Origin of the sequence: Nocardioides astragali (assembly GCF_024436375.1) — a bacterium.
GTDB lineage: Bacteria > Actinomycetota > Actinomycetes > Propionibacteriales > Nocardioidaceae > Nocardioides > Nocardioides astragali.
In genome coordinates this window covers 339,793-455,135 of sequence record NZ_JAFMZM010000002.1, presented here as the reverse complement: position 1 = coordinate 455,135, position 115,343 = coordinate 339,793, and the positions used below count along the sequence as shown (strand labels likewise).

Annotated in this window: 96 protein-coding genes (2 of these 96 only partly in view); 43 read left to right on the top strand and 53 right to left on the bottom strand. The window is 70.8% G+C overall.

Annotation, left to right across the window (positions count from 1 at the left end; translation table 11 throughout):
• The 3 genes from J3P44_RS24940 to J3P44_RS07135 form a co-directional block, all read left to right on the top strand.
• Nucleotides 1-573, top strand: partial view of a right-handed parallel beta-helix repeat-containing protein gene (locus tag J3P44_RS24940; protein WP_305122093.1) — the 3' portion only. 19,242 nt of this gene lie to the left of the window's left edge; only the last 573 of its 19,815 coding nucleotides appear in the window; the start codon falls outside the window, past its left edge; it ends in the stop codon at nucleotides 571-573.
• Nucleotides 574-632: 59 nt separating this feature from the next.
• Entirely contained in the window at nucleotides 633-1,358 is a 726-nt protein-coding gene (locus J3P44_RS07140) for a hypothetical protein (RefSeq protein ID WP_255889584.1), read from the top strand.
• Between the two features lie 86 nt (nucleotides 1,359-1,444).
• The gene (locus tag J3P44_RS07135) at nucleotides 1,445-8,032 is read left to right on the top strand and encodes a CBM96 family carbohydrate-binding protein (RefSeq protein ID WP_255889583.1); all 6,588 of its coding nucleotides are present in this window, start codon (nucleotides 1,445-1,447) and stop codon (nucleotides 8,030-8,032) included.
• Between the two features lie 33 nt (nucleotides 8,033-8,065).
• Here the strand turns inward: J3P44_RS07135 and J3P44_RS07130 are convergent, their stop codons facing one another.
• The 5 genes from J3P44_RS07130 to J3P44_RS07110 all read right to left on the bottom strand — a co-directional run bounded on the left by J3P44_RS07130 (nucleotide 8,066) and on the right by J3P44_RS07110 (nucleotide 16,496).
• Nucleotides 8,066-9,493 (bottom strand): sensor histidine kinase, encoded by a 1,428-nt coding sequence (locus tag J3P44_RS07130; RefSeq protein ID WP_255889581.1) that lies wholly within the window; start codon nucleotides 9,491-9,493, stop codon nucleotides 8,066-8,068.
• Nucleotides 9,493-10,143 carry a response regulator transcription factor gene (locus J3P44_RS07125; RefSeq protein WP_255889580.1) on the bottom strand — a complete coding sequence of 217 codons (651 nt, stop codon included), beginning with the start codon at nucleotides 10,141-10,143 and terminating at the stop codon, nucleotides 9,493-9,495. Before J3P44_RS07125 ends, J3P44_RS07130 begins: the two co-directional genes overlap by 1 nt.
• Before the next feature lie 841 nt (nucleotides 10,144-10,984).
• Nucleotides 10,985-11,248 (bottom strand): tyrosine-type recombinase/integrase, encoded by a 264-nt coding sequence (locus J3P44_RS07120; RefSeq protein WP_255889579.1) that lies wholly within the window; start codon nucleotides 11,246-11,248, stop codon nucleotides 10,985-10,987.
• Between the two features lie 95 nt (nucleotides 11,249-11,343).
• A complete protein-coding gene (locus J3P44_RS07115) occupies nucleotides 11,344-12,258 on the bottom strand; it encodes an ATP-binding protein (RefSeq protein ID WP_255889578.1) in 915 nt (304 codons plus the stop codon).
• A 122-nt stretch (nucleotides 12,259-12,380) separates the two neighbouring features.
• Nucleotides 12,381-16,496 (bottom strand): S8 family serine peptidase, encoded by a 4,116-nt coding sequence (locus J3P44_RS07110; protein ID WP_255889577.1) that lies wholly within the window; start codon nucleotides 16,494-16,496, stop codon nucleotides 12,381-12,383.
• 247 nt (nucleotides 16,497-16,743) lie between these two features.
• Here J3P44_RS07110 and J3P44_RS07105 point away from each other — a divergent pair, with 247 nt between their 5' ends.
• From J3P44_RS07105 to J3P44_RS07090, 4 genes are all read left to right on the top strand, one after another.
• A complete protein-coding gene (locus tag J3P44_RS07105) occupies nucleotides 16,744-17,664 on the top strand; it encodes a GlcNAc-transferase family protein (RefSeq protein WP_255889576.1) in 921 nt (306 codons plus the stop codon).
• Nucleotides 17,661-18,341 (top strand): hypothetical protein, encoded by a 681-nt coding sequence (locus J3P44_RS07100; protein ID WP_255889575.1) that lies wholly within the window; start codon nucleotides 17,661-17,663, stop codon nucleotides 18,339-18,341. The genes J3P44_RS07105 and J3P44_RS07100 overlap by 4 nt, the downstream gene beginning before the upstream one ends.
• Nucleotides 18,338-19,849, top strand: coding sequence for a cupin-like domain-containing protein (locus J3P44_RS07095; protein ID WP_255889574.1), 1,512 nt, complete (start codon nucleotides 18,338-18,340; stop codon nucleotides 19,847-19,849). The genes J3P44_RS07100 and J3P44_RS07095 overlap by 4 nt, the downstream gene beginning before the upstream one ends.
• A 273-nt stretch (nucleotides 19,850-20,122) precedes the next feature.
• A complete protein-coding gene (locus J3P44_RS07090) occupies nucleotides 20,123-22,615 on the top strand; it encodes a hypothetical protein (protein ID WP_255889573.1) in 2,493 nt (830 codons plus the stop codon).
• A 452-nt stretch (nucleotides 22,616-23,067) separates the two neighbouring features.
• Here the strand turns inward: J3P44_RS07090 and J3P44_RS07085 are convergent, their stop codons facing one another.
• From J3P44_RS07085 to J3P44_RS07075, 3 genes are read right to left on the bottom strand one after another with little or no spacing between them, the layout of a single operon-like run.
• Nucleotides 23,068-23,958 (bottom strand): HNH endonuclease family protein, encoded by an 891-nt coding sequence (locus J3P44_RS07085; protein WP_255889572.1) that lies wholly within the window; start codon nucleotides 23,956-23,958, stop codon nucleotides 23,068-23,070.
• On the bottom strand, nucleotides 23,955-26,330 hold the full coding sequence (locus J3P44_RS07080) for an AAA family ATPase (protein ID WP_255889571.1): 2,376 nt from the start codon (nucleotides 26,328-26,330) through the stop codon (nucleotides 23,955-23,957). The genes J3P44_RS07085 and J3P44_RS07080 overlap by 4 nt, the downstream gene beginning before the upstream one ends.
• Nucleotides 26,327-28,291: a patatin-like phospholipase domain-containing protein gene (locus tag J3P44_RS07075; protein WP_255889570.1), complete on the bottom strand. Its 1,965-nt coding sequence runs from the start codon at nucleotides 28,289-28,291 to the stop codon at nucleotides 26,327-26,329. Before J3P44_RS07075 ends, J3P44_RS07080 begins: the two co-directional genes overlap by 4 nt.
• Before the next feature lie 210 nt (nucleotides 28,292-28,501).
• On the opposite strand from J3P44_RS07075, the gene J3P44_RS07070 reads away from it, so the two are divergent.
• Complete coding sequence (locus tag J3P44_RS07070; RefSeq protein ID WP_255889568.1) at nucleotides 28,502-28,654, top strand: hypothetical protein; 153 nt, start codon at nucleotides 28,502-28,504, stop codon at nucleotides 28,652-28,654.
• A gap of 36 nt (nucleotides 28,655-28,690) precedes the next feature.
• Here J3P44_RS07070 and J3P44_RS07065 read toward each other — a convergent pair whose 3' ends face one another.
• The 4 genes from J3P44_RS07065 to J3P44_RS07050 all read right to left on the bottom strand — a co-directional run bounded on the left by J3P44_RS07065 (nucleotide 28,691) and on the right by J3P44_RS07050 (nucleotide 43,226).
• Nucleotides 28,691-34,963 (bottom strand): hypothetical protein, encoded by a 6,273-nt coding sequence (locus J3P44_RS07065; RefSeq protein WP_255889567.1) that lies wholly within the window; start codon nucleotides 34,961-34,963, stop codon nucleotides 28,691-28,693.
• Between the two features lie 7 nt (nucleotides 34,964-34,970).
• Nucleotides 34,971-38,042: a hypothetical protein gene (locus J3P44_RS07060; protein ID WP_255889566.1), complete on the bottom strand. Its 3,072-nt coding sequence runs from the start codon at nucleotides 38,040-38,042 to the stop codon at nucleotides 34,971-34,973.
• A 2-nt stretch (nucleotides 38,043-38,044) separates the two neighbouring features.
• Nucleotides 38,045-41,716: a hypothetical protein gene (locus J3P44_RS07055; RefSeq protein ID WP_255889565.1), complete on the bottom strand. Its 3,672-nt coding sequence runs from the start codon at nucleotides 41,714-41,716 to the stop codon at nucleotides 38,045-38,047.
• Nucleotides 41,717-42,125: 409 nt separating this feature from the next.
• On the bottom strand, nucleotides 42,126-43,226 hold the full coding sequence (locus J3P44_RS07050) for a tyrosine-type recombinase/integrase (RefSeq protein WP_255889564.1): 1,101 nt from the start codon (nucleotides 43,224-43,226) through the stop codon (nucleotides 42,126-42,128).
• A 594-nt stretch (nucleotides 43,227-43,820) separates the two neighbouring features.
• Here J3P44_RS07050 and J3P44_RS07045 point away from each other — a divergent pair.
• Nucleotides 43,821-44,585, top strand: coding sequence for a hypothetical protein (locus tag J3P44_RS07045; RefSeq protein ID WP_255889563.1), 765 nt, complete (start codon nucleotides 43,821-43,823; stop codon nucleotides 44,583-44,585).
• A 574-nt stretch (nucleotides 44,586-45,159) separates the two neighbouring features.
• On the opposite strand, the gene J3P44_RS07040 is transcribed toward J3P44_RS07045, so the two are convergent.
• Both J3P44_RS07040 and J3P44_RS07035 read right to left on the bottom strand, forming a co-directional pair.
• Nucleotides 45,160-45,711 (bottom strand): hypothetical protein, encoded by a 552-nt coding sequence (locus J3P44_RS07040; protein WP_255889562.1) that lies wholly within the window; start codon nucleotides 45,709-45,711, stop codon nucleotides 45,160-45,162.
• A gap of 46 nt (nucleotides 45,712-45,757) precedes the next feature.
• The gene (locus J3P44_RS07035; RefSeq protein ID WP_255889561.1) at nucleotides 45,758-46,105 is read right to left on the bottom strand and encodes a GntR family transcriptional regulator; all 348 of its coding nucleotides are present in this window, start codon (nucleotides 46,103-46,105) and stop codon (nucleotides 45,758-45,760) included.
• Between J3P44_RS07035 and J3P44_RS07030 the strand changes: the two genes are divergently transcribed.
• The gene (locus tag J3P44_RS07030) at nucleotides 46,061-48,418 is read left to right on the top strand and encodes a WD40/YVTN/BNR-like repeat-containing protein (RefSeq protein WP_255889560.1); all 2,358 of its coding nucleotides are present in this window, start codon (nucleotides 46,061-46,063) and stop codon (nucleotides 48,416-48,418) included. The genes J3P44_RS07035 and J3P44_RS07030 overlap by 45 nt on opposite strands.
• A gap of 166 nt (nucleotides 48,419-48,584) precedes the next feature.
• Nucleotides 48,585-49,034 carry a hypothetical protein gene (locus J3P44_RS07025; RefSeq protein ID WP_255889559.1) on the top strand — a complete coding sequence of 150 codons (450 nt, stop codon included), beginning with the start codon at nucleotides 48,585-48,587 and terminating at the stop codon, nucleotides 49,032-49,034.
• Between the two features lie 573 nt (nucleotides 49,035-49,607).
• Here J3P44_RS07025 and J3P44_RS07020 read toward each other — a convergent pair.
• From J3P44_RS07020 to J3P44_RS07010, 3 genes are all read right to left on the bottom strand, one after another.
• Entirely contained in the window at nucleotides 49,608-50,231 is a 624-nt protein-coding gene (locus tag J3P44_RS07020; RefSeq protein WP_255889557.1) for a hypothetical protein, read from the bottom strand.
• Nucleotides 50,232-50,234: 3 nt separating this feature from the next.
• Nucleotides 50,235-51,233 carry a potassium channel family protein gene (locus tag J3P44_RS07015; protein ID WP_305122183.1) on the bottom strand — a complete coding sequence of 333 codons (999 nt, stop codon included), beginning with the start codon at nucleotides 51,231-51,233 and terminating at the stop codon, nucleotides 50,235-50,237.
• A 95-nt stretch (nucleotides 51,234-51,328) separates the two neighbouring features.
• Complete coding sequence (locus J3P44_RS07010) at nucleotides 51,329-52,294, bottom strand: YihY/virulence factor BrkB family protein (protein WP_255889555.1); 966 nt, start codon at nucleotides 52,292-52,294, stop codon at nucleotides 51,329-51,331.
• Nucleotides 52,295-52,379: 85 nt separating this feature from the next.
• Here J3P44_RS07010 and J3P44_RS07005 point away from each other — a divergent pair, with 85 nt between their 5' ends.
• From J3P44_RS07005 to J3P44_RS06990, 4 genes are all read left to right on the top strand, one after another.
• Nucleotides 52,380-53,447, top strand: a complete 1,068-nt coding sequence (locus tag J3P44_RS07005; protein WP_255889553.1) for a zinc metalloprotease — start codon at nucleotides 52,380-52,382, stop codon at nucleotides 53,445-53,447.
• 25 nt (nucleotides 53,448-53,472) lie between these two features.
• On the top strand, nucleotides 53,473-55,137 hold the full coding sequence (locus J3P44_RS07000) for an acyl-CoA dehydrogenase family protein (RefSeq protein WP_255889552.1): 1,665 nt from the start codon (nucleotides 53,473-53,475) through the stop codon (nucleotides 55,135-55,137).
• 75 nt (nucleotides 55,138-55,212) lie between these two features.
• Nucleotides 55,213-55,515 (top strand): hypothetical protein, encoded by a 303-nt coding sequence (locus J3P44_RS06995; protein WP_255889551.1) that lies wholly within the window; start codon nucleotides 55,213-55,215, stop codon nucleotides 55,513-55,515.
• Nucleotides 55,516-55,656: 141 nt separating this feature from the next.
• The gene (locus tag J3P44_RS06990) at nucleotides 55,657-56,010 is read left to right on the top strand and encodes a hypothetical protein (RefSeq protein ID WP_255889550.1); all 354 of its coding nucleotides are present in this window, start codon (nucleotides 55,657-55,659) and stop codon (nucleotides 56,008-56,010) included.
• On the opposite strand, the gene pgm is transcribed toward J3P44_RS06990, so the two are convergent.
• Nucleotides 55,991-57,634 carry a phosphoglucomutase (alpha-D-glucose-1,6-bisphosphate-dependent) gene (gene pgm, locus J3P44_RS06985; RefSeq protein ID WP_255889549.1) on the bottom strand — a complete coding sequence of 548 codons (1,644 nt, stop codon included), beginning with the start codon at nucleotides 57,632-57,634 and terminating at the stop codon, nucleotides 55,991-55,993. The two genes, J3P44_RS06990 and pgm, sit on opposite strands and share 20 nt — an antisense overlap.
• Nucleotides 57,635-57,820: 186 nt before the next feature.
• Between pgm and J3P44_RS06980 the strand changes: the two genes are divergently transcribed.
• The 3 genes from J3P44_RS06980 to J3P44_RS06970 are packed head-to-tail and all read left to right on the top strand — an operon-like array spanning nucleotide 57,821 to nucleotide 59,783.
• Nucleotides 57,821-58,180 carry a YciI family protein gene (locus tag J3P44_RS06980; protein ID WP_255889548.1) on the top strand — a complete coding sequence of 120 codons (360 nt, stop codon included), beginning with the start codon at nucleotides 57,821-57,823 and terminating at the stop codon, nucleotides 58,178-58,180.
• Nucleotides 58,177-58,533 (top strand): YciI family protein, encoded by a 357-nt coding sequence (locus J3P44_RS06975; RefSeq protein WP_255889547.1) that lies wholly within the window; start codon nucleotides 58,177-58,179, stop codon nucleotides 58,531-58,533. Before J3P44_RS06980 ends, J3P44_RS06975 begins: the two co-directional genes overlap by 4 nt.
• An 11-nt stretch (nucleotides 58,534-58,544) precedes the next feature.
• Entirely contained in the window at nucleotides 58,545-59,783 is a 1,239-nt protein-coding gene (locus J3P44_RS06970) for an RNA polymerase sigma factor (RefSeq protein ID WP_255889546.1), read from the top strand.
• A 23-nt stretch (nucleotides 59,784-59,806) separates the two neighbouring features.
• On the opposite strand, the gene glgC is transcribed toward J3P44_RS06970, so the two are convergent.
• The gene (gene glgC / locus J3P44_RS06965; protein WP_372496525.1) at nucleotides 59,807-61,054 is read right to left on the bottom strand and encodes a glucose-1-phosphate adenylyltransferase; all 1,248 of its coding nucleotides are present in this window, start codon (nucleotides 61,052-61,054) and stop codon (nucleotides 59,807-59,809) included.
• A gap of 79 nt (nucleotides 61,055-61,133) precedes the next feature.
• On the opposite strand from glgC, the gene glgA reads away from it, so the two are divergent.
• Together glgA and J3P44_RS25425 are read left to right on the top strand one after the other, a co-directional pair.
• The gene (glgA, locus tag J3P44_RS06960; protein WP_255889544.1) at nucleotides 61,134-62,321 is read left to right on the top strand and encodes a glycogen synthase; all 1,188 of its coding nucleotides are present in this window, start codon (nucleotides 61,134-61,136) and stop codon (nucleotides 62,319-62,321) included.
• A 153-nt stretch (nucleotides 62,322-62,474) separates the two neighbouring features.
• Nucleotides 62,475-63,359 carry a DUF559 domain-containing protein gene (locus J3P44_RS25425; RefSeq protein WP_255889543.1) on the top strand — a complete coding sequence of 295 codons (885 nt, stop codon included), beginning with the start codon at nucleotides 62,475-62,477 and terminating at the stop codon, nucleotides 63,357-63,359.
• A gap of 68 nt (nucleotides 63,360-63,427) precedes the next feature.
• Here J3P44_RS25425 and J3P44_RS06950 read toward each other — a convergent pair whose 3' ends face one another.
• Entirely contained in the window at nucleotides 63,428-64,864 is a 1,437-nt protein-coding gene (locus tag J3P44_RS06950; protein WP_255889542.1) for a glycine hydroxymethyltransferase, read from the bottom strand.
• Nucleotides 64,865-65,102: 238 nt separating this feature from the next.
• Between J3P44_RS06950 and J3P44_RS25770 the strand changes: the two genes are divergently transcribed.
• The 4 genes from J3P44_RS25770 to J3P44_RS06935 all read left to right on the top strand — a co-directional run bounded on the left by J3P44_RS25770 (nucleotide 65,103) and on the right by J3P44_RS06935 (nucleotide 68,865).
• The gene (locus J3P44_RS25770) at nucleotides 65,103-65,192 is read left to right on the top strand and encodes a putative leader peptide (protein WP_372496500.1); all 90 of its coding nucleotides are present in this window, start codon (nucleotides 65,103-65,105) and stop codon (nucleotides 65,190-65,192) included.
• 76 nt (nucleotides 65,193-65,268) lie between these two features.
• Nucleotides 65,269-66,987, top strand: a complete 1,719-nt coding sequence (locus J3P44_RS06945; RefSeq protein ID WP_255889541.1) for a nitrite/sulfite reductase — start codon at nucleotides 65,269-65,271, stop codon at nucleotides 66,985-66,987.
• A 215-nt stretch (nucleotides 66,988-67,202) separates the two neighbouring features.
• Nucleotides 67,203-67,946, top strand: a complete 744-nt coding sequence (locus J3P44_RS06940; protein WP_255889540.1) for a phosphoadenylyl-sulfate reductase — start codon at nucleotides 67,203-67,205, stop codon at nucleotides 67,944-67,946.
• A gap of 175 nt (nucleotides 67,947-68,121) precedes the next feature.
• A complete protein-coding gene (locus tag J3P44_RS06935) occupies nucleotides 68,122-68,865 on the top strand; it encodes a sirohydrochlorin chelatase (RefSeq protein ID WP_255889539.1) in 744 nt (247 codons plus the stop codon).
• Here J3P44_RS06935 and J3P44_RS06930 read toward each other — a convergent pair.
• The 14 genes from J3P44_RS06930 to J3P44_RS06865 form a co-directional block, all read right to left on the bottom strand.
• On the bottom strand, nucleotides 68,829-69,572 hold the full coding sequence (locus tag J3P44_RS06930) for a DNA alkylation repair protein (protein WP_255889538.1): 744 nt from the start codon (nucleotides 69,570-69,572) through the stop codon (nucleotides 68,829-68,831). The genes J3P44_RS06935 and J3P44_RS06930 overlap by 37 nt on opposite strands.
• Nucleotides 69,573-69,580: 8 nt before the next feature.
• Nucleotides 69,581-69,958: a DUF3037 domain-containing protein gene (locus J3P44_RS06925; RefSeq protein WP_255889537.1), complete on the bottom strand. Its 378-nt coding sequence runs from the start codon at nucleotides 69,956-69,958 to the stop codon at nucleotides 69,581-69,583.
• Entirely contained in the window at nucleotides 69,955-70,731 is a 777-nt protein-coding gene (locus J3P44_RS06920) for a HipA family kinase (protein ID WP_255889536.1), read from the bottom strand. Before J3P44_RS06920 ends, J3P44_RS06925 begins: the two co-directional genes overlap by 4 nt.
• Nucleotides 70,728-71,588: a PPK2 family polyphosphate kinase gene (locus tag J3P44_RS06915; RefSeq protein WP_372496523.1), complete on the bottom strand. Its 861-nt coding sequence runs from the start codon at nucleotides 71,586-71,588 to the stop codon at nucleotides 70,728-70,730. Before J3P44_RS06915 ends, J3P44_RS06920 begins: the two co-directional genes overlap by 4 nt.
• 15 nt (nucleotides 71,589-71,603) lie before the next feature.
• On the bottom strand, nucleotides 71,604-72,323 hold the full coding sequence (locus J3P44_RS06910) for a GNAT family N-acetyltransferase (protein WP_255889534.1): 720 nt from the start codon (nucleotides 72,321-72,323) through the stop codon (nucleotides 71,604-71,606).
• Nucleotides 72,324-72,336: 13 nt separating this feature from the next.
• Entirely contained in the window at nucleotides 72,337-72,825 is a 489-nt protein-coding gene (locus tag J3P44_RS06905; protein WP_255889533.1) for a phosphoribosyltransferase, read from the bottom strand.
• A gap of 46 nt (nucleotides 72,826-72,871) precedes the next feature.
• Nucleotides 72,872-73,615, bottom strand: coding sequence for a regulatory protein RecX (locus J3P44_RS06900; protein WP_255889532.1), 744 nt, complete (start codon nucleotides 73,613-73,615; stop codon nucleotides 72,872-72,874).
• On the bottom strand, nucleotides 73,605-74,657 hold the full coding sequence (recA, locus tag J3P44_RS06895) for a recombinase RecA (protein WP_255889531.1): 1,053 nt from the start codon (nucleotides 74,655-74,657) through the stop codon (nucleotides 73,605-73,607). Before recA ends, J3P44_RS06900 begins: the two co-directional genes overlap by 11 nt.
• A 196-nt stretch (nucleotides 74,658-74,853) precedes the next feature.
• A complete protein-coding gene (locus J3P44_RS06890) occupies nucleotides 74,854-76,107 on the bottom strand; it encodes an MFS transporter (protein ID WP_255889530.1) in 1,254 nt (417 codons plus the stop codon).
• A complete protein-coding gene (locus J3P44_RS06885; RefSeq protein ID WP_255889529.1) occupies nucleotides 76,104-76,634 on the bottom strand; it encodes a DM13 domain-containing protein in 531 nt (176 codons plus the stop codon). The genes J3P44_RS06890 and J3P44_RS06885 overlap by 4 nt, the downstream gene beginning before the upstream one ends.
• Nucleotides 76,635-76,670: 36 nt before the next feature.
• Nucleotides 76,671-76,865: a DUF3046 domain-containing protein gene (locus tag J3P44_RS06880; RefSeq protein ID WP_255889528.1), complete on the bottom strand. Its 195-nt coding sequence runs from the start codon at nucleotides 76,863-76,865 to the stop codon at nucleotides 76,671-76,673.
• Complete coding sequence (locus J3P44_RS06875; RefSeq protein ID WP_255889527.1) at nucleotides 76,862-77,491, bottom strand: class I SAM-dependent methyltransferase; 630 nt, start codon at nucleotides 77,489-77,491, stop codon at nucleotides 76,862-76,864. The genes J3P44_RS06880 and J3P44_RS06875 overlap by 4 nt, the downstream gene beginning before the upstream one ends.
• Complete coding sequence (locus tag J3P44_RS06870; protein ID WP_255889525.1) at nucleotides 77,488-78,009, bottom strand: DinB family protein; 522 nt, start codon at nucleotides 78,007-78,009, stop codon at nucleotides 77,488-77,490. Before J3P44_RS06870 ends, J3P44_RS06875 begins: the two co-directional genes overlap by 4 nt.
• Nucleotides 78,010-78,122: 113 nt before the next feature.
• On the bottom strand, nucleotides 78,123-78,650 hold the full coding sequence (locus J3P44_RS06865; protein WP_255889524.1) for a superoxide dismutase family protein: 528 nt from the start codon (nucleotides 78,648-78,650) through the stop codon (nucleotides 78,123-78,125).
• A gap of 134 nt (nucleotides 78,651-78,784) precedes the next feature.
• On the opposite strand from J3P44_RS06865, the gene J3P44_RS06860 reads away from it, so the two are divergent.
• The 6 genes from J3P44_RS06860 to J3P44_RS06835 are packed head-to-tail and all read left to right on the top strand — an operon-like array spanning nucleotide 78,785 to nucleotide 83,456.
• A complete protein-coding gene (locus J3P44_RS06860) occupies nucleotides 78,785-79,351 on the top strand; it encodes an RNA polymerase sigma factor (RefSeq protein WP_255889523.1) in 567 nt (188 codons plus the stop codon).
• Nucleotides 79,348-80,154: a cupin domain-containing protein gene (locus J3P44_RS06855; RefSeq protein ID WP_255889521.1), complete on the top strand. Its 807-nt coding sequence runs from the start codon at nucleotides 79,348-79,350 to the stop codon at nucleotides 80,152-80,154. Before J3P44_RS06860 ends, J3P44_RS06855 begins: the two co-directional genes overlap by 4 nt.
• On the top strand, nucleotides 80,151-81,017 hold the full coding sequence (locus tag J3P44_RS06850; protein WP_255889520.1) for an ABC transporter ATP-binding protein: 867 nt from the start codon (nucleotides 80,151-80,153) through the stop codon (nucleotides 81,015-81,017). The genes J3P44_RS06855 and J3P44_RS06850 overlap by 4 nt, the downstream gene beginning before the upstream one ends.
• Entirely contained in the window at nucleotides 81,014-81,571 is a 558-nt protein-coding gene (locus J3P44_RS06845; RefSeq protein WP_255889519.1) for a hypothetical protein, read from the top strand. Before J3P44_RS06850 ends, J3P44_RS06845 begins: the two co-directional genes overlap by 4 nt.
• Nucleotides 81,568-82,482 (top strand): hypothetical protein, encoded by a 915-nt coding sequence (locus tag J3P44_RS06840; protein ID WP_255889517.1) that lies wholly within the window; start codon nucleotides 81,568-81,570, stop codon nucleotides 82,480-82,482. Before J3P44_RS06845 ends, J3P44_RS06840 begins: the two co-directional genes overlap by 4 nt.
• The gene (locus J3P44_RS06835) at nucleotides 82,479-83,456 is read left to right on the top strand and encodes a nucleoside hydrolase (RefSeq protein ID WP_255889516.1); all 978 of its coding nucleotides are present in this window, start codon (nucleotides 82,479-82,481) and stop codon (nucleotides 83,454-83,456) included. The genes J3P44_RS06840 and J3P44_RS06835 overlap by 4 nt, the downstream gene beginning before the upstream one ends.
• A gap of 32 nt (nucleotides 83,457-83,488) precedes the next feature.
• Here the strand turns inward: J3P44_RS06835 and J3P44_RS06830 are convergent, their stop codons facing one another.
• The 3 genes from J3P44_RS06830 to J3P44_RS06820 are packed head-to-tail and all read right to left on the bottom strand — an operon-like array spanning nucleotide 83,489 to nucleotide 86,030.
• Nucleotides 83,489-84,268: an ABC transporter permease gene (locus tag J3P44_RS06830; protein ID WP_255889515.1), complete on the bottom strand. Its 780-nt coding sequence runs from the start codon at nucleotides 84,266-84,268 to the stop codon at nucleotides 83,489-83,491.
• Nucleotides 84,268-85,095 (bottom strand): ABC transporter permease, encoded by an 828-nt coding sequence (locus J3P44_RS06825; protein WP_255889514.1) that lies wholly within the window; start codon nucleotides 85,093-85,095, stop codon nucleotides 84,268-84,270. Before J3P44_RS06825 ends, J3P44_RS06830 begins: the two co-directional genes overlap by 1 nt.
• Nucleotides 85,095-86,030, bottom strand: coding sequence for an ABC transporter ATP-binding protein (locus J3P44_RS06820; RefSeq protein ID WP_443678170.1), 936 nt, complete (start codon nucleotides 86,028-86,030; stop codon nucleotides 85,095-85,097). The genes J3P44_RS06825 and J3P44_RS06820 overlap by 1 nt, the downstream gene beginning before the upstream one ends.
• A gap of 105 nt (nucleotides 86,031-86,135) precedes the next feature.
• Here J3P44_RS06820 and J3P44_RS06815 point away from each other — a divergent pair, with 105 nt between their 5' ends.
• Nucleotides 86,136-86,891 carry a YqjF family protein gene (locus tag J3P44_RS06815; protein ID WP_255889513.1) on the top strand — a complete coding sequence of 252 codons (756 nt, stop codon included), beginning with the start codon at nucleotides 86,136-86,138 and terminating at the stop codon, nucleotides 86,889-86,891.
• 246 nt (nucleotides 86,892-87,137) lie between these two features.
• On the top strand, nucleotides 87,138-87,341 hold the full coding sequence (locus tag J3P44_RS06810; protein WP_255889512.1) for a cold-shock protein: 204 nt from the start codon (nucleotides 87,138-87,140) through the stop codon (nucleotides 87,339-87,341).
• An 80-nt stretch (nucleotides 87,342-87,421) separates the two neighbouring features.
• Here the strand turns inward: J3P44_RS06810 and J3P44_RS06805 are convergent, their stop codons facing one another.
• Both J3P44_RS06805 and J3P44_RS06800 read right to left on the bottom strand, forming a co-directional pair.
• Nucleotides 87,422-89,278, bottom strand: a complete 1,857-nt coding sequence (locus tag J3P44_RS06805) for an FAD-dependent oxidoreductase (protein WP_305122091.1) — start codon at nucleotides 89,276-89,278, stop codon at nucleotides 87,422-87,424.
• A 40-nt stretch (nucleotides 89,279-89,318) separates the two neighbouring features.
• On the bottom strand, nucleotides 89,319-89,462 hold the full coding sequence (locus J3P44_RS06800) for a hypothetical protein (RefSeq protein ID WP_255889511.1): 144 nt from the start codon (nucleotides 89,460-89,462) through the stop codon (nucleotides 89,319-89,321).
• A gap of 90 nt (nucleotides 89,463-89,552) precedes the next feature.
• Here J3P44_RS06800 and J3P44_RS06795 point away from each other — a divergent pair, with 90 nt between their 5' ends.
• Nucleotides 89,553-90,044: a MarR family transcriptional regulator gene (locus tag J3P44_RS06795; protein ID WP_255889510.1), complete on the top strand. Its 492-nt coding sequence runs from the start codon at nucleotides 89,553-89,555 to the stop codon at nucleotides 90,042-90,044.
• A gap of 31 nt (nucleotides 90,045-90,075) precedes the next feature.
• Here the strand turns inward: J3P44_RS06795 and J3P44_RS06790 are convergent, their stop codons facing one another.
• Genes J3P44_RS06790 through J3P44_RS06780 form a run of 3 tightly spaced genes read right to left on the bottom strand, consistent with a single transcriptional unit; the run spans nucleotide 90,076 to nucleotide 92,320 of the window.
• Complete coding sequence (locus J3P44_RS06790) at nucleotides 90,076-91,284, bottom strand: NAD(P)/FAD-dependent oxidoreductase (protein WP_255889508.1); 1,209 nt, start codon at nucleotides 91,282-91,284, stop codon at nucleotides 90,076-90,078.
• Complete coding sequence (gene folE / locus J3P44_RS06785; protein WP_255889506.1) at nucleotides 91,281-91,907, bottom strand: GTP cyclohydrolase I FolE; 627 nt, start codon at nucleotides 91,905-91,907, stop codon at nucleotides 91,281-91,283. Before folE ends, J3P44_RS06790 begins: the two co-directional genes overlap by 4 nt.
• Complete coding sequence (locus J3P44_RS06780; RefSeq protein ID WP_255889505.1) at nucleotides 91,904-92,320, bottom strand: hypothetical protein; 417 nt, start codon at nucleotides 92,318-92,320, stop codon at nucleotides 91,904-91,906. Before J3P44_RS06780 ends, folE begins: the two co-directional genes overlap by 4 nt.
• A 156-nt stretch (nucleotides 92,321-92,476) precedes the next feature.
• Here J3P44_RS06780 and J3P44_RS06775 point away from each other — a divergent pair, with 156 nt between their 5' ends.
• From J3P44_RS06775 to J3P44_RS06760, 4 genes are read left to right on the top strand one after another with little or no spacing between them, the layout of a single operon-like run.
• The gene (locus J3P44_RS06775; RefSeq protein ID WP_255889504.1) at nucleotides 92,477-92,713 is read left to right on the top strand and encodes a hypothetical protein; all 237 of its coding nucleotides are present in this window, start codon (nucleotides 92,477-92,479) and stop codon (nucleotides 92,711-92,713) included.
• A complete protein-coding gene (locus tag J3P44_RS06770) occupies nucleotides 92,710-93,366 on the top strand; it encodes an RNA polymerase sigma factor (protein WP_255889503.1) in 657 nt (218 codons plus the stop codon). Before J3P44_RS06775 ends, J3P44_RS06770 begins: the two co-directional genes overlap by 4 nt.
• Nucleotides 93,363-93,596, top strand: a complete 234-nt coding sequence (locus J3P44_RS06765; RefSeq protein ID WP_255889501.1) for an anti-sigma factor — start codon at nucleotides 93,363-93,365, stop codon at nucleotides 93,594-93,596. Before J3P44_RS06770 ends, J3P44_RS06765 begins: the two co-directional genes overlap by 4 nt.
• Nucleotides 93,593-93,835 (top strand): hypothetical protein, encoded by a 243-nt coding sequence (locus tag J3P44_RS06760; RefSeq protein ID WP_255889500.1) that lies wholly within the window; start codon nucleotides 93,593-93,595, stop codon nucleotides 93,833-93,835. Before J3P44_RS06765 ends, J3P44_RS06760 begins: the two co-directional genes overlap by 4 nt.
• A 50-nt stretch (nucleotides 93,836-93,885) precedes the next feature.
• Here J3P44_RS06760 and J3P44_RS06755 read toward each other — a convergent pair whose 3' ends face one another.
• Together J3P44_RS06755 and J3P44_RS06750 are read right to left on the bottom strand one after the other, a co-directional pair.
• Complete coding sequence (locus J3P44_RS06755) at nucleotides 93,886-94,293, bottom strand: NUDIX hydrolase (protein WP_255889499.1); 408 nt, start codon at nucleotides 94,291-94,293, stop codon at nucleotides 93,886-93,888.
• A 24-nt stretch (nucleotides 94,294-94,317) separates the two neighbouring features.
• Nucleotides 94,318-94,716 (bottom strand): VOC family protein, encoded by a 399-nt coding sequence (locus J3P44_RS06750; protein WP_255889498.1) that lies wholly within the window; start codon nucleotides 94,714-94,716, stop codon nucleotides 94,318-94,320.
• A 92-nt stretch (nucleotides 94,717-94,808) separates the two neighbouring features.
• Here J3P44_RS06750 and J3P44_RS06745 point away from each other — a divergent pair, with 92 nt between their 5' ends.
• A complete protein-coding gene (locus J3P44_RS06745; protein WP_255889497.1) occupies nucleotides 94,809-95,147 on the top strand; it encodes a hypothetical protein in 339 nt (112 codons plus the stop codon).
• A 38-nt stretch (nucleotides 95,148-95,185) separates the two neighbouring features.
• On the opposite strand, the gene J3P44_RS06740 is transcribed toward J3P44_RS06745, so the two are convergent.
• A complete protein-coding gene (locus J3P44_RS06740; protein ID WP_255889496.1) occupies nucleotides 95,186-95,362 on the bottom strand; it encodes a hypothetical protein in 177 nt (58 codons plus the stop codon).
• A 287-nt stretch (nucleotides 95,363-95,649) separates the two neighbouring features.
• On the opposite strand from J3P44_RS06740, the gene J3P44_RS06735 reads away from it, so the two are divergent.
• The 4 genes from J3P44_RS06735 to J3P44_RS06720 are packed head-to-tail and all read left to right on the top strand — an operon-like array spanning nucleotide 95,650 to nucleotide 102,654.
• The gene (locus J3P44_RS06735; protein ID WP_255889495.1) at nucleotides 95,650-95,997 is read left to right on the top strand and encodes a YciI family protein; all 348 of its coding nucleotides are present in this window, start codon (nucleotides 95,650-95,652) and stop codon (nucleotides 95,995-95,997) included.
• A gap of 23 nt (nucleotides 95,998-96,020) precedes the next feature.
• Entirely contained in the window at nucleotides 96,021-97,301 is a 1,281-nt protein-coding gene (locus J3P44_RS06730; protein WP_255889493.1) for an RNA polymerase sigma factor, read from the top strand.
• A gap of 57 nt (nucleotides 97,302-97,358) precedes the next feature.
• Nucleotides 97,359-101,870, top strand: coding sequence for an ATP-dependent helicase (locus J3P44_RS06725; protein ID WP_255889492.1), 4,512 nt, complete (start codon nucleotides 97,359-97,361; stop codon nucleotides 101,868-101,870).
• A complete protein-coding gene (locus J3P44_RS06720) occupies nucleotides 101,863-102,654 on the top strand; it encodes a DNA-formamidopyrimidine glycosylase family protein (RefSeq protein ID WP_255889491.1) in 792 nt (263 codons plus the stop codon). The genes J3P44_RS06725 and J3P44_RS06720 overlap by 8 nt, the downstream gene beginning before the upstream one ends.
• 7 nt (nucleotides 102,655-102,661) lie before the next feature.
• On the opposite strand, the gene J3P44_RS06715 is transcribed toward J3P44_RS06720, so the two are convergent.
• Together J3P44_RS06715 and J3P44_RS06710 are read right to left on the bottom strand one after the other, a co-directional pair.
• Nucleotides 102,662-102,973, bottom strand: coding sequence for a helix-turn-helix domain-containing protein (locus J3P44_RS06715; RefSeq protein ID WP_255889490.1), 312 nt, complete (start codon nucleotides 102,971-102,973; stop codon nucleotides 102,662-102,664).
• A gap of 46 nt (nucleotides 102,974-103,019) precedes the next feature.
• The gene (locus tag J3P44_RS06710; RefSeq protein WP_255889489.1) at nucleotides 103,020-103,544 is read right to left on the bottom strand and encodes a CinA family protein; all 525 of its coding nucleotides are present in this window, start codon (nucleotides 103,542-103,544) and stop codon (nucleotides 103,020-103,022) included.
• An 18-nt stretch (nucleotides 103,545-103,562) separates the two neighbouring features.
• Here J3P44_RS06710 and J3P44_RS06705 point away from each other — a divergent pair, with 18 nt between their 5' ends.
• The gene (locus J3P44_RS06705; RefSeq protein WP_255889488.1) at nucleotides 103,563-105,338 is read left to right on the top strand and encodes a glycoside hydrolase family 15 protein; all 1,776 of its coding nucleotides are present in this window, start codon (nucleotides 103,563-103,565) and stop codon (nucleotides 105,336-105,338) included.
• Nucleotides 105,339-105,426: 88 nt separating this feature from the next.
• On the opposite strand, the gene J3P44_RS06700 is transcribed toward J3P44_RS06705, so the two are convergent.
• The 6 genes from J3P44_RS06700 to J3P44_RS06675 form a co-directional block, all read right to left on the bottom strand.
• On the bottom strand, nucleotides 105,427-107,763 hold the full coding sequence (locus J3P44_RS06700) for a bifunctional metallophosphatase/5'-nucleotidase (protein WP_255889487.1): 2,337 nt from the start codon (nucleotides 107,761-107,763) through the stop codon (nucleotides 105,427-105,429).
• Between the two features lie 170 nt (nucleotides 107,764-107,933).
• A complete protein-coding gene (locus J3P44_RS06695) occupies nucleotides 107,934-111,116 on the bottom strand; it encodes an ExeM/NucH family extracellular endonuclease (RefSeq protein ID WP_255889486.1) in 3,183 nt (1,060 codons plus the stop codon).
• A gap of 152 nt (nucleotides 111,117-111,268) precedes the next feature.
• Complete coding sequence (pgsA, locus tag J3P44_RS06690) at nucleotides 111,269-111,889, bottom strand: CDP-diacylglycerol--glycerol-3-phosphate 3-phosphatidyltransferase (protein ID WP_255889485.1); 621 nt, start codon at nucleotides 111,887-111,889, stop codon at nucleotides 111,269-111,271.
• Entirely contained in the window at nucleotides 111,886-113,340 is a 1,455-nt protein-coding gene (rimO, locus tag J3P44_RS06685) for a 30S ribosomal protein S12 methylthiotransferase RimO (protein ID WP_255890010.1), read from the bottom strand. The genes pgsA and rimO overlap by 4 nt, the downstream gene beginning before the upstream one ends.
• Nucleotides 113,341-113,446: 106 nt before the next feature.
• Nucleotides 113,447-115,087: a helix-turn-helix domain-containing protein gene (locus J3P44_RS06680; protein ID WP_255889484.1), complete on the bottom strand. Its 1,641-nt coding sequence runs from the start codon at nucleotides 115,085-115,087 to the stop codon at nucleotides 113,447-113,449.
• Nucleotides 115,087-115,343, bottom strand: partial view of an FtsK/SpoIIIE family DNA translocase gene (locus tag J3P44_RS06675; RefSeq protein ID WP_255889483.1) — the 3' end only. The gene runs 2,371 nt beyond the window's last position; 257 of the gene's 2,628 nt are visible here — the last part of the coding sequence; its start codon lies beyond the right edge, outside the window — the gene reads right to left on this strand; it ends in the stop codon at nucleotides 115,087-115,089. Before J3P44_RS06675 ends, J3P44_RS06680 begins: the two co-directional genes overlap by 1 nt.

Below are 115,343 nucleotides of genomic sequence, written 5' to 3'. Positions count from 1 at the left end.
GCCGGCAACGTCGACAAGACGCCGGCGAGCCAGCTCTGGACAGTCCAGCCCGGCGGCGACCCCGTGAACTGCGGGCCCGCGCTGACCCGCACGTCGGTGGCCGACACGTGGATCGACCAGAGCAGCCCGTCGTCCAACAAGGGCTCCGACTCGATCCTCAAGCTGATGTCCAAGAACGGCGCCAACCTGCGTGCCCTGGTCCGGTTCGACCTCCCCGCAATCCCGACGGGTTGTGTGCTCGACACGGCCAAGCTGCGCCTGCACGCCTCGTCCGCGTCGGGGAGCCAGCGCACCCTCCAGGCCTTCGGGCTCGGCGGCGCGTGGACCGAGGGAGCGGCCACCTGGGCGAACCAGCCGGCGACGACGGGCAGCGCAGCGACGACGGTCTCGGGCACCGGCTACCGCGAGTGGGCGGTCGCGACGATCGTCCAGGGGATGTACTCGAGCGGCTCCAACCACGGCTTCCTGATCAAGGACGCCAGCGAGAACCAGGACGCCGAGCAGCAGTTCCACGCGCGCGAGAAGGGCGACAACATCCCGCAGCTCGTCCTCACCTTCAAGCCCGCGTCGTGAAGAGAGTCCTCATGACCGAGAACGGCAACCGACCAAGACCTCACGGAGGGGGAACACGGATGGTCAAGCGGACACCCATCGGCGTCTGGCTCGTGACGGGAGCACTGCTGCTCACCGGGCTCGCGGGTTGCAGCAGTGACGGCGAGGATCCACCCGAGGGCGACAAGCCCGAGAAGGTCGAGAAGGCGGTGGAGGCCGTCGAGCTCGCCGGCAGCTTCGTGGGCGAGGTGTCCGGTACGAAGGCCTTTGTGGCGGTCGTTGCCGCACCCGCACAGGAGGGGCAGGACGCCGGCGCCGTACAGGTCTATGTCTCCGACGGCAACGGTGTGAGCGAGTGGTTCTCCGCGCCGGTCTCGGACGGCGGCTTCGCCGCGCAGTCCGATGACGGGGACGCGGAGGCGGAGGGCAAGCTGAGCGGCGGCTCGGTGATCGGCACCGTCTCGCTTCCCGACGGCAGCACGGGCAGCTACGAGGCCAACCCGCCGTCCGGCGGGGCTGGGCTCTACGAGCTGACCGTCTCCCCGGGCGGCGAGCTCAGCGGTGCGTCCGCTGCCGGTCTGGCATTGAAGGGCGACCTCTCCCTGGGACGGCGCGGCACCGGGACGATCCGGATGGTCGACGGCAAACGCCTCAAGCTGGCCCTCACCCGGAAGCGCGCGGAGGGCTTGGGCCACCTGCGGGCCGGGCAGGTCCGCCTGATCGTCCTTCCCGGAGGCGAGCTGCGCGGCGTCGCCAGGGCGAAGGCCTCGAAGGGCGGCGCCGGCTACTTCATCCGGTCGGCCTAGGAGATCTGACCTCTTCCAGGGCGAGCAACATCCCGGCGGGAGCGCCCGGCGGACAACTGAACCTGTCACCAAAGGGAGATCGACAGATGTCGAGAAGCGGCGAGACCAAGGCCCTCTATCGCCACATGCGCCTCGCCTGCCAGGGCTTCGTCGCCGTCGCTGCGCTGCTCGCCGTCCTGGGTACGACGGCAGCCGGAGGCCTCGCCGCAGCCGCTGCCGCCGCGCCCGCCACCGCCGTCGAACTGTCGGAGCCGGCCTGCCAGGAGCAGACCGTCAGGTCCACCGCCGACGCCGACAGCTGGATCGACGAGAACAGCCCGTTCGCCGGGAAGGGCGGAGACTCCATCCTCAACGTCGACGGCGGGTCTGCCAACGTGGACACGGCTGTGGTCAGCGGTCGCGCCCGCGCGCTGGTCCGGTTCCCGTTGCCTGCCGCGGTGCCGCCCGGGTGCGTGGTCGCCTCCGCCAAGCTCGGGCTCTTCGCCTCCGAGGATTCCGACGGGGCGAGGGCAGAGGCCGTACGGCTCGCCTCCCACTGGTCGGAGACCGGGGTCACCTGGAGCAACCAGCCGGAGACGACCGGCGAGCCGGTCAGGATCTGGTCCCAGGCAGGCTACATGCGCTGGAACGTGGCTTCGCAGGTCGAGGCCATGCTCGGGGGGGCCAACCACGGCTTTCTCATCCGCGACGCCGCCGAGGGCACCGAGACCAGCGCCGGTCACGGCTTCTACGGCAGGGAGAAGGGCGAGTCTCCGCCGGAGCTGGTGATCCGGTTCGCCGCTCCGCCGTCCGACGAGTCCCCGGGCGAGGCGGCCCCGGCCCCGGCCACGCCCGCGGCCGTGGCTTGCGGCCAGGTGCTCATGCACAGCACCCTTGTCACCAACGACCTCACCGAGTGTCCGGGCGACGGGTTGGTGATCGGCACCGACCGGATCATCGTCGACCTCGGCGGCCACCTGATCGACGGCGTGGGCCTGGGCTCGGGGATCCTCAACGACGGCCACGACCACGTGACCGTCAGGAACGGGGCGCTCCAGCAGTTCGACTACGGCGTTCGGCTGCGTCCCGAGACCCACCACAACGCCATCGAGCGGCTGGCCCTGCGCGAGCACCAGGTGGCCGCCGTCGAGCTCTTCGACGTCGCCGACAGCGAGGTCCGCGGCAACACCCTGGACCAGAACGGCGGCGGGATCACGCTGGTGAGCGGCACGAAGGGCATCCTCGTGGCCGACAACTCCGTCAGCGGCAACGGCGGCGCTGGCCTGCTGGTCCGCGACTCCGACGGCAACCGGCTCGTGAACAACACCGTCGGCGGTGGCGGCGACCTCGGCATCGGGCTGGAGCGGGCAACGGGCAACACGCTGCTCGGCAACGCGGTCTCGAACAACAGCGACGGGGGCATCGAGCTCAGAGCGGGTTCGCACGGCAACCTCGTCGAGAGCAACACCGTCGCCGAGAGCGGCGACCACGGCATCCTGGTCTTCGAGTCCGACCGCAACCGGCTCGTGTCGAACACCTCCCACCGGATGTCCGACAGCGGCATCACGCTCGAGTCCGCCAGCGACGGCGTCGTCCAGGGCAACGACGTGCGCTTCAACACCGGCGGGCTGCAGCTCGACGGGTCGAGCCGGAACTTGGTGGAGTCGAACAACGCGAGCAGCACCACGGGGATCGGCATCGAGCTGGGCGGCGGCTCGCTCGCGAACAAAGTCGCCACGAACACCGCCAACCAGAACGGCGCCCAGGGCATCTACGTGTCCGACGATGCCGCGGACCCGCTGGGCAACCCGCTTCCCGAGCTCGGCAACCTCATCCTCGGCAATACCGTCAGCGAGAACCTGGCCGACGGCATCGTGGTGGCGAAGGGCGGACACACCCTCACCGCCAACGTGGTCAGGGACAACCGCGGGCTGGGCATCAACGCAGCCCTCGGGAGCATCGACGGGAGCGGGAACATCGCGACCGGCAACCTCAAGCCCGAGCAGTGCATGGGCGTGCTGTGCAAGGTGGATTGGAACCCGCCCGAGACCACGATCACCGACCACCCGGCCGACCCGACCAACAGCACGTCGGCGACCATCGCCTTCACAGGCACCGATGACCTCAGTCCTGGCCTGGCGCTCCGGTTCGAATGCTCGGTCGACCAGGCCGTCTTCGCGTCCTGCGCCTCCCCGCTCAGGCGCCAGGGGCTTGCCCAGGGTGTGCACCACGTCGAGGTCCGGGCCACCGACCTCGCGGGCAACACCGACGCGAGCCCGGCGTCATTCACCTGGCGCATCGACACCACGGCACCCGAGACCTCCATCACCGACCGGCCGGCCGAGCTCACCGCCAGCAGCTCGGCGGCCTTTGGCCTCGCCGCCGACGAGCCTGACTCGACCTTTGAGTGCTCTCTCGACGGCGGCGCTTTCACGAGCTGTGCCACGCCGGTCGAGTACGCAGGCCTCGGCGAGGGATCCCACACCTTCCGGGTGCGGTCCACCGACCTGGCCGGCAACACCGACGCCGGCCCGGCGACGTACACCTGGACGATCGACACCATCGCTCCGGAGACCACCATCGACACCGGCCCTGCCGACCCCACCACCTCCACCGGTGCGACGTTGGCTTTCTCAAGCGAGCCTGGTGCCGCGCTGCACTGCTCGCTTGACGGCGGCGAATTCGAGCCCTGCGCCTCCCCGGCCGAGTATCGCGGCCTCGGCGACGGATCCCACACGCTCCGCGTGCGGGCGACCGACCCTACGGGCAACACCGATCCGACGCCCGCCGCCCACACGTGGACGGTGGACACCACCGCGCCCCAGACCACCATCACCGACCGGCCCGACGACCCGACCAAAAGGACCTCGGCGACGTTCGGCTTCGCCGCCGATGAGGCGGACTCGACCTTCCAGTGCGCCTTGGACGATCGCGGCTTCGAGGGGTGCAGTTCCTCGGCCGACTTCGCCGGCCTGACCGAGGGTTCCCATACGCTTCGCGTGAAGGCGACCGACCGAGCGGGCAACACCGACGCCAGCCCGGCGACGTACACGTGGACGGTGGACACCACAGCTCCCGAAACCACCATCACCGACCGGCCGGTCGACCCGACCAAGAACGTCTCGGCGACGTTCCGCTTCGGCGCCGACGAGGAGGGCTCGTCCTTCGAGTGCGCGCTGGACGAGGGCGGGTTCGAGCCATGCAGCTCCCCAGCCGACTACCCCGACCAGACTGACGGGGCCCACACCTTCCGGGTGCGGGCCACCGACCATGCCGGCAACACCGACGCCAGCCCGGCGACGTACACGTGGACGGTGGACACCACAGCTCCCGAAACCACCATCACCGACCGGCCGGTCGACCCGACCAAGAACGTCTCGGCGACGTTCCGCTTCGGCGCCGACGAGGAGGGCTCGTCCTTCGAGTGCGCGCTGGACGAGGGCGGGTTCGAGCCATGCAGCTCCCCAGCCGACTACCCCGACCTGACCGAGGGCAGCCACACCTTCCGGGTGCGGGCCACCGACCATGCCGGCAACACCGACGCCAGCCCCGCGACGTACACGTGGACCATCGACACCACCGCCCCGCAGACCACCATCGACTCCGCGCCAGCCGACCCCAGCATCAGCTCGGGTGCGGCGTTCACGTTCTCCAGCGAAGCCGGAGCGGCATTCCAGTGCGCGCTGGACTCAGCAGGCTTCACGCCGTGCACCTCCCCAGCCGACTACCCCGACCTGACCGAGGGCAGCCACACCTTCCGGGTGCGGGCCACCGACCAAGCCGTCAACACCGACGCAACGCCCGCGACGTACACGTGGACCGTCGACACCACCGCGCCCGAAACCACCATCACCGACCGGCCCAACGACCCGACCAGGAACACCTCGGCCTCCTTCGGCTTCGCCGCCGACGAGCAGGGGGCGTCCTTCGAGTGCGCCGTGGACGAGGGCGGGTTCGAGCCATGCACCTCCCCAGCCGACTACCCCGACCAGACTGACGGGGCCCACACCTTCCGGGTGCGGGCCACCGACCATGCCGGCAACACCGACGCCAGCCCCGCGACGTACACGTGGACCATCGACACCACCGCCCCGCAGACCACCATCGACTCCGCGCCAACCGACCCCAGCATCAGCTCGGGTGCGGCGTTCACGTTCTCCAGCGAAGCCGGAGCGGCATTCGAATGCGCGCTGGACTCAGCAGACTTCACGCCGTGCACCTCCCCAGCCGACTACCCCGGCCAGGCCGATGGGGTCCACACTTTCCGGGTGCGGGCCACCGACGGGGCTGGGAACACCGACCCGAGCCCGGCCTCCTACACGTGGACCATCGACACCACCGCCCCGGAGACCACCATCGACTCGGGTCCTGCCGACCCCACGACCGCCACCACCGCGGAGCTCACCTTCTCCGGCGAGCCGGGGGTGACGTTCCTGTGCGCCTTGGACTCTGGGGACTTCGCGGTCTGCACCTCTCCGCGCCAGTACACGGGACTGTCCCTGGGCAGCCACAGCTTCCGGGTGCGGGCCACAGACGCGGCCGGCAACACTGACCAGAGCCCGACCGTGCACACCTGGACGATCGAGGCCGCCGACACCACAGCCCCGGAGACCACCATCGACTCCGAGCCGAACGACCCCACTGGCGCCACAACAGCGACGTTCACGTTCTCGGCCGACGAGCCCGGCTCCTTCGAGTGCCGACTGGACAGCCAGGCTGCGGCCGACTTCGTGGCGTGCACGAGCCCGCGGGCCTACACCGACCTGGCCGAGGGGCCGCACACGTTCGAGGTGCGAGCAACAGACCGGGCCGGCAACACCGACGAGAGCCCGGCCGTGCACAACTGGACGATCGAAGCCGACGACACCTCCGCCCCGGAGACCGCCATCGACTCCGGTCCGGCCGGACCCACGACCGCCACCAGCGCGGAGCTCACCTTCTCCAGCGAGCAGGGGGCGACGTTCGAGTGCGTGCTGGACTCCGGGGATTTCGCGGTCTGCACCTCGCCAGCACGCTACACCGGTCTGTCCGTCGGCTCGCACACTTTCCGGGTCCGCGCCAACGACCTGGCAGGCAACACCGACGCCAGCCCGGCTGTCCGCACCTGGACGATCGAGGCCGCGGACACCACCGCCCCGGAGACCACCATCGACTCCGGTCCGGCCAACCAGACCACCAGCACGTCGGCGGCGTTCACCTTCGCCGCGACCGAGGCTGGCTCTACCTTCGAATGCTCGCTGGACTCCGCCCCGTTCGCGCCCTGCACCACGCCCGCGACCTACACCGCGTTGACCGTCGGCACCCACAGCTTCCGGGTCCGCGCCACCGACCCGGCCGGCAACACCGACCAGAGCCCAGCCACGCACAGCTGGACCGTCCAGGCACCGGACAACACCCCGCCGCAGACCACAATCACCTCCGCGCCACCAGCGCAAACCACCAGCACCAGCGCCAGCTTCGCGTTCACCGCCTCCGAGACAGGATCGACGTTCCAGTGCGCGCTCGACTCCGAGCCGTTCAACGCCTGCACCTCGCCGGCCACCTACACCGGCCTGGCAGTCGGCACCCACACCTTCCGGGTCCGCGCCACCGATCCGGCCGGCAACACCGACTCCACTCCCGCCACCCACACCTGGACCATCCAGGCGCCGGACACCACCGCGCCGCAGACCACAATCACCTCCGCGCCACCAGCGCAAACCACCAGCACCAGCGCCAGCTTCGCGTTCACCGCCTCCGAGACAGTATCGACGTTCCAGTGCGCACTGAACTCCGGCGCGTTCACCGCCTGCACCTCGCCGGCCACCTCCACCGGCCTGGCAGTCGGCACCCACACCTTCCGGGTCCGCGCCACCGATCCGGCCGGCAACACCGACTCCACTCCCGCCACCCACACCTGGACCATCCAGGCGCCGGACACCACCGCGCCGCAGACCACAATCACCTCCGCGCCACCAGCGCAAACCACCAGCACCAGCGCCAGCTTCGCGTTCACCGCCTCCGAGACAGGATCGACGTTCCAGTGCGCACTGAACTCCGGCGCGTTCACCGCCTGCACCTCGCCGGCCACCCACACCGCGCTGGCCGTCGGCACCCACACCTTCCGGGTCCGCGCCACCGACCCGGCCGGGAACGCCGACGCCACTCCCGCCACCCATACCTGGACGGTCTCGGTTCCGTCAATCGGATGCCCGTCGCCGGTCACGGCCCCGGCCGCGGCAGACGCCTGGATCGACCAGAACAGTCCGACCAACAACAAGGGCACCGACTCGATCCTCAAGGTGCAGGCCAAGCAGCCCGCCGACAACTTCCGTGCCCTGGTCCGGTTCAACCTCCCGACGGTCCCGGCCGGCTGCGTTCTCGACACGGCCAGGCTGCGCCTGTACGCCGCCTCGACGTCGAGCAGCCAGCGCACGCTGCAGGCATTCCGGCTCGCCGGCTCCTGGACGGAGAGCGGCGTGACATGGACCAACGCGCCTCAGACCGCAGGCGCGGCGGCCACGACTATCTCGGGCACCGGCTACCGCGAGTGGGATGTCGCGACACTCGTCCCGGAGATGTTCTCGAGCGGCGCGAACCACGGCTTCCTGATCAGAGACGCCATCGAAGGTCAGGACGCCGAGCAGCAGTTCCACGCACGCGAGAAGGGGGAGAACCTCCCGCAGCTCGTCCTCACGTTCAAGCCCGCTTTCTGAGTGGCACCGAGTGCGACGGTCGCGGAGCGCCAGTCACTGAGGAAGCAGCACCACGACGTGCGTGCCCTCTCCGGGCGCCGAGCCGATCTCAAGCTCACCACCCAGTGACTCGGCACGCTCGCGCATCGAGCGGATCCCGAAGCTATGGGGCGATCGCGGCGCCGCCGGGTCGAACCCGGACCCGTCGTCCCGGATGTCCAGGGTCGGAGGACTGCCCCGCAGCACCAGGCGCACGTGCGTCGCACCCCCGTGCCTCACGGCGTTCCCGACGGCTTCGCGGGCGATCCTGATGAGCGCGTCGCGCCACTCCACGGGCGCGTCTGCGTCCGGATCCAGGTCGAGCTCGAGGTGTACGCCGACGCGGTCCGCCACGTCCTTGGCGGCGTTGCCGACGGCCGTGTGGAGCGGCTCGTGGGTCTCCCGGTTGAGCGCGGCGATCGCCCCTCGTGACTCGTCGAGCGCCCGCTCGACAGCGTCTCCGATGCGTTCGACCGCCGACTGGAGCTGGTCGTCCGTCACCCGCCCGCGAAGCCAGCCCGTCTGCGAGGAGATGTAGGCGAGCTCCTGCACGACTCCGTCATGGAGGTCGCGCGCCACCCTGCGCCTTTCGGCTCGCACCGCGGAGCGGACCAGGGCCGCCTCCAGGTTGGCGATCTCGCTCACAGCGCCATACCAGAAGGCGGCCACCGCACTGATCCACAGGAACTCCCCACCGTAGATCAGCTCGGTGAACCGCGACGGGATGAGTGCGTAGTAGACGAACGCGCCCGCCGCGATCGTCGACCCGATGCCCATCCAGCCGATGAAGTTGTCGGAGGTGCGGTCGGCCAGTCGCGCGAAGGCCACGGCCGCGACGGCGTAGCCCGCTGCGGTCAGCAGGTCGATGGCGATCTTGATGGGGTGACCGCTCAGCAGCTCGAGCTCGTTCACCACGTCCGGCTCCTCCGGCAGCACCGGGAACGCGCGCGGCAGCGCGTCCCCGATCACGATGGCGCAGAGCGTCATCCCCACGACGGACGCGCAGGCGAGCGCCACCACGATGGCGGCTCGGCCGGTCGAGTTGTCGATCCTGCGGTCCTCGAGGACACCGGCGGACGCGAGAACCGCCGCGCCGAGCACTCCACTCACGGCGGTGCCCCAGATCAAGGGGTCGGTCCCCTGGATCGCCTGCTCCTCGAACATGGCCAGGGCGGCGAACAGTCCGTTCTTGGCGGCCACGATCACCACGCCGCAGATCAGCAGGAGGTTGCGACGCGACCCGTCGCTGCGGAAGCGCCCGAGCAGCACCGCGGCCAGGAAGATGAGGACCATCGCGTCCGCGGTCTCCATGGCGACGTGGAAGCGCCGGTTGCCGATGCTGGGGTCGAAGTCGAAGACCTCGAGAAGGATCGGGACGATGAGGCACAGGGCAACCGCTGCAAGGGCAGCCCGACGCATGCCCACCCCCCGGACGACGTTCATCAGACGATGCGATCACGAAGGGCGCGGACCGCGATCTCTCCACGGTTCTCGACCTGCATCTTCGTCACGACGTCGGAGGCGAGACGGCGCACGGCACGCTCGGTGGTGCCCATGGAGGTCGCGATCGTCTCCGGCGACTCGCCCTCCGACAAGCGGGACAGTACGTCGATCTCCTGTTCCGTGAACCGTGACCCGCCATGGCGACGGTGTGTGCGCTGGACGTGCTCCAGCAGGCGCCGGGAGACCCGCGCCGACAAGAAGGCGCGACCCGCCGCAGCCTCCCTGATCGCCTTGACGACATCCTCCACGGGCCCGTCCTTGAGGACGAAGCCCCGCGCGCCTGCGAGCAGGCCCGCAAGCACGTCGTCCTCCTCCTGACTGACCGTGAGCATCACCACCGGCGTCGAAGGATGGTGCTCGCTCAACAGCCGCGTCGCCTCGACGCCCCCCATGCCGGGCATGCTCAGGTCCATCACGACCGCATCCGGTTGCGTCTCGGCCACCGCGCCGAGGACGGCTTCCCCGGTGGCCACGTCGGCGACGACGACCAGCCCGCTCTCCTCGAGCAGGCCGACGAGACCGTCGCGGTAGAAAGTGTGATCATCCACCACGACGACCCGCAATGCGCCAGTGCCCGGCGACTCGTCCATGTTGACCACCCACTCGCGACACTCCCGGTGCCCCGTCTGCAAGTCAGGGTACCGGCGTCGGAGGCGTCGCGGAACGTTTCGGGGCGCCTTCGCGCCTGATCACCGAAGTCGACTCTGTGACCAGGCCCCACCACGAAAGTCGATTCCGGAGATCCAGCCGCTTGCCGAGCTCGCTGGTCCTCGCCACTGTTGCCACCGGAGTCTCGAGCGTGACCGGTCCACTCGCCTTGCACGTGCGGGCGTAGCCCTAGCGATGGTCATACCGCCCCGCGGCAGTACGACGAGGCCGAAACACGCACACCAGAGCCGCAGTGGACGGCGGGGCCAGAGCTCTGCCGATACGAAGCTCGCGAAGCCCGAGCGCTGCTGGCGCTGCCATCGGCCGCGGTGAGCGAGACGCAACCGCCGTAGTCACCGACGCCATGCGACGCGCCGGGGCCGGCCGCCCACCTGGCCATCAGTAACGTGCTGCGGAAACGCGTTGGAACCAGACTGAGCCACTTTGACGTGAGGTATCTGCACCACCCCGCGTCGCCGAGCGTGGAGACTTGGCTCAGACGTGCCGCGCAACGCCGATCGCGACCACAGCATGATCGCTCTTCGCGCGTCCCGCGCGGCGATCGTCTAACGGCCCTTTGTGGATGACGCGATGAGGCGCAGTGACCAGCTCGGACCTAAGCCACAAGGCGCGTGTGATTCCGCACCGCTTGCTGGCCTGAGGCGTTAGCGAGGTGTCGGACGAGAGGTGGATGCCGGCACGTATGCGGACCGACTGCCCGAGGTCAGCTTTGGAAGGGGCCCGGCGTCCAAGCGATCGTGGATTGGCTTCCGTGGCGCCTGGTTAGAGTTCTTTCGTCGCCAGGTTCGACAGGGCTTCGGCTATGACCTTGTCGCGGTTCTTGGCCGCGTGTTGGTAGCGCAGTGCTGCGCCGGCGGTGGAGTGTCCGAGGCGGGCCATCAGTTCGGCCAGTGTGGCGCCGGTGCTGGCGGCCAGGACAGCGCCGGTGTGGCGGAGGTCGTGGAACCGGAGGTCGGGCCTTCCGGCTTGCTCGCGTGCCTTGTAGAAGACCTTGTAGAGCGCGGGCCTGTTGGCATGCCGATGCATGCCGTGCCCACTGACTTCAGAGCCGCGGCGGCACGTTGCGTTGGCAACGGGTCGGGATCGGAGTCCGAGGCGTCGCCCTCAACTACCCCCAGGACTCAGCCATCTAGCACGAACCACACCGTCAACCCCGTCGCACTGAGATCCGAGCCCCATCGACTGGCGAGCGCGTCCACCAGCCGTAGCCCTCTGCCATGCACCGCGAGGGGGTCCGCCCCGCCCCCGCCCGCCGACCCTCCCGTCGGCACTACCACCCGGGTGCCTGCGTCCCGTACTGCCACGGTGACGACGCCCGACTCCTCACTCACGCGCACCGAGCAACGACCGGAGCCATGCACCGCCGCGTTAGTCACCAGCTCTGAGAGACACAACACCGCAGTCTCGGTGCAGTCCTCCCCCACGCCCCACCCCTTGAGGGTTCGACGCACAAAGGACCGCGCCTCCCCCACAGCGGCCGGGTCAAGCGGAAGGTCGTGGCGGGCCGTCCTGGCCCCGGGCGCCGTGTCGTCGACCCAATCGTCGAGTTCACGCACACGCTGCCGCTGCGCCACGCGCAGCTCCTGCCCCAGCCTGGCGCCGTGAGCGAGCAGCCCCTCAACGAAGGCCACGGAGCTGTCCGTAGGCTCGTCGTAGAACAGCACGAACCCGCCCAGCACCTGGGCGGCGGCCCTGATCGGCACGGCGACGACGGAGAGCGTCGGGGTGCCGCCTTGGGCGTCCACAAAGTCGGCATAGGTCGACCTGAGCTGGCCCAGGGTGCCCACGACGGCCGCGCCACTTCGGACGGCGCGGTTGAGCGGCACGTCGTCGTAGGCGTCCACCAGACACCACCTCGCAACGGCCCCACGTGCCCGATCGCTCGCGGTGAACCGGAGCCGGCGCCCCCCACCCTCCACGACGGCCAAGCCGACGCGGTGCACCCCCGCCAGCTGGGCGAGCTGCCCCAGCGCGTTCAGCGCCCAAGCGTCGATGACCGGATCGATGTCCAGCTGCGGCTCGACTGCCCCGTCCACGTGCCGACACTAGGCTCAGGCAGGTGCTTGCGCCACCGACGGGCGGGCGATAGCGGCCAGTCGCAGCGCCCCAACGCGGACGATGAGTTCAGTGCGTGGGTTGCCCCGGTGCTGGGATCCGGTCATGGACACCAGCAGACGATGATGGGGCGGGGTCGCGCTGGTCCCTCGCATTTTCCTCCCGGGTACTCGGCCTCGACTCGCCAGTTGCCGGTCCCGGTGTCGACCATGAAGTCTTCGAAGCATCCGTTCTCGTCGGTCACGGCGGTCCGGTAGGTGACGTTGCCGAGGGGATCGACGTACTTCAGGATCACTTCGACGCCGGCCTGGGGAGGGTCTAGGCATCCTTGGGCTGTGATCCGGAGGCACTCCTTGCGCAGCCGGTCCGGGTCGATCTCCTCGCCCCGCTTCTTGGCCTCCTCGAAGAGTTGTTCCAGGTCCTTGCCGTCGCAGCGCTGAACGCTTGCGTCGAAAGTCATCACCGTCGGCCGCCGCAGGTCCACCTGCACGACGGCACCACCTACGCGAGTCAGGGTGTCGCCGCGCGGCGCCCAGCTGGTGACCGCGATGTGCTGGCTGGTGCAGACCTCCGCGTCCTTCGGTGGAGTGATGGTGATCTCGCCGAACATGCGCTCGCCGGGCTGGAGCCGGACCTTGCGCGGCTGGAGGTCGACGTCCCATCCGTCGGGCACGCCCTCGGGTCGGAAGTAGAACAGCTGCTCCTGCTCGTAGGGGTTGGTGAGGTTGTAGCGGTGCGCGACTGGGTGGAACGGGCTCGAGGTCACGCTGGTGACGACATCGAGGTTCTCCTGGGCCCAGTTGTCGTGCTCGTTGGTGTCGGTGCCGACGAGGTTGATCAGGTCGACCGCCACGCACGTGTGCGGGTCGTCGCCCGTGGCCGGCGTCCACTCGACGTACTCCAGCGTCTCTGAGCCCGCGGCCAAGCTCGTCACGTGCTTGATGCCGACGAAGGTGTCGAAGTCGGCCTCCCCTCCGACCGTGTGGTACGGCTCGGAGATCCTGTACCGGATGTCAAAGTCGAACGCGGTGGCGGGGCCGGCGTTGCGGACACGTGCGTAGATGCGGTTGACCTGGCCGGCGACCGGGTTCTCCCGCTGTTCGTGTGGCGGCGGGCCGCCACCGAGGTTGAAGCCGTTCTTGGGCGAGTCCACCCAGATGTCCGGGCTCAGCCAGTCGTAGAAGTTGCCGCCGATCGTGTCGCCGCGGGTGATGCTGACGTTGTAGTCCGTGACCGGCGCGGTGTAGTCCACCTGGATGTTGAACGGCGCCCCGCCGCCTGCCGCCAGCACGGTGAGCGTGATCCCGGTGCCGGGGATCGACACGACGTCGCCGGCGACGCAGAAAGCGTCCCCGAGGTGGGTGGTCAGGAGATTCTTGTCCCGCAGGATCACTGGACCTTCGCCCTGGGGGATCTGCTCGTTGACGTAGTAGACGAGTACTCCGCTGCCGGGCAGGGCGGCGTCGAAGTCGGCCTGGGTGTTGCGGCGGGCCTCGACATAGTAGAAGGCATTCTCTGCCGCCAGCGTTGCGGCTCCCTCGCTGAGCCCGATGGCGATGGCCTTGCGGTTCGCAGCCCCCGACGGGTTGCGGAACAGCGGGATCGGGTTGAGGCCGCCGTACGATGCTCCGGCCGCGGGCCGTGGGATGTACTCGATGGTGTCGCCGTGGGCGGTGAGCCACCCGGCCCGTTCCTTGGACCACACGAGCGGGTGGACGTTGGTGTAGGTCCCGCCCATGTTGTCCCAGTCGTCGACATAGGGCCGCGGGAAGACGACGCCGGGGTGCGCATAGAGGTCGACCAGCCCGAACTGGTGCAGCATGCCGTGGGTGTAGCGCGCCGCCGGGTTCGCGTAGGAGTGGATCGAGACCGAGATGGGTCGCGAGAATCCCGCGGGCAGCGAATAGGGCCACAGCCCGGTCGTGGCCCAGTCACCGGTGAAGTTGACGTCGTTGGTCACGATGAGGAGCCGCTCGACGTCGTCGAACAAGGTGGGTTCGGCTGCGACCAGGTTCGCGACGACCTCTTCGGTCAGTTCGATCAGCGGGTTGCGGTCGGGGTGGGTGTAGTAGTCACGGTTGTGGTCCAGGTCGATCGTGCCGCGGTAGCGCGGGACCACGGTGGCCTGTCCGTAGCTGACCTCCTGCACGTAGGACGCCAGCTCGACCATCAGGCTCTGCAGGTTCGCAAGCGGCGGCTCGGTCGCGATGTCTGCGAACCGCACGCGGGCCACCACCGTGTCCTGCACCCCCGTCGCCACCGGCGGTTCGGTCAGGTCCGCGGTGACCACGAGTCCGTATCCCTGGCCCGGGCTGCCGACGTTGACGGCCCGTCCGACGACGCGGATCGTCCAGTCGCCGGCAGCGGGTGAGTTGATCAGCACCGCCTCGACGTTGTTGGCGTTGTCGGCCGTCCCACCGGTGGTGGAGACGCCGCCCGCGAAGACGTTGCCGAGGAAGGTCTGGCCCCCGGGGGCGACGACCTCGAGGTCGAGGTCGTTGACCATGGCGGCGGTGGAGTTGAGGGTTCCGGGTGGATCGGTCCAGGCCAGAGTCACCTTGAGACGGACGGTGTTGCTTGCCACGTCGACATGATGGGTGTGGGTGACGCCGGTCGTCGGGCCGTCCTGGTGCCGGTAGTCCCATACCCGGAGGTTGATCGGGTCCCCAGCGAAGTGGAGCAGGTCGTCGAGGCGTAGCAGTCCCCAGCCCTCGGTGTTGTTGGGATACCCGCCGGCCGAAGTCATGTCGAGCGTGCCGTTCGCGAGCGCCGCCTTGAGCAGGGCGCCCGTGGGGACGAAGGCGTGGTGGGGAGAGGCCGCGCCAGTGGGATACCAGCCCTCCGTGAAGTACTGGCGCACGAGGGCGGCGCCTGCGGCGGTGTGGGGTGTCGCCCAGCTCGTCGCGCAAGCGCCCGCGGTGGTGCCGCAGGCGGTGCCCGCGTTGGCGGAGGTTATCCCGCAGCCAGGGGACACGACGTCGGGCTTGCGTCGGTTGTCCGCGGTCGGCCCCGGGTTGCCGTCGCCGATCTGGAGCTCGTTGGGGTCGGCCATCGACGCGGCGACGCAGATCGCGTTCTTCGCCGTCCCTGGGGACCCCTGCTCCTCGCCGGTGTTTCCGGCCGAGCCGAGCACCAGGTGGTCCTCGTTGTTCCAGGTGAACGTGTCGACGTCCACGGCCGTCTGGTTGTACGGGGCCGGGTTACCCGCCCCGTGGTCGTCGTCGTGCCAACTGTTGGTGTGGATGGTTGCGCCCGCCGCGGCCGCCGCGCTGAGCTCGGTGAGCATGCTGCCAGAGTTGACGTCGCCGGTGGTCCCGCTGACGAGCCGGGCGGCCCAGGCGCCGCCGCGTCGCGCGGCCGCACCGGGGTTGTTCACGTCGTCGCCCGCGGCGCAGCCGGCGACGAAGGACGAATGGAACCCGGCCCCCGCACCGCCGCCGTTTCGGATGTCGACCACCTTGCGGTGCGCCGGACCCGGAGTGTTGCTCGCAGCGTCCATGAAGAAGCAGTGGTTGATGTCGAGCGGGGAGCTGTCAATCATCCCGATGATCTGACCCTCGCCGTGCAGTCCCTGGTCCCACACGGTGCGGGTGCCGGGCGTGCCGGATTGGAGCGTCCCGGCCGCGTTGGCGTTGTCCATCTTTCGCTCGGGCACCTCGTCGATCGCGCGGACCTCGGGCAGCACGGCGAGCTCCTCGAGGATCTGGGTCGACTCGGCCACCAGCCGGACATGGGCCGACCCCCCGAGCGGCCGGTCGTCGACGACCTGGACGTCGCTCACGCCCTCTAGGTCACCGATCCGGCCGGCGACGGCCTCGGGGTCGGCCTGGTCGAACAGGACGACGTCGAGCCAGATCCCCTGCAGCGCCTGCCGTTCCTCGGTCCGGAACACCCGATCACCGATGCCCGGCACGATCTTGGCGGCCGTGGGGTAGTCGATGACCGCCCGCACCAGCCCGTCACGAGCGAGCCGCTCGGCCGTCTCGGGGTCGAGGGTCTCGAGGTAGGCGGTGTCCGGTATGTACGTGCTCAGGTCGAGCCGGTAGGTGCTCTTCAGCCGCTGCTGCTCCTCCGCTGACAGAGGTCGGCGGAACTGGACCACGACCGGGATCGGCGACCGGGCCCGCCCGCGCACCCGTTGCTCCCGCGGCGCGTCGTCCTCCCCCTGGGGGAATCCGACCATCCGGATCGTGTGGCCGCCGTCGCCGAGTGGGCCCATCGTGATCACTCCCCTAGGGCGGGTGCTGACCCGATGTCTCGCACGCCATCCCCATGTCCAGCCCTTTACCTTCCTCGCGTCGGGTGGGTACGACAATGGGCGAGGATGTTTGTCTAGACCGCGTGTTCCCACCACGACCGGTGTGCCGCCGTGGTCCGGGCCATTCCTTGACACGACTCCGCTTGGAGGGCGACGGTGGCAGACGGACCGGCTGGCGATCGAGGGCGCTCCTGACGGGAGGTTGGCCATGCACCGTGGTCCCCCACGCATATACGTGCAGGTCCCGGCGTACCGGGACGCTCAGCTCGTGCCGACGCTCCGCGACCTGCTCGACATGGCCGCCCGACCCGAGCGGCTCGTCGTCGCGGTGGCGTGGCAGCACGGGCAGGACGAGGCGTGGTCGGCCGGCGAGCTGCGACGGCTCTCGACACACCTGCTCGACCTTCCGGCCACCGGAAGCCAGGGGTGCAACTGGGCTAGGGAGCTGCTGCAGCAGCGGTGGGACGGCGAGGAGTACACGCTGTTCCTCGACTCTCACCACAGGTTCGTGCCGGGCTGGGACGACGCCCTCCTCGACCTGCACCGTCGCCTCCAGGAGGGTGGCGTCGAGCGGCCGCTGCTGAGCGGCTATCTGCCGCCCTTCGACCCGGCGGACGACCCGGGCGGCCGGGTGCGGGCGGTGTACCGGATGGATCTTGCTGAACGGCGCGGCGGCTTGATGTACCGCCTTACCGGCCACGTGGTACCGGGCTGGGATGGGTTGCGGCGACCGACGGCGGCGGCGTTCGTCTCGCTGCACCTGTTGTTTGTGGAGGGCCGCTTCAACGAGGTGGTGCCGATGGACCCGGGGATCTACTTCTTCGCCGACGAGGTCGCCGTGGCGCTGCGTGCCTTCACCCACGGTTACGACCTGTTCCACCCGCACGTCGTGCTCGGGTGGCACCTCTACGACCGCGGATCCCGAACAACACACTGGGCCGATCATGCGGACGGCGTGACCCGGACGGCCCAGTCGCTGGAGCGGATCCGCTCGTTGTACGCCGGTGCCGACCTCGGTTCGTACGGGCTGGGCGGTCTCCGGTCCCGTCATGACTACGAACGGCTGGTGGGCCGCCGCCTGTGCGACGAGGCCCGGCACGGCGGCCACAACTTGGAGGAGGTCTCATGAAAGAGCAACCTGGCCTGCGTGATCAGATCGTTGCGAAGTACCGCGAACAGGATCCCCGCCTGGATCCCGATCTGCTTGGCAGGATCGTCGACGACGTGGCTGCCTCGCTCGGGAAGCCAGGCGCGTCGAGCCTGCCACGGGCGGCGTTCGATGTCTCCTGGATGGACTCCTACCTCGCACACTGGGTCCTCGGGCAAGAGGTGGTCCCCGAGGTCGACAGGATGGAGGATCTGGGCCCCGCGTTGCGCGAGCTGATGGACGCCCGATTCGCCGAGCGGCTCCAGGAGCTGCGACGGTGGGTCGAGCGGCGGGCGGCGCCGCCGGACGGCGGCACGCCCGAGCCCGGTGTACCGCCCGTGGGACCGGACCCGGGCCCGGTGCCGCCGGACGGCGGCCCCCCGGAGCCGGGCGTCCCCCCGGTCGGCCCGGCCGTCTTCGAGCCGCCCGACGGCGGGCCTCCGGAGCCGGGCGTTCCGCCGGTCGGGCCATCCGTCTTCGAGGCTCCTGATGGGGGGCCACCCGAGCCCGGCACCCCGCCCGTCGGGCCACAGGCGTCGCTGCCGGGCGAGAATCCCTGGATCCTCTACTGGTTCGTCTCGCTCAAGGCGCCGCTGCTGCTGGACGTGATCGATGCCCATCTGGAACGCCGTCTCGAGGAGATCGGCTACCGCCGGTGAGCCTGTTCCAAGTCCACCGCGACCTGCTGGGCAGGGAGGCCAGCGCGGAGATCTACGAGAGGGCCGTCGCATTGCGGAGTGCCTTCGAGCAGTCGCGTGTGGCGCGGCGGGGCGTCGACCCCCGCACGCGGGTCTCGCGGGTGGTCTACGCCGACCGGTTGGGCGACCTCGCCGGTGGTCTCGAGGCGGCGATCCGGGACAGAATCGATGAGGCGGTGGCGGGCCTCGGCATCACCCCGTTCGAGACAGCGTGGTTCGAGGTGCAGTTGACCAGCCACAACGACGGGGACTTCTTCCGCAACCACACCGACAACGCCTCCCCCGAAACGGCCGGCCGAACCCTCACCTTCGTCTACTACTTCCACGCCGAGCCGGCCCGCTTCAGCGGCGGGGAGCTGGTGTTCACCGGAGCCGATGGCGACGAGGTCTGTGTCACCCCGAGCAACGACACCCTGATCCTCTTCGACCCCCGAACCTCGCACGAAGTACGTCGCATCTCCTGTCCCTCAGGCCGCTTCGAGGACGGCAGGTTCGCCCTCACCGGCTGGCTGCACCGGCCCGTGCCCAAGCCCCGGCAGGACGACTTCTTCAACGACAGGATCTTCACCCCGATCGGCCGCTGGGTGCCGTCCTCCGCGGCTGCCTGGCCCGCCCGCCGCGCCGTCACGTCGACGCGAAACCGGCCGCTCCAACCGTCGGCCGACGCCCTGCTCCGGTTGTACGGCGACCTCCACCGCGCCGGACCCACCCCCGACCGGGTCGACGTACGCCCCAGCTTGTCGGGGGAAGAGTTCCTGAGGGACTACTACGCCCGCAACCGGCCGGTGCTGCTCCCACGCGTGCTGGGCGACAGCCCGGCCGTCCGGGACTGGTCGCCAGATCACTTTGCCGCCCGGTTCGGTGACGTCTCGGTGCAGATCACGGCCGGCCGCGAGCGCTCCGGCGACTACGAGCAGCGGTTCCGGGAGACGGTGCGCACCGTGACGCTCGCCGACCTGGCGAGGATGCTGGCCGCCACAGACGAGAGCAACGACTACTACCTCGTCGCACGAAACAACTTCTTCGAGAACCCGAAGTTGCACATGCTGCGCGACGAGCTTCGGCCCCCGCCCGATATCGTCAACGACTCCGACCGACGACCCGGCTCGGCCAAGCTGTGGATCGGCCCAGCCGGCACGGTCACGCCGCTCCACTACGACGAGCACTCGATCCTGTTCACGCAGGTCCACGGCCGCAAGCGGTTCCGGCTGGTTCCGTCGTTCGACCGCGACTACGTCTATCCCCGCGACAAGTACTACAGCGATGTCGACCCCGAGGACGTCGACCCGGCGCGCCACCCGCTGTTCGCCCGAGCCTCGGTGATGGAAGTCGAGGTAGGCCCCGGCGACGGACTGTTCATCCCCGTCGGCTGGTGGCACTGGGCCCGGTCGCTATCGGTGTCAGTCTCGGCCACCTTCTCAAGCTTCGCCTGGCCCTTCGCCAACACCAGACTGCTCCCGGGCAGATAGTGAGATGTGCCGGGCGGGGGGCCGTCCCTCTTGGCATTCCCGATCCCGAAGCACGGATGTCCGCGTAGGTGGTGGGGGCCATCAGGTGGCCATAGGTGGTCGTCCACCGTAGCGAGGTGGACGAGGACCAAGAGTGCGGGCCGCCCGTAGCCCTGACGCACGCACAGCACAGGGCCCGGCGAGCTGACGATCGGGCGTTGCGGCCGCGAGCGTGCCAGGTCCACCATGAGGCATGACCGCCGCACCGGCCCGACGTCCCCGCAGCTTGCGCTCATGATCTGCCAGTTCGCGTTCACTCATGCCGCCTTCGAGCGGCTGATCGCCTACCGGTTGATGAGCGAGTTCCGTCCACTGACAATCCCGGTCGCCGGCCCCGGCGGTGAGCCGTCCTGGCTGGACGGCGCCACCGTCGATGGGGTCCACCTGGCCAAGATCTCGGCTGACCGGTGGGTGGCGCTCAACGAGCAGGACCCCGCCGGGCAGGTCGCGCCCAGCCCTCTGAACGAGGGCTTCAACGCCTCGGCCGTGCGGATCGGCGTGCACGTCACGGTCCACTTCGCCACCGTCTCTGCCGTCGCGGCGGCCGGGACCTCGGCACCGACCACCACATCCGTCACCGTGCCCGCCGCGGTGCTCGGCGTGATCGCGCGCGTCGACGTCAACGCCCAGGGTGTCGCTCAGCTCCGGATCGAACCCGATGTGGCGGCCGCCCCGCCCTCGGTCGTGCCGCACCATGTGCCCGCAGCCCTGACGATGACCGCGCCGATCGACGTAGGTGCGGCCCTCGCCGGTCTCCTCCCGCCGGGCACCCGCGTGCTCAACGCGGGCATCACGCTCACTGACGCCGACGAGATCCTGTTGCGGTTCGAGATGTCCGACGAGGGACGCAAGGCGCTGATCGAGAGGTATCAGGGCTGGCACCACTTCTTCGAGGGTCAACCACAGTCCCATCTGGGCGACCAGGCGTGGGCGGTCTCCATCGACGGATCCGCTCTCGCGTCCGCGGTCGGATCCCAGGTTGACGCGCTGCTGATCGACAAGCACCCGTTGTACTTCTCCCCGGGCATCGGAGCGGAGTTCCGCGGTGGCGCACCACCCCGGATCACCGTGTCCAAGTACGCACGGATAGACAACGCCTGCGCCGGCAACGACGTACGCCTGGACGTCTTCGCGCACCTGGACTTCTCCGTGCCCAGAGACAACGTGCTGCGCGGCAGCCTGCACGTCGACTACGAGAAGAACACGGGAGACGTCGCCAAGTGCTTCGGGTTGGCCATCCTCAACCCCCTGGGCATCCTCATCACGGCTTTCGACCACGGCGCAACCGGCATCGGGGTCGCGGCCACCGCGGCCGACCTGCTGGTGCCAGGATTGAAGCCGCTGGCCTTGCTCGCCGGGCTGAGCATGCTCATCGCTGGCGTCGACCAACAGCTCGCGATGGACGCCCTCAACGACGAGCTGGAGGACGAGTCCCGCCTGACCAGGACGCCCAACGGGTTCGCTCTCGACCTGCCACTGGAGTTCACCAACGACCTGACCCGCGATTGGTTCGTCCTGACCCAGGCCGCCGCAGCTGGGAACCGGTTCGTCCTGCGTGGCCGTTCCGATGTTCCGGCGCCCAGCCTGCCGCGGGTCCAAGCGCACAGCCTCGAGGGCATGTCGCCGTGGCGGCTGCGGGACAGGTGTGAGCCCGGCCGAGGCCAGGAGACCAGAGGCACGCTCGCCCTCGACCTGGCGGTGGGTTACCGCTTCGGCGGCGGAGCCGCCCCACCGGCCCGACCCACCATCTCGATGCGCTACGGCCTGCGTCCTGACGGGGGAAACCAAGTCTACGAGGTCGTGGGCGACCACCTGGGTGTCTACCAGGACCCGCACAGCGAGTACCGGGCCGTCGACATCCCGGGGGTGCCCGGCACGGTGACCGTCAAGCTCACCGAGGCGACCGTCCGCAAGAACCAGTTCGCCGACTTCGCGCCACAGCCCTACGCACTACGGCTGCGCATGTTCACCAACGGCGGGGTGCGGGAGTACACGTTCGCCGCACCACCCGTGCTGACCGCGTACTCAGAGTCGATCGCTCAAGCCGCCGAACGCATCAACAAGTGCAAGCAGCTGACGGTCGGACTGGTTGAACAGGCCATCCTCGAGCTGTTCTGGCGCGTCGACCCGCCGGACCTTCGCAGATTTGGCCGCCAGTGGGACATCCACGCCGCAGGTCTCGGCCCAGGGCAGCGGGCCTTGGTGTTCGCCCCGGACCAGGAGACCCTGCTGACACACGGCGTGGCCAACGCAGATGGTCGTGTCGACCTGCGGACCGTCACGACCGACACCATCGACTCGGTGCACATCGCCACCGACGGCCAGGAGCCGGATGCCGAACCGGCATCTCAGCAGGGCCCGATCAACGTGGCAGTGGAGCAGACGCTGCTCACCGAGGTCGACCGCCTCTACCTGCCCGCGGCAGTGGAGGAACTCGAGCTGGAGGCCCGGGATGGAGACCTGCTGCTCCGGATCCGGGCCGGCCAGCGGTTGGCCCGCCGGATCGACGTCGCGCCGACACGCCTCCAGGCGCTTCACGCCGCCGGCGGCGTGAAGCGCCTGCTGTCGAGATCGGACAGTGCACCCGTGCCTGCCGAAACCGCCGCTCCTGCCAACATCGTCACCGCGTCCGGCATGGTCGCCGTCGTCGCCAGTGACGGACGTACCATCACGACCTTCCGGAGGGAAGAGTCCCAGATCGTCACAGCGCAGTGGCAGCGCACCTGATGGGTCCTGGGCGCAGACTGACGAACCTTCTCGTTGAGACGGAGTAGTCACGCACCCGTCAATACACCCGCCATCGCCGATCTGACCGCCACCGAGACCCCCTCTTGTCGATTAGCGCACGGGGGCAATGGCCCGCCCGGGACCGAGGCTCGACAGGACTGTGATCCGGGCGGCGTCATCTCGTCCTGCGCCACTCGGCTTGAGACACATCCGGGGCCGCCACCGCCAGGTGATCAGGCCCGAAGCCAGACATTCCGGGGGTCACACCCTGCGTTGGCGATCCTCACAGTCATACCGCCTTTGGGCGTCGCGTCGCGCGTCTCTGGAGGCCGCCCTCGACTTCGTCGAGGCGGGGCGCGCGGAGTCAGGGGCCGAGCTTGTGCGCCAGGGGTTCGCACAGTTCGTGACCCACAACGACCCCCGTCGCCTGGTCAAGCCGCGCATGGTCGCGGCTAGCGCCGCACCGACGGTGGCGCGCTCTCCTCGATCAGCTGCCGCGCGAGCGCGGCGTACTCGCGGTCCGGCTGGGCCATCTCGTGGAGCGCGTCGATCTCGTGGGCGGCGAGATCCTGCAGGTCCCGGCGCAGGTTCTCGGTCAGCGCCGGGTCGCGGATCACGCTGGCCAGGCCCTCGATGGTGCGCAGCCGCTGCTCGATGAGGCGGGCGATGCCGAGCCGGTCCAGGGCCAGCTCGGTGCGGTTCAGGGCGTAGACCCGGATGGACGCCAGGCCCTTGGGGCTGTCCTGCCGGGGCATGACCGCGCCGTCGTCGCGGAAGTCGAGGTGCGCGCCAGGATCCTCGAGGCAGGGGTTCAGGAGCAGGACGTCCTCGACGACGGCCGGCGCCCCGGACGCGGGCGGCGCCATCCGCGGGCCGTTGACGGGGAACTGGTTGGCCTTGCCGAGCGTCTCCTCGACTCCGGTGACGAAGTCCTTCTGCCCGCGTTCGCGGTTGCAGTCGATGCAGGAGGGCAGGAGGTTCTCCCAGGCCGAGGCCAGCCAGTGGTAGCCCGGCAGCACGATCTTCACACCGTTCGCGTCGCGCTCGTGGACCTCGCTCTTCGGACGCCAGTGCTCGACGTCGACGGGCTGGGTGGCGGCGTACCTCGTCTCGCAGTAGGCGCACTTGCCGCCGAAGAGCTGGTTGAGCGCGAACTTCACGTCGGCGTCGCTGTAGCGCTCGTACTTGAACGTGAACGTCTCAGGCGTGCCCCCGTCGCGGAGATGATCGGCGAACTCGATCGCGACGCGCTCGGCCTCGGTCTTGCCCTTGAAGCGACCGCTGCCGTACGGGCGCTCGAGCGACGCGGGCTCGAGGACCCCGTCCCGGTCGACGCGGATCACAGCAGCCCTCCGGCCCTGCGGCGCTCGGCGACGTTGCGCCAGATGTCGGCGACGTTCTCGAGGGTGTCGTCGCGCCGGCGGCGCCGCTCCTCGACGCTCAGCTCGGGCTCGTCGGCCAAGAATCGGTCGATGGCCTCGTACACCAGCTGGTCGCGGCGGGTGTAGCCCAGCACGCCATGCTGCGACAGACGGCCGCGGAGCTCAACACGCCGGCTCTCCTGCTCGGGGGTCAGGACGTCCTGGCGCAGCAGCGCGTAGTACTCCCTGAACTCGCGGTCCACTCCCGGGTCGATGGTGGTGTCGAGGCCGAAGAAGGCCGAGGTCAGGAGGCGGTCGACCCGGAACCGGCTGGGCGAGTCGGGGACGGGGTCGAACATGGCGTGCCAAGGCGCGCCCGGCTGGGTGGTCGAGGGGCGCACCCGGATCACCTCGTTCTCGACCATGCCCATCAGGCAGAGGGGCTCGTGGGTCGTCACAATGAACTGCATCGACGGGAACACCCGGCGCAGCGTCCCGGTGATGTCCATCTTCCAGCGGGGGTGCATGTGGGCGCCGAGCTCGTCGACGAGCACGATCCCGCTGGCGTGCCGCATGTCCGACAACCCCGCCCCGGCACCCGCCATCAGGTCGCACGCAGTGGCAATGATCGTCCGGAAGCCGTCGCTGAGAGTGGCCAGCGGCTCGCCACCGATGGTGAGCTCTCCCCCCTCACGCTGCACCAGCGGCGGCGCCGACGGGTCGGCCTGGGCGAACTCGACGTCCTCGCGCCGCCCGATCAACTGGGCCATGGCGAGCGCGACCACGTTGAAGTCACCCTCGCTAGGGATGTCCAGCAGCCACTGCTCCGCGTCGATGACGGGCACGTGCGCGTCGAAGAGGTTGCCCAGCCGCACGTTCGCCTCCGGCGGCGGGGCGTCGGGGCTGAGCAGCCGGGTCGCGCCGAAGCCGCGCACGAAGGCCTCCACCCGAGGCGCGCCCCCCACGAACCACGCCCGTCTCGCGTTGAAGCGCAGGTCGATGCGCGAGCCGTCGGTGAACTCCAGCAGGACCCGCCCGCTCTTCGTGCCGCGGCGCAGCAGTCGCGACCAGTCGAGGCCGACCTCCTGCTCCAGCTCGGGCAGGTACGTTGACGCGAGCCCCAGCCCGATCGCGCGCAGCGTCGAGCTCTTGCCGGTGCCGTTCTCCCCCAGCAGCGCCGTCCAGGCGCGCCCGGTCTCCGTCGTGGTCGTGCCCGGGCGCGGCGGCAGCTCGACCTCGGCCACCGGGATGGTGAGCTCGACGCGCTCGATCGCCTGGAAGTTGACGATGGTGGCCTTCGTGATCGCTGCCGTGCGCGGGATGACGTGCGTCTCGTGCGAAGTGAGCCCGCGGCGTGGCCGGGCCTTCCGGCGTGGCGCGGCGGGCGGCGCCACGGGCGGTGATGGCTCACCCGGCGCCTCGTCCGGCGGCGCCGCCTCCGCGAGCTGCTCGCGCGGACGCCAGCTGTCGGCGAGCGCCGGGTAGATCCCGGCGACGTACGGCAGCACCTGTTGGACGAGGTCGTCGGGATACCGGTACGGGTCGCCGATCACCAGCGGCGCGATCTCGGGGAGGAGCGCGCTCAGATGCTCGGCTTCCGGGCCGCGGTCCAGCAGGAGCTGAGCGAGCACCTGGCGGACGGCGCCGACGTGCGGCATCGACTCCAGCGGTCCGACCTCGAAGCTTCCTCGCCCGACCACCTCGCCGATGACCGCCGCCCTGGACCTGACCAGGTCGTCGGCGTTCAGGCCAAGGAGGCGGATGGTCTCGACCCCTCGGCGCCGCGCGTCGTCGGTCAGCCAGACGGCCGGTCCCTCGTCGGCCCAGGGGGTGACGGTGCCGTCCCGGTGGAAGCGCAGGTGCCACTCGGGATGGTCCTCGCACGGGTCCAGCAGCAGGCCGTTGTCGAGGTACGGCTGCGCCGGCTCCCATCCGGGGCCCACCTCGTGGGGGGACGGGACGAGCGCCCGGTCGCCCAGCACCGGGAACGTGGTGCGCTTGAGGCCGACGAGCTCGTACGACGCTGCGTACCAGTTTCGGTACCAGCCGGCGGTCCACCAGTAGTGGTCGGCGGAGACGCCGAGGCGGTCGTCGAACGCGTCGCTCTCCGGGCGGTGCAGGTGCAGCACCACTTTGTCGGCCCGCTCGGTGTAAGCGCACCGGTTCTGGAAGAGCGAGCGCACGTACTCCCCCGCGAGCCGGTCGAGCATGCCGACGAAGTCCGTCGGGCCGAGCTTGGTCTGGGTGACGCGGCTCCCGCCGGACGCTCGGAACGACAGGTAGTCGCCCCACAGCCGCTGGAAGTCCGGGGACTGCACGAGCGCGGGTGCGGGTCCGCGCTCGATGCGCCTCATGGCTCCTCGCCACCCGTGGCCCGGGCCGACCGGCCGCCGCCCGGCCAGACCCGCATCACCGGTGCCGGCCTCGGGCTGCCGACGACCAAAGGGACCCGCAGGCCGGTCGCCTCGACAGCGCGGATCTCCTCGGTCAGCTTGACCAGCCCGCTGCGTGGGCCGGGACCGGAGGAGCCGTCCATCACCGCGCGGACCAGCGCGTGCTGGGTGGCGTTGGTGAACGGGTAGCTCGGCACGTCGGCGGCGGGTGCGGCGAGGTCGCCACGGTACGTCGCGTCGTAGCCGTCCACGAGCATCCCGGTCACCGAGGTCACCAGTGAGAGCGACGTGCGGAGGCGGATGCGGCGGTGGTTCTCCCAGGAGACGACCCGCTCGCCGGCCGTCCCCTCCTCGTTGCGGTAGAGCTCGTCGATTGCGAGCGGGGCTCCCGGCGGGTTGGTGTAGTAGTCGACGAGCCGCTGGCCCGCGCAGCGCCCGCGCGTCGAAAGGGCTTTGAGCACCTCGGGCGGCATGGCCAGGTTGAGCCCACCCTCGGTGTGGTCGTGGGAGATGTGCACGATCCGGTCGCGGTAGCCCGGGACGCGGGTCTGGGTGTTGTCGACCCAGTTCTGCATGGTGTCGGCGATCGCGCGCAGGAACTTGCCGACGCCCTTGATTCCGGTGGCGTCCCACCGCGACCACCACTCGCGCTGCCCGCCGCTGTTGGTGCGTGGCATCCAGACGTTGGCGCGCTCGTCGGTCGTGCTCTTCTGGTAGCGGGGGTGGAACTCCCGCAGGTTGATGCCGAACGTCGGCCGGCTCGGCAGCATCGCGTCGAAGAAGGAGATCGGGAAGTTGGAGGTGATGCCGCCGTCGGAGAACCACACCCGCTCGTGCCGGCCGGTGCCCATCGAGAAGTCGACGGCGTGCAGCGGCACCGCGGAGATCAGCAGAGGGAAGCTCAGGCTCATCCGGGTGGCGACGACCACGGGCAGGTCGCGCACGTGCGGCATCGGGATCAGGTAGCCGCCCTTGATCTCCCCGCCGCGGTGGGCCTTGAGGTGCTGCACCACCCGCTCGGGGAAGAGCAGTCGGAACTCCTTCTCGGTGAAGCAGTAGCCCGGCACGAGCTCGTCGGGAAGCCGCGTCGGCCGGCCCTGCGTGACGTTGGTCGTCAGCATCTCGAGGTTGACGTGCGGCGCGAGTGCGGTGCCGGTGCCATCAGGTCCCTTCCACAGGTCGCCGAAGGTCAGCGGCGCACCGTCGGTGGGCCGCCCGGCGAGCGTGTCGATGGTGTCGGCGAGCCAGTCCGAGAGCGAGTCCTTGCCGTCGTACGACGACGAACCGGCGACTACGCCGTAGCCGTTCTGGTCAAGCTTCTCCCCCGACGTGAGCACCAGCGACAAGACCGCTCCGACGACGAGCCCGAGCAGCGTCAGGAGCAGCGCGACGACGAGCGCCCCCCACGTCCACCACGACGCCGGGTCGGAGATCCCGAGCGCCAGGAAGCAGATCAGGCCGGGCAGCGCGCCGAGCACGGGCAGCCACGCCCGCCGCCCGGAGAAGCCAGCCGCAACAACCGAGGCGAGGATCATCGGCCAGTTCTTCTTCGGCTGCACCAGGCGCATCAGGACCTTGTGCACGCCACGGGTCGTGGCCGTCGGACGGAACAGCTCCTCGAGGTTCCGGTCGCTGCCGAGCCAGTCGGGCAGCGCGGCGAGCGCCTGGTAGCCGGCCGTCGGCGCGTCGATCGCGCGACCGTGCTCGGCGGCCGCCGCGGCGGCGGCGGCGATCGCGCCCGCCGACGTGCCGCCGACGTTGCGCAGGTGGTAGGTCGCCGCCAGCTCGCACACCGCGAGGGGGTAGAGCACCCCGCTCGTGATGCCGCCCTTCATGACGACGTCGCACTCGCGCGTCGGCTCCTGGTAGGTGCCCCATGCACCCAGGTCCGTGGCGTCCTGACCGACCGAGATCTCTGCCATCACGCTTGCCTCCCGTGCACATCACGGTAGTGACACGCGCCGACGCTGACCATCCGGTCCAGTCCGGCTTGACGGGTCCGCCTCGCCGGTCGTGTCCTCGACCGTCGGCATCCCGTCGCGGCCTGTGTCAGCGATCGAACGGTGCGGGTCTCCCCGACGAGCAGAGTCGAGTCATCGACCCGAGGCGTCACCACCGGAGAGGAGCAGACCATGACCATCGACACCACCCGGATCACCGCTCTCCTCGTCGTCATGGTCTGCGTCGCCCTCACCTCGGCACACCTCAACCGCCGCCCAGCCGCCCCGCCCGGCTGCAAGCCCTCCCCACCCCCACCTTCGTCACTCTGGCCGGCAGCCCACTGAGCCTCCTCAAGCTCTACGGCGCCGCTGGCGGGTGGGTCAGAGAACGACGTGCAGGACCGCGGTCGCGCGGTAGCGGCTCTCGTCGTCGGCGACGGCTGCGCGGTAGCGCTCCCGGTCGACGGTGAACGTGAAGGTGTAGGAATCCGGCGCCAGCGGGTTGGTGGGGATCAGCAGCAGCCGATCCTCGACGCTGTTGGAGAGCGCCATGAGCGGCACGGTCTCGTCGGTCTCGACGGGCAGCGGGAGCAGCCCGCCGATCAGATCACCCGTGGCGTCGAAGAGTCCGATGTGGTCGGCCGGGAAGCGCAGCGGCCGCGGCGGGAACGCGAGCGTGAAGGGCGGCAGCGGCCGCACGTCCACGAGCGCACCGGTCAGTAGCGTCTCCGCGCCGGACGTGCGCACCGTCACGTCGTAGAAGCGGTACACCGTCCGGCCGGTCGGGGTCGCCCGTACGGCATGGACGAGGCGCCTGGCGTCGCCGATCGCGGCCACCAGGTCGTTGGGCACCAGGCCGGACACGCTGTCCCGGGCGAACTCCAGGTCGGCCGCGAAGCGGAGCAGCTCGCGCGGCACCCCGACCGGAGGCGGACCGGGCAGCTTCTTCACCCGGTGCGTGACAGTGAGCGACACGTCCGTGCTGAAGGGCAGCGGTTCGGGTGACTGGAGGACCAGCAGGTGGGTTTCCGAGGCGTCGCTGACCGCCGACAGCGTCAGCCCTGCGACCGCGGGGGCCAGCGGCAGCGTCGTCTCGGCGACCCACCGGTCGAACAGCCGCTGCCGCGCCTGGGGGTCGGCGTCCGGCGCCATCGTGCCGGCCAGGTCCGCGCCGGTCGCGGCCAGCAGGCCAGGGACGGGGCCGGCCTGGCCGGGCGAGGCGTGCACCACGCCGTCCCAACTGGCAATGTGCTGCTCGAACCCGTCGTACCGGCTCGTGGCCAGCTGGGTGGCGTAGGCCTCCAGCGCCTCGACGTGCAGTGCCGAGCAGCGGCCGGGCCCGTCGAGCACCACGGCCAGCCGGCCGTCGCGCAGGTCGTCGCGGGGCGCTTCCACGACGGTGTCCGCGAGCTGCACCCGCAGCAGGTCGTCGAAGGCGTGGACCTCCAGCGAGTACGGCGCGGCGACGCCGGGCGGGAGCGGAGCCGAGTCGAGGGTTTGGGTCGCACCTCCACGGCGGGCGAGGATCCGGAGCTCCCCGGCGCCCTCGTCGACGAGCGCGATCAGAGCGCGCTCGACCCGGGGCGGGCCCGCGACGGCGACGGCGACCCCGGCCGCCCCGCTGGCGGGGTCGACGTCCACGACGATCCGCACGTGGTCCCAGGCCGGTTCGCCCAGCTGGGCGTAGTGGCGCAGTCCGACCGTCGGCGTGCCGACCACGCTCAGAGCGCCGTCGACCACCTGCCATGCGGTCGCCCCGAGGCGGCCCTCGTCAGCCACGGTCAGGGCTGTCTCGTCGCCGGCCTCGAACGGAGTCCGCGCCACGAAGGGCCCCTGCTTGCGGCGGACCGCCACCCTGAGGTCGGTGCGGGCCGGCCAGCGGTGGGTGGTCGCGGCGGGGTCGTCGGGGTCGACGGGCGCGTGCCGGAGCACCTGCGAGCCGTGCAGGCCCGACACCGACCCGCAGGCCGGCGACCGGGCCGCCAGCGCCTCCAGCCGCAGGGTGGGTGGCTGCAGCGACGTGGCGCTCCGGACCCCCGCCGTCACCAGCAGGTCGTCGATGACCCAGGGAAGTCCGCGTGCGGGTGGTGGCGCGGTGCCCCGGTGCTCGACCACCCAGTCGGGGCTTGTGACCGAGAGCCGCGTGCTGTCGGCCTGGTCGACGGCGAGCACCCACTCGAGCAGCTGCGTCCGCTCCGCCGGGGCGCCCGGGGCGGGCGTCCGATCCACCGGCAGCAGCGAGTTGAAGCGCTCGTCGAACGCGAGGACGACGGGCTCGGCCCGGTAGAGCAGGCGGGGCGTGGCGCCGGGGTAGATCGACTCGACGTAGGGCTCGAGCTCGTCGCCGACGGCCGCGACGGCGTTGAGCCCGGGCAGGCCGCGGGTCCGGAACCCCGCCCGCTGCTCGACGACGGCCTCCTGTGCGCTGCCCTGGTAGCCCACCGTGGTCCGCACCTTGAGGGCGAGCTCGTAGTCGTGGTTGGGCAGCCAGGCGAGCTTGCCCCCGCCGGCGCCGTCGCCGTGGCCCCCGCACCGGCCCTGGTAGGAGAGGAGGTCGCGTGTCTCCCGCACACTGCGGTACTGGATGCGCCGGAGCTCGAAGGTCTCGTCCGTGGGCATCGCGGTGCCTCCGGGACTGTCGGCGCCGCGGGCGTATCGCAGCGTGAGCGAGGTGAGCCCGCGGGAGTCCTCGAGGTGGACCCGCAGGACCGGGCTCGCCTGGTCCAAACGAAGTCGGCGGCGATCCACGACCTCCAGCCCCCGGGTTGCCTCGATGACGAGCTCGCTCTCGAGCTCGGCGATGTGCTCAGGCGTCCAGAACACCTCGAGCTCGACCTGGTAGGCGGGCTCGTCGAAGGTCACCACCGCGAGCGCCCGGTCCACCATGCTGTGCGGGAGGACCCGCGCCACGTGGACGCCGGCCTGCGGTCCCTGGGATCCGGCGACCACGGGCGGCAGGGGCAGCTGCCAGCGCAGCGTGCTCGTGCTCTCGGTGAAGCGCTGGACCACGGGGGCACGGACGCCGAGCGGCACGGCGGTGAAGTCCAGCACGTGGCGCGGGACGCTCCGCTTCCCCCCGCAGCAGGGGTACGCCGGGTCGTTGGCCAGCAGGCCCTCCTCCGTGGCGGGGTTCCCGGTGAGGAAGGAGTACGGGGTGTCGGCGTTGACGAGCAGCCGCCGCGGGTCCAGCGCGTCGTCGAGCACGACGTCGGCGTCCCAGCGGAAGCGCAGCACGGAGGAGAAGGTGACGGCGAGGTCGGGGTCCGACAGCAGGTCGCCCAGCGTGCCGACCTGGCTGTCCTCCGGGGCCAGGAGGTCGGTCCAGACGCCCGCGTCCGCGCCGTACCGCGGTCGGCGCCGCACGCCGACCTCCATCAGGGTGTACGTCGCGGTGAGCTCGTTCTGTGCCGGCGGCGCCGGCGCCTGCTGCCCGGCGCCTGCGGGCACGCTCGGCACGACCGTCGTCTCGTTGCCGAGCGAGGCGGCGAAGTCCAGGGCGATGATGGAGTCGACGCTGACCGGCACCAGCGAGTCCCAGGTGTGCTCCGGGACCGGTGCCGGCGAGGTCGACCGGAGCTCGGCGACCGTGTGCACCGCTCCGGGGTCGCCGAGGGTGGTGCTCGCCGCCGCCACCTCGGTCGTGAGCCCCGGCTCGCGGACGGTGGCCCGGCTCATGGGGGCCGACAGCACCGGCATGGCCTCGGGCTGGGGCAGGCCGCGCACGCGCTCGACGCGGAAGGTGACGTCGGGCAGCCACCACGGCGTCTCGATGCGCACCTCGAGGCCGAGCCGGCGGTAGTTCGGCTCCTGCGGCCCCAGCTGCTCCACCGCCGCCTTGACCGACGCGCCGAAGGAGAAGACCCAGAACACCTTGATCCGCAGGGCCAGCTCGGCCCACGCGATGACGCCGGAGGAGCTCGCCTCGTTGCCCCAGGTGCCCACGAGGACGCCGAGCACCGCGTAGAACTCCACCTTGCCGACACCCATCGAGCCCTTGGCCTTGACCATCGCGAGCAGGCCGCCGCCACTCGGGCCGGGACGGGCCGAGATCTGTAGGCAGAGCCCGAGCGAGATCCGGGCCGACAGGCCGAGGAAGGACTTGTCGAAGGAGAGGGTCAGCCAGCTCGACGGGTCGGTCAGCTGGCCGATCGCAGCCATCGCCGGGTCGTTGCTCGCGAAGAGCGTGCCGGTGAACCGGCCCAGGCCCTTGGCCAGGTCGCTCTCGGAGTCGAGGAGCTTGGCGAGGTCGAGGTCGACTCCGATGAGCGCGCTGTAGCGGTCCCGCTCGAGATCCGCCTCGATCGCACCGAGGCCGACCGGGGTCCTCGCCTTGAGGACGAAGACCTCGCCCGAGATGAGCAGCCCGGCCGCCGCGTCGCTGCGGTGGAAGAACATGAACACCCGCAGGGTGACCGCCCGGCTCACCGACAGACCTAGGTCGGCGCCGACCCCGGCCGCCTCGGCCCCTTGCTCGGTCCGCCAGCCGCCCCGCTGCGGCGCCCGGTCGTCGCGGACGGTCACCGCGCCGGCGGCCCGGTTCAGGCGGTACCAGTCCAGCAGCCGCATCTCCTGCGGCTTGCCGCTGGGCTCGGGCAGGGCTGGCATCATGCCACCGGCGACGAGGGCGCTAATGCCGCGCAGCTCGTAGGTCCCCACGGGGCAGTAGGCGAGCTGGAAGCCGAACAGCCAGTACGTGAACCGGTCGACCGGACCCTCGACGCGGCCGTAGAAGAGCTGGGCGCCGATGGCGAAGTCCTTCTCCATGGCGGTGAAGCGCAGCTGCAGGCCGAGCCCGAACTCCTGGTAGCGGTGGCCGTCCCGGGTGGTATCGGTGATTGTGCCGGACCCGCTGACCTCGAAGCGCCCGATCTTCAGGAAGAGGCTGATCCCGTCGATCAGCATCGGCGCGGCCGCCTCGTTGCCGCCGGTCCGCAGACGCAGGCGCCGGAATCGCAGGCCGGCCCCGTTGGGCTGGCCCTCGGCGGGTACGCCGGGAGTCCCGCGCTCGACGTGCTTCGGCTCCGGGTCACCGGCGCCGGGGAAGATCGCGATGCCGCCGCTGAGCGCGACGTACCGTCCGCCGTTGTCCTCCGAGAGGAAGACCACCTCCTCGAGGTCGAGCTGGAGGACCTTGAAGGCCGTGAACTTCAGGCCCTCGGGCAGCCACAGGTCCGGGATGAACTTCTTCTCGCCCAGGTCCCAGCCAAGGTTGCTCAGCACCACGTCCATCCCCAGGTCGGCGCCGGGCGGCTTGGCGGGGCCGGACAGGGTGATGGGACCGGGGCTCTCGTCGCCGACGGCGATCCCCAGGTCGAAGGTGGCGCGCACGTGGTCGAACCAGCCCGTGCCTTGGGCGCTCTGCACGTCGCGGAGCAGGAAGCCCAGCCGCGCCGACATCAGGTAGAAGCGGGCGCCGAGGATGGACAGGAACCGGATCGGCGCGGGCGGCACCCACGCACCCTGGAGCAGCCATCCGTCGGTCACGTCGATGAGTAGGGCGTGGTCCTCCTCGACGCTGTCGCCGAAGAGCACCGCCATCCGGGCGACGACCGTTGTCGGGCTCTCGAAGATCAGGCGGAAGATCCGCAGCCGCCAGTCGACCACCGACGCCAGGGAGACCTCGAGTGGCGCTTGGCTCAGGTCGTAGGCCTCCACCGCGTCGGACTCGATGAGCACGGCCCTGCGCAGCCCGAACCTGCCGTGGGTGGCCACGGGGGTCAGCCACGCGGAGACCGGGAGGGCCAGGTCCTCCAGGACGAACTCGAGGTCGGTTACGTCCGCGCCGGTCCCCGACGGGTGAGTGACGGAGCTGCGGGCTCGCTCGAGGAACTGCTTGAGCGGGTCGCGGGTCTGGTCGAGATCGAGGGTGCGCACCGTGATCAGGCCGGTCCCCTCCAGCCCGAGTCCGGTCGGGATCTCGTGGCGGGCCCACTCCAGGGCCATCTCGTCGCGGGTGTGGCTCCCTCGCAGCACCGGGTACGGCAGGAAGCCGAGGTCGTGCACCCCGCGGCACGGGAGGCCGCTGAATCGGCACGGGCCCACCGAGATGGGCACCGCGGGCTCGATGACGAGGTCCCGCTCCTCGGTCAGCCGGACCCGCAGGTGCACCAGGATCCGGGACTCGTGCACCTCGCTGAGGAAGATCTGCAGGGCGTCGTACGAGCTGCTGACGAAGTCGGCTCCGTGCCGCTCCTCGCTCTGCGCCGGCCCGCCGCGCTCCTCCTCCTCGGTGCGCAGCGGCCCCAGCAGGCCGGCGGGCAGCCGGACCTCCACCGGCAGTCCCTCGACTACCACCTCGAGGCCGGCGTCGGACAGGGTGACGAAGAGTCGCGCCGGACTGCCGGGGGTGTTGTCCAGCAGGACGAACTCGATGTCCGGAAGCTCTCGCAGCACCAGCGAGCGCGGGGGACCCATGGGGTTCGTCACAACGACCTCGGCGACCAGGCCGACCTGGTCCGCGCCCGCACCGGGTCGCACGGCCGCGAAGGAGAGCGTCTGGTCCAGGTAGGAGAGCAGCGTCTCGTAGTCCTCGGGGTCGTCACCGCCGGCGACGATGCCCACGTCGGGCAGGAACAATTCGCGGGGCCAGCGCTCGGCCGCGTCCGCCACCGAGGTCGCGCCGAGGAGGGTGAAGAGGCTCAGGGGTGCGCTCATCGGCTGCTCACACGGTTCCGATCCCGGGCCCGAGGCGGGGGGTGAGGTCGCTGGCGGTCGTGGGCTCGATGAGGGTGTTCCAGGCGTACGGCAGGACGTCGGTGCTGACGGTGCCGAAGAGCGTAGCGACCGTCTCGGCCCACTGGACGCTCTCGCCAAGCAGCGCGAGCTCGGTCCTCGCGCCAAGAGCTTCGAAGGTGCTCATCCGGTTGCCGAGATAGGTGGACCGACGGAGGAGCTCGAACGCCGCGACGGGATCTGCGAGCAGGGTCGGTCCCATCGCGGGCGGGATGCCGAGGTGCTCGGCCCACAGGGCCGTCCGCAACGCCAGCGCGGGGTTCTCGCGGGAGGCCTTGAGTTGCTCGGGCACGGCGAACGCCTGGATCTCGCCGTCGTGGAAGAACCCGCGACGGTTGGTGTTGCAGGACCCGATGCCGACGAAGATGTCGTCGACCATAATCGCCTTGGTGTGGACGTAGATGCCTGGGACCTGCGCCATCGTGACGGCCGCGCCGGCCGTGTGCAGCCTCGGCTGCGCGCCCCACCGGTTGGTGGGCCCGGTCGCCCGCGACAGCAGGAACCGGCGGCTCGGCACCTCCGACGTCGACAGCACGTCGTCGCGCTGCTCGACGGCCAGCATCCGCTCGCCGTCCACCCACAGCCAGAAGGGCACGAACGGTGAGAGCAGGCTCACCTCGGGAAGCCTGGACCGGGGGCCCACGAGGATCTGGTCGCCGGTCGCCGGCAGGTCCTCCTGCAGCACGAGTCGGCCCAGACTCGCCACCCGCCCGCCGTCACCGAGTCGCGGCCGGCGCACCGGCGCGGCGACGATCATCCGGTCTCCGTAGCCGTCTCCATTGCGCCCGTCGCGCAGCAGCTCGAACATCTCCGCGTGCCGGACATCGCCGAACACCTGGTCCGAGGACGACGGCATCACCACGACGAGCCGGAGCGCCGGCTCCCGGACGGCGGCGTCGAGCAGCGCAGCGACGTACTCGTCGTGGGGCGTGAAGTACTGGTCCTCGATGTAGATGTACTCGCGGGCCGACCCGATCGCGTTCACGAGGGCGTCGGAGACGGTCGTCTCGCCGAGCGGTGACCAGGGCAGCGCGCGTGCCTCGCCGCCCGGTGCGGGGCGGTAGCCGCTGCGGCCCACCTGGACCAGGTGCCGCGCGGGCTGCGGGGGCACCTCCGGATCTGTGGGGTCCGGCGCAGTGAAGGCGACGCCCGGGATCGGGGGGTCGGTCGGACCGGGAGCAGGCTGCAGGTTGGTGTCGAGGGCCCAGCGACGCTCGAAGGTCAGCGCCACATCGGCCGCCGCAGGCCCGGTGATACGCGCGTGGACGTCGTGGAAGGCGCCCGCCTCCGGCGCGGGTGACAGCGCCGCCCCGTCCGCGGGCCGCCACTTCGATCCGTGGTGTCCCCAGCCGTCCAGGCGGTTCTTGTTCATGTCGATGCCGCCGACGTAGCCGACGACCTCGTTGCCGAGAGCGTCGGGAGTGCGGCGGATCACCTGGAACTTCTGGTGCCAGCTGCTGACCCCGTGGAGGTAGGCGGAGGGAGCGACCGGCAGTGGGTTGGGAACCACCAGTGGGTTGTCGGAGAACCGGGCCGGGTGGTGGGCCCGCAGCGCGATGTTCGGCCGGATCGCGTTGAGCACCTCCGCCATCCCCTTGCTCTCGTCGGCTTCGCCCTCGAGGAACTCGAGGATGTCGCCCGCGAAGGCGGCACCGACGACGTACGCAGCCAGGGCGGCCAGGCTGACCATCGCGACGAGCCACCTTGGGTCGCGCGGCAGGCGGCCGAGGAGCCCAGCCACCACCATCGCGTCGTACCCGAGGATCAGCAGCAGCACCGCGGCCGCCTCGAGGTCGTCGCCGGCCGGGGCGTCGTCGCGGAAGTGGATGTACTGGTCGATGAGGAACCGCGCGCCGTCCGCCTCCGCGCCCGCCCCGCCACCCTTCGTCAGCGCACGCACCAGCTCGGTGAGCATGGTGGCGGCCTGGTCGTCGAGGTCGAGCGGGAAGTCGTTGAACGACCACCCCGCGAAGTGGGCCCCGCAGCCCGGGCCGGTGGCCGCCCTGAGGTCGTCGAGCATCGGGGCGAAGGTGGCGAACCCGTCGACCAGCGGTTGCAGGCGACTGCGCGGGTGCACGTTGCCGAGCCCGGCGAGCAGCCCGGGTGACCGGTCGGCGAACCACCGGCCGGCGTCCAGCACCTGCAGATGACCGTGGGCGAGCGCGGCCGGGATCGCGATCGACTCGCCGGGCGCGCTGCTCGTGGTCAGGTCGTCGGCGTCGGCGAGCGAGCGCTCGACGAGCGCGTGCACCGGTCGATCGACGGGGTCGCCGTCCTCGTCGGCGATCCAGCGCAGCTCCAGGTCGCCCGCCGGCAGCGTCAGGCTGCCGGTGGCGTCGGCGGTCTGCACAGTCGTCCCCGCGGGCGCGACCACCCGAACGCGGTACGACGCTCCGGGCCGGCCCGCGTGGTCGAGGACGCGGAGCGTCCTGCCCGCGACGTCGAGCTCGTCGGCGAGTCTCTGCCAGTCCGCCACCTCGGCATTCGTGTCGAGGACCGGCATCGCGTCCCCGATCAGCCCCATGACCGTCAGCGGCGACAGGGCCAGGCGGTCGTCGAAGAGGGCCCCGACCCAGGCGATCGCCTCGGTGCCGAGCTGCTCCCCCGCCGCCACCAGGTGGTCGTCGGGTGGCGGGCTGGCCAGGGCGGGGACGGCGACGTAGAAGACGGGCAGGCCCGGAAGGCGTCGCAGCACCGCTGCCGCGGCGAACGGCAGCGGTGAGATCTCCAGGAGGATGGACACACCGGGAAGCGCCGCGATCGGGGTGGCGGTCAGGTCGACCTGGCGACAGGGTCCGGTGACCGGCGAGTGCACGTTGACGGTGCCGCCCCCCTGCGGTACGAGCGGCACCATCATCAGTTGCGCGCCGGCCAGCCGGGCGACGCCGGGACGGACCAGGGGTTCCCCGGGCTGTCGCGGTGGGTCTGGCAGCGTGACGAGCACGTCTGGACCTCCGCGCTGGACCGCGGCGACGGCCACGAAGGGGAGGAAGGTGGCCATGCTCAGCCCCCTCCCGACACGCGCGCGAGGATGTCCGCGCCGTGGATCGTGTACGGCCCGGCCACTGGCGACGGGATGCCGTCGAATGTGAGGCTCGCCAGCCAGACCCGTGTCCGACCGTCATCCGCGACCGGCACCGTGACCTGGAGCCGGCGGGTGCCGTCGGTGTCGGTGACCACGCCCGGGCCGTCGAGCGGCACGGCGGCCGGGGTGAGGAGGAGGCCGTCGGCCGCGGCCAGCCAGCAGCCGCTCGCCGGCAGCAGGTCGGGCCGGTTGGGCACCCGGATCACCTCGTGGGTCGCGACCGGCCCGACCCCCGTCGACGCGGCGTGGAAGGTCAGGACGTGCGTCACCGTGGGGTCCGCCGGCACGGCCACGCGCACCAGGTCGGCGGCGTCGCCGTCCAGCCGAGGCGCCCGCACCGGCGTAGCGCCAGGAAGTCGTGACGGCACGCGGACCACGGCTCGGGCGGTGGCGGAACCGGCCGAGACGTGGCCGGCCCGGTCGACCGCTCGCACCCGGTAGAGCCACCGCTCGGCCGCGGGGGGCAGCTGCTCGCCGAAGGTCCCCGGGACGACGGGCTCCAGATGGGCGGGAGCGAACAGCCGGTCGCGATAGGGGTGCCGGCCGGCCAGGTAGACCACGAAGCGGTCCTCCACCAGCGCTGACCGGCCGGTCCGCAGTGCGGCGACGAGGGCGGCGCGGTCGTCGGGGTTGGGGACCGGGATCTCCTCGTCGTCGTCACCGGGCTCCAGCGGCTCGACAGGCCGGCCGAGGACCCGCCCGTCCTCGGTCGCCGCGCAGGCGGCGGCGAGCAGCCGCGCGGACACCCGCTCATGGCGCACCCTCGACGCCGAGAGCGCCGCGGCGGGGAGGTGGGGCGTCAGGTCCAAGGGGAAGCGCAGCGGCTCCGCGCCGGGCTCCGGAGTGCGGACGACGGGTACGGCGGCGAGCGGGGGTGGGATCTCCAGGCTGGGGCGGCCGTGGTGACGAGCGATGGCGAGGGTGGCCACGATCGCGCTCTCGTTGCCGGGGCGGGTCTCGGCCGGAGCCAGCTGGTCGGGCACGTAGGCCTGGTCGTCCGCAGCGCTCACCCCGACCCACAGCTGATCGACGGGGTGGTCCTGGTCGACGACGAGCCGGTCCCGGAGCACGATCTGGTACGTGGACGCGGCGGTGAGCGGGACGACCTCGGTCCGCTCGCCCCAGGCGGGCGGGCGGCTGCGGTCGGCCGTCATCGGCACCGGCACCACGACGGGCCCGGTGACCGGGACAGGCGCCGTGCCGGCCGCGGTGTGAAGGCGGGTCTCGACCGTCATCTGGATCGCGTCGCCCGCGGTGTGCGAACGGATCAGGAAGGGGTGTCCCGCGTTCAGCCGCAAGCCGGCGGCCACGTCAGCGCCGACCGAGCGGTCCAGCTGCAGGTCGACCCGGTAGGTCGAGGCGAAGCCCGTGCTCAGCGTGCTCACCCCGCTCACCTGTCCGTTGACGGCGTCGAGCGGCGGCGCGGCGTACACCCTGAACTCGCTCGCCAGCGGGTCCTGGTCTCGCTGGGCGGCGTGCCACCCCCAGCGCAGGACGACCGCGGTGGCGCTGCCGCCGAGCAGCGCCTCCTCGGCGGGCGTGAGGTCGGGCGCGTCCCGGACGAGGACGCGTACCTGTACCCCGACCGGCTCGTCGGGGCTGGCGTCACCGAGGTCGTCGGGGCCGACGGGGAGCGGCGGCGGGACGTGCTTCTCCAGACGGACCGGGTCGGCTTCGCGCCACCCCGGGCTCGGCCGGCCGATGGCGTCGACCGCGCGCACGCGGTAGCGGTGGTGGGTCCCCGGAGCCGGCGGCGGCGCGCCGCCGTCGGTGACGAAGGTGTCGACGAGGTTCAGGTCGAGCATGCCGCCCGTGGGCCTCCCAGCGATCTCGGGGTACGCCGCCAACAGCTCGCTGCCCGGCGGCAGCGCGAGTTCGCGGAGCTCGCCGTCGCGATCACCCAGGGTCCAGTTCTCGTCCTCCAGCACCGGCTGCCAGGGTCCGGCCGGCTCCAGACGACGCTCGACCTGGAAGATCGTGGCGTCCAGCGGCGGCGCCTCGTCCGCGCCCGGGGACCAGGCAGTCAGCCCGAAGGCCGGCGTCGGCCGCCACTCGACGCGGAACCCGAGGCTGTGACGGGGCGCCACCTGCGCGGGGAGCGTGGGCCCCACCGGCACCGGGACCGGCTGCTGGAGGTTCGTCGCGGTCGCGAGCAGCGGCGCGACCGAGAGCGGCGTGTCGCCGAGGGTGACCGGCGGCAGCACGACGTACTCCTCGATCTCGCCCTCCACGCCCGCTCCTGCCTCTCGCAGCGCGTGCAGGAAGCCGGTCCCCCGCAGCCGGAGCTGCTCGGCCGGTGCGGCCAGGTCGAGGCGGGGCCGCGGGCCGGGCGGCACCGGATCCGTCGTCGCGAAGAGCGCCGCGGCTGCGCCCGCCACGAACTCCAGGTCGTGGCCGGGAGCGAGCTCCAGCACCACACTCGACACCGGCGCCGGGAAGTCGACGACCAGGCTCCAATCGTCGAGGCCGGCGTTGAGCCAAAACGACTCCCGCCTCGGGTCGAGCGCGATGCCACGTCGCGTGACGCGGACCAGGCCGCTCTCCCCGGTCGCCGGGTCCAGGGCGACCGTCACGGGCTTGGGCACGCGCATCCGCACACCCCCGACGTAGAAGTCGTCCGGGAGCTGGGTGCCGGAGGGCACAGTGGCGAACCCGAGGTTGGCGTCGAGCACGTCGGACGCCGGGTAGGTAGCGCTGATGCGGTACTCGTAGGTCCCGCCCACCACCAACGAGGGGTCGTCGTCGGCGAACGCGAACCCCAGGGCCCGCCGCCACGTCGGGTGCGCGAGCAGGACCCGGACCGGGTCGAGCCCCCGCGCCTCGTCGGCCTGGTCGGTCTCGTGCTCGCGCAGCAGCAGCACGAGCTCGGAAGGCCGCGGCGGGCCGGCCGCCCGGAGCACCGGACGCAGCACCGCGGCCAGCCGGGCGAACGACTCCTCGTCGAGCACCTCCCCCGGCAGCAGCCGGCTCTGCGCCAGCGCAAGCTCGTCCGCATCGCTGTTCAGGCTGGGGACCAGCTCGCGGAACGGCAGCTGCAGGCCGGTCACCAGCGACGGCACCGCGGACCAGTCGGCCTCCTCGTTCGCCGCCGGGACGTCGACGCAGACCTGCAGGCTGTCGACGCTCACGACCAGGATCGTGACCGCGTCGATCCGGCTCGCCGTCAGCTGGTGGGTCGAGAGCCCGCTCTCCGGCCCGCTCACGGCCACCACTCGGCCTTCGCACAGTGCCGTGACGAAGCACAGCTTGGCCGTGGCGACGATCCGCACGACGCGTCGTACGCCGTCGAGGTCGACGCGGAACAACTCCCCCGGCGTCGACCCCGCACTGCCCTGGGCTGTCAGGTCGGAGAGCCACTCCGCGTCCCTCACGGTGACGACGCCGAAGCCCACCCGCAATTCGCGCACGTCCCGAAGGTGGGCGATCTCGTCGTCGTCGAACCGTGCGCAGTCCCTCGCCACCCGCCGGCCGGCCAGACGGCGCTGGATGGTCCAGCCTCCCGGCGCGTAGGTCCACGCGCGCGGCCCGCTCCACTGGAGGTGTACTCCGGTGAAGCCGCCGCTCACTTGGGGAATGGCGTGGGCGTCCATGCGGGGAGACCTTTGTCCTGCGAGCACCTACCTGTCCCGAGACGATGAACGTCACACCTCGGGAGCTACGGCATCAGCAGTCTGCTCCTAAGGTCCTGCGACACGCCAGACCGGGGATCGATTCCCCTCCGCCGTCAGGCACGCGCTCGTCATGATGGTACGCACGAACCTCGACTGCTGGATTCCGACTTCGTTCCGCGCCGGCTCGCCTTGGTCCCTGCAGCTCGGCGCTCTAGTGGGGCCGAGAATCTCGGACTTAGCCGGACCACTTCAACGCCGACGAAGACCTCCGTCAACTTTGTCGTCCATCAACGAACGTGCAGGTCGTGCCGACATGATCCGTCAGGTTCGGCCTGTCGCCATCGCGCGTCTCGTATGCGGATGATGAACTGGCTTCCGTGGCGCCAGGTCAGCGCTCTTTCGTCGCCAGGTCCGACAGGGCTTCGGCTATGACCTTGTCGCGGTTCTTGGCCGCGTGTTGGTAGCGCAGTGCTGCGCCGGCGGTGGAGTGTCCGAGGCGGACCATCAGTTCGGCCAGTGTGGCGCCGGTGCTTGCCGCTAGGACGGCGCCGGTGTGGCGGAGGTCGTGAAACCGGAGGTCGGGCCGTCCTGCTTCCTCGCGTGCCTTGTAGAAGACCTTGTAGAGCGTGGCGGGGGCCAGGTGCTTGGTCGGGTCTCCGGCTGCGGGGAAGAGGAGTCCGTCGCGGCCTCCGGTGATGTTGCTGGCCAAGTGGGTCTTGACGACGGGGAGCAGGTGCGGCGGGATCGTCACGTCTCGTGTTCCGGCGTCTGACTTCGGGGTGCCGACGACAAACGTGCCGTCGACCCGCACGACTGCGCGGCGTATCTTCACCACGCCGCGGGTGAGGTCGACGTCGTGTCGGCGTAGCTCGGTGATCTCGCCGTATCGGAGGCCACACCAGGCGGCGAGCAGCACCATCAGCCGGTAGCGCTCCGGCATTGCCTGAGCGAGCGCTTCTAGTTCCGGCAGAGTCGCGGGCTCGATCTGCTTGGCACGCTTCACGTTCCCGGCGCCGCGGATGTGGCACGGGTTGTGAGTGATGAGGCGACGCTGCACGGCGTCTCCGAGGATGGTCCGCAGCAGCCCGTAGGCGTGCGCTCGAGACGTAGGGGCCGAGTCCCCCAGCCGGTAGTACCAGTCGTCGACGAGGTCGGCGGTGATGTGCTTGAGCGCTATGTCGCCGAAGGTGGGCAGCAGCTTGGAGTCGAGCATCTTTCGGTAGTGATAACGGCTGCGCGGCTTCAGGGTGCGGTTCGTCAGCCATCGTTCGGCGTGCTCCCCGAAGGTGATCGGAGGCTTGGTCGTGGGCGGGGTCCAGTCCTCGTTGTTGATCTCGCGACGTCGGTCAGTGAGCCAGCCCTCGGCATCCTCAGCCGTCTCGAAGGTGACAGGCGCCTTGTGTCGGAGGGTGTCGGGGCCGAGGTAGGAGGCTTGCCACCGTCCAGACGGGAGCTTCCTGATGGCTCCGAAGCCGCGCCTGCGTGCCATCCCCGATTTCCCCTCGCGTGCAACAACGTGCAACAACGTGCAACAAGGATGGCAGAAACTGTCCGTTCGCGTCCACGCCGGTAGGCGATACAAAACGGCATTGCCGCAGGTCAGGGGCCTAATGGCCACTTATGTCCAGTATCGCCACTGCTCCGGCAGAAGATTTCAAACCCAGTATCGCCCACCAGCACCAAACCGCCTCTGACCTGCACATTCGCTAGGTCGGGGGCGGTTTTCTATGTCGTCCATGGGTTCTGCATGGGCGGCAGGTACCCCCTCCCTTTCGCAGATTGACGCTGGCGCGGTCCGTCTCGCTCAACGGCAGGACGGCTCTCTCGATCACCTGCCTCGCGGTAATCCAGACGGTCGTCAACGGGCGTTCAAGCGCTACTCCGGGGACACCGTCGGCCCTCTGTGCAACCCTGACGTCATGGCTGGAGAAGAGGTCAGGGTCACGCTGCGCGGCGACACCGCGCAACTTGGGTCCGTTCAGGCCCGGGACGTGGCCCGACTGCTCATCGACCTGAGGGAGCTCTTGCAGCATCCGCGTACGTCGCTCTCGGGAAGCCTCGGCGCGGTGCAACTGGTCGACACGTGGCCGCGGTCGAGGCTGCCACGCGTCTGCACTTCCGAGAGGTGCGCGCCGGGAGCGTCGTGGCGGTGCTCGGGCTACCGACTCTTGCTGAGGAGACCTCGGAGGCGTTCGAAGTAGGCGTGGACGACCTCGCTGGCGCTGCGTTCGATCAGCTCGTTCTCGCATTCCACAGCCCAGACTCCGACGTCGATCCCAGCGTTGCGCGGGCGTTGGCTGAGCTCGCAGGCGACCTAGCCATCGGCGACCGGAACACCGAGGTACTTATCGAGAGCACCCGCCGCGCTCGGTCGCATCACACATCGGTGCGCATAGACGCGTCTGGCCGTGCGCGCATGCGCCGCATCGCGCAGAGCGCCGTGATCCCGAGCCAGCAGCCCAACGTCCTCACGGGCACGCTGCGAGAGGCCGATCTGGACCGACACACCGCGCGGCTTCACACCCCGACCGGCGAAACCGTGAGCGTCACCTTTCCTCCCGAGATGGAGAGCCAAATCCACGAGGCGATGAGAGGACTCTCGAACTTCCAAGGAGTCGTTACCTACAACCCAGCGACATCGCTTGCCAAGAGCGTTGATGTCCGGGCGATCTCTTCGCCAGAGTCGCTGATTCTCGGTGGTGACGACTTCTGGGAGCCGGTCCCCTCAGTCCGGGAGCTCGCCTCGGAGCAGGGCGTCGGTGTCCCCGACCTCGACCAGGCCGCCCTGGTGACAACTCAGGACGAGCGTGACGAGCTGCTTGCGGCATTGGCCGACCTCACCGCATGACGACCCCTCAAGAGGAGTCGGTCCCGGCGCTCGTGGACACTGACGTCGCCACCTGGCTCCTGCTCGACGCCGAACAGGCTCAGGCGTGGAAGCCCATCCTGCGCGGACGACTGATCGCGATCAGCTTCGCAACCTACGGGGAGCTGCTGGCGCTTCCGGCTTCCCGCAGCTGGGGCGAGAAACGAACGCAGGAGTGGGATGGGGCGATCCGCCGCACATTCGTCCTCCCTACAGCGCCGACGTCGCCCGGACCTGGGGGCCGCTGCACGCCAAGCTGCGCGGTCATCTCCACAACGGCGGAACCAACGACATCTGGACGGCAGCTACCGCGTTGGCGTCCGACCCCAGGCTGCCCGTCGCCACAAACAACCTCTCCGACTTCGAAGCGATCGCAGGAGAGACTGCGCTCGTCGTCCTCCACCCTTCGCGCTGACCTACCGCCGGTGCCATTGCCAATGACCGCCTGAACCCGCAGGCATGAGCGTGCGCAGATCGCGGCATGATCGGGCGTCTGGATAGTCCTCACGCTGTGCCGTACCAACAGCGGCTGCGTTTCCAGGGCCAGGCTCCCCCTCTAACCCAGAATCTCGCAGGCGTCCGTGGCCTCGCCCGTCAACGAGTACGAGGTGATGGCGTCCCTCTTCGGGTCGTACACGAACGTCTGACGACCGGACACGAAGTACTCAGCACCGCCCGGACCCACAACTTGTCCGTCCGGACCCACATCCCCCTCTACGAATGCCACCCAGAACCGTCCGTCGATCTCGACGAGTTCCTTGCCGTCGGGCAGGATCGTGGTCGTGCTGTGGTACCGGGACTTCTGAAGGTACGACGTGCCCGTGTCGAGGTTCGTGATCTGGATGTCTGCCACGTTGACTGACACGAGTCGCCCGTCGCTGAACTCCCAGTCGATACCCCCAACCCGGACCTCGGCCAGCTCCGCGAATCCACAACCCACGGTCTTGCTCTCCGGGAAAATGAACGAGAATCCTTCACCGCGTTCACCGATGCCCGACCGGATCGGATCCCGTGTTGGTTGCGCAGCGACCGCACTTGTCAAAGGCAAAACTGCCGCGAGCATGAGGCAGAGCGCTGCCGCTGCGGCCATGACCGTACGTGATCTCATGATGCTCCCTATAGATTCCGGTGTCCGGGGGGCGCCCTTCAACTCGTCAACTGACGCTTCGGACGATTTCGAGTAGTTCGTCCTGCCGGTATCCGTGTTGGCGGGCCATGCGGGCGAGTTCCGTTGCCTTGGCGATGACGGCGCTCCGTTGTGGCGTCCCGGTGACGGTGATGCCGCGGCCGCGGCGGAACTCGAGGAGGCCCTCGTCACGCAGCGCCCGAAGCGCGCGCAGGACCGTGTTGGTGTTGACGCCGAGCTCGGCCGCGAGGTCGCGCGCGGGCGGAAGCCGCTCCCCGGCCTTGGCCTCGCCGTCCGCGATGGCTCGTCGGATCTCCGCGGCGACCTGGGTGTGCAGATCGGTTGGCTCGAAGGGATCGACCTTGACATTCAGCATGATACTAGTGACACTAGCATCATAACTCTGAGGGACCAAGAGGCAGCCGTGGCACTCAACACTCGCCTCCCCGCCCACCCCCATCCGGGAGAGGTTGAGGCGCCGGAAGCCTTGATCCGTGAAGCCCGCCAGCGGGCCAGGCGTCGCCACCTTCGCTACGCCATCAGCGCAGTCGTGTTTGTCGTTGCCGCGACGGGCGGGGGCTTGGCTGTGCGCGGTGGCGGCGACAGCCCGCCGATGGGCGCGTCGCAAGCCCAGCATCCTGCGCCGGGCGCCATCCCCCCGCCACGCGCCATCCCCCCGCCACGCGCGGCGAGGGGTTGGCCGGGTACGCAGGTCGGCGGGGGCGCCAGCGGCTTCGGCAGCATCGTGGCCGACCCGCGACGCCCACGGACCATGTACGCGGCCTCGCTCGATGCCGGGCTCTTCAAGAGCGCGGACGGCGGACGGACGTGGCGAATGCTGCCGTTCCCTCGTGGTGGCCAGGGAGATCGTGTGGACGCCCTGGCGATCACCGCCACGGGGCCGAGCGTGCTCTACGTCGGCGGCAGCGCCGGGGTGTTCGCGAGCGACGATGGCGGCAGGACCTGGCAAGCCACCGACCTGGTCCCGAACAGGGCGGAGAGGGCAGTAATCCAGCGACGCGGCGAGGGGTGGATCTTTTTGCTGACGGTCCATCCCCTCGACCCGGGTCTGATGTACGCGGGCGGTGCCACCGCCACCTGGCGGAGCACCGACGGCGGGGGCCACTGGACCCGCTTCCAGGAGGGGCGGATCGACTTCGCCATCGACCCGCAGGACACGCGGGTGCTCTATGCGCCGAACCAGCAATGGCAGTTTCTCGACCATGGATACGCGGCGACACCGGTGCTGCCGAGCGAGGACAGCATCGTCAAGAGCACCGACGGCGGCCGCAGCTGGAGTCCCTCGGGTCGACTTCCCGGCCTGGACGTCGACAGGCTCGTGGTCAACCCTAGTGACCCGCGCGTCGTGTTCGCGACGACGTCGAACGATCGGGGCGTCCAGGCGCTGTACCGCAGTACGGACGCCGGCGCGAGCTGGCAGCCCACAAGCCTGACGAGCAAATGGATCCACCAGGTCTCCCCCGACCCGAGAGACCCCGCGACCGTCTACGCCCAGACCCAGACCGGGCCGTCGAACGACGGTGGGGTTTCCCGGATCCTGAAGAGCACCGACGGTGGCGCCACGTGGTGGCCGCTGTTCCAGCGGGCCGACATGCAGCCGCACGAGCCGTGGCTACTCGCGCTCGATCCCGCTCAACGCTCGACCCTGTACGTGGACTCGGATGCCGGCCTCCTGAAGAGCACCGACGCCGGAGCGACCTGGCAGCGCATGCGTTCGGGTGTCTCCGGCCGGGTCAGCTCGGTCGCTGTCGACCCGAGGCACCCCGGAATCGCGTATGCGGGGCTCGACCCGGGAGGGGTCTTCAAGAGAGTACGTGGCCGCTGGCATTCCATTAACCAGGGGCTGGGCGAGCCCGGCGTCCACGACGTCGCCGTGGATCCACACCGTTCGCGTGTGCTCTACGCAGCCGCTGACACTGGCCTCTTCAGGACCAGAGACGGCGGCCAGCACTGGCGACGTGTGCTCCCCTCGGGCACCTACCGCCAGTGCCCGTCATGCGCGAGCGTCACGCGACGTGGAGGAGCGCATGCCGTCACCGTCGCGGGACCGACGACCGTGTACGCAACCGTCACCGAACGGGGCCGCTGGAGCCTTTGGAAAAGCGTCGACCGCGGCGCCAGTTGGCGAGAGGCCGCACCGGACACCCTCGGCGCGGGCGAGGGTCACCCTCTGGTGGGCGAGGGCCACCCTCTGGCGGTCGGAGCGTCGGACCCGGAGACCGTCTATGCCGCGGGGCGGTCCGGACTCGCCACGAGCACCGACGGCGGTGCAACCTGGCACGACGCGGGCCTCGCGGGGACCCGGATCACGGCCATCGCGGTCCACCCGCAGCTGGCCGACACCGTCTATGCAGGCACCACTGCCGGGTTGTTCACCAGCACGAACGCCGGCCAGACCTGGCAGCGGGTGCGCGACGAGCTCGCACGGGCCCACGTGACCGCCGTGGCTACCGATCCCGAACAAGGGGGCCGGCTCTACGCCGCCACCGAGAACGAGATCTTCTGGAGCGAGAACAACGGAGAGAGCTGGAACCGGTTCGACACCCGGCTCCCCCCGCGAACCTTCAACGACCTCGCGGCCACGCCCACTGGCATGATCTACGCCGGCTCATACAACGGCGGCGGCATCGTCCACCTACGGACATCAGCGCGGGCCCAACGGCCCTGAACACGAACTCGCGCAGGCACGCCATCGTCCCCGCCAACGGCTGCCAGCAACTCGTCAACCATGGCGTTTCGCTAGCAACCCGCAACCGCCGTCCCAGCAAGCATCCTCAACTCGACAGATGCGGATGTTTCGGAGACGTCCGCCAGTTCCGTGGAAGGCTGACCGCGTGAGTGATGGGACTGTCGTCGCGCTGAAGGGCGTGTCTACGGATGGCGAAGCCTGGACGCTTCTCTACGCGCCTGAAGGTGAGAGGGCACATCGGCACCACTTGGCCCTCATCGTGAACGGGGCCGAGCGCGAGAGCGGGTCCGGATTCGACATCCCTGAGACCACCGAAATCGGATTCGGTGGTGGGCTGACGCCTGGGGAAGGCAACTTCTATCTGTTCGGTCTCACGACCGCCCGCATACACACGGTGCGGGCAGAGAGTCACGACGACGCCCTCCGAACCGAGGAGAGGACCTCTGCTCTCCCCCAAGCGTCGACCGAGGATGGAGATTCGCTACGCGGCTTCGTCCTCGTCCGGCCAGCGGTTGAGGACGTGACTGCTCTTGTGGGTCTAGACAAAGACGGGCACGAGGTACAGCGATTACCGCTTCCGCCAGGACAACCGTAACGAAGCGCGCCGACTTTCGGCAGATGCGGATGGTCCAGAGAAGCGCTGCACGAAAACACGCGGAGCGGGGCACTTCTATTGAGGGACGTGGAGGGGCGGTCGCGTCGTGGATGGTGTCCGAACGCCACCCAGCTGCGTCGTCCTCACCGGCCGGGGCGTGGGCGTGTGCCCACGCCAGCGCGGCCTCCAGCACCTCGACCTCCGCCCGCCGCCGGACGGTCATCGCATCCCGCGCACGGTCCAGCACAGTGAGCGTGCTGGGCGCCGGGGCGGTGGTGGACATGCGTCCATCCTCCCAGAGCCCGCCGACGCTCTGACCTGCGTCAACGCATCTGTGGAGAACTATTCTCGAACAGGACGACGGACCCAGGAGAGGGGTTTCGTGACGGTCGCTGCGCGACCTTCTCAACCAACGAGACCGCGCGCGCGAGCTCAACCGCTGAGGCCGATGTCGATGACATCGTGCGGCTCGAACTCGACCAAGCTCTCCAACGCCACCGAGGTGATCACGACCGGGTGGTTGGCCAGCGTGCCGACGTACGAACGTGGCAGACGGGTACGACACCCGCCCGCTCAGAACTCGTAGCCGAACTCGCGGATCGTCCGCTCGAACCGCGACGCCACGATCTCCGCGTCCCCGGGTCCGTAGAGCTCGCGGTAGTGCGGACCGCTCCCCTGCTTGGCGTGCGGGAGCTCGAGGGAGAGACCGAGCCGGGCGGAGATGTCGGACACCGCCGCGGGCAGGTCCTCGTAGCGGTACACCTGGTCCACGACCACGCGTCCACCCATCCGGTAGAGGCGCTCGTTGAGCGCGAGGCGCTCCATCCGCTTCGGGGTCCGCACGAACTCGGCGAACGTCTTGGTGAAGGTCGGCTTGCGGGCGCTGTAGCGGTAGGACGACGCGACCACGTCGTACGGGTTCCGCTCGACCGCGAACGTGAAGTAGGAGTCCCAGGCCTCACGGCCGATCACCCTGATCACCCGACGGGCGCCCATGTGGGCGTACGAGCTGGGATCGGTGTCGTCGTTCTGGGGTCCCACTGCCCCGGCGGCCGCGCGCAGCTCCTCGTCGTCGGGGCTGATCCGGGTGACGACGTCCGTGGGTCCGCAGTGGCGCGAGAGGGCGATCTCCAGGCTGGTGCCGGCCGTCTTGCGGGTCTTGATGAAGACGAACCGGTGGGCGTGCGACGCGATCACGAGCTAGTCGTCGTCCTCGTCGGCCAGGTCCTCGCCGTGGGTCCCTGGGCGTGGCGCCCACGGCAGCTCCTTGGCCGGGCGTACGACGACCAACCGGTCGCCGCGGGCGAGGAGCGAGACCACCGGGTCGAAGTAGCGGTAGACCTTCTCGTCGCGGATGACGGCGATGACCTGGTCGGGCAGCGACTGCGGCTGCTTGCCGACCTCGGTGACCAGCAGGTCACGCTCGGCGACCTCGAGGCCCTCGCCGTAGGTCATCAGGTCCTCCATCACCGAGCCGAGCATCGGCGACATCGACGAGAGGCCCAGCAGGCGACCAACGGCGTCGGAGGACGTGATCACGGCGTTGGCGCCGGACTGGCGCATCAGGGGGACGTTCTCGTGCTCTCGGACGGCCGCGACGATCCAGGCGTCGGGGTTGAGCTGACGCACGGTCAGCGTGACGAGGACGTTGGAGTCGTCGCGGTCGGTGGTGATGATGACGTGGGTTGCCTTCTCGACGCCGGCTTGGCGCAGCACCCCGCGGCGCGTCGCGTCCCCGGCGATCACCACGAGCTGGTCGCGGTTGCCGTCGGCGACCGCCACCGCGCTCGGGTCGACCACCACGATCGCCTCGCGACGGTGACCGTTGCTGACGAGGGTGTCGATCGCGCTGCGGCCCTTGGTGCCGTAGCCCACGACGACGAAGTGCTCATCCATCTTCTTCCTCCACCGGGACACCCGGATCATCTCGCGTCCCTGCGAGGCGAGGACCTCCAGGGTGGTGCCGATCAGCAGGACCAGGAAGGCGATGCGCGCCGGCGTGATGACCAGTGCGTTGACCAGCCGGGCCTGCGGTGACTCCGGCGCGATGTCTCCGTAGCCGGTCGTGCTGAGCGTGACGGTCGTGTAGTAGAACGCGTCAAGCAGGCTGATCTCGTTCCTCGGGTCGTTGCCGTCGACGTAGCCCTCTCGGTCGAAGTAGACCAGCAGCACGGTCCCCACGAGGATGCCCAGGGCCATCAGCAGGCGGCGACCAAGCTCCCACCACGGCGACCGGGTCCGATCAGGGAGGGACACCCGGCCCACGACGGGCTGGTGGCTGAACGTCGACACGGTCAGGAGTCTCGCACGCTGATGCGCTCGCGGAGACGCTGCACGAGCTCGATCCGGGCGCGGGTCGTGCTCTTCTGCGGGAAGACCGTGTCGAACGCCGCGTTGACCGCGGCCCCGATCAGCACGGCCAGCGCCAGGAGGTAGAGCCAGAGGAGCACCGCGATGGGTGCGGCCAGCGGTCCGTAGATCGACCGCGACTCGGCCGCGGTGACCGTCAACACCCAGCGCAGGACGTAGGACCCGGCCACCCAGCAGAACAGGGAGAACGTCGCTCCCGGCAGGTTGAACCGCCACTTGGTCCGCACCGGCACCGACACGTGGTAGAGCGTGGCGAGGAAGCAGATGCACATCGCCAGGACGACCGGCCAGTAGACGCTGTTGACGAAGTCGAGCCGTGGTGGGAGCGCGCGGTCCACCAGCGACGGGCCCGCGACAACGAGGGGGATGCTGATCGCACCGGTGACCATCGCGAGGGCGTACAGCACGAACGACAGGGCGCGGGTGGCGACGATCCCGCGGTGCCCACCGAGTCCGTGCATGATCGTGATGGTGTCGACGAAGACGTTGAGCGCGCGCGAGCCCGACCACAGCGCGAGGACGAAGCCGATGGAGATGACGTCGTAGCGACCGCCCCCGAGCACCTCGCGGATGGTGGGCTCGATGATCTTGTCGACGGCCCGGTCGGTCAGGGCCTGGCGGGAGACCTCGAGCACCGCGTTGCTGATGTCCTCGATCTGGGTAGCGGTGAAGCGGTCGCTGACGAAACCGATCGCACCGGCCAGGGCGAAGACGAGGGGCGGGACCGACAGCACCGCGAAGAACGCGGCCTCGGCGGCGAGGCCCGTCACCCGGTGACGCAGGCACGACCCGACGGTCGTGACGACGACCCGCCACAGGTGGCCGCCCCACCGCCGCGCAAGGATCTCGACCCGGCGCCGGGCAGGGTTCTCCTCACGCGCCTCGACCATGCCGCCACGCTATCGACTGCATGACCTGTCACGACGAATCCCGGCCGCGGGTTTCCCCACCCACGACGTGGGTAGCGTCACTCCCATGCGCCGAGTCACCCGCACGCCCGTCCTCGCCACGGTCGCGATGCTCAGCACCAGCGTGCTGACCGCGTCGCTCCTCGCCACCCCCGCCGAGGCCGCACCACGCGGGACGCGCGTGTCGGGCGCCCTCAGCGCGACCGTGTCCCACCCCGGCGGAGTGGTCGTGATGGCGGGCACCGTGAAGGACAAGGGGAAGCAGAGGCGCACGGTCGTCCTCGAGCAGAAGATCGCCTCCGGCTGGCGCAAGGTCGACAAGGTGCGCTCCAGCCGGTCCGGCGCCTACGCGATCACGGTCCCGACGACGTGGTTCTACTCCTCCAAGCTGCGCACCCGGGTGGTCCGGACCCGCAAGCTCCGCGGCGACACGTCGCGCGCCCACCGGATGAGCGTGATCCCGGCCTACACCCCGCTCGGCTCCCCCGAGTCCTGGGCCGAGCTCAGCAGGTACGGCGACCGGTTCGACCCGTGCCGCACGATCACCTACGGCATCAACAGCTCGCGCGCCACGCCCGACGCCGCCACCGCCGCGGCGAGCATCCACAACACGATCGCCCTGGTGGCGCAGGCGACCGGAGTGCGCTTCAAGTTCGTCGGCGAGACCCCCGCAATGCCCTTCGACAAGTTGTTCGAACGCTCGGACCCCAAGCTCGTGTTCGGCTTCACCACCGATCCCGAGACCAAGCTCGACCTCGGCCCCGCCGTGGCGGCACGGGGCGGCTCGGACCGCACCAGGTGGGCACGCAACGCCCGCGGCCAGCGGATCCTGCAGACCATCCACGGCGGCGTGCTCTACGACCTGACCGACACCGCGACCATGACGGCCACCCAGTTCCAGCAGCTCACCCTGCACGAGGTCGGCCACGTCATGGGGCTGGGCCACGTCGCGGCGACCGACCAGTACATGACCGCCGGCCCCGAGCTCTACGACCTGCCGCTCTCCTACCAGGCCGGGGACCTCACCGGGCTGAGCAAGGTCGGCCTCCAGGCCGGCTGCATCCGCCCGCTGCGCGGACACCGCCGGCAGGCCCTCGAGCGGCTCCCGGTGCCGGTCGCCACCACGCTCGACTGACCTTCAAACCCCTACGGTGGGGCCCATGACGGACCTCGACCTCTCGGTTCCCGGTGCCGGGCGACGCGCTGCCCCCAACCAGGCGCCCGCCCTGGTGGGCCACAACGTGGTCACCTCCGACCACGCCCTGACCGAGGCGCTCGCGCGCCACGGGTCGCCCGAGCTCGTCGGCGAGCTGGCTCCCCTGGGCGCCGAGGCCGGCACCGCGGAGGCCCGCGAGCACGGCATGCTCGCCAACCGGCACCACCCCCGACTCACGTCGTACGACCGCTGGGGCAACCGCATCGACGAGGTGGAGTTCCATCCCTCGTGGCACTGGCTGATGGAGCGGGCGGTGGGCCACGGCCTGCAGGCCGCTCCGTGGGAGCAGCAGGACCGGGGCGACCCGCACGCACACCTGCGCCGCGCGGCCGGGTTCTTCGCGTGGGGGCAGACCGAGCCCGGCCACGGCTGCCCGATCTCGATGACGTACGCCGCTGTGCCGGCGCTGCGGGTCGACGACGCGATCGCCCGGGAGTGGACACCGCTGCTGGCGGCCAGGTCCTACGACCCGGGCGTCCGCGCGGCGTCGGAGAAGTCGGGCGCGCTGGCGGGCATGGGGATGACCGAGAAGCAGGGCGGCTCGGACGTGCGGGCCAACCAGACGCGTGCGGTGCCCACGGCCGAGGACGGCTGGTACACCCTGCACGGCCACAAGTGGTTCACCTCTGCCCCGATGAACGACCTGTTCCTGGTGCTCGCCCAGGCCCCTGGTGGCCTGACGTGCTTCCTGGTGCCACGCGTGCTGGCGGACGGCACCCGCAACCGGCTCGACGTGGTCCGCCTCAAGGACAAGCTGGGCAACCGCTCCAACGCGTCCAGCGAGATCGAGCTCGACGGCACCCTCGCCCAGCGCCTCGGTGAGGAGGGCCGCGGGGTGCGGACGATCATCGAGATGGTGGCCGCGACGCGGCTGGACTGCGTCCTCGGATCCGCCGCCCTGATGCGGCACGCGCTGGCCGAGGCGTCGTGGCACGTCGCCCACCGCTCCGCCTTCGGCGGCCTGCTCGTCGACAAACCCCTGATGCAGAACGTCGTGGCGGACCTCGCGGTCGAGTCCGAGGCCGCCACCGCCCTGGCGATGCGCCTGGCGGCGGCCGTCGACCGTCCCGGCGACCCGCACGAGGCGGCTCTGCGACGCATCGCCCTCCCGCTCGCGAAGTTCTGGGTCTGCAAGCGCACTCCGGCGATGGTGGCCGAGGCGCTCGAGTGCCTGGGCGGAAACGGCTACGTGGAGGAGTCCGGCCTTCCCCTGATGTTCCGCGAGTCCCCGCTGAACTCGATCTGGGAGGGCTCCGGCAACGTCAACGCGCTCGACGTGCTGCGCGCGCTGGGCCGTGAGCCCGAGGTGCTGCAGGCCTGGATCACCGAGGTCGGCGCCGCCCGCGGGTCCGACAGCCGTCTCGACCGGGCGGTCGACGACACGCTCGCCCTGCTCGGCGACCTCGCGGCGCTCGAGTCCGGCGCCCGTCGCCTGGCCGGACAGATGGCCGCGTGCCTGCAGGGATCGCTGCTCGTGCGGTTCGCCCCCGCGGACGTCGCCGACGCGTTCTGCGGCAGCCGGTTCGGCACGTCGTACGGCGGCACGTTCGGGATGCTGACCAGCGGATCGCTGCGCGAGGTCGTGGACCGGGCCACCCCGCACCTCTGAGCCGGGCGTCTTTACCGAACTCCCCACGCCGCGGCCGCGCGGCGCTTAGCGTGGTCGGGACCCACGGGGGAAATCATGTCCAACAAGTCCAGCACGATGTTCACCGTCGGCACCCTGCTCAGGCACGCGCAGGACGCCGGCGCACCCGTCCGCGTCCTCGTCCAGGGGACCTGGCTCGACGGTCGCGTCGTCGGGGCCGACGGCATGGGCGTGGTGCTCGACGACGGCCAGGGCCAGCAGGTGCTGGCGCGCCTCGAGGCGGTGGTCGCGGTGTGCTTCTCGCGGACGGACATCGACGACCCGGACCCTGACGAGGATGCCCGCACCCACCCCCACCGGCGCCGCGACCCCATCGAGGCCGGGCCCGTCGGGGCCTGACCGGTCCACACCGGGCGTCCCAACTGGGCACCTTCGGTCAAGGTTCGTCGTAGGGCGACCGGACGCTCGGCTCATCCGCGGACGCGGGTCGCGACCCGGCCTACGTTCGGCGTCATCAACATTCCTCGTGGGGGGTAACCGATGACGAAGATGTCCAGCACGATGTTCAGCGTGGGGACGCTGCTTCGGCGCGCCGAGGACACGGGCGCCGAGGTGCACGTGCTCGTCCAGGGAAGCTGGCTCCGCGGCCGCGTCCTCGGGTGCGACGGCCTCGGGGCCGTGATCGACGACGGCCAGGACCAGTGCCTCGTGCGGCTCGACTCCGTCGTCGCCGTGCGGTTCTCGCGCGCCGAGGTGGAGGGCGACGACCTCATGGACACCCGGCCTCGCCACCACGGCGGCGGTGTCGGGACGGGGCCGATCGAGGCGGGTCCGGTGACCGTGCCGGCGCAGAAGAGCGGCGAGCAGTACTTCCTCACCGCAAAGCCGTACTGACGACCTCCCGCGCCTCGTCCTGCACCTGGGCCAGGTGCTCGGGTCCGCGGAACGACTCGGCGTAGATCTTGTAGACGTCCTCGGTGCCGCTGGGTCGTGCCGCGAACCATGCGGACTCGGTGGTGACCTTGAGGCCGCCGATCTTCGCGCCGTTGCCCGGCGCCTCGGTCAGCTTGCCGGTGATGGCCTCCCCCGCCAGCGTCGTGGCGCTCACGTCGTCGGGCGAGAGGGCACCCAGCTTCGACTTCTCCTCGCGCGTCGCCGGGGCGTCGATGCGGGCGTACGCCGGGTCGCCGTGCTGCTCCACCAGCGCGGCGTAGTGCTCGCTCGGGGTGCGACCGGTGACGCCGAGGATCTCGCTGGCCAGCAGCGCCAGCAGGAGGCCGTCCTTGTCGGTGGTCCACGTCGAGCCGTCGCGCCGGAGGAAGGACGCACCCGCGGACTCCTCGCCACCGAAGCCGAACGAGCCGTCCATCAGGCCGGGGACGAACCACTTGAACCCGACCGGCACCTCGACCAGCGGCTTGCCGATCGACTGGGCCACCCGGTCGATCATCGAGCTGGACACCAGGGTCTTGCCGATCCGGGTCGTGTCGGGCCATCCGGGCCGCGCGCCGCCGAAGAGGTGTGCGATCGCGACGGCGAGGAAGTGGTTGGGGTTCATCAGGCCTGCGTCGGGAGTCACGATGCCGTGGCGGTCCGCGTCGGCGTCGTTGCCGGTGGCGATGGCGTACTCGTCCTTGCGGCGCACGAGCGAGGCCATGGCATGCGGGGAGGAGCAGTCCATGCGGATCTTGCCGTCCCAGTCGAGGGTCATGAACCGCCACGTGGGATCGACCAGCGGGTTGACCACGGTCAGGTCGAGCCGGTGGCGCTCGGCGATCTCGCCCCAGTAGGCCACGCTCGCGCCGCCGAGCGGGTCGGCGCCGATCCGGACGCCTGCGTCGCGGATCGCGTCGAGGTCGAGCACGGTGGGGAGGTCGTCGACGTAGGTCCCGAGGAAGTCGTAGTCCTCCACGGCAGCACGTGCCTTCGCGAAGCCCACCCGGCGCACCCCCGCGATGTTGCCGCGGATCAGCTCATTGGCCCGCGCGGCGATCACCGTCGTCGCGTCCGAGTCGGCCGGTCCGCCGTGCGGAGGGTTGTACTTGAAGCCGCCGTCCTGCGGTGGGTTGTGCGACGGCGTGACCACGATCCCGTCGGCGAGCCCGGCACCCGTCGTACGTCCCTTGTTGGCGCGCAGGATCGCGTGGCTCACGGCGGGGGTCGGGGTGAACCCGTCGCGGTCGTCGACGAGCACGGTCACGTCGTTGGCGACCAGCACCTCGAGGGCCGTCGCCCACGCCGGTTCGGAGAGCGCGTGGGTGTCGCGGCCGATGAAGAGCGGGCCGTCGTAGCCCTGCTCGCGCCGATAGTCGCAGATCGCCTGGGTCGTCGCGGCGATGTGCACCTCGTTGAACGAGGTGGTGAGGGACGTGCCGCGGTGGCCGCTCGTGCCGAACGCGACCTGCTGGGAGACGTCGTCGGGATCCGGCTCGAGGTCGAAGTAGGCCGTGACCAGGTGCGACACGTCGACGAGGTCCTCGGTGCGGGCGGGCTGTCCAGCTCTGTCGTGGGTGGCCATGCCCTCATCTTGGTGGCCCCGGTCCGGCGCCGTCGAGACGGGTTCCACGGACGCGGCACCCGGGTTGTCGAATCCGGCAGGGTTCGTCCGTCACAGTGGTGAGGTCGCAGCCTGCGGCCTGCCAGCGTTCCGCCGCATGGCCCAGTGAGATCGAGACATGAGATCGACACAGCGAAGGAGACCGAGATGACCGAGTACGTCGTGCTGCTGATGGGTGACGCCGAACGTTGGTGGGACCTCACCGAGGAGGAGCGCCGCGCGGGCTACGGCGCCCACGAGAAGTTCTCCGCACAGCTGGTCGAACGGGGTCACCGGATCACCGGCGGCGCCGAGCTGCACCGCGCGTCGGAGGCCCGCTCCCTCGCCCCGAACGCGACCACCGTCACGGAAGGCCCCTGGGCCGAGACGCGGGAGCAGGTGGGCGGGTTCTACCTCGTGGAGTCGGACGACCTCGACGACCTGGTGGACTGCTGCCTGATCCTGGCCGCCACGGGCGACGCCGTCGAGGTCCGCCGCTGTGTGCAGCCCGAGGAGCGTGCATCGTGAAGTACCTCGTGCTGCTGATCGGCGACGGCGCGGTCAAGAAGTGGTCCGCGCACACCGAGGAGGAGCAGGTCGAGGTGATGGGCCGGTTCCAGGCCTTCGACCGGGCCTGCCGCGAGCGTCAGGGCGTCGAGCTCCTCGCCGGGGAGGCCCTGAGCGACCCCCGCGACGCGACCGTGATGCGCACCCCTGACGGCAAGGTCGAGCTGACCGACGGTCCCTACGCCGAGGTCATCGAGGGCATGGGTGGCTTCTACCTCCTCGAGGCACCCGACCTGGACGTGGTCGTGGAGCTGCTCCAGGTCCTGCCGCCCTACGACATCCAGATCCACCCGACTGTGGACGTGACGCTCTGAGCGGAGCTGAGGTGGACGATCTCGAGCAGGTCGTGCAGCAGGAGTGGGGCCGCCTCGTGGCCCTGCTCGTGTCGCAGTTCCGCCGGCTCGACCTGGTCGAGGACGCGCTGGGCGACGCCGTGGAGTCCGCCAGCCGCACGTGGCCCGTCGACGGCCCACCCGAGAAGCCCGCTGCGTGGCTGCTCACCGCCGCGCGACGGCGGGTGCTCGACCGGCTGCGTACCGAGGACGTGGCGCGGCGCAGGCTGCCGGTCCTCCTCACCGACGCCGAACGCCACCAGGAAGGCGCGCGCACCATGGCCGACAGCGGCAGCCTGGTCGAGGACGACGTCCTCCGGCTGGTGCTCATGTGCGCGCACCCGGCGCTGGCGCCCGAGTCGGCCAGCGCCCTCAGCCTGCGCCTGGTCCTCGGCGTGCCCACCGCCGACATCGCCCGGCTGTTCCTGGTCCCCGAGCCCACCATGGCGGCACGGATCACTCGCGCCAAGAAGCGGATCGTCGGTGCCGGCATCCCGTTCGCGGTCCCGGACGCGTCGGTCCTCCCGGAGCGCCTCGACATGGTCGCCCAGACGGCCTACCTGGCGTTCACCGCGGGCTACTCCCCCGGCACCGGCCCCGACCTGTTGCGCGCCGACCTGTCCGGGGAGGCGATCCGCCTGGTCCGGGTGGTGCTGGGGCTGCGTCCCGACGAGCCGGCACTCGTCGCGCTCCTGGCGCTGATGCTCCTCCAGCACGCCCGGCGCGACGCCCGGGTGCGCGACGGCCGCCTCGTGCTGCTGGCCGACCAGGACCGCACCCGGTGGCACCACGACGAGATCGCCGAGGCGACCCGGTTGCTGGCGGCGCCCAGCCTGGCCGGTCCGCTGACACCGCTTGCGGCGTCGTACGCCGTGCAGGCCCGGATCGCCGCCGAGCACGCCACGGCGCCGACCACCGAGGACACCCGCTGGGACCGCATCGTCGGCTGGTACGACCTGTTGCTGCAGGTCATGCCGTCGCCCTCGGCGCGGCTGGCACGGGCCGTGGCGGTGGCGGAGGACCGCGGCGCGGCCGCCGGCCTCGCTGCGCTCGAGGGGCTCGAGATCCCCGACAGCCACCGACCCGCGGCCGTCCGCGCCGAGCTGCTGTCCCGCGCCGGGGACGTGGACGCCGCGCGGGCGGCGTTCGACCAGGCGATCGCGGCGTGCCGCAACGACGTCGAGCGCGAGTTCCTCGTGCGCCGACGTGAGAAGCTGGACGCTCCGTCCTGAGCTCCGTCCTCGACCCGAGCTCCCTAGTCCTTGGGGACCTGCTGCTGCTTGGCGAGCACGGTGAGCCCCTCGTCCACGACGAAGCCGCGGGCGCGATCCTCGTCCTGGTCGACGCCGATCCGCGCACCCGGGGGGATCCTCACGCCCTTGTCGATGATGGCGTTGCGCACGATCGCGCCCTCGCCGACGTGCACGCCGTCCATCAGCACGGAGTCGGAGACCTCGGCCCCGTCCTTGACCCAGACGGCGGGCGAGAGCACCGACTGGTTGACCGTGCCGCCGCTGACCACCACACCTGGCGACAGGATCGAGTTGAAGGTCGACACGCCGGCCCCGCTGGCTCCCTCCACGAGCTTGGCCGGCGGGTGCGGACCGTAGCTGGTGTAGATGGGCCAGGCCTGGTTGTAGAGGTTGAAGACCGGCAGCGGGGACACGAGGTCCATGTGGGCGGCGTAGTAGGAGCTCATGGTGCCGACGTCTCGCCAGTAGCCCCGGTCGCGGTCCGTCGCGCCGGGGACCTCATTGTCCTTGTAGTCGTAGACCGCGGACTCGGCCTTGTCGACGAACCACGGCACGATGTCGCCGCCCATGTCGTGCTTGGACTGCTCGATGTCGGCATCGCGGGTGACGGCGTCGCGCAGGGCGTCGGCGTCGAAGACGTAGTTGCCCATGCTCGCCAGCACCTCGTCCGGCGAGTCCGGCAGGCCGACGGGGTCGGTGGGCTTCTCGAGGAAGGCGCGGATCCGCTGGGGGTCGGCGGGGTCGACGTCGATGACGCCGAACTGGTCGGCCAGGCCGATCGGCTGGCGGATCGCGGCGACCGTGCACCCCGCGCCGGACTGCACGTGGTCGGCGACCATCTGCGAGAAGTCCATCCGGTAGACGTGGTCCGCGCCGACCACGACCACGATGTCGGGCTGCTCGTCGGTGAGCAGGTTGAGTGACTGATAGATCGCGTCGGCGCTGCCGAGGTACCACCGCTTGCCGACGCGCTGCTGGGCGGGCACCGGGGTGACGTAGTTGCCCAGGAGGTTGGACATCCGCCAGGTCGTCGTGACGTGGCGGTCGAGGCTGTGCGACTTGTACTGCGTCAGCACGACGACCTTGAGGTAGCCGGAGTTGACGACGTTGGACAGCGCAAAGTCGATGAGTCGGTAGATGCCGCCGAAGGGCACCGCGGGTTTGGCCCGGTCGGCGGTGAGCGGCATCAGGCGCTTGCCCTCACCGCCAGCCAGGACGACAGCGAGCACCTTCTTGCGCGGGGGCGTGATGGCCATGCGATGAAACTAGCCGTCCACGGTGGCGCGGTCGACCTTCCATCCCATCTGGCTGACCCCTAGGTTCGGGGCCATGCGTATCGACGTCCTCAGCAAGGAGTACCCGCCAGAGGTCTACGGAGGAGCCGGCGTCCACGTCGCCGAGCTGGTCCGCGCACTGCGTGTCCTGCCCGAGATGGATGCGCGGGTGCGCTGCTTCGGGGCCCCGCGCTCGGAGCCCGGCACGACGGCGTACGCCGAGCCGGAGGCACTGTCCGGCGCCAATGCGGCGATCCGCACGCTGGGCGTGGACCTGGCCATGGTCGACGACTGCGCGGGCGCCGACCTCGTCCACTCGCACACCTGGTACGCCAACATGGCCGGGCACCTCGCCGGCCTGATGCACGGCATCCCCCACGTCGTCAGCGCCCACTCGCTCGAGCCGATGCGCCCGTGGAAGGCCGAGCAGCTCGGCGGTGGCTACGCCCTGTCCAGCTGGGCGGAGCGGACGGCGTACGAGGGCGCGGCGGGGATCGTCGCGGTGAGCGCGGCGATGCGCGACGACGTCCTCCGCAGCTATCCGGCCGTCGATCCCGCCCGCGTGCACGTCGTGCACAACGGCATCGACACCGTTCAGTGGGCCCCTGTGGCCAACCCCGACCGGGTCCGCGAGCTCGGCCTCGACCCCGACCGGCCCAGCGTGATCTTCGTCGGCCGGATCACCCGCCAGAAGGGGCTGCCGCTCTTCCTGCGCGCCGCAGCGTCGCTGCCGCCCGACGTCCAGCTCGTGCTGTGCGCGGGCGCGCCGGACACCCCGGAGATCGAGGCCGAGGTACGCGGCCTCGTCGCGGACCTCGCCGCGACCCGATCGGGCGTCGTCTGGATCGCCGAGATGCTGCCGCGGCCCGACGTGGTCGCCCTGCTCACTGCTGCCACCGTCTTCGCCTGCCCGTCGATCTACGAGCCGCTGGGCATCGTCAACCTCGAGGCGATGGCGTGCGAGACCGCCGTCGTCGCGACCGCCACGGGCGGCATCCCGGAGGTGGTCGTGCACGGGGAGACCGGCTGGCTGGTGCCGATCGAGCAGGCCACCGACGGCACCGGCACCCCGCTCGACCCCGAGGCGTACGTCGCCGACCTCGGCGCCGCCCTCACCGACGCGGTCAGCGACCCCGACCGCGCCCGCGCCTTCGGTGTCGCCGGGCGTCGGCGCGCGGAGGAGTCCTTCAGCTGGGGGACGATCGCCGAGCGGACGCTGGAGCTCTACCGCTCGCTCACCTGAGCGGGTCCCCTCGGGACGCGCCGTCGGTCGGACCCAACGGACCACGACGAACGACTCGCAGGCGCCGCCAGGCGGCGTGGCACTCGTTCGGTCCGCCCCACGGCCTGTGGATGAGAGCCGACGTCGGACGTCGTTCTCGGCGAGGCTCGGGCGGTGGAGATCTCGCGGCTGATGCCCGTCCTCGGCGGTGTGGCCACCCGCCGCCTGCTCGTCAACGTCACCTCGCGAAGAGCCCTCGATGAGGCCGTCGCGTCCGGCCTGCTCGTCCGGGTCAACAGAGGTCGGTACGCGGTGCCGGGCGTCCACGAGGGCACCGAGCTCGCCCTCAAGGTCACGGGGCACGTGTGCTTGGTCTCTGCCGCGCTCAGCCACGGCTGGAAGGTCAAGTCAGTGCCAGATGTGCCCCAGATCGCGGTGCCCAAGGACCGAAGGATCGATGACGCGACCCGGTCACGCATGGAGGTGATCTGGGCCGACCTGGGCGACGACCAGGTCGAGGGCCTGGCTACCGATGCGTCCAAGACCCTCGAGATGTGCGGACGTCGGCTGCCGTTCGACGAAGCGTTGGCGATCGCGGACTCCGCCCTGCGTGATGGTTTCCCACGCCAGGACCTGCTCGACTTGGCGGGGGCTGCCAAGGGCCCAGGGTCAGCGCGTCTGCGACGTGTCGCCGCGCACGCGGATCCGCGCGCTGCGAACCCGTTCGAGTCGGTCCTGCGCGCGATCGCGATCGACGTTGCCGGACTCAGGGTGGAGCCGCAGGTGCGTGTTCGCGGTGCGCTCGATCTCGACGTACGCCCTGACCTGGTGGATCGCCACCTCAAGATCGTGCTCGAGGCCGACTCCTTCGAGTGGCACGGCGACCGTGCAGCACTGCGACGCGACGCCCGACGCTACGACCTGCTGGTGGTCAACGGCTGGACAGTGCTGCGCTTCGCCTGGGAGGACGTCATGCACGACCAGGATTGGGTGCGCTCGGTTCTGACATCGGCAGTCGAGCGGACGCAACGCGCACGCCGGGCGGATGCTCCCGCCTGAGTCAGTGGGCAGCCCCTCGTTGGGTCCGTTTCGTCGCGCACGTGCTGGCGTGTTGACGCCTGACGGGCTCAGGACAGGACGAGCCCGGGGTAGAGCGGGTGCTTGTCGAGCATCTCCGCCGACCGCGAGGTGACGCGGTCGGCGACTCCGTCGCCCAGCGTGTACGACGCCTTGCTGGGGCCGCCGGCCTTGGTCGTGCCGGCCTCGGTGTTGCTGAGCACGTCGACGATGAGCTCGGCCACCATGTCGAACTCGTCGTGGCCGAAGCCGCGGGTGGTGAGCGCGGGGGTGCCGAGCCGGATGCCGGAGGTGTACCAGGCGCCGTTGGGGTCGGACGGGACCGAGTTGCGGTTGGTGACCACGCCGGCGTCGAGGAGGGCCGACTCCGCCTGCCGGCCGGTCAGCCCGAAGGACGACACGTCGAGCAGCACGATGTGGTTGTCGGTGCCGCCGGTGACGAGGTCGGCGCCGCGGGCCAGGAAGCCCTCGGCCAGGGACTTGGCGTTGTCCGCGACCCGCTGGGCGTAGCCCTGGAACTCGGTGGTCCGGGCCTCGGCGAGCGCGACGGCCTTGGCCGCCATCACGTGCGACAGCGGGCCGCCCAGCACCATCGGGCAGCCGCGGTCGACGTCGGCCGCGAACTCCTCCTGCGCCAGCACCATGCCGCCCCGCGGGCCGCGCAGCGACTTGTGGGTCGTGGTCGTGGTGATGTGTGCGAAGGGCACGGGGTCCTCCTCGCCGGTGAACACCTTGCCGGCCACCAGGCCGGCGAAGTGCGCCATGTCCACCATCAGCACGGCGCCGACCTCGTCGGCGATCTCGCGCATCCTGGCGAAGTTCACGCGGCGCGGGTAGGCGGAGTAGCCGGCCACCAGCACGAGCGGCTTGAACTCGCGGGCCTTGGCGGCCACGAGGTCGTAGTCGAGCAGGCCGGTCTCCGGGTCGGTGCCGTACTGCTGCTGGTGGAACATCTTGCCGCTGATGTTGGGACGGAAGCCGTGCGTGAGGTGGCCGCCGGCGTCGAGCGACATGCCGAGCAGCCGCTGGTTGCCGAACTCGTGGCGCAGCGTCTCCCAGTCGGCCTCGGTGAGCTCGTTGACGTTCTTGGCCTGCATCTTCTGCAGGTAGGGGGTCTCCACCCGGTTGGCCAGGATCGACCAGAAGGCGACGAGGTTGGCGTCGATGCCGGAGTGCGGCTGGACGTAGGCATACGGCGCGCCGAAGAGCTCTCGGGCGTGCTCGGCGGCCAGCGCCTCCACCGTGTCGACGTTCTGGCAGCCGGCGTAGAACCGGTGACCGACGGTCCCCTCGGCGTACTTGTCACTGAACCAGGTGCCCATGGTCAGCAGGACCGCGGGCGAGGCGTAGTTCTCCGACGCGATCAGCTTGAGCGAGCCCCGCTGGTCGGTGAGCTCCTGGCGGGTGGCCTCCGCGATCCGCGGCTCCACGGAGGCGATGACCTCGAGAGCCTGTGAGTACGCACTGCTGATGAGGGAGTCCGTCATGGGCGACAGCCTAGAGGTCGCTCCGGGGCCCTCCGCGCCGGGACGGTCCCGCTGGACGCGGGCCGGCACCGATGCCGGACGGGGTGCGAGCAGCGCCGCCGACCATTGTGACGTACGCCGCACGACGTGCCCCGACCTCGCCTGCGCCGGCGCTGGTCGTCTCACATAGTGGAGTCACGTCCCAAGATACGAGATTTCGGCTTGTGAAACAGGTGTCCACTCCCTGAGACTTCTTGACATGGTCACCCCCGCCACCCATACGCACCTCGTGGTTCGACGTCACGTCGACCTCATGCGTGTGGGCAGCGCGACCTGTTGGCATCGCTGAAACGCCGCCCAGACAACCCCCCTTCCGCGCTCAACGTCGCGCGCGGCACTCCTCAGCGAACAGGATCTTCCTGATCATGCCCGACCTCCGGTTCAAGCCCCAGGCCGCCCAGAACACCGAGATCCCGCGCCCCAAGCGCGCCGAGGGTCAGTGGGCGCTCGGCTACTCCGAGCCGCTCAACAAGAACGAGCAGTCCAAGAAGGACGACGACCCGCTCAACGTGCGGGACCGCATCCTCTACACCTACTCCCGCCGCGGCTTCGACTCGATCGACCCCGCCGACCTGCGTGGACGCTTCCGCTGGATGGGCCTCTACACCCAGCGCGCCCCCGGCTTCGACGGCGGCAAGACCGCCCAGCTCGAGGAGGAGGAGCTCGACGACCGCTTCTTCATGATGCGGGTGCGCACCGACGGCCAGGTCCTCGACGGTCCTGCCCTGCGCGCGCTCGGGGAGTGCTCGACGGAGTACGCACGCAACACCGCCGACATCACCGACCGCAACAACATCCAGTTCCACTGGATCGAGATCGAGAGCGTCCCGGCCATCTGGGAGCGCCTCGAGTCGGCCGGCCTCACCACGCTCGAGGCCTGCGGCGACAGCCCCCGACCCTTCCTGGGCTCCCCCGTCGCCGGCATCGCCAAGGACGAGATCATCGACGGCTCCGAGGCCCTCGCCGAGATCAAGCGCCGGGCGCTGGGCAACCCCGAGTTCTCCAACCTCCCGCGCAAGTTCAAGACCGCGCTCACCGGGCACCCGAGCCACGACGTGGCACCCGAGGTCAACGACGTGTCCTTCGTCGGCACCGTCCACCCCGAGCACGGCCCCGGGTTCGACCTGTGGGTCGGCGGCGGCCTGTCCACCAACCCGATGCTGGCCCACAAGCTCGGCGTGTGGATCCCGCTCGACGAGGTGGCCGACGCCTGGGAGGGCGTGGCGGGCATCTTCCGCGACTACGGCTACCGCCGGCTGCGGTCCAAGGCCCGGCTCAAGTTCCTACTGGCCGACTGGGGCAAGGAGAAGTTCCGCGAGGTCCTGGAGAACGAGTACCTCCACCGGGCTCTCGTCGACAACCCGTCCCCCGAGGCACCGGTGACCCAGGGCGACCACATCGGCATCCACGAGCAGAAGGACGGCCGGTTCTACGTCGGGGCCGCACCCGTGGTGGGGCGCATCGACGGCACCACGCTGTCCGCGCTCGGTGACCTGGTGGACGCGTACGGCGCCCGCGGCGCCCGGCTCACCGCCTACCAGAAGCTGGTGGTGATCGGCGTCGCCGCCGAGGACACCGCCGCCTTCGCCGACGACCTGGAGAAGATCGGCCTCACCGCGCGGCCCAGCCCGTGGCGGCGCGCCACGATGGCCTGCACCGGCATCGAGTTCTGCAAGCTCGCCATCGTCGACACCAAGGAGCGCTCGCGTCGCCTGGTGACCGAGCTGGAGAAGCGCTTCCCCGAGCTCGACACCCAGATCTCGGTCAACGTCAACGGCTGCCCCAATGCGTGCGCGCGCACCCAGGTCGCCGACATCGGCCTCAAGGGCCAGCTGGTGATGGACGCCGACGGCCAGCAGGTCGAGGGCTTCCAGGTGCACCTGGGCGGCGCCCTCGGCCTGAACCCCGCCATGGGCCGCAAGCTGCGTGCCCACAAGGTGACCAGCGCCGGCCTCGACGACTACGTCTCGGCCGTCGTCTCGGCGTACCTCTCCGACCGCACCGACGGCGAGTCCTTCGCGGCCTGGGTGGCCCGCGCCGACGAGAGGCTCCTTCGCGGCGAGCCGGAGCCGGTCCTCGCATGACTGATCACCCCACGACATCGCTCGCTGCGCTCCCGATCCCGCGGGGACCCCGAAATGACTGAGCGCGCGGTCCCCTTCCACTGCCCCTTCTGCGGGGACGAGAACCTGTTCCCCCAAGAGGGCGCGGGTGCTTGGGAGTGCCGCTCGTGCCTGCGCGCCTTCACCGTGCAGATGACCGGCATGATCCGGCCCCCTGTCACGAGAGGAACACCGACATGAGCCTCTCCACGCGCGCCGCCCGCGACTTCAAGGGCACCCACACCGACGGACGTACGCCGGAGGAGCTGCGCGAGCTCGTCTCCCACGTCGGCGCCGAGCTCGAGCTCGCTCCCGCCGAGGTGATCATCGAGTGGGCCGTGGCTACGTTCGGCGACCGGTTCGCGATCACGTCCTCGATGGGCGACGCGGTGCTCGCACACCTGGCCTCGAAGGTCGCCCCGGGCATCGACGTCGTCTTCCTCGACACGGGCTACCACTTCATCGAGACCATCGGGACCCGCGACGCCGTCGAGGCGACCCTTCCGGTCAACCTGATCACCATCACGCCGACCCAGACGGTCGCCGAGCAGGACGCGGAGCACGGCAAGGACCTCTACAAGACCGATCCCGACCTCTGCTGCGCGCTGCGCAAGGTCAAGCCGCTCGCCGACACCCTCGCCGAGTACGACGCGTGGGCCACCGGCCTGCGCCGCGCCGAGACCCACAACCGGGTCATCGCGCCCGTCGTCGGCTGGGACGCCCGCAAGGGCAAGGTCAAGGTGTCTCCCCTGGCCCGCTGGAGCGACGAGCAGGTCGAGCGCTACATCGCCGACAACGGGATCCTCGTGAACCCGCTCGTGCACGACGGCTACCCCAGCATCGGCTGCTGGCCCTGCACCCGCCGGGTCGCGCCCGGCGACGACCCGCGCAGCGGGCGATGGGCCGGCACCACCAAGACCGAGTGCGGGATCCACGCATGAAGTCCCCCCACGACGTTCTTCTCCTCCGCTGCGCTCCCCCGAACAACGCCGCGGGGACCCCGAACATGAAGTCACCCCACGACGTTCTTTCCCCCAGCACGAGCGACAACGTCGTCGCACCCGCAGCACCCCCGAAGCACCACCGCACCACTACGCACGATCGGAGGCACCCCTGATGGCTGCTCCTGCTCTGGTTGCCCTGGCCCACGGAAGCCGGGACCCGCGCTCCGCCGCGACGATCAAGTCGCTGGTCGCCGAGGTCAAGGCCCTGCGCCCTGACCTGCGCGTCGAGACGGCGTTCCTCGACCTCTCCAAGCCGACGTTCGACACGGTCGTCGACCGACTGGTCAAGGCCGGCTTCGACGAGATCGTCGTCGTGCCGCTCCTGCTGACCGAGGCCTACCACGCGAAGGTCGACGTACCCGAGGTGATCGCGGCCGCGATGGCGCGCCACGAGGGGCTCAAGATCCAGGCCAGCCGGATCCTCGGCATGGAGACCGCCTTCCTCGAGGTGCTCGACGTCCGCCTGCGCGATGCCCTCAAGGAGGCGCGGGTGCGCGAGCTGGACGCCCTGGTGCTCGCTGCGGCCGGCTCGTCCGACCCGCTGGCCAACCAGTCGGTGGCCCGCATCGCCCGTACGTGGGGCGCCCGCCACCGCTTGCCCGTCACCGCTGCCTTCGCCTCGGCCGCACCGCCGGCCACGGGCGAGGCCGTCCGTGCGTTCCGCGCCGAGGGCAAGCGTCACGTCGCCGTCGCGTCGTTCTTCCTCGCCCCCGGCAAGCTGCCCGACCGGGCCAGCGAGCTGGCGATCGAAGCGGGAGCAGTGGCGGTCTCCGACCCGCTCGGAGCCCACCCCGCGGTCGCGCGCGCGGTCCTGGCTCGCTACGCGGTCGGCGCGGTCGAGCTGGTCCCCGTCTGAGCCGAGCTGTCGTCACTCAGGTGCTTGAGCGCCTCGCGGCGGGAGAGCCCGCTGAGCCGATCGGCGTGGGTCCGCACGAAGGTGCGGACCCACGCCGCATCCGTCCTGGCGTGCTCGCGCAGCGCCCAGCCGAGAGCCTTCCGGACGAAGAACTCCCTGCCGAACGCTGAGTCGTCCAGGTTGGCGACCAGCACCCGCCGCAACAGGTCGCTGTCGGTGCGCTCACGGTGCCGCAGCTGGGCCAGCATCGCCGTACGCCGGATCCACAGGCTGTCGGCGTCGACCGACCACGCGTCCATCAGCGGCGTGACGTCCGGCCGATGGTCCAGGAGGACCTGGCCGACCGGATGGGAGGCGATCTCGTCGACGACGTCCCACCAGGCACCGCTGCGAACGAGATGCTCCAGCAACGGCAGCAGGTCCGGGTCGAGCCAGCCCCGATAGGCCCGGTGCCGCAGGAGCGCGAGCGCGGCGTACCACTCCTCGCGGTGGGTGGCGTCGTCCCACAGCTCGAGGAGCGCGGCCTCCCACGAGCCTCGGTCGACGAACCGGTGCTCGACGAGGAGGGGCCTGAGCAGCGCCTTGAGCGCGGGCGCGCCGAGGCCGACGAACGGCAGCTCGGACTTCATGTACGCCTGCTGCTGAGCCGCCCTGTCCGGATCCCCCACCTCGGCGAGGGCCGCACGGACCGAGCCGACGTACGTCATCGCGCGGGTCAGCCGACGAGACGCTCGCGCAGGTGCTCGAGCTGGCGGGCTGGGTCCTCAGTGACTCCGCCGTGCACCGGCCCGGGCTGCAGGACGGTGCTGCGGGGTGCCTTGAGGAAGCCGAACCGCTGGCCGAGCGACTGGCGTGCGGCCTCGCCGGCGCGCTCGTCACCGCGGCACACCCGGTCGACGAACGTCAGCGCGTCGCAGACCTGGTCGATGTCGAGGTCGGTGTCCAGCACCCGCAGGCGGCTCGCGTCCACGCTCCAGACGACGTCGAGGAAGTCCGCGGCCTGGCAGTGCAGGACGACACCGACGTTGAGGAACTCCTCGCGGTCCGGTCGCGGCACGCAGCGCAGGACGACGTACTGGTAGCTCTGCCTCATCGCGTACCTCCGGGCAGCCACTGACGGGTGCCCAGGCGGGCGGTGAGGAAGCTGACGTAGGCCGATCGCAGCTCGTCCGGCGTCGCGGCGCCCGGCACCGGCTCGAGCCACACGTCGGGGACCTCGGCCAGGATCTCGGTGAACACGCTCTCGCTGAGGGCTCCCGAGATCTCGTCGTCGAGCTCGCGGGCTCGTCGGGCGCAGGCCTCGAAGACGTGGCCGCCCACGTCCCACGGCTGCGACGCGAACCTCGCCGGGTCGGTGACCCCCGATCGCCACCCGTGGTGGAAGTAGAGCGAGGCGCCGTGGTCGATCACCCAGAGGTCGCCGTGCCACAGCAGCAGGTTGGGGTTGCGCCAGGAGCGGTCGACGTTGGCGGCGAAGGCGTCCAGCCAGAGCACCTTCGCGCCCTCGTCGTCGGCCGCGGAGACCTGGCCGTCGACGCCGAAGGACCCGGGGAGGAAGTCGATCCCGAGGTTGGCGCCAGGGCTGGCGTTGAGCAGGTCCTGCACCTCCTCGTCGGCCTCGTAGCGTGCCAGCTCCGGATCGAGGTCGAGGACGACGAGCCGCGGGGTGCGTAGGCCGAGGCGGGTGGCGAGGTGGCTCACGATGACCTCGGCCACGAGGACCTTGGCCCCCTGGCCGGCGCCCCGGAACTTGCAGACGTAGGTGCCGAGGTCGTCGGCCTCGACGACCCCGGGCAGGCTGCCGCCCTCGCGCAGCGGCGTCACGTACCTCGTGACCGTGACGACGGGCAGTCCGGTGGAGATCACTGGACCGGGGCCTCCTGGGCCAGGCGCTCGGTCTCCGCCTCGACCTCGAAGTCGGCCTCGGGCCACTGGAGGTCGAGCCCGCGGAGGGTCTCCAGGAGGAGCTGGCCGACGGCCAGGTTGCGAAACCACTTCTTGTCGGACGGGATGACGTGCCACGGCGCGACGTCGGTGTTCGTACGCTCGAGCGCGACCTCGTAGGCCTGGCGGTAGGCGGACCAGCGCGCGCGCTCGTCGAGGTCACCGGGGTTGTACTTCCAGTGCTTCTCGGGATTGGCGAGGCGCTCGGCGAGCCGGGCCTTCTGCTCGTCGGCGCTGATGTGGAGCATGCACTTGATGATCGAGAAGCCTTCGTTGCTGAGGCGGGCCTCGAAGTCGTTGATCGCGGCATAGCGGCGCTCGATCTCCTCCGGTTCGGCGAAGGCACGCACCCGTGCGATGAGGACGTCCTCGTAGTGCGAGCGGTCGAAGACCCCGATGTAGCCCGCCGGCGGGAGGCCCTTCTCGATGCGCCACAGGAAGTCCTGGGCGCGCTCCTCGTCGGTGGGTGCCTTGAAGCTGGTGATCCGCACGCCCTGGGGGTCGACCAGCCCGATGGTGTGGCGCAGCACCCCGCCCTTGCCGCTGGTGTCCATGCCCTGGAGCACCAGCAGCACCCTGCGCTCCGAACCGACAGTGCGTTCGGCCCACAGCCGCTCCTGCAGGTCGGAGAGCTCGTCGGCCATGGCGGCGAGAGCCGCCTTGCCGTCGGCCTTCTTGCCGTCGAAGCCGGGCGCGGCGTCGGTGTCGACCGATGCCAGGTCGACCGGTCCCGGCGGCAGGCGAACGGCATCGTGGATGGCGGAGGTCGTCATGGCCACATCATGGCCCACCGATCATCCCAGGACGCGCCGTACGTCCAGGGTGCAGCCGACCACGGTCGCCGTCGTGCCGTCACTCTTCGGCTCGTCGAACCAGGTGCCGCGCTGGAATCCCGCCTTGTCGAGCATCCGCAGCGAGCTCTCGTTGCGGTGGTCGGGCGCCGCGAAGTAGGTCGCCGACCCGGGGAAGCGATGACGCGTGCGTGCCATCCACGCCCACAGCACGCGAGCGCCCAAGCCGCGGCCGACCCACTCGGGCTCGCCGATCGCGTAGTCCACCCCGACCGTGTCGGGGTCCGGGACCAGCAGCGGGAAGCCTGGCACGTCGCGGATGCGGTAGTCCTGGAGGAAGCCGACCGAGCGCCCGTTGACCTCGGCCACCCACATCCGGATCGGAGACCTGCCGTCGATGCGGGCGGCGTACTTCTCGGTGACCGACCGGAGGTCGGGCGGACCGTCCTCCGCGAACCAGGCCAGCACGTGGGCCTCGGCCCGCCATCGCGCGACGTCGGGCAGGTCACCGCGCGTCATCGCCCGAAGTGCCACCCGCAGGTCGTGGTTGACCTCGAAGTGCTTCGTCTCGCCCGACAGGTCGACCGCCCTCGGCTCACCCGGGATCGTCGCCGCGATGCGGGACGCGGCAGCGGCCCACGACTCGTCCCGTCGCACGCTGCCGGCAAGGGTCCGGTCGCCGTGGGTCACCGCCACGTGCACGGCGCCGGCCTCCATCGTCATCTGGGGGTCGTCATCAGTGGGCGAGGGCACCCGGGACGACCGGGGGCAGCACCGACCACGGGAAGTCGACCCACCGCTCGGTGGAACGCCATGCGTAGTCGGGCTTGATCACCGACTGGGGCTTCTCGTAGACGACCACCGTGCGCGCCTCGGCCACGTGTCCCTCGCAGAATTCGTGCACGAGCTCGAGGGTGCGGCCGGTGTCGGCGACGTCGTCGGCGATCAGCACCTTCAGGCCGGACAGGTCGATCGCGGCCGGGGTGGGCGGCAGCATGATCGGCACGTCGAGGCGCTGGTCCACTCCGGTGTAGAACTCCACGTTGATGACGGACAGGTTCTTCACGGCCAACGCGTAGCCCAACCCCATGCCCAGGGCCAGGCCGCCGCGGGCGATCGCGAGGATCATGTCGGGCACGAACCCCGAGTCCGCCACCTCCTGCGCCAGCTCCCGGGTGGCCGTGCCGAACAGGTCGTAGGTGAGGACCTCGCGCTCGTTGCTCACGGGGCCATCCCACCAGAGGCGGGCCGGGAGGGGGAAGTGGACGCGCTCAGTCGTCGCCAGGCGGATCCAGGACGTCGGCCTCGTCGAGGTCGCCCACGTCGGACAACGCCTCGCGGACGACCGAGAACGCCAGGCCGGCGGAGTAGCCCTTGCGGGCGAGGAGCCCGGCGAGGCGGCGGGTGGCGACCTGGGGGTCGAGGCCTCCCATCGAGCGCAGCTTCTTGTCGACCAAGGCACGGGCGGCGGCACGCTGGTCGTCCTCACCGATCTGCTCGAGCGCGATCTTGGTCTCCACGTCGTCGACGCCCTTGCGCCGAAGCTCCTGGGCGAGGGCCCGCGGCGCGAGGCCGCGGCTGCGGTGCCGGCTCTCCACCCACTGCCTCGCGAACGCCCCGTCGTCGATCAGGCCGACCTCTGTGAACCGGTCGAGCAGGCCGGCGGCGAGGTCGTCGGGGACCCCGCGCTTGCTGAGCTTGTCGGCGAGCTCCTTGCGGGTGCGCGCCTGTCCGGTGAGGGTGTCCAGCAGGATCTTCCGAGCCACCGCCTCCGGGTCGGCCTCGACCTCGGCGGCCGCCGCCTCCTCCCGCGCGACCTTGGCCGCTTCCCGCTCCTCCCACGTCCGGGTGGGGGATCGGCCGCCCGTGCGGCCTTGGCGGCGACCGGTCCGGGCGGAGCGCTCGCGCGGCGGATCGGCCGGCGTGGGCGGGGTCTCCCCCACCCACGCCTGCACACCCAGGCCGACGTCGCCGGCCCAGTCGGGCGCGGGTCGGGCCTCGCGGTCAGAAGTCATTGACCCCGATGGGCTCGTCGCTCAGGTCGTCGGCAGGCTTGTCGACGCTCGGAGTGACACCCAGCTTCTCCAGGATGAGCTTCTCGATCTCGTTGGCGAGGTCGGGGTTGTCCTTGAGGAAGTTGCGCGAGTTCTCCTTGCCCTGGCCGAGCTGGTCGCCCTCGTAGGTGTACCAGGCGCCGGCCTTGCGGATGATGCCCGCCTCGACACCGACGTCGATCAGGCCGCCCTCGCGGCTGATGCCCTTGCCGTACATGATGTCGAACTCGGCCTGCTTGAACGGCGGGGCCACCTTGTTCTTGACGACCTTGACGCGGGTGCGGTTGCCGACCATGTCGGTGCCGTCCTTCAGCGTCTCGATGCGTCGCACGTCGAGGCGGACCGAGGAGTAGAACTTCAGCGCGCGGCCACCGGTCGTGGTCTCCGGCGAGCCGAACATCACGCCGATCTTCTCGCGCAGCTGGTTGATGAAGATCGCGGTGGTGTTGGAGTTGTTGAGCGCACCGGTCATCTTGCGCAGCGCCTGGCTCATCAGCCGGGCCTGGAGGCCGACGTGGCTGTCACCCATCTCGCCCTCGATCTCGGCGCGCGGCACGAGCGCCGCCACCGAGTCGATGACGATCAGGGACAGCGCCCCGGACCGGATCAGCATGTCGGCGATCTCGAGCGCCTGCTCGCCGGAGTCGGGCTGGGAGACAAGGAGGGCGTCGGTGTCGACCCCGAGGTTCTTGGCGTAGTCGGGGTCGAGCGCGTGCTCGGCGTCGATGAAGGCGACGATGCCGCCCGCCGCCTGCGCGCTGGCGACCGCGTGGAGGGCCACCGTGGTCTTTCCGGAGGACTCCGGACCGTAGATCTCCACGACCCGACCGCGCGGCAGACCACCGAGGCCGAGGGCCACGTCGAGGGCGATCGACCCCGTGGGGATCACCTCGAGCGGGGCACGCGTCTCGTCGCCCAGCCGCATGACCGAGCCCTTGCCGAACTGCTTCTCCACCTGTGCGAGCGCGGCGTCAAGGGCCTTCTCGCGGTCTGCACCAGCCATGGCTGTGTCCCGTTCTCTCGTCGTGTGTGTCGGTACATCTGCGACGCTAGGGCGAGCCACCGACAGTCCCTGATCAGGACCGTCACCGGCTGTGGACCACCTCGCCCATCGTCGTACCTGTGGATGAACAGTAGCCCGAACAGGTGTTCGATGACAGGTCCGGGTGCGGCGTGTCGCCGTCCTTCCCAGGGACGCCTCAGGGCGTCGAGCGGGTCAGGCGTCCGGCCGCGACGACCGTGCCGGCCAGCAGGGCCGCGAACGCCGCGAGGGCCGGGTAGCCCAGTGCATCGACGATGACTCCGGCGAGTGCTCCACCGCCGGCGGCGGTCAGCGCCATCGCCATGTCGGACGTGCCCTGCACGTCGGTGCGCGCCTCGATCGGGGTGCGGTCGGCGATCACGGTCGAGGCCGCGACGGTCGCGCAGGACCAGCCCAGGCCCAGGAGGAACAGCCCGGTGAAGATCTGCCACGAGGAGCCCTCCGGCGAGAGGCCGCACAGCGCCAGCGACACCAGCAGGACCAGTCCCCCGCCGACCAGCACCGCGCTCCGCCCGAACCGGTCGGCGGCCCACCCGACCAGCGGCGAGAACGCGAACATGCCCAGCACGTGGATCGAGATCACGAACCCGATGACGTCCAGGTGCGCCCCGCCGTGCTCCATGTGCAACGGGGTCATGATCATCACTGTCACCATCGCCGCGTGGGCACACGCCATCGCCACGACCGCGGCCCCGACAGCGGGCACGTCACGGACCACCGCGACGAAGCGCCCCCACGAGCGGCCGCGAGGCTCCGGGCCGCTGGCCGGCGTGATCCCGGCCGTCTGCTGCGCCAGGAGGAGCGGGTCCGGGCGCAGCCTGACCCAGACCCACCCGGCGGCGAGGACCAGCACGACGGCGCCGATCGCGAACCCGCCCGTGAGCTCGGGGATGCCGAGCGAGCGCGCCAGCGACGCGCCGACGCCGGTGAGGTTGGGACCCGCCACCGCGCCGATCGTCGTCGCCCAGACCACCACCGACAGCGCCCGTGCGCGGTGCGCCTCCGTGGCGAGATCGGTCGCGGCGTAGCGCGAGCCGCTGTTCACTGCCGTCGTCGCGCCGAGCAGAACCGCACCCACGAGCAGCACGAGCATCGAGTCGACGACACCCGCAGCCACGGCGAGCACCGCTCCCGTGGCACCGATCAGGTAGCCGAGCGCGATGCCGACGCGACGTCCGCGCCTGCGCATCACCCGGGCCAGGCCGTACGCCGCCGCGGCCGTGCCGAGGACCTGGAAGGTCTGCGCCAGGCCGGCCATCGTCTCGCTGCCGGAGATGTCGCGCGCCAGCAGCGAGGCGGTCGCCACGCCGATCGTCACGCCGACGGCGCCGACGGCCTGGGACACGACGAGCGTACGGACGGTGTGGCGCTGGACGGCGTCGATGTCCGTGCGGGTGGTGGCCTCGGTCATGCGAGCTCGACGGGTGCCGAGCCGAAGGCGACGTTGAAGCGGTCACACCAGATGACGACCGACCTCATGCCCGCGATCCTCGCCGACGCCGGGACCTCGTAGTTGTGGTCGCCGTGCGTGGCCTTCAGCTCGCCGAGGGTGACCCAGCGGCCGTCGTCGTAGGACCCCCAGTCACCACCGCTCGGCTGGTCGCTGAGCCAGACGTGCAGGTCCGGTCCGTCGGACGTCGCCAGTCCCTCCACGCGGACGAAGCGGGTGCCGTCCGCGAGCTCGAGCACGCGCACCGATCCCGACGTCGCGTGCTCGGCGTCCTCGAACGAGCCGGTCGCCAGCACCTGGTCGTCCGGCGTCTGGGGCGACGTGGACCCGTCCGACCTCCCGTCCGCGGACGACTCGGCCGGCGCGCTGGGAGAGGAGCTGGGTGCGGCCTCGCTCAGCTCGCTGCTGGTGAACAGTCGCCACGGCTCGAACGCCCACGCCCCGAACGCGAGCGCGGCTGCCAGCGCGACGGCCAGCACCCACTTCATGGGCCAACCCTAGCCCCGGCGCTCACGACCGTCCGTTCACCGCTCGCTCTCGGGAAGCTCGAGCTGTCGCCGCACCGCGGCCCAGACCTGCTTGGGTGCGACGCCGGCGTCCAGCGCCTCCTGCGTCGTGCGTCCGTCCAGGTCGCGGATGACGGTGAGCTCGGCCCACGTGCGCGAGTAGCTCCGCCCCAGGGCGGCGTCCAGCCGTGCCCAGAACTCGGTGTGCCTCATGCGGCGACCGGTCCCCGCGCCGCCGTGAGCTCCAGCCAGGTCTCGCCGCGCTTGCCGGCCACCCCCGCCCGGATCGAGACGCCGGACCAGCCGGCACCGGCCACGACCGCCTCGAGAGCCGGGGCGCGCCAGTAGGTGAAGTGACGGGGGTTGCGGATCGACCCGTGGGTGGACCAGCCCTCACCGTCGCCCTCCTTGACGGAGAGCCGCAGCAGTCCTCCGGCCCGGGTCACGGCGGCGAGGCGGGACAGGACCGTCGACAGGTGGTGACGCGCGACGTGGAGCAGTGACGCGTTGGCCCACACCGCGTCGTAGGGACCCTGCGGCGAGGACACGTCGTCCACCAGCGGGTCGACGAGGTCGCAGGCGTGGCCCTGCTCGCGCAACAGCGCGACGAACGCCGGCGTGATGTCGGTGCGCCGCACGTCGAGCCCGAGCTCCTCCATCAGTCGGGCGTCTCGACCGCCGCCGGAGCCGATCTCGAGGACGCGCGCCCCGGTGCCGATCGTGGCCGCGAAGTGCTCGATGTCGGCTCGCACGGAGTCGGGGACCTGCGAACCGGCTCCGGCGTAGGCCGCGGCGTCGAGGTCGTAGGCGCGGACGGTGTCGTCGACTGCCTCGCTCACCGCGCCCCCACGTCGTGGAGGTGGTGGACGACGTCGTGCAGGTGGTAGCTGCCCAGGGACTCGACCGAGAAGACGTCACCGTTGGAGCGCATCCCCCGCCGGTCCCTCGTCGCCGGGGTGACGGTGGCGTAGACGCCGGCGACCGTCCCTGCGGCGTCGACCAGCTCCCCCGCGACCACCACGGGATCCTGGCTCGGGTAGTCGCTCTCGACCGCCGTCGCGTCCTGGTCCCAGTTGGCGAAGGTCGGCTCGTCCTCGTCGAGCATCAGCCGCAGCCGCTCGGCGAAGAGCCCGTGCACGTCACGCACGTGGCAGCCGTACTCCAGCGGCGACCAGACGTCCGGCGCGGGTCGTACGCCGACGTCGCGACGCGCCAGCACCTCCGACCACGTCGTCGCGGTGTCGCGGATCAGGCGGGGCAGGTCGTCCAGCGCCTGCTCCGCGGGGTCGAAGCCGCAGTCGGGGCAGGGACGGTCCAGGACCCAGGTCCAGTCCTTGGTGTCGGGCGTGATGCTCATCCCGTCATCCAACCAGCCCCACCCCGGAGGACAATGCGGGGAAGGGACATCCGTCGTGCACTTCCCGCCGACCTTCCGGGCCGCCCGGTGTCGAGGTGGCGCCGGCGGTGGCCTCAGCTCCCGGGCACTGCCCGGCCCTCCGTGTGGTGGCCGAAGGCGACCGTCGTGCAGGCCAGTCGCGCGCCCGCCGTCCCGTCGACCGGGTTGGTCGGGTTGGCGTGGATGACGACCGAGCCGGCCGTCCCTGCAGCGAAGGCCCAGGGAACCGTGGTCGTCGTGGTGGCGTGCCCCTGCGCGTCAGCGGTCACGTCCAGCCACACCTCCCGATCCCGGAGCGGGACGGCAGGGTCGGTGGAGTGCTGGTAGTGGCCCCCTGACGCCGCCGGGTTCGTCCCGCACGTGCCCGTGTGCACGTGGGCCCCGAAGGTGCGGCCGGGCGGCAGCCCCTCGACCATGAGGCGAACGCGGGTGGAGTCCCCGCGCGCCCAGGCGTGCACCTGGGTGGTGATGTGGCTGTACGCCGTGTCGTGGGTGACGGTCGGTCCGTGGCCGTGGTCCACCAGGACGACGGCGGCGGCCGCCCCGGCGGGGACTGCGACGACCACTGCCGCCACGACGAGCCCCTTCTTGAATCCGGACATGCGTTCCTCCTCGGTCGGGGCCCCGTGCGGGGCCTCGATGACAAGTGCCGTCGGGCGCGCCCAACGGTTCACGGGACCGGCGTGTCGGGGCCACACTGAACCGATCGAGGGGGTCGCCGGCACTAGAAGGTGTGATGGGAGAGATCCACGACGGCTGGGACGCCCGGCAGACGGCGGACCGTCGGACAGACGCGGAGCTGGTGGCTGCGGTGCGGGACTCCGACCGTGGCGCCCTGCGCGAGCTGTTCGCGCGCCACGAGCCGTGGCTGGCCACCCGGCTGTCGCGCCGCTGTGCCGACCAGACGGTCGTCGACACCGCCATCCAGGACACCTTCCTCGCGGTGTGGCGCAAACCCGGCGGGTGGCGCGGTGACGGCGAGGTGGCGGCCTGGCTGTGGGGCATCGCGGTGCGCTCCCTGCTCCACGAGCTGCGCCCGCGGGCCAACGTCGTGGAGCGACTACGGACGCTGCGCCGCTCACCTGCGGTCTCGGCGGAGGAGGAGGTGCTCGCCCGGGTCGAGCACAGCGACGTGGGGCTGGCCTTCTCACGCCTCTCCCCCGACCTGCAGGCCGTCGTCCAGGCCACCGTCCTGGACGGCCTGACCACCCGCGAGGCGGCCGCACTGCTCGGCATCCCGAGCGGCACCGTCAAGAGCCGGATGAGCCGTGCTCGCACCGAGCTGAGGGAGGCACTGCTGTGACGCAGACCTGGCACGCCGACGACGAGACCTTGCGGTCCTGGGCGGGCGGCACCGCGGCACCCGTCCTGGCCGCCTCCCTGGAGGCCCACCTGCTCCGGTGCGACGAGTGCCGGCGACGAATGGCCTCGTTGGCTCCTTCGACCACCGCGAGCGACGCCGTACGTCGCTGGGACGCGCTGGCCGACGAGATCGACCGGCCGCGCACCACCCCGTTGACCCGGCTCGGCCTCTCGACGCCCGGCCTCCGGGCCGCGTGGCTCGGCGCCGTGCTGGTGCTGCTGCTCGCCCCCGCGACCGTCGCCGCGATGGGTGGTCGGATCCCGCTGGTGCTGGCCGTCGCGCCCTTGGCGCCGCTGGCGGCCGTCGCCCTTGCCTACCGCGCCTCGGTCGAGCCCGCGGGACAGCTCGCCCTGGCCACACCGTCGGCCGGGCTGCGGGTGGTGGCCGCTCGGGCCCTGGTCGTCGCGCTGCCCGCCGTGCCCCTCGGGGTGGGCGGGGCGCTCGCCTTCGGGCTTCCCCTCGACGTCGCCCTCGGGTGGCTGCTTCCCGGGGCCGCCCTCGCTGCCCTCGTGCTCCTCGCGGGCACGACCCGGGTGGACCCCGCCGTCGTCGCCGCGACCCTCGGATCGGTCTGGGCAGTGGCGGTGAGCTGGCCGCCGGCGTCGCGCCGGATGCCGGCCGCGGCCGTTGTCGACCTCGTGGCCTCGGGACCCGTCCAGCTCACCGCCCTTGCCGTCGCGATCGGCGCCATCGCCCTCACCGTCGCCCGCCGCGACGCCGTCGCCTACCGGAGGACCGCATGACCACGACCGACACCGTCACCGGCGCCCTGCTCGCCACCACCGGACTGACGAAGCGGTACGGACCCCTGACCGCCGTCGACCACGTCGACCTGTCCCTGGGCCGGGGCATCGTCGGCCTCCTCGGTCCCAACGGAGCGGGCAAGACCACGCTGCTGCGGATCCTGGCGACGGTGCTGTCACCCGACGCCGGCGACGTACGACTGCTGGGCCTCGACCCGACGGAGCCGAAGGAGCGGCTGGAGATCCGGCGCCGGATCGGGTTCCTCCCGCAGTCCCCCCGCCTCTACGGCGGGTTCACGCCGCTCGAGATGGTCGACTACGTCGCCATCCTCAAGGAGCACACCGACAAGACCTGGCGTCGCAACGAGGCGCGTGCCGCGCTGGAGGCGCTCGGCCTCGGCGACCGGATGCACCAGCGCATCCGCACGCTGTCAGGCGGCATGCAGCAGCGGGTCGCCCTCGCCGCCGCCCTCATCGGCACGCCTCAGCTGCTCGTCCTCGACGAGCCGGCCACCGGCCTCGACCCGGAGCAGCGCATCGCACTGCGCTCGGTGCTCGCCGGCTGTGCCGACGAGGGCACCGTCCTGCTCTCTACCCACAACACGGCCGAGGTGTCGGCGTTGTGCCAGCACGTGCTGGTCATGGACCAGGGCCGGATCTGCTGGTCCGGCGCGCCCGAGGACCTCGCCGCCGCGGCCCAGGGCCAGGTGTGGGAGTCCCCGCACGACGAACCCACCGCCGTCCGCTCCTGGCTGACCGGTCCCGGGAACCGGCGACACCTCGGCACGCCGCCGGAGGGGGCGCGGGTCGTCACTTCGACCCTGGACGACGGCTACCTCCTCGTGACGAGGTTGGCCCGATGATCGCCGTGCTCGCCCGGGCTGCGCTGCCCACGTCGAGGGCGATCCGCTGGACGCCCATCGCAGGCGCGTCCGCGCTCCTGCTCGTGGCGGCGATGCTCACCGCCGCCTCGGGCCGTCCGGCCGACCTGCTGCCGGCCGTCGCCGCGGCCGCCCTCGCGTCGCTCCTGGTCGGCTCGCTCCACGACCCGGCGCACGACCTGCTGGCGCCGGTGCCCGTCTCCGCGATGCAGCGCCGGGCACTGCGGCTGGCACTCATGGGCGGCGCTGTCCTGCTGGTCTGGACGGCGCTGGGGCTGCTCGCTCAGACGTCACCCGCCGCTACCGCAGTCGGGTCACTGCTGGCCCTCGCGGCGAGCGGCGTGGCGGTCGCGGTCTGGGGACCGGCCCGCACAGGCGTGCTCCTCGGCGCGGTCGTGCCGGTCCTGTGGTTCGCCGTCGACCAGGCCGTCCCTGGCGGCGGGCTCGCCGCGGACCTGGTCGGCCTCTGGCGCACCGACCCGTGGCCAGTCGTCGCGGTGGCGCTCGTCGTCTGCCTGATGGGCAGACACCGATGAGCGCGGCCACGACGTACGCCGGCGTCCGGGAGGCCCCTGGGACCCTCCGCGTGGTCTGCGCACTCGCGGCCACGGAGGTCCGCCGGGTGCCGCGCAACCTGTTCCTGCCGCTCGGGCTCGCGTTCGCCCTCTGGCTGCTGCTGGGCGAGATCGACCCGGCGACCGAGGACTGGGCCGGGAGCAGCTACGAGGGGATGGCCGTGTCCTCCGTGTCCCTGATGTGGGGCATCTCGGTCGCCGCGGCCATCGCGTTCCAGCGCGAGCGCGTCCCGGTCGCCCTCGGCGCCGCGGTGCCGGAGGTCGTCCGGGCACTTGCCCGGCTGCTCGCGATGCTGCCCCTGCTCGGGCTCGTTGGCGGGTTCGCCGCCCTCGTGGCCTGGCGGCAACGCGACCTCGGCGGACTGACGGTCGGGGAGGAGCCCGGACGCACGCTCGAGGCCCTCCAGACCACGCCGGAGCTGCTGCAGCACGTCGCGCTGGCCGTCCTGGCGGTCGCGCTCGGCGCTGCCCTGGGCCGGCGGATGGCTCACCTGGCCGCGGTGATCCCCCTGCTGTTCCTCCTCTGGTACCTCGCCGGGGCGTTCTACTGGCTCTACGGACATCCGGCGGTGACGCCTTTCTCCGTCATCCAGGTCCAGCCGGTCCTGGTCCCGATCGGCCCCGCTGACGCCGATCCCCTGGCGTTCCCCGACCACTGGCTGCTCGCGGCACCGAACGAGTACCAGGACGGGTGGAGTCGTCGCTTCGTCTCGACCTCGCTCGCGTGGTGGCACAACGGCTGGCTCCTCGGCCTGGCCCAGCTGCTCCTCGCGGCGGCGCTGCCCAGCGGCACCCTGCGTCGTTGCCTGCTCGTCGGCGGTGTGCTGCTGGCGGTCGTGTCCGCGGTCGCCGAGGTCCGGGTGATCCCGTGAGGCGGGCGCGGGCGTGGCGGGTCCTCCCGCTCGTCCTGGCGCTCCTCGCCTGCACCCCCGCCGCCAGCGACGACGACGGGGAGGTCTTCGTCGCCGGACCCCCGAGTCCGGCGGCACCCAAGGACCCCGACGCGGTTCCGGTCGTCGTCGACACCGACCTTGCCCCTGACGACCTTGCTGCGTTGGCGCTCCTGCTGCGGCACCCCCACGTCCGCGTCGTCGGCGTGACGGTGCCGCAGACCGGCATGGTCACGTGCACCGGCCTGCTCGGCGACTTCTTCGCCGCCCTCCGGGCTCCCGCCCCGCCGGTCGCGTGCGGTGGAGCGGAGCGAGGAAGGGAGGGCATCGCCTTCCCGGCGCAGTGGACGCTGTCCTCCACCACGATGAGCGGGTTGGACATCCGCGAGGAGACCCTCGACCTTCAGCCCGTGCGTCGGTCCTCGGCGGAGCTGATCGCCCGACTCGCCCGCAGGCATGAGCACCTCCACGTGGTCGCGCTCGGCCCGCTGACCGACGTCGCGGCGGTCCTGCGCGATCACCCGGACGACTACTCCCGCCTCGCCGGCATCATCACGATGGCCGGCACCGTCGACTCACCGTCCTACGCCGACGGCATCGGCGAGTGGAACGCCGCGGCCGACCCGGTGCCGTTCGCCGAGGTGGTGGCCGGGCCGGTGCCACTGACGATCGTGCCGGACGACCCGGTGCCCCGCGGCGCTCCCGGCGGGCTGGCGGGACCCGTGGTCGGCGGGCTCGGCCGGGTTCCCGGTTTCGAGTCTCCTGCCTACTGGGACCTCGCCACCGCCGGCGTCTTCGTCGCGCCGGGAGTCGCCACCACTCAGACCGGGACCTGGGAGGTCGACGTGAAGGCTGACCGCGGTCGCCTGCGTCGTACGGGCGAGGGCGACGTCCGCGTCGTGACGGAGCTCGACGCCGCAGCCCTCGACGACGTCTATCGCAGCGTCTTCCGCTGACGCCCCGTGGCCGAGCGGCTCACTCCCGCGCCCTAGGTTCGCAGGAGCGTGTCCAGCCGCCGGCGTACGACGAGCAGGCCGAGCACACCCATCACCACCAGGTAGCCAACAGAGACCGCCGACCCCCAGGTCACGGCACCGGTGGTCAGCTCGCGGCACAGCACGACTCCTCGATAGAGAGGGGTCGCCTCGACGATCCAGCGGAGCACGTTGTCGCCGAACGCCTCGACCGGGAAGAACGTGCCCGAGAAGATGAACAGGGGCAGCTGGACGAGAGAGATCTTGTCGAAGTCCTGGAAGCTCTTCATGTAGGTCGTCCACGCCATGAAGACCGCGCTGAAGGAGAACCCGATGAGCAGCGTGGCCGGCAGCGCGAGCAGCGCCCACCAGCTGTTGATCATGCCCATCGCGAGCATCACGAGCAGGAACATTGCTGCGTAGGACGCGCCCCGGATCTGCCCCCACAGGATCTCCCCGCGCGCCACGTCGGTGGTGCTCAACGGCGTCGCCAGCATCTGGTCGTACAGCTTGGTGTAGCGCAGCTTGAAGAACACGTTGAAGGTGGAGTCGAGCATCGCTCCGTTGAACGCCGAGGCGGCGAGCATCGCCGGCGCGACGAAGTCGGCGTAGGGGATGACCTGGCCGTGGAACTCGAACGTGCCGATCAGCTGGCCGACACCGATCCCGATGGCGAACAGGTAGAACACCGGCTCGAGGAAGCCCGTCAGGAAGAGCTTCCAGTAGCGCTTGTAGGTGGTGTAGTTGCGCAGGGTGATGGCACCCACCGCCTGCATCGGCGTCAGCACGGCCATCAGGACCTCATCCGCCCCTCCATCCCGCGGATGGCCCACAGCCAGCCGAAGGCGGTGATGATGGCCAGGACCGCGAGGTGCACCAGCGCGCGCGGCAGGTCCACCGTGTCGAGGCAGAGCGTCCGGGTGAGGTCGACGCCGTGCCACAGCGGGGTGAACCAGGCGACCACCTCCAGCACCGGGCCGAGGTTGGCGATCGGGAAGAACGAGCCGGAGAACAGCATCAACGGGACGACCCCGAGCCGGAAGATCAGGCCGAAACCCTCCTCGGAGCTCATCCGCGTGCTGATGCCGAAGATGACGGTCGCGAAAGCCATGCCGAGCAGGAGCAGCACGAACCAGGCCAGGATCGGGCCCCACCATGAGGCGAACACGCCGAACGGTGCCAGCACGAGCAGGAAGACCGCGCACGCGGAGGCGATGCGGAACGCCACGAACCCCAGATGCGCGTTGACGATGTCGCGTACGCCCAGAGGTGTGGCGAGCTGTGCGTGGTAGCTCTTGTGCCACTTGATCCCGCCCATGACCGGGTACGTCGTCTCCCCAACGGCGATCTGCATGGCGTGTCCGGCCACCAGGCCGGGGACGACGAAGTCGAGGTAGGACGTGGCGCCCTCGAGCCGGGCGGGGTCGCCCGGGACGAAGCCGCCGAGCAGGACTCCCATCCCCACGACGTAGAAGAGGGGCGAGATGAAGCTGGAGATGACTCCGCCGCGCCACGTGCGCTTGAGGACCGTCCACCAGTAGTCGAGCTGACGCAGCGCGCCCTCGAGGATGCCGAGGCCAGTCGCCCGGTCGAGCCTGTCCAGCCCGTCCTGACTGGCCATCAGTCCACCAGCGTCCGGCCGGTCAGCTTGAGGAACACGTCCTCCAGGGTGGAGCGACGCACCAGCACTGCGATCGGCTCGAGGCCGCGCTCGTGCACCTTGGCGATGACCTCCTCGCCGTCAGGGCTGTAGACGAGGATCCGGTCCGGCAACACCTCCAGCCGCCCGAGGTCCTCGATCTTGCCCGCGATCTGCTCGTGGACGTTTCCCTCGTCGGCGATCCCGAAGCGCAGCTCGGCGACCTCACGGGTGGAGTGCTCGTCGATGAGCTGCCGCGGCGAGCCCTCGGCGGCGATCACCCCCTTGTCCATGACCACGAGCCGGTCGCACAGCTGCTCGGCCTCGTCCATGTAGTGGGTGGTGATGACCAGGGTGACGCCGGCCTGCTTGAGACGGAAGAGCTGGTCCCACAGGACGTGGCGGGCCTGCGGGTCGAGGCCCGTGGTGGGCTCGTCGAGCAGCAGCAGGTCGGGACTGTTGACCAGCGAGCGGGCGATGGTGAGCCGGCGCTTCATGCCTCCGGAGAGGTTCTCGACCTTGGCCTGGCGCTTGTCGGTGAGCTGCACGAACTCCAGCAGCTCCTCGGCCCGCGCACGCACGGTGGCCTTGTCGATGCCGAAGTAGCGGCCGTAGACATAGAGGTTGTCGAAGACGTTGAGCTCGTTGTCGAGCGTGTCCTCCTGCGGGCACACGCCGAGCCGGGAGCGGATCGCCGGCCCCTCGGTCGCCGGGTCCATGCCCAGGATCCTCAGCTCGCCGCCGGACACGGGGCTGACGGTCGCGATCATGCGCATCGTGCTCGACTTGCCAGCACCGTTGGGGCCGAGGAAGCCGAAGGCCTCGCCCTTGCGGACCTCGACGTCGATGCCCTTCACGGCGTCCACGTCGCCGAAGGACTTGCGGAGTCCCCGAGCCGAGATCATCGGTTCCGTCACGTGGCCGACACTAGATCAGGGCCGCGACATCGGGGTAATGATTGCCCGTAGAGAGCTGTGCACGGAGGACGGACAGCCTTCCCCCTCCTGCCCTACGGTGAACGGGTGAACGACCCGGTCGTCGAACCCGTCTCGCCACGCGCTCCGGCCATGACCGGAGCAGTGATGATGAACCAGGGCTGGCACGACCTGACGTTCCTGCACTGGGCCGTCGACCCGGCGCTGGTCGCGCACCGGATGCCTGCGGGCGCCCGTCCGGACAGCGTCGACGGTGTCACGTACGTCGGCCTGATCCCGTTCCGGGCAGTGGGCACCGGGATCGGCCGCGGTCCCGGTATCCCCTGGCTCGGATCGTTCCTCGAGACCAACGTGCGGCTCTACTCGGTCGACGAGAGGGGGCGTCGCGGCATCGTCTTCCTCAGCCTCGACACCAACCGGGGACCGGCCGTGATCGGTGCCCGGGCGGCCTTCGGGCTGCCCTACCGCTGGGCGAGCATGAGCCACCGGGTGGACGGAGACGTGCACTCCTACGACGCGCGCCTCCGCCGCCTCGGTCCACGGCCCGAGAGCCATGTCGTGGTGCGGGTCGGCGAGCGACGAGAGAGGACCCCGCTCGACGACTTCCTCAGCGCGCGGTGGCGCGTCCACGTGCACTGGTGGGGTCGGACGCTCCACATCCGCAGCCGGCACGAGCCCTGGCCCGTGCACGACGCCGAGGTGCTGGCACTGGACGACGGCCTGATGGCATCGGGGGGCCTGCCCGGCCTGGCGGCCCGGGCGCCCGACCACGTGGCCTTCAGCCCCGGGGTGTCCGCTGAGCTCGGGTGGCCCCGGGACGTACGCCGTCCAGGGGGTGCGTGACGAGCGGCCCACGGCACGACCCGACGGACCCGGCGAGGATCGCCGTCCCCCCGAAGACCCGAACCCACCAGCCATGCACTACGCTGGTGTTGTTGAAGGGGCGGTTCTCGGATCGCCCTGGCCGCGCACGTAGTCGCGGCTCGTATCTTGTACTCCTGGTTTTCGGTTCGCTGGACATCAGCTCAGTTGGATGTCTTCAATGGCACGAGGGCACGTTGCCCTCGGCACCGAACAAGGGAACAGATCATGGCTTCAGGAACTGTCAAGTGGTTCAACGCTGACAAGGGCTTCGGCTTCATCGCGCAGGATGGCGGCGGCGAGGACGTGTTCGTCCACTTCTCCGCGATCCAGTCCAGCGGCTACAAGTCGCTCGAGGACAACCAGAAGGTCGAGTTCGACCTCGCCCAGGGCCCCAAGGGTCCCCAGGCTGAGAACGTCCGCATCGTCTGAGATCCACCAACGTCTGGCCCCGACCGCTCTTGCGGTCGGGGCCATTCGTGCGTGTGGGACGTCGGCCCTGCTGGGCAGGCTCAGGCGGCGTCCCGCTGGGTCGCCTCCTTCGTACGCCGGGCCGCCTCCAGGCCCGCGAGGTGGCCGAACACCAGTCCGAGCGAGATCGTGCCTCCGGCGCCGCCGTAGAACCCCTTCGTGGGTGCGCCGCCCGCATTGCCCGCCGCGTACAGACCGGGGATGACCCGCCCCTCGGTGTCCAGCGCCCGCCCGCGGGCATCGGTCCTGGGACCCCCTACGGTGCCCAAGGCGCTGGCCTCGACCTTCAGTGCGTAGTAGGGGGAGGTGTCGAGCGGCCCGAGCACACTGGACCTGGGGCTCTCGAGCACCGGGCGGATGATCCTCGCCATGGGTCCGACGACGACCGAGCGCACTCGCTCAGGGTCGTTGCTCCTCGCTGCCCGGCCGGCGAGCCTGTTGACCACGGGACCGATCGCCTTGGCGATGCGCAGCCGGGCCTTCGCGGTGGCCGCCGGGAACCGAGCGTCGGGCGAGTAGCTGCCGAGCCTCGGGTAGTAGGCGCCGAAGTAGCGGTCGAACAACGTGTCCCCGCGGCCGAACTGCGGGTCCTGAGCGCGTCGGGCTTCCGGGTTGAAGCGGTCGACGGTGCCGAGCAGTCCTCCCTCGTCGATGTCGATCTCCCTCGCCAGCTCGGCCAGGGTGTCCGCGCGGTGGAGGTAGCCGGGCGCCTCTCCCCCGGGCTCGATCCCGAAGATGCCGAACTTGTCCCAGTAGTTCTGGTCGAAGACCAGCCATGCCTCGGCGTTGGGCATGTCCCCGGTCTCGGGATCGACCTCGCGCATGATGGCGCCGAACTGGTCGTAGGCCAGGGCCTCGTTCGCGAAGCGCTCGCCCTTGCGGTTCACCATGATGCTGTGCGGCAGCGCGCGCTCGCCCAGGAAGACCCGGCTGAGCGGGCGGCCTTCGAGCTCCTCGCCGGGCAGCTGCACGCCGGGCATCCACCAGGCGTCCTGCATGCCGGTCAGGTCGGCACCGACCTCCTCGGCCAGCTGGACGGCGATGCCGTCGTGGCCGGCGGGTGAGACCTGCGTGCCGAGGGGTCCGTCGAGGTAGGTCGAGGTGGCGTCGGCGGAGCTCTCGAAGCCGCCGCTCGCGAGAAGGACACCGCCGGTGGTGCGTACGGTGTGATCGACACCGTCAGCGCGTACGACGACGCCGCGCACGCCCGCCCCCTGCGCCACGAGGCGGACGGCTGGCGCCTCGACGCGTACGTCCACTCCGTTGCGCAGGCCTGCCTCGAGCAGCGCCCCGACGAGGGCGGGGCCGGCCAGCCAGGCCTCGTCGATGCCCATGCCGCCGAGCAACCAGAAGGGCAGCGGGTTCTTGGCCATGCCCGTGGTCAGGGCCGGGCGCACGTACTTCGCGGCCTCACCCAGTCCCTGGGGCGAGTACGGGCCGGGGAAGAGAGCCCGGCCGATGGACGCGCCGTCGATGTCCGAGCGGTAGTCTGGCCAGATCGTCGGGATCCATCCGAAGGACGTGTGCTCCTCGATGTAGCGGGCGACGCGGGGGCCGGTCTCCAGGAACTGCTCGACCAGGGCGTGGTCGAGGACCTTGTCCCGCCCCTGGCCGTAGATGTAGCGCCGAGCCTGGTCCAGGTCGTCCTTCACCTTCAGCTGCTTGGTGGAGAACCCGTGGTTGGGGATCCAGGCGGCACCGGCCGAGATGCCGGTGGCACCCCCGACGAGCTCGCGGGACTCCACGACGAGGACACGGGCGCCCTGCTTGGCGGCGGTGAGTGCCGCCATCAGGCCGGCACCTCCAGATCCGACGATGGCGACGTCCACCTCGTCCGGGATCCCCAGGTCGGAGACGGTTCCGATGGAGCCGGGGAACTGGCGGGAACTGCTGGTCATGTGGTCCTCCTGTGCATGCGATGGGTTGGGTGAGCGACCGCTACCAGTTGGCTGGCGCGTCGCTGGCCGGGAAGGAGTCGCGCCCCCAGACGTCGACGATGTCCGGCACGCCGGCGTCGACCTCGCGCTCCGCGAGCGATCGAGCCTCGCCAACCGGGCGTGGTGCGGTCTCTGTCGCGGTCATCTCTGACTCCTTCCTCGGGCGGCTGTCACTGGGTGCAACACCCGATATGGTTGGAATCATCCAACTAAATGGTGACGCTAGTCTCGTCGTATGGATCGAGCGCCTGCTCCCGGGGCTGACGCCGCTATCGCCCTCGAGCGCGCGGTGCCGATGTTGGTGCGCTGGTTCACCAGGAGCGACGTGAAGCGGGCGATGCTGGCCGACGCGGAGCCGGCCCTGTCCTGGACCGATGCCTGGCTGCTGGGCCGGATCACGGACACCGGACCCGTCCGACTCTCGGAGCTGGCCGACTGGCAGGAGGTCGACCGCTCCACGATGACCACCCAGGTCCGCCGGCTGGAGGACCTGGGAATGGTCGAGCGCGACGGCGACCCGCGGGACGGCCGGGCCGTCCTGGTGAGTGCCACCCGCGCGGGCGCCGCGCGTCATCGGCGTACGAAGCTGACGGCCCGCTCGCTCTACGAGAAGCTCCTCGACGACTGGTCGGACGACGACCTCCGAGCCGCCGCCCAGGTGGCGCGTCGCCTCACGCAGACACTTGAACCGCCCCGCGTGTCGCCTGCTCCGGCGAAGGGGCCCTGAGGATGGCGTCGACCGGCCGAGCCCAGTCCGGCTACCCCTCGCCAGCGGCGCGTGCCTCGCCGAGGGTGAGGGACGGGTTCCGCACGGCGGGGATGGCTCGCCGACCGACGAGGGCACGTAGCGAGTCCGTGGCATCCCAGTCGTTGACGTGCATCCCGGCGGCCACGCGGCCACCGGCGATCCAGAGAGCGGTGAACCTGCGGTCGGCGATGCTGCCGCGGATCACCACCTCGTCGTGGCCCTCCCGCCCGACGTGACCGACGTACTCCATGCCGAGGTCGTACTGGTCGGTGAAGAAGTAGGGCTGGCGGACGTAGGGCTGGTCGTCGCCGAGCATCACGCGCGCCGCATGGCGGCCGTGGTGGATGGCCGTGTCCCAGTGCTCGACGCGCAGGCGCCCGTGGAGCGGATGGTCGTGGTGGGCGACGTCTCCTGCGGCATACACGTGAGGGGCACTGGCACGGAGTCGGGCATCGACCAGCACCCCGTGGTCCGTGGCCAGCCCTGCCTTGGCTGCCAGCGAGTCGTCGGGCTCCGCACCTATGCCGACGAGGATCAGGTCGGGGGTGACGTCGGTGCCGTCGTCGAGACGTACGGTGGTGCGCCCCTCGACGTGCTCGATGGCGAGGATGCTCGTGTCGAGTCGGAGGTCCACGCCGTGCTCGCGGTGCAGGTCGGCGACCATGGGAGCGATCTCCGGGCCGAGCACGCGGACCAGGGGCTGCGATGCGTTCTCGACGATCGTGACCGCGCCACCCGCCTGCCGAGCTGCGGCGGCGACCTCCAGCCCTATCCAGCCGGCGCCGACGATCAGCAGGCGTTCGGTGAGCCGGGGCGCGAGCGCCAGCGCGTCGTCGATCGTGCGGAGGTAGGCCACGTCGGCCCCGGACTGGTCGGCCAGCGGCAGACGGCGCGGCCGGGCGCCGGTGGCCAGGAGCAGCCGGTCGTAGGACAGGCGTCGATCCGCGAGGGTGACGTGGCTGGTGTCGCGGTCGATGTCCGTGACGGCCGCGCCGGTGATCAGCTCGACCTGGTGGTCGGCGTACCAGGAAGTCGGGTGGGCGAAGACGGAGTCAGGATCGACGTCGCCCAGCAGCAGCCCCTTGGAGAGCGGCGGCCGCTCGTACGGGGGGTGCGGCTCGTCGCCGATCAACGTGATGTCACCCGTGTGTCCCTGTGCGCGGAGCTCCTGGGCGGCGTTGGCGCCGGCGAGGCCGGCTCCGATGATGACGATGTTCATGGGGTGCTCCTGGTCAGGGCGAGGAACTCGGCACGGGTGCGGGAGTCGTCCCGCAGGTGGCCGAAGAGGGCGGAGGTGCTGGTGCGCGCCCCGGGCGTACGCGCGCCGCGCAGTCCCATGCACGTGTGCTCCGCCTCCACGACCACGCCGACGCCTCGGGGGTCCAGCTCGGTGCGGAGGTGATCGGCGATGCGCTTGGTCAGGCGCTCCTGCGTCTGCGGTCGACGAGCGTGCAGCTCGACCATCCGGGCGAGCTTCGACAGCCCGACGATCCGCTCGCCGGGGATGTAGCCGACGTGGGCGACCCCGACGAAGGGCAGCATGTGGTGCTCGCACAACGACTGGACCCTGATGTCCCGGACCAGGACGAGCTCGTCGTAGTCGTCGTCGTTGGGGAAGGTCGTCAGCTCGAAGTCCGCGCCGCTGGTCATCTCGATCAGCGCGTGGGCCATCCGGCGTGGTGTCTCGACGAGGTTGTCGTCAGTCAGGTCCATGCCCAGGGCGGTGAGCAGGTCGGCTGCCGCCCGTTCCGCCGCCAGCGGGTCGACCCGCTGGAGGTGCGTGACCCGTGGACGCCAGCGCGAGGCGGTGTCCGCGTCGGGCGCGGCGGTGACGGCACTCATACCTGTGCCTGGTGCCGGTCGAACGCCAGTGTCGCCAGCGCAAGTGCGCCGACCAGGAGTCCGAAGTCCCGCAGGGCGACGTCGTAGTAGGCACCCATGGAGACCAGGTTGATGATGATGCCCGCGAGCCAGCCCGCCACGAGCAGTGCGCCGAACCGCGGCGCCACCGCGACGGCGACGCCGGCCACTACCTCGATCACACCCACCGCCAGCATGGCCTGGTGAGCAGTGCCCGGCACGAGGTCGTCGACCCAGGGCGCGAGGTACTGCTCCCAGTCGGTGAGGAGCCCTGCGAACTTGTCGAGGCCGAACGCGACGGGCGCGACGGTGAAGACCGTGCGCAGCAGCCGGTAGGCCCGATCGGTGCCGCGTTGCGAGCGGGTGCCCGGGAGGGACGCGGTGGTGGAGGTCATCGGTGTGCTCCTCTCTCGTTGCCCCCCACCAGAAGGGGGGCGATGATGGTCCTCGTCGAGAGGTCCGTGACCGTGTTGGTGTCAGGAGCGCCGGAATTCTTACCCCGCAGGCAGTGCGGAGGTAAGACCGGGGCGTCTCGACGACACCAACCAGGCATGACCACCCACACCACGCGAGGGACGGCCGGCTGCGGCAGCGGTCCCCCGACAGACGCCCGCACCTGGCGGCGGTGTCGCCTGCTCGAGGCAGGCTTCCAGGAAAGCCTGGCCGACGCGGTCGCTGCCGACCCGTTGTTCGACCTCCACGTGCTGCTGCAGCTCCTCGACCGGGGCTGTCCTCCCGAGCTCGCGGTCCGCATCACTGCCCCGTCGCCCGGCGAGGTGGTCCGATGACGACCGTGGAGCGAGCCGACTCCGGCGTGGACACGCCGACGGATGACGACACCGCCTGGTGGACGCACCTCGGCCAGGACGATCCCGCCGGGCATGCGGCCATGGCCAGCCTGCACGAGCTGCTGCTGCGCGCCAGTCGCTACCAGGTGTGGAGGTTGCGCGACCTCCTCCCCGGGGCCGATGCCGCCCAGGTCGACGACCTGGCCCAGCAGGCGGCCGACGACGCGCTGGTCGCCGTGCTGCGCAAGCTCCCGACCTTCGAAGGGCGCAGCCGGTTCACCACGTGGGCCTTCAAGTTCGGGATCCTGCACGCCGGCGTCGCCGTACGCAGCCAGGCCTGGCGTCACCGCGAGGTCCCGCTCCCCGACACGTTCCCGCTCGTGGATCCCGCGCCCTCACCGGCCGCAGTGAGCGAAGCCGCGCAGCTGTCCCGCGCCGTCCACGACGCGATCGCCACGCAGCTCACCCCCCACCAGCGCCGGGTGGTGCTGGCACTCCTGGTCGAGGACGTCCCCATCGACGTCCTGGCCGATCGGCTCGGCAGCAGCCGCAACGCCCTCTACAAAGCACTCCACGATGCCCGCCAGCGGCTGCGCCAGGCCCTCATCGCGAGCGGTGACCTCGACGCGCCGTCCACCCGGAGGACCCCATGAACGACCAGAACCCGACCGTGAGCGCCCTCACCGTCGCCAGCCTGCTCGTCGACACCGAGCCCTACCTCTCCTGTGACGACTGCTTCGAGCGGATGGACCAGTACGTCGAACGGCGTCTGGCCGACCGGCATCACGACGACCTCGAGATGACCACGCACCTGGCCGGCTGCGGCGTGTGTGCGGAAGAGGCCGATGCCCTGGAAGCGCTCCTGCGGGAGGACGCCCAGTGACCTCCTCAGACGCTCCTGACGCCGCTCCCTCCGAGTCCCAGCCGCCCGGCGGGCTGGTCGAGGTCCTCACGAGGTGGGAACGCTCGGGCGGTCACTGGCACGTGTTGAGCTCGAGGGACGACTGGATCGACATCGGCCTCTTCTCGTGTGACGGCCTCGAGCAGATGAGCCACGTCAGCGGGGCTCGCACCACGGTGCTCCACGACTACCTGGCCGACCGCGACAGCAGCGCTGGTTGAGGCTGCGCGTGCCAGGGTCGGTCGTGCCAGGGTCGGCCGTGCCCGACCCGTCAGAAGACCTGGGCGTGAAGAGCGCCCTCATGGCGCAAGGCCGCCTGCACCCGCGTGGCCTGGACGCCGGTGAGCTCGGTGATCGGTGTCCACCGGAACTCGCTGTGCTCGTCCGAGAGCTGGATCCCAGCCGTGCCGGACAGGCCGCAGCGGAAGATGCCGACCTGCGACTCGAACTCGCGGTGGTAGTACCACCCGGTCAGCGGGCCGATCTCGACATCGACGCCGAGCTCCTCCCGGCACTCTCTTGCGAGCGCATCCAGGATCGTCTCCCCAGGCTCCACGGCACCCCCGGGCAGCCCCCATCGTCGGTCGCCGTAGGACTGCCTCACCAACAGCACGGACTCCTCAGTGCTGTCGATCACCGCCGCGTGCACGCTGAACCGGAACCGATCCTCGAAGGCCACCGGTCAAGTATGCGGAAACGAATGTCAGACCTCTGCTTCGATGGCAAAGGTGTTGCCGTCTGGATCCTGGAACCAAGCGATACGTCCGCCCCCTGCCCGAGCCGTGATGCCGCGGGGGTCATGCTCGAACTGGTCGTAGCGGACGAGCTCCACGCCGGACGACGCGAGCTCGTCGACGATCTGGTCGATGTCATCGACGTACCACGTCGCGAGTGTCGCCGCAGTCGTACCGGCAGTGTCCGACTCGTACACGTTCAGGGCGGGCCCGCCACCCGAACCGTAGACACGGCTCCCGTCGGCGATGTCGGCGCTGGGACCCGACTCCAGGGGCTGCAGGCCCAGCTTGCCCTCGTAGAACGCGACCGCCTTCTGGATGTCGGACACGGCGATGGACGCCCGTAGTTCATGGGTGCTCAGGGGCATGCACGATCTTCACACATGTGGAAGCAGGGCGGCGTTCAGGAGCTCGCGTGCGACGCCGGGTCAGAGCCGACCGGCGATGAGAAGATTGCCCTGTGACGACGGACTCCCGCATGGTGGCGCTGGGCTTCGGCAAGTTCGCGCGCGCCGACCGCATCTTCGCCCTGGAGCGGATTGCCGGGGAGGAACGCGGCGACGGCCGTCGCACCCGGGTGTGGATCGACGGGGTCGCCGACCCGTTGATCGCGTCCAGGACCGAGGTGACGATCCTCCGGGACATGGGACAGGAGTCCGCCGCGGCGGCGCCCGTGCTGGACGAGGCGATGGACCTGGCCGCGCGCCTCGCGGCGGCGGCTGAGGAGGGTCGGGTCGACCTCAGTGACCTGGGGCGCCGAGCGCGGAGGCTTCTCGCCACCACCACCTCGTCGTCATAGACCGTGTGTTCTCCGGGGGCACGGCCCCTGTCGGTTGGCTAGCTCGAGGTGCGCGGGAAGTCGCCAGGCGGTGGTGGCTGCGGATGGCGCAACGGGTCGGCATCGGGTGGCATCGGAACGATGGGTCCCACGCCGGCGAGCCGGGTCAACATGTTCTCGAGCTCCGCAATCCGCCGACGCAGCTCGTCGAGCTCACGGCGCACGTCTTCATCCATGCTGACAACGGTAGGTCGGTCCGATCCAGGAACCACGCCTGCGGCGGAAACCGTTTCGCAGCGACCGGGCCTACGCTTCGACACGCATCGCGGGCGAGCGAGCGGTGGCGATGGAGGCTGGCGGGCTGATGCGCGCCCGGCCACGATCGCGGAGAGCCGAGCCACTCGGAAAAGCCCGGGGGCCGATGTCGAAGAGCCTCGCCCCCGTTCGACATACGCGCGAGAAGCCAGTCCACCCCAACCAGCAGGGAGTGATCGAGATGCCGCGATTCATGGGATTCGTCAGGATGGAAGAGGGCATCGGCGCGCCGCCACAGGCGATCTTCGACGCCATGGACGTCCACATCGGCGAGCGCGCCGCCAAGGGGGTGTTCCTCGACGGAGGCGGTCTCTACGGCACGGAGGACGCCGTGAACTTCGTGGTCCGCAAGGGCGAGGTCACGCGCGTCGACGGACCGTACGCCGAGGGCAAGGAGGTCGTCGGCGGCTGGGCGATCATGGAGTACGCCGACCTCGACGAGGCGGTGGCCGACCAGCGGGAGTTCGCCGAGCTGCACGCGAAGCACTGGCCGGAGGCCACCGTGATCGCGACGCTCCGCCAGATCTCCGAGGGTCCTGAGGCGCCCGGCGACTGACGGGGACTCACTACGCTGGTCCGGTGTCGGCAGAGACCCGTCAGGATGACCCGACCCAGGCCGTGCACGCCGCGTGGCGGGCCGACGGGGCCCGCCTCGTGGGCGCGCTCACCCGGATGACGCGCGACGTGGAGCTCGCTGCCGACCTGGCCCAGGACGCCCTGGTCGCCGCGCTCGAGCAGTGGCCCACGACGGGGGTCCCGGACAACCCGACCGCGTGGTTGATGACGACGGCCAAGCGCCGCGGCATCGACCACTTCCGGCGCGCTGACAACCTCCGCCGCAAGCTCGCGGAGCTGGAGGGCTCCAGCAGAGGAGAGGAGGCGCAGATGCCCGACCTCGACAGCCAGGTCGACCACATCGACGACGACGTCCTGCGGCTCATCTTCTTGTCGTGCCACCCCAGCCTGACACCGGAGTCGCGTGCCGCGCTGACCCTGCGGCTCGTCGGAGGACTGAGCACGAACGAGATCGCACGGGCCTTCCTGACCAGCGAGGCCACCATGGGCCAGCGCATCTCGCGGGCCAAGAAGACGCTGTCCTCGTCCCACGCGGAGTTCGAGCTGCCCACGGGGCCGGAACGGGCCGCGCGTCTCGACGACGTCATGGCCGTGATCTACCTGATCTTCAACGAGGGCTACACGGCCACCGCCGGCGATGGCTGGACCCGGCCCGACCTGGCCGCCGAGGCGACGAGGCTCGCGCGGATGCTCGCGATGCTCGCTCCCGACGAGCCCGAGGTGCTCGGCCTGCAGGCGCTGCTGGAGCTGCAGGGCTCGCGGATATCCGCTCGCATCGACGAGCACGGCGCACCCGTCCTCCTCGACGACCAGGACCGCACGCGCTGGGACCAGCTGATGATCCGCCGTGGCCTGGCTGCGCTGGACCGGGCCGAGTCGCTCGCCGCCAGCGGAACGCCGATCGGCACGTACTTCCTGCAGGCCTCGATCGCTGCGCAGCACGCCCTCGCACCCCGTGCCGAGGACACCGACTGGCATCGGATCGCACGCCTGTACGACGTCCTGGCCGACGCCGCGCCGGGCCCGGTCGTGGAGGTGAACCGGGCGGTCGCGCACGCGCGTGCCTTCGGTCCCGAGGCGGGCCTCGCGGTCCTCGCGGGCGTGGACGCCGCTGCCCTCGGCGACTCGCCTCTCGTGCCGAGCGTACGAGGAGACCTTCTCGAGCGATCGGGACTGCACCAGCAGGCGAGCGAGGCGTTCACCGACGCGGCCGTGCTCACCAGGAACGAGGCCGAGCGAGCGGTCCTCCGCCGTCGCGCGGCGGTGAACCTGGAGCGGACGTGAGCCGATCCAGCCGTTGGGGCGTGAGCGTTGTCGCACCTCGGTGACAGACTGCACAGCATGACCGCACTCGACCGCTTCAGTGCGCCCACCCGCGCCTGGTTCGAGGCCTCCTTCGCCGGGCCCACGCCGGCGCAGGAGGGAGCCTGGTCGACGATCGCCGACGGCAAGCACGCGCTCGTCGTGGCGCCCACCGGCAGCGGCAAGACGCTGAGTGCCTTCCTGCACGCGATCGACCGCTTGTTGAGCACGCCGCCGCCCGAGGACAAGCGCAAGCGCACCCGCGTCCTCTACATCTCCCCGCTCAAGGCGCTCGGCGTCGACGTCGAGCGCAACCTGCGCGCGCCGCTGACCGGCATCCGCCACACCGCCGAGCGGCTCCAGGCCACGGTCCCCGAGGTCACCGTCGGGCTGCGCTCGGGTGACACGAGCCCCGCCGAGCGGCGCAAGCTCGGCACCACCCCGCCCGACATCCTGATCACCACGCCCGAGTCGCTCTTCCTGATGCTCACCAGCCAGGCGCGCGAGACACTGCGCAGCGTCGACACGGTGATCGTCGACGAGGTCCACGCCGTCGCCGGCACCAAGCGCGGCGCCCACCTCGGCCTGAGCCTGGAGCGGCTCGACTCGCTGCTCGAGCGACCGGCCCAGCGCATCGGCCTGAGCGCGACCGTCCGCCCCCTCGACGAGGTGGCGCGCTTCCTCTGTGGCACGCAGCCCGTCGAGGTCGTCGCCCCTCCCAGCACGAAGGAGTGGGACCTCCGGGTCGTCGTGCCGGTCGAGGACATGACGATGCCGGAGGAGTACGACGAGGAGTCCGGCGACCCCGGCCGCTCGACCAGCATCTGGCCGCACGTCGAGGAGCACGTCGTCGACCTCGTCGAGCAGCACCGCTCGACGATCGTCTTCGCCAACTCCCGGCGCCTGGCCGAGCGGCTCACGGCCCGTCTCAACGAGATCGCGACGGAGCGGGCGGGCGGCGAGAAGGCGCCGGAGGGCGGGTCGCCCGCGCAGGTCATGGCGCAGTCCGGCCAGAGCAGGGGGGCCGGGACGATCATCGCCAAGGCCCACCACGGCTCGGTCTCCAAGGAGCAGCGCGCCGTCATCGAGGACGACCTCAAGCGGGGCCGGCTGCCGTGCGTGGTCGCCACCAGCAGCCTCGAGCTCGGCATCGACATGGGGGCGGTCGACCTGGTCGTCCAGATCGAGTCGCCGCCGAGCGTGGCGAGCGCCCTCCAGCGGGTCGGTCGGGCCGGTCACCAGGTCGGTGAGGTCAGTCGCGGCGTGCTGTTCCCCAAGCACCGCGGCGACCTCGCCCAGACCGCCGTCTCCGTGGAGCGGATGCGCAGCGGCGCCATCGAGAAGCTCTCGGTCCCCACCAACCCCCTCGACGTCCTGGCCCAGCAGGTGGTGGCCGTGCTCGCGTTGGACGAGTGGGACGTCGACGACCTCTTCGCCCTCGTCGTCCGCGCGGCGTCGTACGCCCAGCTCCCCCGCGCCGCCTTCGACGCCACCCTCGACCTGCTCAGCGGTCGCTACCCCAGCGACGAGTTCGCCGAGCTGCGCCCGCGCATCGTGTGGGACCGCGTGACCGGCACCCTCAGCGGACGACCCGGCGCCCAGCGGCTCGCCGTCACCAGCGGCGGCACCATCCCCGACCGCGGGCTGTTCGGCGTCTTCCTCGTCGGCGAGAAGGCCAGCCGCGTCGGGGAGCTCGACGAGGAGATGGTCTACGAGTCGCGGGTCGGCGACATCTTCGCCCTCGGCGCCACCAGCTGGCGGATCGAGGACATCACGCACGACCGGGTCCTGGTCACGCCCGCACCCGGCATCCCCGGCCGGCTGCCGTTCTGGAAGGGCGACGCCCTCGGCCGCCCGGCCGAGCTCGGCGCCGCCGTCGGTGCCTTCACCCGCGAGCTCGCGGCTGCCCCCACCGCCAAGGCCATCGCCTCGGTCCAGGAGCGCGGCCTCGACGTCAACGCGGCCACCAACCTCGTCGCCTACCTCGCCGAGCAGCGCGAAGCCACCCAGGTCGTCCCCCACGACACCCAGGTCGTCGTCGAGCGCTTCCGCGACGAGCTCGGCGACTGGCGCCTGGTCGTCCACTCCCCCTACGGCACCCCGGTCCACGCGCCCTGGGCGCTCGCGATCAATGCGCGGTTGCGCGAGCGCTTCGACGTCGACGGCCAGGCCGTGGCGTCCGACGACGGCATCGTCATCCGGATCCCCGACACCGACGCCGAGCCGCCGACCGGCGAGGTCATCGTCTTCGAGCCCGAGGAGATCGAGCAGCTCGTCACCCAGGAGGTGGGCGGCTCTGCGTTGTTCGCGAGCCGCTTCCGCGAGTGCGCGGCGCGGGCGCTGCTCCTGCCCCGGCGCGACCCCGGTCGGCGCAGCCCGCTGTGGCAGCAGCGCCAGCGCAGCGCGCAGCTCCTCCAGGTCGCATCGCTTTACCCGTCGTTCCCGATCGTGCTCGAGGCGGTGCGCGAGTGCCTGCAGGACGTCTACGACCTGCCCGCCCTGGTCGCGCTGCTGGGCCGGGTGCAGCGGCGGGAGGTCACCGTGGTGGACGTCGCCACCACCTCCCCCAGCCCGTTCGCGCGCAGCCTGCTCTTCGGCTACGTAGCCCAGTTCGTCTACGAGGGCGACTCCCCCATCGCCGAGCGGCGGGCCGCCGCCCTCTCCCTCGACCAGGGGCTCCTCGCCGAGCTGCTCGGCCGCGCCGAGCTGCGCGAGCTGCTCGATCCCGAGGTCCTCGCCGAGGTGGAGGCCGAGCTGCAGTGGCTGGCGCCCGAGCGGCGCGCTCGCGACGCGGAGGCGGTCGCCGACCTGCTGCGCCTGGTCGGGCCGTTGTCGGTCGACGAGATCCGCGAGCGCGCGGTCGATGGCGCCGACGTCGAGGGCTGGCTGTCCACGCTCGCCGACGTACGCCGGGTGGTGGAGGTGCGGATGGCCGGCGAGGACCGGTGGACCGCCATCGAGGACATCGGCCGGCTGCGCGACGGCCTCGGTGTGCCGGTGCCGGTCGGCACGCCTGAGGCCTTCCTCGAGCTGCCCGAGGACCCATTGGGCGACCTCGTCTCCCGCTACGCCCGCAGCCACGGTCCGTTCACCGCCGCGGAGGTCGCCGCCAGGCTGGGCCTGGGCGAAGCCGTCGCCCGACAGACCCTCCAGCGCCTCGGCGCCCGCGGCCGGGTGCTCGACGGCGAGTTCCGGCCGTCCGGCTCCGGGACCGAGTGGTGCGACGCCGAGGTGCTCCGCAAGCTGCGCCGCCGTTCGCTCGCCCGGCTGCGCCAGGAGATCGAGCCGGTCAGCCACGACGCGGTCGCCCGCTTCCTCCCTGCCTGGCAGCGCGTGGGCGGGTCGTTGCGCGGCCTGGACGGGGTCGTCGCCGCCATCGACCAGCTCGCGGGGTGCCCGGTCCCGGCCAGCGCCCTCGAGCCCCTCGTCCTCGCCGCCCGCGTGCGCGACTACGAGCCCGCCATGCTCGACGAGCTCACCGCCTCGGGCGAGGTCATCTGGGCCGGCCACTCGCCACTGCCGGGCAGTGACGGCTGGGTCAGCCTGCACCTCGCCGACCAGGCACACCTCACGCTCCCCGAGATCGAGTCCGACGAGCCGACCGGGCTGCAGCGGGCCGTGCTCGACGCCCTCGACCCCGGTGGCGCCTGGTTCTTCCGGCAGCTGGCCGAGCGGGTCGGCGCCAACAGCGACGCCGAGCTCTCCACGGCGCTGTGGGAGCTCGTGTGGCGTGGCCTGGTCACCAACGACACCCTCACACCGCTGCGGGCACTGGTGCGCAGCGGTACGCCGTCGCACCGCACCCGTCGCACTCCCCCGCGGACGGGGCGGATGGGGCGGATGCCGGTCCGCACCGGTCCTCCGGAGACGGCCGGCCGGTGGGCGCTGCTGCCCGAGCGCGACGTCGACCCCACTCGCCGGGCGAAGGCCCGGGCCGAGCACCTGCTGGAGCGGCACGGCGTCGTGACCCGCGGCGCCGTGGTCAGCGAGCGGGTGGCCGGAGGCTTCGCGGGGGTCTACAAGGTCCTCAGTGCCTTCGAGGACACCGGCCGCTGTCGACGCGGCTACTTCATCGACGGCCTGGGCGCGGCCCAGTTCGGGACGGCCGGCGCCATCGACCGGCTGCGCACGTTCGCCGAGCCCGAGGGCGCCAAGGGCGGCAAGCCCGCCGTCGTCGCCCTGGCCGCCACCGACCCGGCCAACGTCTTCGGTGCCGCACTCCCCTGGCCCGAGCCACTCGACAGCGAGCGCGCCGGCCACCGGCCGGGACGCAAGGCCGGAGCGCTCGTGGTCGTCGTCGACGGCGCTTTGACGGTCTACGTCGAGCGCGGCGGACGCACCCTCCTGACCTGGAGCGACGACCCGGACCTGCTCACCCCGGCCATGTCGGCTTTGGCCGACGCGGCTCGACGTGGTGCACTGGGCCGGCTCACTGTGGAGAAGGCCGACGGCCAGGCGTTGATCGGCAGCGGCGGCGAGACTCCCATCCGGCTGGCACTGTCGGCTGCAGGGTTCGTCGCGACACCGAAGGGACTGAGACTGCGTGCCTGAGGGAGACACCGTCCACCGTGCCGCGTCGGCGCTCGATCGCGCCCTGACCGGTCACCGCCTGACGGTCAGCGACTTCCGGGTGCCGGCGTTCGCCACCGTCGACCTCACGGGCGGCACGGTGGTGCGCACCCTGGCCCGCGGCAAGCACCTGCTGACCCGGATCGACCACGACCGCGCCTGGACCCTCCACACCCACCTCAAGATGGAGGGTTCGTGGCACATCTACGCCACCGGGGACAAGTGGCGTCGACCGTCCCCCCAGGTTCGGGTCGTGCTGGGCATCGAGGGCCGCTCCGCAGTGGGGTTCTCGCTCGGCATCGTGGAGGTGGTGCCGCGCCAGGAGGAGGCGTCCCTGACCGCACACCTCGGACCCGACCTGCTCGGCCCCGACTGGGACCTCGACAAGGCACTCGCCCGGCTGCGGTGCCAGCCCGAGCGCCCGGTCGGCCAGGCGCTCCTCGACCAGCGCAACCTCGCTGGGATCGGCAACATGTACATGGCCGAGCTGTGCTTCACCAGCGGCGTGCACCCGGCGACCGCGGTGTCGCGGGTGGCCGACCTGCCTCGCCTCGTACGCCGGGCGCGCCTGATGCTGGAGGCCAACAAGGAACGAGCCATCCAGTCGACGACGGGAGACCTGCGCCCCGGGGAGCGGCTGTGGGTCTACCGGCGCGACAAGTCACCGTGCCGACGGTGCGGCACGCCCATCCTGGTCGACATGCTCGGCGAGCCGGGCCTCGAGCGGGCTGCCTACTGGTGCCCCAGCTGCCAGCCCGTCACCTGACGGCGACTCAGGCGGCGGAGGCGACCACGTCGCCCGACGGTCGCCCGGCGGCGATCGTCGCGCTGCCCACGATCCCGATGGCGATCTCCTCGAGGGCGACCGCGTCCGCGACGTCTCGCAGCACGTCGGACAGGGGGAGGTCCATCGCCTGGCACAGCGAGGCGAGGAGCTCGGAGGACGCTTCCTTCTGCCCTCGCTCGATCTCCGAGATGTAGCCCAGGCTCACCCGCGCCTCGGCGGAGAGCTCCCGCAGGGTCATCCCACGCTGCATCCGCGCACCACGGAGGACGTCACCGAGCAGTCGTCGGAAGAGCACCATGCGCGCGGTCCTTGCTCTGGGTGGAGGGGAGTCGTCTGGCCCAACGCTACCGGAGGCCCCCTTCTTCCCGAGGCAGGACGCCGTCTTCGGGGGTGAGGACCCCGTCGAGGACCGCCAGTGCGGCGTCACACGAGGCCTGGCGGATCGCCCACCGGTCGCCCTCCAGCGCCAGCTCGCGCGTCTCGACGTGGTCGGGACCGGCGACGGCGACCCACACGGTGCCCACCGGCCGACCCTCCTGGGCATCCGGCCCCGCGACGCCCGTCGTGGCGATCCCCCATGTCGAGCCGAGGCGGGTGCGCACGCCGCGCGCCATCGCGCTCGCGCACTCCTCGGAGATCACGCCGTGCTGCTCGACCAGGTCGGCGGGGACGTCCAGCGCGGACACCTTGACGTGTGTCGCGTAGGACACGACGCCACCCACGAAGCTGCGCGAGGCACCGGGTACGTCGGTGAGCCGGGCGGAGAGCAGTCCTCCGGTGAGCGACTCGGCGGTGGCGACGGTCTCGCCGCGCCGCGCCAGCGTCTCGAGCACCCCCGCCGCCAGCGCCCGACCTGGTTCTGTGGTCACGTCCGGGAGACTAGCCGTATGGCTCTTCCCATCGAGGACTACGCGCTCATCGGCGACCGTGGCACCGCGGCCCTGGTCGGGAAGGACGGGTCGATCGACTGGCTGTGCCTGCCGCGCTTCGACTCGCCCGCCTGCTTCGCGGCGCTGCTGGGCACCGAGGAGCACGGTCGCTGGCTCCTCTCCCCCGCTGGTCCCCTCGAGAGCACGAGCCGGCGCTACGTCGACGGCACCGCACTGCTGGAGACGACGTTCACCACCGCCGACGGCGAGCTGGTGCTGCTCGACGTGATGCCGACCAGCGACGGGCGCGCGGACGTCGTACGACGCCTCACGTGCACGCGGGGCACGGTGCGGATCCGGCACGACTGGGTGGTGCGCACCGACTACGGCAAGGTCCGACCGTGGGTCAGCCGCGAGCACGCGCACGGGCAGGAGGTCGTCGTCGCGGTGGCCGGCCCCGACAAGCTGGTGCTCCGCGGACCGCGGCTCCCCCGCGGGCACCACGGCCACCACAGTGACGAGTTCGAGATGTCCGAGGGAGACGAGCTGACGTTCTCCACCACGTGGGTCCGCTCCTGGTGCCCCGTGCCGGAGCCGCTGGGGTTCGACGAGCGCATCACGGCGACCACCGACCAGCAGGTCGCGTGGTCCGAGCGCTCGCCGAGCGACGTGCCCCACGCCGACATGGTCCGCCGCAGCCTGCTGACCCTCCTCCTCATGACCCACGAGGAGACCGGCGGCATCGTGGCGGCCCCGACCACCTCGCTGCCGGAGGACTTCGGCGGGGAACGCAACTGGGACTACCGCTTCTGCTGGCTGCGCGACGCCGCGCTCACCCTCGAGTCGCTCCTCGGCGCCGGCTACGACGCCGAGGCCCTCGAGTGGCGGTCGTGGTTGCTCCGGGCGGTCGCCGGCGACCCGGCGGACCTGCAGATCATGTACACCGTCGACGGCGGCCGCCAGCTGCCCGAGCGCGAGGTGCCGCACCTGCCGGGGTACGCCGGCAGCGTGCCGGTGCGGATCGGCAACGGCGCCGTCTCGCAGAGGCAGAACGACGTGCTCGGCGAGGTCATGATCGCCCTGGAGCTGGCCCGGCAGGCGGGCCTGGACGAGAGCCACAACTCCTGGGCGTTGCAGCGGGCGCTGGTCGAGGAGCTGGCCGAGCACTGGGACGAGCCGGACAACGGGCTCTGGGAGATCCGCGGGCCGCAGCGCCACTTCACCCACTCCCGCGTCATGGTGTGGGTCGCCTTCGACCGTGCCGTCCGCGCGGTCGAGGAGCACGGCCTGCCCGGGCCGGTGGAGCGTTGGCGCGGCCTGCGCGACCGCGTGCGCGAGGAGATCCTGGACAAGGGCTTCGACGAGCAGCGCGGCACGTTCACCCAGCACTACGACACCCTCGAGGTCGACGCGTCCCTGCTCACCATCCCGCTGGTCGGCTTCCTCCCAGGGGACGACCCGCGCGTGCTGGGGACGGTCGAGGCGGTCACGGAGGACCTGCTCCGCGACGGCCTGCTGCTGCGCTACGGCACTCAGACCGGCGTGGACGGGCTGCCCGGCGACGAGCACCCGTTCCTGGCCTGCTCGTTCTGGCTGGTCTCCGCACTGGCCGCCGCCGGTCGTCGCGGCGCGGCCGAGGAGCTCCTCGACCGTCTCTGCGGGCTGGCCAACGACGTCGGCCTGCTCTCGGAGGAGTACGACGCCGGGCACGGCCGGATGGCCGGCAACTTCCCGCAGGCCTTCAGCCACCTCGCACTCGTGCAGGCGGCGCTGGCGCTGCGCGCGCGCATGTGACGGCGGCGCGCGGGGCCACTGCGAACTGCCGAGGCCCGGCCGTCGCGGACGACGACCGGGCCTCGGCGTGCGGCTCAGGTGCGGTTGATCAGTGGCGGTGCACCTTGATCTCGATGACCTCTCGGGTGCCGCGGATCTTGCGGTTGCCCTTGTAGATCACGACGATCCGCTTCTTGCCGGCCTTGGCGAAGCGATCGAGACGCAGGAACGCCTTCCCCTTCTTCAGCTTGACCGTGTAGGTCTTGCCGCCGGCCTTGACCTTCACCTTGCCCGTGACCTTGGAGATGCCGAGCGCGGAGGCCTTGATCTTCACCCGGGTCCGGGTCTCGCCCTTGACGATGCGCTCCGGCTTGGTGCGGACCTTGAGCACGCCCTTGGCCTTGCGCACGTCGATCGGCAGCGAGAACGTCGTGCCGGTGGTCGGACCGGTGAAGGTGATGACCTGCTTGCCGGTCCGGGTCTTGCCCTTCAGCTTGACCGACACCGCGCTCTTGCCGCTCTCGTCGAACTGGGTCGTGCCGACCGTGTTGTCCACGGCCGCAGGCTTGAGGGCGACGTCCCCGACCTTGATGTTGAGCAACGCGTCCTTGGCGTCGCCGACCGCGGTCATGGCCAACGAGGACAGGCTGGCGTTGAAGTCCTGACCGATCCGGTAGAAGCGCGGAGCGGTCGCCGGCTTGGCGATACCGACCTGGTGCTGGTCGCTCTTCACCGCGAGCGGGGTCTTGGCCGCGAACGTGGCCATGTAGTCGACCATGGCCTGCAGGTCCACCTTGCCCGTGTCACGCCTGGCTGTGCCCTTGGCGAACTCGCGGAAGTTGTCACCGCCCGAGGCGAGGAACGAGTTCACCGTGACCGAGTACGACGTGCCGGCCTCGATGGCCTTGCCATTGAGCCACATGCCCGTGATGCGGTTGCCCTCGGGGCGGGTGGGGTCGTAGGTCGAGAAGAAGCCCGTGGAGGTGCCCAGGCGCAGGAACGGCCGGCTCGGAACCGCACCCTTGTCGTCGCGCTGCCACTGCTGCTCGAGAACGGTCTTGATCTGTGCGCCGGTGAGCTTCATGTTGACCAGCGTGTTGGCGAACGGCTGGACGACGGCGGCCTGCTTGTAGGTGAGCGTCGCGGGGTAACCGGAGGCGTTGTTGCCCACCATGTCCTGGCGGAGGCCGCCCGGGTTCATGAAGGCGATCTGCGCGGCCCCTGCCTCGGGCGAGCCGGTCGCCCAACGCTGGACCTCAGCGACGAGGTTTCCGAGGGTGGACTCACCGCCCCTGTTCTCCGTGGTGCCGTCCGCGAGGCGGGCGCGGCCGAATGGGCCACCGAGCTTGCCGAGCTCGACGGCGCCCAGGACGTCCGACTTCGCCACTGCGGCGTCGACGATGCCCTTCACCTCGGCCTTCTTGTCGATGGCGCTCTGAGCGGTGAGTGCGACCGTGTTGGCCGAGACGATCGCCTGGGATGCGACCGTGACGGAGGGAACCGCGGTGTCGACGGTGAACTTGAGGACGTTGAAGTTGGTGCCGTACTGACCGGCAGAGACCACGGGCACACCGTTGTAGGTGCAGTCGTAGGCGAGGTGGGTGTGACCGGAGATGATCGCATTGACGTCCGACCCCACGCCCTTGACGATCCGCCCGAAGGCGCTGTCGTCGGAGACGCCGGCGCAGCTGGACGTCGTCGAGCCCTCGTGCACGAGCATCACCACGACATCGGCTCCGGCAGCCTTCAGAGCAGTGGCGCCAGTCTTCACCTCATCGACGATGGAGGTCACCTTGAGGTCGGCGATCCCTGCCGGTGTCACCAGGGAGGGGAGGTCCTCGGTCACCGCGCCGACGAAGCCGACGTCCACGCCGGCGACCGTGGTCATCCAGGTGGCGCCGTCGGAGGTGCCGGGCGAGGCCGCGACGTCCGGCAGAGCGTACGAGTTGTCGGACTTCCTGCGCACGTTGGCTGCGAGGTACTGCCACTCGGCGCCACCCACGGGGTTGTTGGTGGCGTCGAAGGGCTTCATGATCCGGTTGGCCAGATCGCTGTAGCCGGCGTCGAACTCATGGTTGCCCGCAGCAGAGACGTCGAGGCCCATCGCGTTCATGGCGTCGAGGGTCGGCTTGTCCTGCTGGATGAAGGACTCGAACGTCGAGGCGCCGACCAGGTCACCGGCGGCCGCGAAGACGGTTCCGCCGACGCTCGGGTCGGACCGGTACTGCTCGATGGCTCCGGCGAACTGCGCCGCACCGGCGACCGACGTCGCCGAGGTTCCCTCTGACACGAGGCGACCGTGGAAGTCGTTGGTCCCCAGGATCTGGATGGTGACGGGGGCGGCGTTGGCGGGAGCCGCCGTGGTGAGCACTGCAAGTGGGGCGGCGATGAGCCCCGTGAGTGTGGTCGCAAGAGCGAGCTTGCGACCGGATGAGGATGCTGACACGAAGGTGGCCTTTCGATTAGTGCTGTGAGTCGGGTCACACTAACCCGACCAATTGGGTCGTACGGAGGGCGGCGGACGGCTACCCCAACTGAGTGATGAGCCGCTGGTGACGACCCGGTCGACCTGAGAGGCGACCGGGCCGCCGCGTTCATCGCATGATCAGCGCCGCCCTACTGTGGCGTCTGAGGTTGCCTTCCCCTGACGACCGTCACGGTCACCGAACCGGTCGACGCTGTGTGCTCGACATCTCCGGAGTAGGAGAGGGTCAGTGTGTGCTTGCCGACGGGCAAGGACCTCTTGGACAGGATCACCGTGCCCGCGCCGGAGTCCAGCGTGGTGGAGCCGAGGACCTCGCCGCCGAGCGACACCGTGACGTTGCCGGTGGCGGAGGACGGGGCGACCGAGACGGTGACCGATCCCGCCTTGCCGTACTGGATGCGGGCGGCCGTGGCGGTGACGGTGGTTTCCTCCATGGCCAGCTCCATCCCCAGGATCACCGGGTCGTGGTCGGAGGACCGGAAGGGACCCTCTGCGTGGAAGTCGGTTCCGTGGTAGTTCCAGCGGCTGTACTCCAGCGCCAGCGACTCGCCCGCGTTGATGTTCCAGATGTCGGTGCCGGTCGAATGCTCGAGAGCCGCGTCGTTGACTAGGATGTGGTCGAGGGACCCGGACAGCCCCGAGAACGAGTAGGAGTACTCGCCGTTGCCGAACTCCTGCTCCACGTTGGTGAAGCCCGCCTCGTAGAGGAGCCGCAGCGGGTCCTCCATCGCGTACGAGTTGAAGTCACCGCCGAGGATGACTGACTCGACACCAGTCTCCGCCTTCAGGCCCGCGACCCAGTCACGCAGAGCAGTGGCCTGGAGTACTCGAGAGCCGTTGGACGCGCCCTGTCCGTCGCCGCTGTCCGTGTCACCGGGGTTCGGGCCGGCCGATCCCTTGGACTTGAAGTGGTTGACGACAAAGAGGAACGGCTTGCCCCCGGCGTCGGCCTTGAACACCTGGCCGAGCGGCTCGCGAGCGTTGTCGAACGCCTCGCCGGGGTCGCTCAGGGTGCCGAGCGCACGCGACTCGCCGACGCGGTCCACGCTGGCCGGCTTGTAGATGATCGCGTTGGTGATCACGTCCATCCCTCCGGCGGGAAGCTCGGTCGAGGACGGGTTGGCCGCCCACGTTCCGGCTCCTGCTTCGGCGTTCAGCGCCGCCACAAGGCTGTTCGTCGCCTCGTCGGCGGTCTCGCCCAGGCTGAGGGAGTTCTCGATCTCCATCAGGCCGACCACGTCGGCGTCGAGGGCGTTGATCGCGTTGACGATCTTCGACTGCTGGCGCTCGAAGTCCTGGGGGTCCCAGGCGCCGCGCTGGTCGCAACCGCTGTTGACGGTGTTCCCGTCACCGTCACGGTCACGGAACGGGGTGCATCCGCCGTCGCCGATGTCGTCGTTGTTCGCGTCGCCCAGGGTGGTGAAGTAGTTCAGCACGTTGAACGAGGCGACCTTGAAGTCAGCCGTGCCGGTCTCGTTGATGAGGGCCTCGTCCGGAGCGGCCGTGCGGGTGTCCGCGAAGGTGGCCGGGCTGTTGGCATTGGCCGGACCGACCACGGTCGCCAGCGGCTGGAACCGGTAGGTGGGGGCGCTCGGCGAGCCACCCTCGGTGAAGATCACGTCAGCGTTGAAGGTCGCGCCAGCCCCGACCCGCACGGGGGCGGCGGTCGAGATGTAGGGCGGCGTGAGGTTGCCGTTGGACAGGCACGGCGTGGGGCGGGCGCCACAGACGGCGCCGCTCGACGACGTGGCCAGGAAGTTGGTCGAGGCACCGTCGTCCAGGACGACCGCACGGGCGAGATTGTCCGCCTCGGTGGCGCTCGAACCGGCCGGGCCGGGGAGCTCCACCTCGGTGCGCTGGATCAGCGGCTTGGTGCCCTGCGCCAGGCCGACCTCGCCGAAGTTGTTCGTCGAGAAGGTGTTGCTGACGGTGAAGGCGCCCGTCGGGCGGTAGCGCATGCCCTCCAGGGACTCCTTCTGCGCCGCCGACCGCGGCCAGTTGGCCGTCGTCGTGGTGATGATCGGGTCGGGCGTCTCGGAGAGCACCTCGATGCCCGCAGGAACGACCTCGACCTGCGTGGCTCCGGCGAACTCCGTGACCGAACCGGTGACCTCGACGTAGTCGCCGAGGACGGCCGTGACCGACCCGGTGGTCTGCCGCACGAAGACGCCGTCCGAAGCGGTGTGGGTTGCGAGGTCGATGTCGGCTGCGCCGGAGCCCGGGGTCTGGATGTAGAACCCGAAGAAGCCGCCGACCGGGTAGGAAGCGGTGACGACGCCGCGGGTCTTGACGGTCTGACCCAGGAACGGCGAGGCCGCACCGGTGCCCTGGACCTCGGAGATCGCGATGAGCGGCGCCTCCGGGGCGATGGTGAACGTGAAGGTCACGTCGTCGGTTGCGGCGGTCGGCGTGGCCGAGTCGGTCGCCGTCGCGGTGACGTCGAACGTCCCGGACTCCGTGGGCGTACCCGAGACGGCGCCGTTGCCGGCGACGGTGATGCCGGCCGGAAGGCCGGTGGCCGTCCACGCGTACGGCGGCGTGCCGCCGGTCGCGGCGAGCGTGAAGCCCGCGATGGCCTGGCCGACCTGGCCGGACTTGTTGCCGGGCGAGGTGGCTTCGAGCGCCGCCGGCTCCCCCTCGCTCGCAGCAGTCGGTGTGGGCGTCGCCGGAGCGGCGAAGTCCGTGCGGTTGTTGTCGCCGTCGACGGCCGTCACACGCGAGGTCGACGTGGTGTTCGTGAGCGCCGTGCCGGTGTTGGCGGTCTCGGAGGACGTCGCCGTTCCGTAGCCGACGAAGTCGACCACGTTCGCGACCGTCTGCATGCTCGTCCCGGTCGCCGTGACGGCGGTCGTGCTGCCCGCCAGGATCACCTGGCCGCTGGCCGCACTCATGTTCAGGAAGGCGGTGGTCGCCTGGAAGTCGGGTGTCGGCAGCTCCGCGCCGCCGCACACATCGCCCGAGCAGCTGACCCGAGACGAGGTCTGGACGAGGTAGGTGCTGTTGGCCGGCACCGTCGCGTCCGGGAGCGCCAGGACGCTCACCGTGCCCGTGGTGAAGGTCCCGCTGCGGTACTGGAGGCTCAGGCCGTTGAGCGGCTGGGCAGACGCCGTGGGGTTGTAGAGCTCGACGAAGTCGACCTTGTACGCCGCCGTCGTCGAGGTCGAACCGCCGCCGCCGTAGACCTCGTTGATGATCAGACCCGGGCTGGCGGCGTTCGCAGGAGCTCCTGCGACGGGGGCGAGACCGGCGGCGAGGAGAGCCAGTCCGGCGCCTGCCGCGAACCGACGCGGCGAGTGAAGCGCAGGTGTGCGCATGTGTGCTCCGAAGGTTCAGATGTATGTGACCGACGCATCTTCACCCACAAACATGGTCAGTGGCGCACCCCGCGGCCCGGAATTCTTGCGAGTGTTGACGAAAGTTCACGCAGGACTTTGTGCATACTGGCCACTTCCCACCCCTACGGGGGTCAGGCGCGCTGGCGGCGCTGCCGCCGGACGTCACGGAAGAACTCGTACCCAGACCAGATGGTCATGACGACGGCGCCGGCGAGCAGCGCCTGGCTGGTGTAGAACACCACCTCGCCGAGAGGTCCGGGCCAGAAGTCGAACGCGCCGCCGTGGGCGTCGCCGTGCGGCAGCGGCCAGGTGAGCCCCGAGAGGGCGATCGCCTGGAGCACCGTCTTGATCTTGCCGCTCATGGCGGCCGGGATGACGACGGACTTGAGGACCGAGAGGCGGAGCAGCGTCACGCCCCACTCGCGCACCAGCACCACGATCGTCACCCACCACCAGACGTCGCCGACGACGGAGAGGCCGATGAAGGCCATGCCGGTGATGGCCTTGTCCGCGATCGGGTCGGCGATCTTGCCGAAGTCGGTGATCAGGTCGTGCTTGCGGGCGAGATCGCCGTCGACCTTGTCGGTGATCATCGCCACGGCGAACAAGCCGAACGCCACCCAGCGCCACAGCGGGTCGTTGCCGCCGTCGTGGAGAAGCGCCCACCCGAAGAACGGCACCATCACGATGCGCAGGGTCGTGAGGATGTTGGCGATGTTGAAGTTCGAGACCTGGCGCTGGTCGGTCGTCATCGGGGGGCTCCGTTCACTCGCGCGATCAGGTCGACGCCGTCGGTGCCGGTGACGGTGGCGGTCAGCAGGTCGCCCACCCGTGCGCCGGCGGCGTCGGTGAGCAGCGTCGTACCGTCCACCTCCGGGCCCTGGTGCGCAGCACGGCCCTCGATCGCTGCGTCGTCGACGGACTCGACCAGCACCTCCACCTCCTCGCCGATGCGCTCCTCGGCGCGCTGGGAGTTGAGCTCCTCGACCAAGGCCGTGACGTGCTCGGTGCGGGCGCGGATCTCGTCCTCGTCCAGCTTGAGGTCCTGGCCGAAGCCGGCCGCCTCGGTGCCGTCCTCGTCGGAGTAGCCGAAGACGCCGGTGACGTCCATGCGCGCGGCCTCGAGGAAGTCGCAGAGGACCTGCAGGTCATCCTCGCTCTCGCCCGGGAAGCCGACGATGACGTTGGACCGTACGCCGGCCAGCGGAGCGAGCGACCGGATCCGCTCGAGCAGCCCCAGGAAGCTCTCGGGGTCGCCGAAGCGGCGCATCCGACGCAGCACCGGGGCACTGGCGTGCTGGAAGGACAGGTCGAAGTAGGGCACGACGCCCGGCGTGGAGGCGATCGCCTCGATCAGCCCCGGACGCGTCTCGGCGGGCTGGAGGTAGGAGACCCGGACCCGCTCGACGCCGTCGATGCCGGAGAGCTCGGGCAGCAGGGTCTCGAGGAGACGGAGGTCGCCGAGGTCCTTGCCGTAGGACGTGGAGTTCTCGCTGACCAGGAACAGCTCCTTGACACCCTGGGTCGCGAGCCAGCGCGCCTCCTGGAGCACGTCGCTGGGACGGCGGCTGACGAAGGAGCCACGGAAGCTCGGGATCGCGCAGAAGGAGCAGCGGCGGTCACAGCCGCTGGCCAGCTTGAGGGGCGCCATCGGGCCGGCGTCGAGGCGACGGCGTACGGCACGGGGTCCGGTGGCGGGTGCACCCGCTCCGATGTCGCTGAGGTCGGCGACGTCACCCTGGTGGCCCGGGATCGAGATCGCCGAGGCGTCGCGGTCCACGGGGGAGATCGGCAGCAGGCGACGGCGGTCAGACGGGGTGTGCGGGTGGTGGGTCTCCCCCGCGACGATGGAGCGCAGCTTGGCGGCGATGTCGGGATAGTCGTCGAAGCCCAGCACCGCATCGGCCTCGGGCAGCGACTCGGCGAGGTCCTTGCCGTACCTCTCGGCCAGGCAGCCCACGGCGACGACCGCCTGGGCACGCCCGCCGTGGCCGGCCGAGGCCTTGAGGTCGGCGGCCTCCAGCAGGGTGTCGACCGAGTCCTTCTTGGCCGCCTCCACGAAGCCACAGGTGTTGACCACGACGGTGTCGGCGTCCTCGGGGTCCGCCACGAGCACGAAGCCGTCGGCCTCGAGCCGTCCGGCCAGCTCCTCCGAGTCGACCTCGTTGCGGGCGCAGCCCAGGGTCACCACAGCGACGTTCAGCCGGGCGGGAGGGAGCTCTGTGTCAGTCGTCATCGCACCCGGAAGTATGCCGGTTGCGGGCGTCATGACCGCCATCCGCGGCCCGTCGCGAACCGACAGCCCCGAGTCAGTCGGCGACGAAGGTGCCCTGGCCCGCGACGCCGGGCTCGCCCACCGCGCGGGCCTCGCCGCCCGCGAGGGACACCGTGACTGCCCCGTCCGTGGACTGCACCCGCACCGGCGGCGACGCCTTCAGCTCGCGGGTCTGGCCGACGGCGAGGCTGCCCTTGAAGACCTGCTCCCCTGCACCGTCGCGCACGACGACCCGCGCGCCACCCGACGGGGCGGTCACCACGACCTCGACCGGGTCGGCCAGGGGTGCGTTGCCGGCGCCCTGCGGGCCTCCGGAGCCGTTGAGCACGGGAGTGGCGCCGCGCAGCTCGGGCGGGGTGTCCATGACCAGCCGGGCGATCGACCAGCACAGCACCAGCGCCATCACCACCGCGACCAGCACGGACCAGTTCGGTCCGCCTCGGGTGCCGCGGATGGAGCCGTTGGCACCGGTCGCCAGCTCGGCCTCGAAGACCCGACGCGGGTTGATCGGTGCATGGGCGTAGCGCTCGTCGTACGCCGCGAGCAGGGGCGTGACGTCGATGCCGAGCACCCGGGCGAGGGTGCGCAGGTGGCCGCGGGCGTAGAAGTCGCCGCCGCAGGGCTCGAAGTCGTCGACCTCGACGGCCTCGATCACGTGTGGCCGGATGCGGGTGCGCTCGGCCAGCTGGTCGACGGTGAGGCCCAGGCGCGTGCGCGCCGCGGCGAGCTCGGGGCCGATGACCGGGTCCTCGGCCGGCTCGACCTCGAAGTCGTCGAGCACCAGGGGCTCGACCGGCTCCCCTGGACGGGCGATCGCGCGGACGCGGTCGCCCCACGACTGGGTCTCCTCGACGAGGCTGACCCGGCCGGGCCGGCGCAGCTCGCGGCCCTCGGGCTCGTCAGCGTCGGTCGCGGGGGCGACCTCGCGTGTCACCTCGGAGCGGCGGGCCGACGTGGACTCCCGCAGCGCGGCCGGCGTGGGGCTGGCGACGACCGCCTCGTCGGCAGGAGTGGTCTCGTGCTCCTCGACACCGGCGACGTCCTCGACGTCCTGCTCAGGGGCGTCGGGCTCCGCCGACGGCTCCAGCACGACGATCTGGCTGGCGTCGCGGGCCACCCGGCCCAGCGCCTCGGTCAGGTCGTCGCCGGCGCCGATGACGCGGGTCGAGAGGCCCAGCGGCACGGCGAACGGGGCGCCGTGCAGGAGCCGGGAGACGGTCACGTGGCGCTTGCCGGCGCCGGTGAGCTCGGCCTCGATGAGCTCGAGGTTGTGGGGCACCACGACCAGGCGCCCGTCACGGAGCAGACCGCGGCGCGGGGTGTGCTCGACGTGGTGCACGGCGGTCCAGGGCAGGCCGCGCCAGGCACGGCCCAGGCGGATCCGGATCCCCTGGGCGTCGGCGACGAGCAACGGAGTGCGGGCGTCGACCAGGCCGGCGAGCCAGTAGGCCCCGAGGAGTCCCATCGCGGCGACGAAGACCCAGTCGAGGGCGGAGCCGGTCTGCGTGGCGCGCCCGAGGTAGGCGATGGCGACCGCGGAGGCTGTGAGCCCGACGCCGGCAGCGACCCCGGCGTGCCGGCGTACTTCCACCGCGTCAGGCGCGACGCCGAGGACGTCGCCGCTCTCCGGCTCGTGGCCGCCGTGGACCTCGGTCTCGTGCACTGCTGCGCTCATCAGGCTCCCCCCTCCAACGTGGCGATCACGGAATCGAGCTCGTCCGGCTTGACCAGGACGTCGCGGGCCTTCGAGCCCTCGCTGGGTCCGACCACGCCGCGGCTCTCCAGGATGTCCATCAGTCGTCCCGCCTTCGCGAAGCCCACGCGCAGCTTGCGCTGCAGCATCGACGTCGAGCCGAACTGGGTCGAGACGATCAGCTCGATGGCCTGGACCACGAGCTCCATGTCGTCACCGATGTCGTCGTCGAGGTCAC

Coding starts and splice junctions, on each gene's coding strand:
- J3P44_RS07140 (WP_255889584.1), top strand. CDS start 633: ATGGTCAAGCGGACACCCATCGGCGTCTGGCTCGTGACGGGAGCACTG.
- J3P44_RS07135 (WP_255889583.1), top strand. CDS start 1,445: ATGTCGAGAAGCGGCGAGACCAAGGCCCTCTATCGCCACATGCGCCTC.
- J3P44_RS07130 (WP_255889581.1), bottom strand. CDS start 9,493: ATGAACGTCGTCCGGGGGGTGGGCATGCGTCGGGCTGCCCTTGCAGCG.
- J3P44_RS07125 (WP_255889580.1), bottom strand. CDS start 10,143: ATGGACGAGTCGCCGGGCACTGGCGCATTGCGGGTCGTCGTGGTGGAT.
- J3P44_RS07120 (WP_255889579.1), bottom strand. CDS start 11,248: ATGCATCGGCATGCCAACAGGCCCGCGCTCTACAAGGTCTTCTACAAG.
- J3P44_RS07110 (WP_255889577.1), bottom strand. CDS start 16,496: ATGGGCCCACTCGGCGACGGCGGCCACACGATCCGGATGGTCGGATTC.
- J3P44_RS07105 (WP_255889576.1), top strand. CDS start 16,744: ATGCACCGTGGTCCCCCACGCATATACGTGCAGGTCCCGGCGTACCGG.
- J3P44_RS07100 (WP_255889575.1), top strand. CDS start 17,661: ATGAAAGAGCAACCTGGCCTGCGTGATCAGATCGTTGCGAAGTACCGC.
- J3P44_RS07090 (WP_255889573.1), top strand. CDS start 20,123: ATGATCTGCCAGTTCGCGTTCACTCATGCCGCCTTCGAGCGGCTGATC.
- J3P44_RS07080 (WP_255889571.1), bottom strand. CDS start 26,330: ATGAGGCGCATCGAGCGCGGACCCGCACCCGCGCTCGTGCAGTCCCCG.
- J3P44_RS07075 (WP_255889570.1), bottom strand. CDS start 28,291: ATGGCAGAGATCTCGGTCGGTCAGGACGCCACGGACCTGGGTGCATGG.
- J3P44_RS07070 (WP_255889568.1), top strand. CDS start 28,502: ATGACCATCGACACCACCCGGATCACCGCTCTCCTCGTCGTCATGGTC.
- J3P44_RS07065 (WP_255889567.1), bottom strand. CDS start 34,963: ATGAGCGCACCCCTGAGCCTCTTCACCCTCCTCGGCGCGACCTCGGTG.
- J3P44_RS07060 (WP_255889566.1), bottom strand. CDS start 38,042: ATGGCCACCTTCCTCCCCTTCGTGGCCGTCGCCGCGGTCCAGCGCGGA.
- J3P44_RS07055 (WP_255889565.1), bottom strand. CDS start 41,716: ATGGACGCCCACGCCATTCCCCAAGTGAGCGGCGGCTTCACCGGAGTA.
- J3P44_RS07050 (WP_255889564.1), bottom strand. CDS start 43,226: ATGGCACGCAGGCGCGGCTTCGGAGCCATCAGGAAGCTCCCGTCTGGA.
- J3P44_RS07040 (WP_255889562.1), bottom strand. CDS start 45,711: ATGAGATCACGTACGGTCATGGCCGCAGCGGCAGCGCTCTGCCTCATG.
- J3P44_RS07035 (WP_255889561.1), bottom strand. CDS start 46,105: ATGCTGAATGTCAAGGTCGATCCCTTCGAGCCAACCGATCTGCACACC.
- J3P44_RS07015 (WP_305122183.1), bottom strand. CDS start 51,233: ATGGCCCTGGGCATCCTCGTGGGGACCGTGCTGCTGGTCTACTTCGAC.
- J3P44_RS07010 (WP_255889555.1), bottom strand. CDS start 52,294: ATGGTCGAGGCGCGTGAGGAGAACCCTGCCCGGCGCCGGGTCGAGATC.
- J3P44_RS07005 (WP_255889553.1), top strand. CDS start 52,380: ATGCGCCGAGTCACCCGCACGCCCGTCCTCGCCACGGTCGCGATGCTC.
- J3P44_RS07000 (WP_255889552.1), top strand. CDS start 53,473: ATGACGGACCTCGACCTCTCGGTTCCCGGTGCCGGGCGACGCGCTGCC.
- J3P44_RS06995 (WP_255889551.1), top strand. CDS start 55,213: ATGTCCAACAAGTCCAGCACGATGTTCACCGTCGGCACCCTGCTCAGG.
- J3P44_RS06990 (WP_255889550.1), top strand. CDS start 55,657: ATGACGAAGATGTCCAGCACGATGTTCAGCGTGGGGACGCTGCTTCGG.
- pgm (WP_255889549.1), bottom strand. CDS start 57,634: ATGGCCACCCACGACAGAGCTGGACAGCCCGCCCGCACCGAGGACCTC.
- J3P44_RS06980 (WP_255889548.1), top strand. CDS start 57,821: ATGACCGAGTACGTCGTGCTGCTGATGGGTGACGCCGAACGTTGGTGG.
- glgA (WP_255889544.1), top strand. CDS start 61,134: ATGCGTATCGACGTCCTCAGCAAGGAGTACCCGCCAGAGGTCTACGGA.
- J3P44_RS06950 (WP_255889542.1), bottom strand. CDS start 64,864: ATGACGGACTCCCTCATCAGCAGTGCGTACTCACAGGCTCTCGAGGTC.
- J3P44_RS25770 (WP_372496500.1), top strand. CDS start 65,103: ATGGTCACCCCCGCCACCCATACGCACCTCGTGGTTCGACGTCACGTC.
- J3P44_RS06945 (WP_255889541.1), top strand. CDS start 65,269: ATGCCCGACCTCCGGTTCAAGCCCCAGGCCGCCCAGAACACCGAGATC.
- J3P44_RS06940 (WP_255889540.1), top strand. CDS start 67,203: ATGAGCCTCTCCACGCGCGCCGCCCGCGACTTCAAGGGCACCCACACC.
- J3P44_RS06935 (WP_255889539.1), top strand. CDS start 68,122: ATGGCTGCTCCTGCTCTGGTTGCCCTGGCCCACGGAAGCCGGGACCCG.
- J3P44_RS06930 (WP_255889538.1), bottom strand. CDS start 69,572: ATGACGTACGTCGGCTCGGTCCGTGCGGCCCTCGCCGAGGTGGGGGAT.
- J3P44_RS06925 (WP_255889537.1), bottom strand. CDS start 69,958: ATGAGGCAGAGCTACCAGTACGTCGTCCTGCGCTGCGTGCCGCGACCG.
- J3P44_RS06910 (WP_255889534.1), bottom strand. CDS start 72,323: ATGACGATGGAGGCCGGCGCCGTGCACGTGGCGGTGACCCACGGCGAC.
- J3P44_RS06900 (WP_255889532.1), bottom strand. CDS start 73,615: ATGACTTCTGACCGCGAGGCCCGACCCGCGCCCGACTGGGCCGGCGAC.
- recA (WP_255889531.1), bottom strand. CDS start 74,657: ATGGCTGGTGCAGACCGCGAGAAGGCCCTTGACGCCGCGCTCGCACAG.
- J3P44_RS06890 (WP_255889530.1), bottom strand. CDS start 76,107: ATGACCGAGGCCACCACCCGCACGGACATCGACGCCGTCCAGCGCCAC.
- J3P44_RS06885 (WP_255889529.1), bottom strand. CDS start 76,634: ATGAAGTGGGTGCTGGCCGTCGCGCTGGCAGCCGCGCTCGCGTTCGGG.
- J3P44_RS06880 (WP_255889528.1), bottom strand. CDS start 76,865: ATGAGGCACACCGAGTTCTGGGCACGGCTGGACGCCGCCCTGGGGCGG.
- J3P44_RS06870 (WP_255889525.1), bottom strand. CDS start 78,009: ATGAGCATCACGCCCGACACCAAGGACTGGACCTGGGTCCTGGACCGT.
- J3P44_RS06865 (WP_255889524.1), bottom strand. CDS start 78,650: ATGTCCGGATTCAAGAAGGGGCTCGTCGTGGCGGCAGTGGTCGTCGCA.
- J3P44_RS06860 (WP_255889523.1), top strand. CDS start 78,785: ATGGGAGAGATCCACGACGGCTGGGACGCCCGGCAGACGGCGGACCGT.
- J3P44_RS06850 (WP_255889520.1), top strand. CDS start 80,151: ATGACCACGACCGACACCGTCACCGGCGCCCTGCTCGCCACCACCGGA.
- J3P44_RS06845 (WP_255889519.1), top strand. CDS start 81,014: ATGATCGCCGTGCTCGCCCGGGCTGCGCTGCCCACGTCGAGGGCGATC.
- J3P44_RS06840 (WP_255889517.1), top strand. CDS start 81,568: ATGAGCGCGGCCACGACGTACGCCGGCGTCCGGGAGGCCCCTGGGACC.
- J3P44_RS06830 (WP_255889515.1), bottom strand. CDS start 84,268: ATGGCCGTGCTGACGCCGATGCAGGCGGTGGGTGCCATCACCCTGCGC.
- J3P44_RS06825 (WP_255889514.1), bottom strand. CDS start 85,095: ATGGCCAGTCAGGACGGGCTGGACAGGCTCGACCGGGCGACTGGCCTC.
- J3P44_RS06810 (WP_255889512.1), top strand. CDS start 87,138: ATGGCTTCAGGAACTGTCAAGTGGTTCAACGCTGACAAGGGCTTCGGC.
- J3P44_RS06805 (WP_305122091.1), bottom strand. CDS start 89,278: ATGACCAGCAGTTCCCGCCAGTTCCCCGGCTCCATCGGAACCGTCTCC.
- J3P44_RS06800 (WP_255889511.1), bottom strand. CDS start 89,462: ATGACCGCGACAGAGACCGCACCACGCCCGGTTGGCGAGGCTCGATCG.
- J3P44_RS06795 (WP_255889510.1), top strand. CDS start 89,553: ATGGATCGAGCGCCTGCTCCCGGGGCTGACGCCGCTATCGCCCTCGAG.
- J3P44_RS06790 (WP_255889508.1), bottom strand. CDS start 91,284: ATGAACATCGTCATCATCGGAGCCGGCCTCGCCGGCGCCAACGCCGCC.
- folE (WP_255889506.1), bottom strand. CDS start 91,907: ATGAGTGCCGTCACCGCCGCGCCCGACGCGGACACCGCCTCGCGCTGG.
- J3P44_RS06780 (WP_255889505.1), bottom strand. CDS start 92,320: ATGACCTCCACCACCGCGTCCCTCCCGGGCACCCGCTCGCAACGCGGC.
- J3P44_RS06775 (WP_255889504.1), top strand. CDS start 92,477: ATGACCACCCACACCACGCGAGGGACGGCCGGCTGCGGCAGCGGTCCC.
- J3P44_RS06770 (WP_255889503.1), top strand. CDS start 92,710: ATGACGACCGTGGAGCGAGCCGACTCCGGCGTGGACACGCCGACGGAT.
- J3P44_RS06765 (WP_255889501.1), top strand. CDS start 93,363: ATGAACGACCAGAACCCGACCGTGAGCGCCCTCACCGTCGCCAGCCTG.
- J3P44_RS06750 (WP_255889498.1), bottom strand. CDS start 94,716: ATGCCCCTGAGCACCCATGAACTACGGGCGTCCATCGCCGTGTCCGAC.
- J3P44_RS06740 (WP_255889496.1), bottom strand. CDS start 95,362: ATGGATGAAGACGTGCGCCGTGAGCTCGACGAGCTGCGTCGGCGGATT.
- J3P44_RS06735 (WP_255889495.1), top strand. CDS start 95,650: ATGGAAGAGGGCATCGGCGCGCCGCCACAGGCGATCTTCGACGCCATG.
- J3P44_RS06725 (WP_255889492.1), top strand. CDS start 97,359: ATGACCGCACTCGACCGCTTCAGTGCGCCCACCCGCGCCTGGTTCGAG.
- J3P44_RS06715 (WP_255889490.1), bottom strand. CDS start 102,973: ATGGTGCTCTTCCGACGACTGCTCGGTGACGTCCTCCGTGGTGCGCGG.
- J3P44_RS06705 (WP_255889488.1), top strand. CDS start 103,563: ATGGCTCTTCCCATCGAGGACTACGCGCTCATCGGCGACCGTGGCACC.
- J3P44_RS06695 (WP_255889486.1), bottom strand. CDS start 111,116: ATGCGCACACCTGCGCTTCACTCGCCGCGTCGGTTCGCGGCAGGCGCC.
- pgsA (WP_255889485.1), bottom strand. CDS start 111,889: ATGACGACCGACCAGCGCCAGGTCTCGAACTTCAACATCGCCAACATC.
- J3P44_RS06680 (WP_255889484.1), bottom strand. CDS start 115,087: ATGAGCGCAGCAGTGCACGAGACCGAGGTCCACGGCGGCCACGAGCCG.